Source organism: Mycobacterium sp. B14F4 (assembly GCF_039871645.1).
Classification (GTDB): domain Bacteria; phylum Actinomycetota; class Actinomycetes; order Mycobacteriales; family Mycobacteriaceae; genus Mycobacterium.
Genome location: NZ_JBDPMF010000004.1, coordinates 226271 through 338238 on the forward strand (window position 1 = coordinate 226271; position 111968 = coordinate 338238).

Consider the following 111968-nt stretch of genomic DNA (forward strand, 5'->3'; position numbering starts at 1 on the left):
GACCCCGACCTCGTCGTAACCGTCAACCGAAAGAGTCACCATGACAAACTCGACCCCACCGATCATCAACACCGACCTGGTGCTGCTCGACGTCGACGCAGGCGGCGACAAGGAAGCGGTCATCGGGCGCCTGGTCAGCCGGCTCGCCGACGCGGGGCGCACCACCGACGTCGACGGTCTGACCTCCGCGGCGATGGCCCGGGAAGCGCAGTCGGCCACCGGGTTGCCCGGCGGCATCGCGATTCCGCACTGCCGCTCGCCCTATGTCGAGGCCGCATCGATCGTCTTCGCGAGGTTGACTCCGGCAGTGGACTTCGGCGCCCCCGACGGGCCTGCGGATCTGGCGTTCCTGATCGCCGCCCCGGAAGCCGGCGGCGCCGAGCACATGAAACTGCTCTCCAGCCTGGCGCGGGCCCTGGTGCGCAAGGACTTCGTCGAGTCCCTGCGGGCCGCCTCCACCCCGGAACAGGCCGTGAGCCTGGTCGATGAGGTCCTCAATCCCGATGGTGCGCAAGCGAAGTCGGCCGCAAAACCGGCCGAGCCGGCCGAGACCCCGCGCCGGACCCTGGTGGCGGTCACCGCCTGCCCGACCGGGATCGCCCACACCTACATGGCTGCCGACTCCCTGGCGGCAGCGGCGAAGAAGGCCGGGGCGACGCTGCACGTCGAGACGCAGGGCTCTTCCGGCAGCACCCCGCTGGCGGCCGACACCATCGCCGCCGCCGACGCGGTCATCTTCGCCACCGACGTCGGGGTTAAGGACCGGCAGCGGTTCGCGGGCAAGCCCGTCGTGGCCTCCGGCGTCAAGCGGGCGATCAACGAGCCCGATGCGATGGTGTCCGAAGCACTCTCGGCCGCAACCGATCCCGCCGCCAAGCGGGTCCAGGGTGGCGGCGCGGCCGCGCCGGAGGCAGCGGCCTCGGCGGGCGGAGTGGGCTGGGGTACCCGCACCCGCCAGATCCTGCTCACCGGCGTGAGCTACATGATCCCGTTCGTCGCCGCGGGCGGCCTGCTCATCGCGCTGGGCTTCCTGTTCGCCGGCTATGAGATCGCGAACTCCCCGGACGGCGAAAGCCCGTCGCTGGCCTACGGATTCGGCTCGATCGGTCACGTGATCGCCAGCACCAACTCGCTGACGGACCTGCCTTCCGGCGGTCTGTTGCAGTATCTCGGGGCGGTCCTGTTCACCCTCGGTGGGCTGGCGTTCATGTTCCTGGTGCCCGCCCTGGCCGGTTACATCTCCTTCGCCATCGCGGACCGACCCGGTATCGCCCCGGGATTCACCGCGGGTGCGGTCGCCGTCTTCGTCGGGGGCGGCTTCATCGGCGGTATCGTCGGCGGCCTCATCGCGGGGTTCGCGGCGCTGTGGATCAGCCGGATCAAGGTGGCGCAGTGGGCCCGCGGGTTGATGCCCGTCGTGATCATCCCGTTGTTCGCCTCGATGATCGTGGGCCTGCTGATGTTCATGCTGCTCGGCCGACCGCTGGCCGCCATCACGTCCGGCCTGACCAACTGGCTCGGTGGGCTGTCGGGGAGTTCGGTCGTCATCCTGGGAGTGATCCTCGGCCTGATGATGTGCTTCGACCTCGGCGGCCCGGTGAACAAGGCGGCCTACGCGTTCGCCACCGCCGGTCTCAACGTCGCCGACCCCGCGTCGCTGCGCATCATGGCCGCCGTGATGGCCGCGGGCATGGTCCCGCCGCTGGCGATGGCGGTGGCCACTTTCGTGCGCCCGAAACTGTTCAGCGAACCCGAGCGCGAGAACGGCCGCGCCGCGGTTCTGCTCGGCTTGTCCTTCATCTCCGAGGGGGCCATCCCGTTCGCCGCGGCCGACCCTTTGCGGGTCATCCCCTCGATGATGTTCGGCGGCGCGGTCACCGGCGCGATGATCATGGCCTTCGACGTCACGCTGAAGGCCCCGCACGGCGGCATCTTCGTGTTCTTCGCGATCGGCCACCTGCTGTGGTTCCTGGTCGCTCTTGCGGCCGGCACCATCGTGGGCGCCGTCACCGTCGTCATCGCCAAGCAGTTCGCCCGAACCGCTGCCACCGCGGACGAGACGCCCGCCCTGGCGACCGCCTGATCCCATCAACCCAACAAGGAGAACAACGCTATGCCCGCCAAGACCGTCACCGTCGGATCGGCCATCGGCCTGCACGCCCGGCCCGCCGCGATCATCGCCGAAGCGGTGGTCAACGCCGGTGTTCCCGTCACGCTCTCGATGGACGGCGGCGAACCCGTCGACGCCGGGTCGGCGCTGATGATCATGACGCTCGGCGCCGGTAAGGGTGCCCAGGTCACGGTCGCCTCCGACGATGAAGCCGCGCTGAACACCGTCGCCGACCTCGTCGAGCAGGACCTCGACGCCTGATCGCTCAGGGTGTCGGCGGGACCGGCACGATCGGCGGGGGCGGCGGTGCGCCGCCCGGCATGGTCGAGGTCCACGGGGCCGTCAGCGAGATGGTGCCCGGTGGCAGCGACGGAGACGGCCCGGCACCGGGCGGTGGGCCCGGGGGCACCACCTGCGGCATGGTGAGCGCGTCGATCGGGTTGGCGCCGTTGAACGTCTGCATCATGTCCTGCAGGTATCCGAACGGCCCCGGCGTCTGGCCTTGGCCGTAGACCGGGTCGATCTCCGGCACCGGGGGCGGTCCGACGGGTGGCGGCGGGGGTACCGGTGGCACGGGTTGCGCCGCGGCCGGGCCCGCCGATGCCAGGCCTGCGAGGAACAGGCTCGCGGCCGCGATCGTCGCGACGTGATGCCGGGTGGCCATGGCTGAAGGCTAGCGCCTGTGGTCGCGCGCCGTCATCTCGTTGTGCTGATCGGCTCCCCATTACCCTGATCGGGGTGTCGAACGTGTTGTCAGTCAATCTCGCGCGCGTGCGCGTCAATCCCGACGCACCGTCACGCTCGACCGGAATCGACAAAGTAGCCGCGCAGCAGGACGTCATGGTGCGCGCGCCGGGGCCGATGCGCGGCGGTCAGGGCAGCGGACTCGTCGGCGACACCATCGGCAACCAGAAACTGCACGGCGGCGACGATCAGGCGGTATACGTCTACGCCCGAGAAGACCTCGACGGCTGGGAAACCCGGCTCGAGCGTCCGCTCACCAACGGGATGTTCGGCGAGAACCTCACCACGACGGGCATCGACGTGACCAACACGCTGATCGGCGAACGCTGGCGGGTCGGCGACGACGGTCCGCTGCTGGAGGTGTCGGCGCCGCGCACACCATGCCGGACGTTCTCGGCGTTTTTGCAGCTGCCCGGTTGGATCAAGACGTTCACCGCTGCCGGCAAACCCGGTGCGTACCTTCGGGTTATCTCAGCGGGTACGGTGCGCGCCGGCGATGCGATCACCATCACGCACCGCCCCGGTCACGATGTCACGATCGGGTTGGCGTTCCGGGCCCGGATGTCGGACCCGTCGCTGCTTCCGCAGCTGCTGGCCGCCGACGCGCTCTCTGCCGAGCTCAAGGCGTACGTGCGAAAACGACTGCCCGTCAACGGCGATTGACACTCGCGAGCTGCGCGAAACAAGGTTCCGGTACGCCAATCCGACCGTCTGCGTGTCGTAACCCCGATCTCGACTTCGGGTTCTATGGTCGAAAGGTGCCGAATGGCGACCAGGTCAAGCTGGCTGGTGAGCACATCGCGGCCACGGTCGAACAGGTGCAGCGCCGCATTGACGCCCGCTTCGGTGAGCGCGGGCTGACCAAGACCGCGCGCGATCTCGCCCGTCTCGTCCTGCTGGTACAGACGGCGGCGACCCAGTCCCAAGCGCGACTGCGGCGCACCACGCTGGCGGCGCGGACGGTGAGCATCGCGATCATCGCCGCCACGGTGGTCGCCCTGCTCTACAGCCTGCGTTCGGCAGTCGTCGACGGGCTCGCGCGCAGTGCGGACTGGGTGCCGCTGACCGAGAGCGTGATCAACGACCTGGTGTTCGCCGCGATCGCCGTGGTGTTCCTGTGGGCCTTCCCCGAGCGATTGGAGCGGCGCGCGCTGCTCGACCTGCTGCACCGCCTGCGCTCGCTCACACACGTCATCGACATGCACCAGCTCTCGAAGGACCCCGAGCAGGTCAGTGCCGGCTATGTGCCGACCGCGCAGAGTGTGCGGCACGGGCTGGATGCCGATCAGCTGCACCACTACCTCAACTATTGCTCGGAGTTGTTGAGCCTGACCGCCAAGACGGCGGCGCTGTGCGCTGAGCACAGCGCGGACGGCGTTGTGCTGGAGACTGTTTCGGATATCGAGACGTTGGTCACCGGGCTGTCCAACAAGATTTTGCAGAAGGTCTCCTTGCTGCCCCGCGACTAGGCGCTGCGCGAGCCCGCCGGATCCCACTTCTCCCAGAACAGCAGATGCGAACGAAAACTGGGGTGATTCACCATGTCCAGCACCTTGATTCCCGCATTGGCGACCGCCGGGATGCCGACCACCCGGTGGAAGAACCGGCCGCGGCGGTACTCGCGGCCCCAGTCGGCTTCGACGCGCTGGGCGTAGTTCGTGAAGTCGTCCGGTCCGCCGTTCGTCAACGCCGCGATTGCGCACTCGCCCGCCGCCACGCCGGACTGCAGCGCCTTCGAAATACCCGCTCCCGAAACGGGTCTCGCCGCCCCGAGGGCATCGCCGGCGAACAACACGCCCGGTCGCCACGGCGGCCATGCCGTGAAACCCATGGGCAGCCGCCAGGCCTGCAACGCCTTCGACTTCTTCAGCTCCTCGACGGACGGCAGAGCCCACTCGGGTGGCAGGCCGGCGAGAAAATCGCCGAACAGCGTGGTGGCGTTGATCTGGTGCCAGTTCCTGTAACTGGTGCAGTAGCCCAGTCCGATGTTGGCGCGGCCGCCACCCAGGGGGAACACCCACCCGTAGCCGGGCAACTGGTCGCCGTTGAAGGTCAGCTTCAGATAGATGTCGAGGGTGTCGCTGTCGGGCTGGTCGACCCCCACCTCGGCCCGGATGGCGATGGCCGAATAGCCGTGGTACTCCGAGTCGAGGTTGAGTGCCCGCTTCAGCGGAGAGTAGGCGCCGTCGGCCGTAATCACCGCGTCGGCCATCACCTTCTCGCCGCCCTTGAGCGTGACGCCGGTGACCCGTCCGTCGTCGTCCACGACGGGCGCCACCACCTCCGCGGACTGGCGCACCTCGGCACCCGCGGCGTGGGCCCGCTCGAGCAAGAGGGTGTCCAGTTCGGTCCGGCGGGCGACATGGCCGTGGTCGGGCATGCCGGGGCGGCGCGGGAACGCGAGGTTCCATTCGCTGGGGCTGAAAATCCTGGCGCCGTTCACCCGGTGGAACGTGGCCACCTCGTCGGCGAGGCCCATCTTCTGGATGAAGCTCACGGCGCGCGGAGTCAGCCCGTCACCGCAGGGTTTGTCCCGGGGAAACGCCGCTTTGTCCAGCACGACGACCCGCGCCCCTGTCCGCACGGCCTGCCACGCCGCGGCGGCCCCCGCCGGGCCACCGCCCGCGATCGCCACGTCGTACTTCTGTGCCATGTGTTTGCCTCGGCGCTTTGTGGATTCCCCGTTCCCGCCGACGCTATGCGGCACGGGCCTGCTCTGAAGCACACCGGCGATTACCGAATGATGACGCTCACAGTCTGCGGACGTTTGCTTCGTAACGGCGCGGTATCCGGCTGCGACAAACGGTTAGCGGCGGCCGCCCTGCGGGGCGCCGTTCGAAGTCCGCGGCAGATGTGAAGCAGCAGCATCTGATCCGGCAGCCGATGTGGGGACCGGTACCGGAGTTCCGCACGCAAATGACCGCCATACGCGGTTCGTTCTCAAAAAGGATGTTCACAACACATGACGTACCTACCTAGTTGGGCGCGCCGATTGCTGGCAGGCGCGCTGGCGGCCCTGGTGATCCCGGGCCTGGTGGCCGTAGCAGGCGGATCGTCCACCGCCGCGGCCTACTCGCGGCCGGGCCTGCCGGTCGAGACGCTGATGGTCCCGTCCGCGGCGATGGGCCGCGACATCCCGGTGAAGTTCCAGGGCGGCGGCGCCAAGGCGGTCTACCTGCTAGACGGGCTGCGCGCCCGCGACGACAACAGCGGCTGGGACATCGAGACGGCCGCGTTCGAGAACTACTACGAGTCGGGCCTGTCGGTCGTCATGCCCGTCGGCGGCATGTCCAGCTTCTACACCAACTGGCAGGCGCCCGCCGTCGGCAACGGCACCCGCTACAACTACCAGTGGGAGACCTTCCTGACCTCCGAGTTGCCGGCCTACCTGGCGGCCAACAAGGGCATCTCGCCGACCGGTAACGCCGTCGTCGGCCTGTCGATGTCGGGCAGTTCGGCGCTGATCCTGGCCGCTTACCATCCCGGCCAGTTCCGCTACGCCGGCTCGCTGTCGGGTTTCCTCAACCTGTCCGAGGGCATCTGGCCCACGCTGGTCGGGTTCGCGATGCGCGACTCCGGCGGCTTCGACGCGACCGCGATGTGGGGTCCCGGCGGCAGCGCGGCGTGGCAGCGCAACGACCCCACCGTCAACGTGGGACGCCTGGTGAGCAACGGCACCCGCATCTGGGTGTACTGCGGCACGGGCCGACCCGGTGAGCTCGGTGGCGGCGGCGACCTGCCCGCGCAGCTGCTCGAGGGCATCACGCTGGACAGCAACAAGAACTTCCAGGAGCAGTACGAGGCTGCCGGCGGAAGCAACGCCGTGTTCAACTTCCCGGCCAACGGCACCCACGGGTGGGGCTATTGGGGTTCACAGCTGAACGCGATGAAGTCCGACATCCAGCGCACGCTCGGCGCCTGACCTCCGCTGACGCCACCGGGCGGCCACTTCGTGTGGCCGCCCGGTCGCGTTGGGGACAATCGGTGGGTGACGGAACACCGGCCGACCGTGCCCGCGCTTCTCGCGCGCGCCGCGGATGACTTCGGCGAGCACACCTACCTGGTCACGCCCACGGGCCGGCTCACCTACCGCGAGGCGTCCGGTCGCTCCGCCGACATCGCGCGGTGGCTTCTCGGGGAGGGCGTCGGCAAGGGCACGCGCGTCGGCCTGTTCTTCCCCAACGGCATCGACTGGGTCCTGTGGTGGCTTGCGGTGTCCCGGATCGGCGCCCTGGCAGTCCCGCTGAGCACCATGTACACCCCGGCCGAGATCGCCAAGGTGGCGCGGCTGGCGGACCTCGCGCTGCTGATCGCGCCGGGCACGGTGCTGAACATCGACGTCGCCGAGCGCTTCGAGGCCGCCTGGCCCGAGTTGGCGGGCATGCCCGCCGGATGCCTGACGCTGCGCGCCGCACCGTATCTGCGCCGCATCGTTCTGATCGACGGTGAGGCGCCCGGCTGGGCCACCCGACGGCAGGCCGATGTGCACGGCGTGCCGCCGGACGTGCTGGCCGCCGCCGAAGCGGAGGTCAGTCCCGCCGACCTCGCCGTCGTGGTGCACACCTCGGGTTCGACCGCCGACCCGAAGGGTGTCATGCACACCCACGGCACGCTGGTCCGGCAGACCTCGACGTGGCCGGCCGCGATCCGCGCGGTCACGAAATCCGAAGGGCCCCCGCGCATTGTGTGCGCGATGCCGTTCTTCTGGATCGGTGGGCTGCTCGCCGTCACCGGTGCGCTGCACGAACAGGTGACCGTGTGCGTCATGCCGCGACTCGACGCCGAGACAGCGCTGGACCTCGTCGAGCGGGAGCGGGCCAGCGGGGTCATCGGATGGCCGGCCTTCACCCAGCGGCTGCGTGAGCACCCCAGCTTCGCCGCCCGTGACCTGAGCTGTGCCCCCATGCTGCGCGACGGTCCGCTCGACATCGCGATGGTCGACGTGCCCGACGGATTTCCGGTGCACCGCACCATGTCCGAAACCGCGGGCGGCTTCGCCCACACCGACATGCGCATCGTCGACGAGGACGGCGCCGAGGTGCCCGACGGGACGGTGGGCGAACTGCTCATCCGCGGTATCGGCGTGATGGCGGGCTATAACAAGCGCGAGCGGTGGGAGACCTTCGACGAGGACGGGTGGTACCACACCGGTGACCGCGTCTACCGCCGAGCCGGCGACCCCCGGCTGTTCTACGTCGGCCGCACCACCGACCTCATCAAGGCCGCCGGTGCGAACGTGTCACCGCTGGAGGTCGAGGCCGTGATCGCCGAGTTCCCCGACGTGGCCCAGTGTCTGGTGCTCGGCGTCGAGGACCCCACGCGCGGTGAGCAGGTGTGTGCGGTCGTCGTTCCCGCCGCCGACGAGGTCGACACCGCCTCGCTGGCTGCCCGCACCCGCGCCGAACTGTCGGCATACAAGGTGCCGACGCGCTGGGTCATCGCCGCCGGCGACCGGTTGCCCACGCTGCCCAGCGGCAAGTTCGACCGAAAGGCGTTGCAGCGCATGATTCTCGACGGTGAGCTGGTCAGCGTGGACGGCAGGTGATCCGTGGACGTGCTGAGGACTCCTGACGACCGCTTCGCCGGACTGCCCGACTACCCGTTCGAGCCGAACTACGTCGAGGTCGACGCCGCCGGTGCCGATCCGTTGCGGATGCACTACGTCGACGTCGGCGCCGCGGACGCACCCGTCGTCGTGTTGGTGCACGGGCAGCCGACGTGGTCCTACCTGTACCGCCACGTCATCGCGGTGCTGCGCGAAAAGGGCTTCCGCGTGCTGGCCTTCGACAACGTCGGCTACGGGCGCTCGGACAAGCCGACCGATCCGACGGACTACACGTTCGCCCGGCACATCGACTGGCTCCACAGCGCGATCACAGGCCTGGATCTGCGCGACATCACGCTCGTCGTGCAGGACTGGGGCGGCCCCATCGGGCTGAGCGTGCTGGCCCGCGATCCCGACCGGTTCGCCCGCGTCGTCGCGACCAACACGATCCTGCACACGTGCGACCCCGACCTGGCGGGCAAGCTCACCTGGCCGCACCACGCGCTCGGTGACGGTCAGGTGGTGCACCAGGAGACGCTGCTCGACTACGTGTCGTTCTATGCGCGGGCACCACTGCTGGTGCCGAGCTTCTTCCTCGACGCAGTGGCGGGCCCGCTGCGTCCCGAGGTGCTCGCGGCCTACGACGCGCCTTTCCCCGACCGCGAGTTCACGGCGGGCCTGCGCCAGATGACGGCATTGATCCCGTTGACGCGCAACGACCCGGGCGCTGCCATCGGCCGGGCGACGAGGGCCGCGCTACGGGACTGGCAGCGACCGTTCCTGACCGCGTACTCCGACGGCGATCCCCCGACCCGCGGCTGGGACAAGGTTTTTCAGGCCGAGGTGCCGGGCGCGCACGGTCAGCCGCATACGACGGTGACCGGTGCGGGTCACTTCATCCAGGAGCAGCGAGGCGAGGAGCTGGGCCGCATCGTCGCCGACTTCGCCGCCCGCACCGCCTGACTACAGGCCGAACTGGTCGTCGATGACGCCAAGCCAGATCTGCGCCACATCGATCGCGACCTTCTCGCTGATGAACGCGTGCTGAGTGCCGGTGTAGATGTCGCGGAACGCGCGCTCCAGCCGGGTGCCTTCGCGGATCGAGCTGGTGCCCGCGACCAGGTGCGCCCACTCGGCGCACTCCCGGGCCACATCCGTGGCGTAGACGGCGGCGACACGCATGTCCGCACGCAGCGCCGGAGTGAGCTCCGCGCCGCAGGCCACCGCGGATTCGGCCGAGGTGAAGGCGTCGAGCACCAGCAGCCGGGCGGCTCGCCAGGCGGCGACGTGGTGGGCGAGACCCTTCTGGAAGGTGGGCCGGCTGGCCAACGAGGCCATGTCGCTCATCCGGAACTTCGTCGCGGCGAGTTCCTGCACGTCGTCGAGCATGCTCCTGGCGACGCCGAGCGCCCAGGAGGCGTGCCCGGCGGCGGTGACGGGCATCAGCCCCATCCGGGTGGCCGGCGAGGTACCGCGCCTGGGCTCCCGGGTGAACAGTGCGAACGTCCGCTCGGCAGGGACGAACACGTCGTCGATGCTGTAGTCGTAGGACCCGGTCCCCTTGAGGCCCTGCACGTGCCAGCCGTCCTTGAAGCTGACCTGTTCGCGGGGCACGACGGCGACCTGCATGTCGGGCACGCCTTCGCTGACCCAGCGCATTTCCCCGTCGTCCATCGGGAAGAAGCCGGCCGCGACGTACTGCGAGTGGCCGATGCCGGATCCGAAGCTCCACGATCCGGTCAGCCGGTAGCCGCCGGGCACCGCGACGCCCTGCCCGTTGGGGAAGAACTGACCCCCCATCGTCACGCGGTTGCCGTGGGAGGTGAACACCTCGGCGAACCCCTCGTCGGGCAGATACGCCGCCGCGGCGAACGACGAGGGCAGGTTGGCGATGCCGATCCAGCCGAACGAGCCGTCCTGCCACGCCATCTCGATCCAGGTTTCGATCATCTCGGCGAACGAGGGCTCGACACCCCCCGCGGCCTGCGGGTTGAACGCCGACATCAACCCGCAGGCCCACATCGCCTCGACGATCGCCGGGGTGAGGGTGCGTAGCCGTTCCGATTCACCCGCCTCGGTCGCGACCAGTTCGCGCATGCCGCGCGCCAACCCGGTGGTGCGGTCGGTGGTGTTCGGGGTCCCCAGCGTCGACGTCACCCGTCCTCTCTAGCAGCGATCGTCGCAGCGCACGGCCGAATCACCTGGCATGCTCAACAGGTGCGCATCGAGATCATCGTGTTCGAGGGCTTCGATCCCCTCGACGTCGTGGCGCCGTGGGAGGTTTTCGTCCGCGCGGCCACGCTCGATCCGTCGCTCGACGTGGCGCTGGTGCGCGCTGGCTCAGCGAATCCGGTGACCGGTGCGTACGGTCTGCCGCTTCACGTCGCCGAGGAACTCGGCTCGCCGGACGCGGTGCTCGTGCCCGGTGGCAGCTGGGTGGAGGCCGCCGATACCGGTGTGCCGCACGAGATCCGGGCCGGCAGTCTGCCGCGGGTGATCGCCAGGCTCTCGGAGACGACCAGATGGGTGGCGTCTGTGTGCACCGGAGCGCTGCTGCTCGGTGAGGCGGGACTGCTAGAGGGACGCAACGCGACCACCAATCCTGCCGCGCTGAGCGAGCTCTCGCGGTACGGCGCGATCGTCAGGCACAACCGCGTTGTCGACGACGGGGCGGTGGTGACGGCGGGAGCGGTCACCGCGGGTATCGACCTCGCGCTGTGGCTGGTGCAACGGGAACTGGGTGAGCGGACCGCGCACGCCGTCGCGGGCGCGCTCGCCTACCCGATGCCGTCCGACGTGTGGAGTCCGACGGCATGATCACCCGGTTCTCGGGTCGAGAAGGCCCGCGACAGCGCCTCCTCGTAGCCGCTCACTCGATGATGCGGACCAGGTACGGCGCCATGTTGTTGGTGCGCACCGGCGAGACCGTCACCGCGGGCTCGGTGGCCTCCAGCATCTGCCCGTTGCCGAGGAACAACGCAACGCTCTGGTTTCCGTTGGGCCCGTAGAAGATCAGGTCACCGGGCAGCGCCTGCGACGGCAGCACCTTCTGGCCGACGGTGTACTGCGCTTCCGATGACCGCGGCAGCTTCACTCCGATGCCCGCGAACGCGTAGACCATCAGACCCGAGGCATCGAACCCCACGGCGTTGGTCGCCGGATTCAGTCCCACGATGTGGCCTTCGCTGTCCAGACCCGCGACGTTCTCGGCCGTGCCGCTGCCCAGGGTCGGCCCGTTGGCGTCCCCGCCACCGTAGGAGAACGGGACGCCACGCTGCGAGAGGCCGCGTGCGATCACCTGGTCGACCGCCTGTTGATTCGCGACGGGCCGTGGGGCGGCGGGTCGTGGGTACGGCGCGGCGACCGCAACACCCGGCGCCACGATCATCATCGCGACCGCGATCAGGAAGGCGTACATGCGTCTCATCGGTGCTTCTGCTCTTTCTCGTCCGGGCGCGGGCACACCGCGCTAATTCACTTGTACCGTCAAATACCGCGGTGAGCCCAATTCGCCCCTGCCGCAAAGCCAATGAGATGCCGTACCGTGACCGAACGGTGATCCTGAGCCGCCACGGGCGCCGGTCCGGGCGGTACGGATTACGATTGGGCTCCCGCCCCACGAAACCATGGTGATGACCCTGACCCACTCCAGCCGTGTCGCCGTCATCGGTGGCGGCATCCTCGGCGTCGCCGTCGCCCGCGAGATGCTGCGCCGTCACCCCGATCTCGAGGTGACGCTCTTCGAGAAGGAGGACCGCCTCGCCGCACACCAGACGGGACGCAACAGCGGCGTCGTGCATGCGGGCCTGTACTACCGGCCGGGGTCGAACAAGGCCGTCATGTGTCGCCGCGGCGTCGGCCTGCTCGAACAGTTCTGTGAGGGCCACGGAATCCGCCGCATCGCCTGCGGCAAGGTGCTGGTGGCGCTCGACGACGACGAGCGTGCCCGGTTGTCGGAGATCGAACGGAAGGCCCTCGCCAACGGGGTGCCCGGCGTGCGGATCATCGGCCAGGAGGAACTGCACGAACTCGAACCGAACGTGCGGGGACTCGCGGCGCTGCACTCACCGACGACCTCGATCGTCGACTTCGCCGTTGTGACGCGGGCGCTCGCCGCCGACGCGGTGGCTGCGGGTACGAAGGTGCTTCTGGGGCACGAGGTCACCGGGATCCGGACGAGCCGGGATGAGGTCATCGTCAGCGTTCGCACGGCCGGCGGTGACGGCGAAACCGCCTTCGACCGCGTCATCGCGTGCGGCGGACTGCACAGCGACCGGTTGGCCGAGATGGCCGGTGACGGTCCCGACCCGGTGATCATGCCGTTCCGCGGCGAGTACTACGCGCTGAAGCCGCACCGGCGCGACCTGGTCAACGGCCTGGTCTACCCGGTGCCCGACCCGCACTATCCGTTCCTCGGCGTGCACCTCACGCCACGGGTGGACGGCGAGGTCCTGGTCGGTCCGAACGCCGTTCTCGCGCTGGCCCGCGAGGGCTACACGTGGGGCACCGTCTCGCCCGCCGATGTCGCCGAAGTCGCACGCACACCGGCCTTCTGGCGGTTCGCGCGGCGCCACTGGCGCACCGGCGTCCGGGAGATGTCCGGTTCGTTGTCGCGGCGCCGGTTCGTGGCGGCCGCCCGAGCGTATGTGCCCGCCCTCTCCGACGACGACGTCGTGCCGGGCACCGCCGGTGTCCGGGCGCAGGCCCTCGACGCCGACGGCGGGCTCGTCGACGACTTCCGCATCAGCATCCGTGGTCGGGTCGTGCTGCTGCGCAACGCGCCCTCGCCGGCTGCGACCTCGTCTCTGGCGATCGCCGAGCATCTGGTCGATACCGTGGAGGCGAGCTGACGGCGCCGCGCGTCAATCCGGGCGGATTGCCCGGAAGAAGGTGAGCCTGCCGATGAGGCGGACCCGCAGGGTGTCCATCACGGCGCAGTCGAACCCAGCGCTTCGCAGCCGTCGCGGGATAGCGTCGCCGAGGTTGCCCGTGACGTGCGGACTGCGCAGCATGCGTCGTGCCAGTATCCCGTCCTCGGGGGTCATCTCTCCCCCGACGTCGACCAGATGCAGGCTTCCGCCGGGCCGCAGCACGCGGAAGATCTCCGCTGCCGCTTCGGCTTTGACGTCCTCGCCGAGGTGGTGCCACATCATCGACGACAGCACGCGGTCGAACTGCCCGTCCGGGTACGGCAGCTTCTGGGCGTAGCCGCGGTCGAACGTGATACCGCTGAGCCTGCGTGCCTTGCGCCCGGCACGGGCCAACGCCCGGGGATCGGGATCGCAGCCGACGGCCGTCACGGCCGGATACTGCCGGGACACCCGGGTGATGAGATTTCCGGTGCCGCATCCGACTTCGAGGACCGACTGTCCGTCGGTCAGTTCGGCCTGCGTGATCAGCATGCGGTGGGCACGGTCGATGCCCAGAACGCGGGTCAACAGGTCGTATCCCGGCAGGAACGCGTCATGGCCGGCGGCGGGTAGGTAGTCGTGCCGGTTACCCAGTGCGCCGGTGATGGAATGCGGACGATTTTCGGTCATGTCCCCATCGTGAACTGTTACCGCACGCGCTAGTTGGGTGATTGTGGGCAATAGTTGGACTATCTTACGACCATGGAGTTGGCTTCTCGGTTGGTCCGTCACCGCGGCGGTGTGCCGATCTACGGTTACCGCGCCGGCCCGGATACACCGCCGGTCTCGGTGGTGTACGGGGGTCGTCACGACGTGCTCGAGCGCGGTCGCCACATCCACGACTTCCCGGCGCTCTGGTACGTCCCGACGGCCGGGACGGTCTACATCGCCGCGCCCGGCGAGGTGCTCGATCCCGGCCGGGTCGCCCGTGACGACGACGGCGTGGGCGTGTTCTTCGACCCGGCCGCGCTGGGCGCCGGCCGGGACACGTCATGGCCGGCGTGGCGGGGACACCCATTGCTGTTCCCGTTCCTGCACGGTGAGACCGGCGGGCTGCTCGAACTGCGCCTGCCCGCCGCGCGCCGGTCGGCGTGGGACGCCGCCGTCGCGGCGATCGAGACCGAACTCACCGAACGCCAGGACGGCTACCGGCAGGCCGCGCTCGCTCACCTGACGCTGCTGCTGATCGACCTCGCCCGGCTGGCCGTCGACGTGGTCGGCGATCTGCGGCACAGCGGCGAACCGGTGCTCGCCGAGGTGTTCGCGGTCATAGACCGGCGCCACGGCGCCGCGCTGTCGCTGCGTGACGTGGCCGCCGAGGTGGGCATGACGCCCGGACATCTGACCACGCTGGTGCGCCGGCGCACCGGGCGCACCGTGCAGGAGTGGATCATCGAGCGCCGGATGGCCGAGAGCCGCCGCCTGCTGTCCGACACCGATCTCCCGGTCGCCGAGGTCGCCAGGCGGGTGGGCATCGCCGACCCCGGCTACTTCAGCAGGCTGTTCCGGCGTACGCACGGCACCTCACCGCGGGCCTGGCGTGAGCGGCCCTGCTGAATCGCCATCACCTGCCAACGCCGCGTTCTACTGTTGAGTTCATGGCCATCATCGAAACGGACGCAGCGCCGCAGACCCCGTTCGAGCAGCAAGTCGCCGCCACCCAGCAGTACTTCGACAGCCCGCGGTTCGAAGGCATCGTCCGCCTCTACACGGCACGTCAGGTCGTCGAGCAGCGCGGCACGATCCCCAGCGACTACATCGTGGCGCGCGAGGCGGCCACGGCGTTCTACCGGCGGCTGCGCGAGCTGTTCGCCCAGAAGAAGAGCATCACCACGTTCGGGCCGTACTCGCCCGGGCAGGCGGTGACCATGAAACGGATGGGCATCGAGGGCATCTACCTCGGCGGCTGGGCGACCTCGGCCAAGGGGTCGACCACCGAGGATCCCGGTCCGGACCTCGCGAGCTACCCGCTCAGCCAGGTGCCCGAGGAGGCGGCCGGCCTGGTGCGTGCCCTGCTCACAGCCGACCGCAATCAGCAGTACGTGCGGCTGCAGATGACCGGTGAGCAACGTGCCGCCACCCCGGCCATCGACTTCCGGCCGTTCATCATCGCCGACGCCGACACCGGACACGGCGGAGATCCGCACGTGCGCAACCTGATCCGCCGGTTCGTCGAGGCGGGCGTACCCGGATACCACATCGAGGACCAGCGCCCCGGCACCAAGAAGTGCGGCCACCAGGGCGGCAAGGTGCTGGTGCCGTCCGACGAACAGATCAAGCGGCTCAACACGGCCCGGTTCCAACTCGACATCATGAAGGTGCCGGGCATCATCGTCGCCCGTACCGACGCCGAGGCCGCGAACCTGATCGACAGCCGCGCCGACGAGCGCGACCAACCGTTCCTGCTGGGCGTCACCAATCTCAGGATCCCGTCGTACAAGTCCTGCTACCTGGCCATGATGCGGCGGTTCTACGAGGCGGGCGTCACCGAGCTCAACGGGCACCTGCTCTACGCGCTGCCCGAGGGCGAGTACGAGACGGCCGACGCCTGGCTGGCACAGCACGGTATCGCCGAGGCGGTCACCGAGGCCGCATCGGCCTACCAGGACCGGCCGGACGGTGACATCGACGCGATCTTCGACGAGGTGGAATCGAAATTCGTCGACGCCTGGCAGGTCGATTCGGGCCTGATGACCTACGGCGAGGCGGTCGCCGAACTGCTGGAGTTCCGCGAAAGCGAAGGCGAGCAGCTCGACATGAGCGTGGCCCAGTGGCGCGAGTTCGCAACCCGGGCACCGATGTACACCGCCCGCGAGAAGGCCAGGGAGATCGGGGCGGCCGTCGGGTGGGACTGCGAGCTGGCCAAGACGCCGGAGGGCTACTATCAGGTCCGCGGCGGAATTCCGTACGCGATCGCGAAGTCCCTTGCGGCGGCGCCGTTCGCCGACATCCTGTGGATGGAGACCAAGACCGCCGACCTCGCCGACGCCAGGGAGTTCGCCGAGGCGGTCCACGCCGAGTTTCCCGACCAGATGCTGGCCTACAACCTGTCCCCCTCGTTCAACTGGGACACCACCGGGATGACCGACGACGAGATGCGGGCCTTCCCTGAGGAACTCGGCAAGTTGGGCTTCGTGTTCAACTTCATCACCTATGGCGGGCATCAGGTCGACGGCGTCGCGTCGGAGGAGTTCGCCACGGCGTTGCGCCAGGACGGCATGCTGGCGCTCGCGCGGCTGCAGCGCAAGATGCGCCTGGTCGAATCTCCCTACCGCACACCGCAGACCCTTGTCGGCGGGCCCCGCAGCGATGCGGCACTCGCGGCGTCGTCGGGCCGTACCGCGACGACGAAGGCGATGGGCAAGGGCTCGACCCAGCACCAGCACATGGTGCAGACCGAGGTGCCCAAGAAGCTGCTCGAAGAATGGCTGGCGTTGTGGAGCGAGCATTACCAGCTCGGCGAGAAGCTCCGGGTGCAGCTGCGCCCGACTCGACCCGGTTCCGACGTCCTGGAGTTGGGCATCTACGGCGAGCGGGGCGACGGCGAGGCCGAGAAGCTCGCCAACGCCATCGTCGACCCCATCAAGGACCGGCACGGCCGCAGCATTCTCACTGTGCGCGACCAGAACACGTTCGCCGAGAAGCTGCGCAAGAAGCGGTTGATGGACATCATCCACCTGTGGCTCATCCACCGGTTCAAGGCCGAGATCGTCTATTACGTCACCCCGACCGAGGACAACATCTACCAGACGGAGAAGATGAAGTCGCACGGCATCTTCAGCGATGTCTACCAGGAGGTCGGCGAGATCATTGTCGCCGACGTGAACCAGCCACGCATCGACGAACTGCTCGCCCCCGATCGTCAAGCCCTGCAACGGTTGATCCGCAAGGAGGACTGACCGGCCCGGCCGTCTACGGCGAGCTCGACCCGTCCGAGCTCCCGTCCGAACTCGACCCGTCCGAACTCGACCCGTCCGAGGTGGTCCCCCCGGAGGTCGTGTCGCCGGCCGTGGTGTCGCCTGCCGTGGTCGAGTCGTTCACCGTGGTGCTGTCGGTCGACGGCGCTTGCGTCGTTGGATCAGTGGTCGCCGATGGCTCGCTCGTGGTGGTGGCGCTTGTGGTTGGCTCCTGCGTGGTGGTGCCGGTGGGCTCCGTGGTTCCAGCGACCGTGGTGGACTCCGTCGCCGATGTGCTCGGCGGCGGACTGGTCGCCGACGGCAACGGTGCCGCGGTCGTGACCGGCGCCGTGGTCGGTGGCGGGGCGGTGGTCTGGGTCAGCGACGGGTAGAGCTCGGTCGGGAAGGTACCCGGCTGGTCCTCCTCGACGATCACCATGATCTGCCTCGTATATTCCGCGAGCCTGCCGTCGATTTCGTTGACATCGACTTCGCCCGCGGTGATCTGCTCGCCGTAGGCGGCGATTTCGGCCCACAATTCCTGCAGTTCCGCCTTCGCCTCTGGCGACAGGTCGTCGTCGAGGGTGACGAACAGCTGCCGCGCAAGCGCGTAGGTGACGCAGTTGACGCAGTCGTAGTTCAGTGCGCCGGCTAGGTTCTGCGGGACGGCGACGTTGTCGTTGCTCTCGTCCTGGTCGATGACGAACACCACCTGGTAGGCCACTGCGACCGCCGCACAGTTATTGCAGGACGCGTAGGCATGCGCCTCGTTGACGTTCATGGCGTACTCCTCGTCGGTCTGCCAGACGAGTGCGAACGCCGCGTCGTACACGACGGTGTTGTCGATGGTGTTCACCGCCAGCGACTGGTTGTCGCCCTCTTCGGGAGCCAGCGGCTTGTCGAACGGGAACACCCAGCCTTGTGCGTTGGCTTGATTTTCGCCCAGCCTCAGCTGAGGCGTGGCCATGAAATAGCCACCTCCGTTGGCCCTCGCCAAACTCGGCTGCCTCGGCACCAGAATCAAGGCCAGCTGCGGGGTCCGGAATGTCGGTGGCGGGGTCCGGGTGTCCCACAGCGCCGGCATGACGCCCCGCTGACCCACGGTGAGCGGGCGGCTGGACGCGACCGGTTGCGTCGACTCCCGCACCGTCCGCTGCGAGTCCCCCAGCCTCTCAACGCGCAACGCGTAGATGATGTCGCTGAGCGTGCCGCGTTCGGACGCCTCGATGGGCCGGTAGTTGTCGGCGTTGGGCCACCAGGCGTACGCGATACCCGCCAGGGCGGCGGCACCGACCAGGCCGGCGAGCAGACGCTTGACCGGCTTGCCCTCGGTGCCCTGCCACGCGGTGGCGACGATGCGGCGGACCACCCGGACCAGCAGATAGATGATGGCCCCCATCGGGATGACGATCGCGATCATCGCCAGCACCCGCGCGACCGCCTGCACCATGTCGCCGTCGGCCCACGCGGTGGTCAGCACGTCCTGCTGCTTGTTGAGTCCGGCCCATGCCGAGCCGATCAGCCGCGGCAGCGCGAGAATCGCCAGCGTGATCATGCCGATCAGAAGCGGAACCACGACGATCACCCAGGCGGTCACGACGATGCGTGCCCACCACTTCAACTCGCGTGCCCGCGGGTCGCCCCACCGCCACGGCAACATGCCGAGCAGGGTCGGCTTGATCCGGCCGTACAGGTCGGGCACGCCGGTCAGGTCGGCCAGTACGTGGTAGCCGTCGAATCTCACCAGCGGGGTGAGCTGGCGAATCATCTGGATGATCTGCGTGGCGACGATGAGCAACAGCGCATCGTAGTGCAACCATAGCCACAGACCCGTGATCGCCACGGCGACAATGGCATTGAAGTAGAGCCCGCCGAGGTCGGTCCGCAGCCGTCCCCCGCGGCCGAGGCGGTACGAGTCGGTGACGTCGGTATAGAAGGCGGGCCACAGCAGGTAGAGGCCGAAGCCCATGGCCCCCGGGGTCGCGCCGCCGTAGCGTGCCGCTGCAGCATGCCCGAACTCGTGGAAACCGGCCGACAGCACGGTCACCGCGAACACCAGGATCAGCAGGCCGGGGCGTTCGAAGGCGTCGTATGCCGCTGCGGCAAGGCCTTTGCGGAACGACACCCACCACACCACCACCAGGAAGGCCGCCAGAACCGGAATGACCATCCACGGCCGGAACAGGAAGCGGAACGGGTCGGTCAAGCGACGCGTCTGCTCCGGATCGGTCACCGTTCGCTTCAGCCGCAGGCCGAGCAGCGGATTCCGCTTTTTCACCGAGGGTTGGGTGCCGTCGGGGAGGACTATCAACCCTAGGGGGCGGAGCTTTCCGTCGACCAGCTGATGGACGTTGTCCTCGCTGACCGTCCGGCCGGTCGACTCCGATACCGCGGCCGCCACCTCCGCCGACGTGCGGTCGCCGTCGATCCCGTGCAACACCGCGTAGAGCAGCGGCGTCAGCTGGATCGTCTGGCCGTCGGCGCGGCGGACCAGGGACGGCGGGACCCGGTAACCGGATCCCGCCATCTCTCCGATCAGCTCGACGCCGTCCGCACGCTGCAGGACAACGGCTTCGGCCGCGCCTGCCGGCTCGGTCGCCACGGTCATGTTGGCACTCCCCAAGGACTCAATGACTTCGGTCTATGCCTCAGCCCGCGGAGCTGCTGCTGTCACCGCCGGAGCTGGTACCACCGCCGTCACCACTGCTGGTGCTGCTGGTCTCGCCGCTAGTGGTGCCACCTGTGGTGTCACCGGCATCCGGGGCCTGCGTGGTGCCCTGTGTCACGTCGGACACCTGAGTCGCCTCCGCGTATGTCACGCCCTCCAGACGCTGGGTGATGACCGCATCCTGGTATGAGAGCGCGTCCGCGTCGGAGTCGACGGACAGGACGTTGGCAGCCACCGCAGCCGCGATCGGCGCGGCGACGTTGGCGTTGGCCGCAACCGCGCCGGCGATCGGGGCCGTGAGGTCGGTGTCGATATCGACGTTGACATTGACGTTGAGCAACGGTCCCTCGAGCGTGGCGAGGTTTCCGACCTCCACGGTTCCGCCGTCGTCGGGCGGTGGCGGGACGGGATCGCCGTCGGCCACGTCCATCTGGTCGATCGCGCTGTCCTGGTTGGAGATCGCGGTCGCATCGGCCAGGATGACCTGGTCGACGCTCGCGTTCTGGTCCACCAAGGCGCCCGCGGTGGAGTTGTACGTCAGCACGTTCGCGCCGGCGGCGGCATCGATCGGTGCGGCCACGTTGAGCTGCGCGGCGACCGCAAGATCGATCGGCGATGCGACGTCGAGGAAGACGTCGACGTCGACGTTGAGGTCGAGAATCGATACGACTTCCTTATCGGGAAGCGCGGTGGCGACTTCGGCCGCGATCTCTTCCGGTGTGAGTCCCTGGCTGGTCATCTTCTACTCCCGTGTCCTTGGATCGACGTTGCTGTTGTCGAGCCATCCCGTTCTAGGTTGGTGCTGAGATACGTACCCACTCGTGACCAAGATCAACAAAAACGCACATGAAAATTTCAGATTTCGGGCAAAAGGCGAGCTAGCAGCGCCATCGATTAATTAACTACGTCGTAGACAAATGGGCATTTTCGCGCACGTAAATGCGGGTGCGCGGCGCTGGCGAGACGGCAGGCGAGTTTGCTGTGAGGTGGCGGCGACCGGCGTGCGGCCTTCACCGCCGTCAGGCAGTCACGCGTAGAGTTCCTCGAACCTGCGTATCGACCGGTCGATGTCGCCCTTGACCGCGCGGGCGGCGGCGGCTCCGATCGGCCCGAACAGCGGCGCGCCGCCGAGGCTGAGGATGAGGGTGAAAGCACTGCCCACCTCGGTCGCTGCGACCTTCATCGTCAGCCCGTATTTCGTGCCGCCGACGCCGTTGCCGGTCACCTCGATGAGCTCCGGCGGATCGAACTTCTTGACCGTCCACGTGACCCGGTTGCGCAGTCCCTTGGCGCCGGCCACCCCGACGATCTGGGTTCCGACCGACAACTCGTCGGGCACCTCACCGCGCCACCCCTCGTGCATCACCAGCCAGTCGCCGAGGGAGTTGAGGTCGGAGACGTGCTCCCAGGCCTGCTGCGGGCTCACCGCCAGTTCGCGTGCCAACTCGAGTTTCGCCATGGACGGATGGTAGCCAGCTCAGCTCGGCGCAGGCAGGCGCAACACCAGCCTGGCTCCGCCCAGTGGGCCGGCCTCCATCGACGCGGTGCCGCCGTGTAACTCGGCCTGCTGGGCGACCAGGGCCAGGCCCAGGCCCGAGCCTGACCGCGAGGCGGTCGATCCGCGGGAGAACCGTTCGAAGACGGCGGCACGCTCGGCTTCGGGTATACCGGTGCCGTTGTCGTCGATGGTGATGGCCACTCCCTCACCGGAACTGACTGCGGCGAGCTGGATTTCGGTCGCACTGCCGTGCTTGACCGCGTTGGTGATGGCATTGTCGATAACCAGTCGCAGGCCGGCGGGCAGCCCGACCATGAGCACCGTCGTCGACGATGCCAGCGACACCTTCAACCCGGGGTAATTGCGCATCGCGTCGTGCGCCGCGCGGTCGAGCAGGTCGGTGATGTCGACCGGGACGAAGTCGTCGACGGTGGTCAGTTCTCCCTGGGCCAGGCGCTCGAGCGCGGTCAGCGTCGCCTCGATGCGACTCTGGGTGCGCATGACGTCGGCGATCACCTCCTGGCGCTGCTCATCGCGCATCTGAAGGGTGGACAGCACCTCGAGGTTGGTGCGCATTGCGGTCAAGGGGGTGCGCAGTTCGTGGGAGGCCACGGCGGCGAAGTCGCGGGCAGACTCCAGCGCGGCCCTGGTGCGCTGCTGTTCGTCACCGATCCGGGCCAGCATGCCCTCGACGGCCTCGGCGATCTCGACCGCTTCCTGCACGCCGCGGACCTGCACCTCATCGGGATTGGACTGCGCATTGATCGCGCGGGCCTGCTGGGCGAGCAGCCGGAACGGGTTGATCATGATCGACCACATCACCGAGCCGACCACCACGGTGCCGACGATCACGCCTGCGCAGATGAGCAGCACCCGCCGGTGCAGTCCGTCGATGCGGCGCTGCGTCTCGGCCAGTGGGGCGCCGATCGCGATCGAGGCGTCGCCCGCCGAGAAGGTCCGCACCCGGTACTGGACACCGTCGATGGTGGTGTCGGTGTAACCATTCTCGAACTGCGGCAACACGATGTCCTTCGGCACCGACACGGTGACACCGTCGACCCGGGCCGTGCGCACCAGGCCGCCGTCGGGGATCGGAGGCTGGTCGATGCCGCCTTCCGGCGCGGCGCGCAGCAGTGTGCTGATGTCACCGAGGCTGCTGACCGAATCGAGCCGACGGTCCAGCTGGCTGTACTGGTCGTTCGTGACGCCGAACCACACCCAGGCGCCCAGCGTGATCACCAGCACGACCACCGACAGCGCGGCCACGATCACGATGACGCGCAGCGACATCACCGGGGTGAGCAGCCGGTAGAGGCGTTCGCCGAGGTGCACGATCACATCCTGCCCGACCACTCCCCCGGCCGGCCGCGTGCGTGCGGCGGGTCCCGTGGGTTCTCGATGGTCAGCTGGACTGGTCCACCGGCTGCGGCTCCGCCGGCTCATGTTTGCGGCCGATGTGCGCCTCGGCGCGCATCCGATCGATCATGTGCGGGTAGTGCAGCTCGAATGCCGGCCGCTCCGAACGGATCCGGGGCAGCTCGGTGAAGTTGTGCCGCGGCGGCGGGCAGGATGTCGCCCACTCCAGCGAGTTGCCATAACCCCACGGGTCGTCGACGGTGACCGGCTCGCCGTAGCGCCAACTCTTGAACACGTTCCACACGAACGGAATCGTCGAGACCCCGAGGATGAACGCGCCGATCGTCGACACCACGTTGAGGGTGGTGAAGCCGTCGCCCGGAAGGTAGTCGGCGTAGCGGCGCGGCATGCCCTCATCGCCCAACCAGTGCTGCACCAGGAACGTGGTGTGGAAGCCGATGAAGGTCAGCCAGAAGTGCAGCTTGCCCAGCCGCTCGTCGAGCAGCCGGCCCGTCATCTTCGGGAACCAGAAGTAGATGCCCGCATACGTGGCGAACACGATCGTGCCGAACAGCACGTAGTGGAAGTGCGCGACGACGAAGTAGCTGTCGTGGACGTGGAAGTCCAGCGGCGGGCTGGCCAACAGGATGCCGGACAGGCCGCCCAAAAGGAACGTCAACAGGAAGCCCACCGAGAACAACATCGGTGTCTCGAAGGTCAACTGCCCCTTCCACATCGTGCCGGTCCAGTTGAAGAACTTGATCCCGGTCGGCACCGCGATCAGGAACGTCATGAAGGAAAAGAAGGGAAGAAGTACGGCACCCGTCGCGAACATGTGGTGCGCCCACACCGCCATCGACAGCGCCGCGATGCTGAATGTCGCGTAGATCAGCGTGGTGTAGCCGAACAGTGGTTTGCGGCTGAACACCGGCAAGACTTCGGTGATGATGCCGAAGAACGGCAGCGCGATGACGTACACCTCGGGGTGGCCGAAGAACCAGAACAGGTGCTGCCACAGCAGCACGCCCCCGTTGGCCGGGTCGTAGATGTGCGCGCCGAGGTGTCGGTCGGCGGCCAAGGCGAACAGCGCGGCGGTCAACAGCGGGAAGATCATCAGCACCAGCACCGAGGTCACCAGGATGTTCCAGGTGAAGATCGGCATCCGGAACATCGTCATGCCCGGCGCCCGCATGCACACCACGGTGGTGATCATGTTGACCCCACCCAGGATCGTGCCCAGACCACCCACGCCGAGGCCGAGGATCCACAGGTCTCCGCCGGCGCCGGGCGAGTGGATCGCGTCGGTCAGCGGCGAGTAAGCGGTCCAACCGAAGTCCGCGGCGCCGGTCGGCGTGATGAAGCCGCTCAGCGCGATCAGGGCACCGAAGACGAACAGCCAGAAGCTCAGTGCGTTGAGCCGCGGGAAGGCGACGTCGGGCGCGCCGATCTGCAGCGGCAGCACCAGGTTGGCGAACCCGAACACGATCGGGGTGGCGTAGAACAACAGCATCGCGGTGCCGTGCATGGTGAACAGCTGGTTGTACTGCTCGTTGGAGAGGAACTGCAGCCCGGGCACGGCGATTTCGCTGCGGATGAACAGCGCCATCAGCCCGCCGATGAAGAAGAAGATGAAGCAGGCGACGCAGTACATGATGCCGATCAGCTTGTGATCGGTGGTGGTGATGAGCTTGTAGATCAGGCTGCCCTTGGGGCCGAGCCTGGCCGGAAAAGGACGGCGGACCTCGAGCGGTGGAATCCGTGCAGCCTCGGTTGTCATCGAGCCCCCATCGCAGCAACAGCACTCAGGGTCCGAGAATATGGACCGAAGCCATTGTCGCCGCAGGGCCGAAAGTCCTCAAGAGGTGGCAGCGGCGCGTCGCGGTAGGCGCGCTCAGATCTGGCGCGGCAGCTCGGCGCCGATGAGCGGGGCGATCTTGTCGGCCATGTAGGCATGTCCGGCATCGGTCGGATGAACCCCGTCGGCGCCGATCAACTCGGGCCTGCCGACGAACCACCCCGCGGCGAGCGGATCGATGAACCTCGCGCCCGCAAGACCGGCCTGGTACTCGAGCACGTCTCGGATGCGCAGCACGGCCGGCGGGGGGTCGGCCGTCGGCCACGGCGGCCCGATGACCAGGAACCTCGCCGACGGCGCGATACGCCGCGCCAGCTGGAAGGTGCCGTAGGTCAGTATCGACAGCTGCGTCGGGTCGACGCCCTGGTCGTTGCGGGAACCGAAGAAGACGACCAGGGTGTCGTCGGGCTTGACCGTCGCGGCGGTCAGGTCCTCGAACAGGCCGCCGCGGTTGCCGCGGGTTCCATAGCCCGCCCCACCCTCAGCGCCGACATCGGCGGTGGTGGACACCCCCTGCCGGGCGAGGAGCTGCCACGCCTGAGTGGGCCAGCCCTTCTCCCCGAGGCCGCCCTGCTCGCCGCCCGTCGTATAGGAGTCGCCGATCACCGCGACGCGATTGACCGAAAACGTCAGCGGCACGATCTCTTTGTGGCCGACCGCGTTCGATCGCTCGCACCCCATGACGACCAGCAGAGTCAGTGCGACGACCACCGTGACCACACGCTTCACCGCTACAGCGTATTGCGGGACAACCGAATCCATGCCGACGACGCGCGCGGTCATCCCGCGCGCGCCGGCACCACCGGGGCGCGGTCCCTCCGCGGATCGCCGACGGGATGCAACCTGCCGGATCCCGCGTCCGTGCGTGCGCCGCCGGGCGCGCTCATCATGCTGCGCATCCATTTACGGGCGGGCTCCTCGACGAAGTGGTACAGAAACACCGCGCCGCTCAGCGCCACGCCGAGCAGGGTAAGGATGACGAGCTTGCCGGTGAGGTCCGGTGCCAGGCGCAACGCGAACTGCTCGGCCATCCAGTTCCACGTGGTGTGGACCATCTCGTGAACCATGTAGAGGCTGAACGAGATGTGTCCGAGGTACACCAGCGGCCGGGTTCCCAGCAGCCACGGGAGGCTCCCGGAGCCGATGGCCAGCGTGTTCAACAGCGGCACGAACAACACGTCGACGAGCCCCGCACCGTCGAGGACCCTCGGTATCGGATGCGCGTCGAGCCAGTAGAGGATGCCGACGATCGCGCCGCCGAGGGCCAGCGCGGCGTACCCCGCAGCCCGCCGCGTCCGGTCGCTGGGCTGCAGTTTCCGCACGGCCGCGCAGACCAGCGCGCCGGCGGTGAACTGCATGACGATGCGCGGCAGCCAGCTCCACGGCGTGTAGAAGTGGCCGGTGGCCAGCACCAGAAGGATCGGCGGCAGCGTGGCGACGAACGCCAGCGCGATCAGCCCACGCGCCCGTGTCGAGCGCGCGATCCGGAAAATCACCAGGATCAGGCCGCCGAACATCAGGTAGGCCAGCCATTCGGCGCTGATCGACCAGGCCGGCCCGTCCCAGCTGGAGCCGTCGAAGAACGGCACGAACCACAACTGGATCATCAGCGCCTGTTTGAGGTAGTTCATCGCGGTCAGGGTGTGCGCGGCCTCCGACGGCACGTGTCCGACGTGCAGCGTGAAGATGATCCACATCGCCGCCAGGTGCATGGTCACCAGGTAGACGGGCCACACCCGCGCCAGCCGCAACCACAGGAACCGCAGGGTGGCGCGCCACGACCAGGACTCCCCCATGCGGTCGAGGTAGTTCCACGTCAGCACGAACCCGCTGAGCATGAAGAACAGATCCACACCTTGGGCGCCGCAGTTGAGCACCGGCGCCAGCGCCGACCGGAACCCCGGCACGGTCTGCTCCAGCAGCGGGCGGAAATGAAAGAGCACCACCCAGGCCGCGGCGACGATGCGCAAGCCGGACAGGGCCCTTATCTCTCCGGTGCGCACAACACTCTCTTCGCGGAAGTCTCTACGGTTTCGGTCGGGTCACGCTAGGTATTTCGCATGCCGGGTGGTTCACTAGCCCCGTTCAACCCCGTCGCCACGCACCGGCAGCTTCCGAAGGGTATCAGCGCCATCGCGGGCCCGGCACGGCCGAAACGGCTGTGAAAGTGCTGTGCGACGGCGAAAGGCGTTGCTCAGCAGGAGCTTTGGAGCTATCAGCAACGATCGGCCCGTCGGCCCCGGCCATCGTCCCGACATGCCGAGAGTCAACTCTTGACTCATTCCAGAAAAGGGAGCATATTGGCAGCGTGCCCTCGACACCCGACTACGCGGAGCAACTGCGCGCCGTCGATCTGCGCGTGACGCGTCCGCGTCTCGCCGTCCTCGAGGCTGTCTACGGACACCCCCACGCCGACACCGAGACAATCTTCGGCGCCGTGCGGATCGGGCTTCCCGACGTCTCCCGCCAAGCGGTGTACGACGTGCTCGCCGCGTTGACCAGCGCCGGGTTGGTCCGTCGAATTCAACCGTCGGGATCGGTCGCCCGGTACGAGTCGCGCGTGGGCGACAACCACCACCACGTCGTGTGCCGGTCCTGCGGCGTCATCGCCGATATCGACTGCGCCGTCGGTGACGCGCCGTGCCTGACCCCGTCGGATCCCGAGAGCTCGCTGGACGGCTTCGTCCTAGACGAGGCCGAGGTCATCTACTGGGGCCTGTGCCCCGACTGCTCGAAAACGCAAGTGTCCCGATCACGTCCGTGATCGCAGCCCTATCACCCCACCGGAAGGAATGTTGTGTCATCCGATAGCAAGCCGCCAACACCCGAGGCACCGACCCAGAGCAGCGGCAGCGAGAGCGAGAACCCGGCGATCCGGACGCCGGAACCCAAGGCGCACCGCCCCCTGACCAACCAGGACTGGTGGCCCGATCAGATCAATGTCGGCGTGCTGCACGCCCACAAGAACAAGGGCAACCCGCTCGGCGAGGATTTCGACTACGCCGCAGAGTTCGCCAAGCTCGACGTCGAGGCGCTGAAGGCCGACGTCATGGACGTCATCACCACCTCGCAGGACTGGTGGCCGGCCGACTACGGCAGCTACGCCGGCCTGTTCATCCGCATGAGCTGGCACGCCGCGGGCACCTACCGCATCTACGACGGCCGCGGCGGTGCCGGCCAGGGCATGCAGCGCTTCGCCCCGATCAACAGCTGGCCCGACAATGCGAACCTCGACAAGGCCCGCCGCCTGCTGTGGCCGGTGAAGAAGAAGTACGGCAACAAGATCTCGTGGTCCGACCTGCTCGTGCTCGCGGGCAATGTCGCGCTGGAGTCGGCGGGGTTCAAGACGTTCGGGTTCGCGTTCGGCCGGCCCGACTTCTGGGAGCCCGAAGAGGTCATCTTCGGCGAGGAAGAAGAGTGGTTGGGCACCGAGAAGCGTTACGCCGGCTCTAAGGGCGGCGCGCGGGAGCTCGAGGAGCGCTACGGCGCCACCACGATGGGCCTGATCTACGTCAATCCCGAGGGCCCGGAGGGTGAGCCGGATCCGCTGAAGGCCGCCCACGACATCCGCGACACGTTCGGCCGGATGGCGATGAACGACGAGGAGACCGCCGCGCTGATCGTCGGTGGCCACACCCTGGGTAAGACCCACGGCGCCGGGGACGGCGACCTGGTCGGCCCCGAGCCCGAGGCCGCCCCGATCGAGCAGCAGGGCCTGGGCTGGAAGTGCGCGTTCGCGTCGGGCAAGGCCAACGACACCATCACCAGTGGCCTGGAGGTGGTGTGGACCGCCACGCCGACGAAGTGGAGCAACGGCTACCTGCAGAACCTGTACGGCTACGAGTGGGAGCTGACCAAGAGTCCCGGCGGCGCCTGGCAGTACGAGGCCAAGGACGCCGAGGCGATCATCCCCGATCCGTTCGGCGGCCCGCCTCGCAAGCCGACGATGCTCGTCACCGACGTGTCGATGCGGGTGGATCCGATCTACGGCGAGATCACCCGCCGCTGGCTCGACCACCCCGAGGAGATGAACGAGGCGTTCGCCAAGGCCTGGTACAAGCTGCTGCACCGCGACATGGGTCCGGTCAGCCGCTATCTCGGCCCGTGGATCCCCGAGCCGCAGCTGTGGCAGGACCCCGTGCCCGAGGTCGACCACCCGCTGGTCGACGAGGCCGACGTCGCGCAGCTCAAGAACTCCGTGCTCAACTCCGGGCTGTCGGTGCCGCAACTGGTCAAGACGGCATGGTCCGCGGCGGCGAGCTTCCGCAGCACCGACAAGCGCGGCGGCGCCAACGGCGCGCGCCTGCGGCTCGAGCCGCAGCGCCGCTGGGAGGTCAACGAGCCCTCGGAGCTGGACAAGGTGCTGCCGGTGCTGGAGCGCATCCAGTCGGAGTTCAACGCCTCGGCCTCGGGCGGCAAGAAGATCTCACTGGCCGACCTGATCGTCCTCGCCGGGTCGGCGGCGGTCGAGCAGGCCGCCAAGGACGCCGGCTTCGAGATCGACGTGCACTTCGCGCCCGGGCGGACCGACGCCACGCAGGAGAACACCGACGTGGAGTCCTTCGGGGTTCTCGAGCCGCGGGCCGACGGGTTCCGCAACTACATCCGCCCCGGTGAGAAGGCTCGGCTCGAGGAGCTGCTGCTGGACAAGGCGTACATGCTCGACGTCACCGCGCCGGAGCTGACCGTGCTGGTCGGCGGTCTGCGGGCGCTGAGCGCCAACCACGGCGGCAGCAAGCACGGTGTGTTCACCGACAAGCCGGGCGTGCTGACCAACGACTTCTTCGTCAACCTGCTCGACATGGGGACGGAGTGGAAGTCGTCGGCGTCGGCGGAGAACGTCTACGAGGGTGTGGACCGGGCGTCGGGCCAGACCAAGTGGACGGCGACCGCCAACGACCTGGTGTTCGGCTCGCACTCGGTGCTGCGTTCGCTGGCCGAGGTGTACGCCCAGGACGACAACCAGCAGAAGTTCGTCGAGGACTTCGTCGCCGCCTGGGTCAAGGTCATGAACAACGACCGCTTCGACCTGGCCTGATCGACAACAGATAACGTGCGGCACCCCGCGGGCTCACCCGGCTCGCGGGGTGTCGTGCGTTCAGGCCACGCGCCGTTTCTGCTGTTATCCGTGCGCGGCGAGGATGAGGCCGCCGACGACGAGTACCGCGCGATGATGCGCTTCGCCGGGCTGGACCGCGACGGCATGCACCGCATCCGGCTGACCCACGAGCCGTTGGGAGACATCGACCTCGCCGACTGGTCCGGCGTCATCCTGGGCGGCGGCCCGTACAACGTCAGTGACGCCCCCGATGCGAAGTCGGCCACGCAGCAGCGGGTCGAGACGGAACTTCTGGAACTGATCGGGCGGCTCGTCGAGCACGACTTCCCGTTCCTGGGCTGCTGTTACGGCGTCGGCACGCTCGGCACCGTCATCGGCGCCACCGTCGACCGCACCTACCCCGAACCCGTCGGTGGGATGGCGATCAGCGTCACCGCCGCCGGGCGTGACGACGGGTTGTTCACCGAGGTGCCCGACGAGTTCGACGCCTACGGCGGGCACAAGGAGGCGGCCACGTCCCTGCCGCCGGGAGCCGTGCAGTTGGCGTCGTCACGCGACTGCCCGGTGCAGGCGTTTCGGGTCGGTCAGAACGTCTATGCCACGCAGTTTCACCCCGAGCTGGACTTCGACGGCCTCATCACCCGCATCAACGTCTACAAGAACCACGGGTACTTCCCGCCGGAATCCGCCGAATCGCTGAAATCGCTTGCCCGCCAATGGGATGTGCGGTATCCGCCGACGATCCTGAAGAAGTTCGTCGACAGGTACGCGCGCTGGCCGTGATTGGCGGCGACGTCAGCGGGGCACTCCACCGCCGTGCGTACCGTCGAATACTCCCCCGGCCGCGCCGCCGACGTCTACGGCGAGCAGCCCCGCAAGACCGTGCTGATGTGGCACGGCGCGCAGACCGACTCGCGGGCGGCGATGCGGCCGCTGGCCGAACGCGTGCACGGGCACGGCATGGCGGTGGTGCTCGCCGACTGGGACTCCCACGCCGACGACCGCGGACGCGCGGACCTGCTCGCGTCGGCCGAGTTCGCACAACAGCATGCCGACGGCAGCGAACTGGTGGTCGTGGGCTGGTCGATGGGTGGTCTGGCCGCGGCCGGCCTGACGCTCCGCGCTCGGGAACTGGGGGTGGCGGTCTCCCGCGCCGTCTGCCTCGCCGGCGCATTCATGGTCCGTGACCCGATCTCGGGTGCGCCGTTGCCGATGGAGTTGCCGAATGATGGCCGGCCGCCGTTTCTTCTGCTGCACGGCGAGTCCGACGACGTCATCCCGGCCGCTGCGAGCCGGGAGTTCGCGGAGACTCTGCGTAGCAGTGGCTGGCCCGTCGAGTGTGCCGTGCTGGCGGCCGACCACGCGTCCATCGCGGGTGCGGCCTACGACAGGGCCGCCGACCGCTACTCACCCGCTTCGGATGCCCCGACGCTGGCCGTCGCCGACGACGTCGCCGCTCGGATCGCCGCTGCCTGAGCGCCGAGCGTGGACTTGTGCACGACTTCTCACTGATTCTTGGTACACAACTTCACGTTCGGCGCATGGCTGAATGACTTGACCTCAACATTAGTTGAGGTAGCACAGTAGGGTCATGGCTACCTCAACATCACGAGAAGCATCGCAGCTGACCAGGATTCGCGAGGACCTCTGGCAGACCCGCCTCGACACACCGTTCCCCGGGTTGACCACCCACGCCTACCTGTGGCGCGGCCCGAAGGGCAACGTGCTGTTCTACAGTCCCGCCACCGACGCCGATTTCGCCGCGATCGACGCCCTCGGCGGGGTCCACGCCCAGTACCTGTCACACCTCGATGAAGCGGGCCCGAACCTGGCCCGCATCGCCGACCGTTTTGGTCGGCGGCTGCACGCGCCGGCCGCCGAAGTCGCCGACATTGCCAAGCACGGGTCGGTGGATGTGCCCGTCGAGCCCGTGCGGCACGTCGACGACAACCTTGTCGAGGTGTTGCCCACGCCCGGTCATTCCAACGGCAGCACAAGCTATCTCGTGACCGGCGTCGACGGGCAGAAGTATCTGTTCACCGGTGACACGATGTTCCCGACCGGTGACGGCACCTGGTCCACGTTCCTGGTTCCGGGCCGGGGTGACGCGGCGGCGCTTCGGCGGAGTGTCGACCTGCTGGGCAGCGTCGAACCAGACGTCGTGGTCGCGAGCGCGTTCGGCGGCGAGGTCGCGTTCGAGGAAGTCGACCGCGGGCGCTGGTCGGAGATCGTGGAGGAGGCCCTCGCCAGCGTGCCGGCTTAAGCCTCCTTGTGCGGGGGCCGTTGGTCCGTGGGGTCGTCGGGATCGGGATCGCCGAACCACCGCCACGGCGTGTGCGTCGTGTAGGTGTCGTGCCAACTCCACCATTCGTACGGCGGGCTCTGCGGATAGCCCTCCGGCGAGTCCTCCCAGTCCTCCTGCCGACCGAGCGCGGTTATGTCGAGAAGGTGCCAGGTGCCGACGAAGATCTCGTCACCGCGGCCGTTGATGAAGTAGGTGCGGAAGATCCGGCCGTCGTCGTCCCGGATGAACGCGTTGGTGCCGTGCCAGTTGTCGACGCCGAAGTCCTTGTCGAAGGCCGCATCCTCGGTGGGGAGGATGGTGAACCACGGATGTCGCCACTCCATCTTCGCCTTCATCCGCTCGAGGTCGGATTGCGTTGCGCGCGAGGCGTAGACGAACGTGGTGTCCCGCGCGTTGAGGTGTGCGAGGTGGGGAACGTGGTCGGCCATCAGTGAGCAGCCGGTGCACCCGTGTTCGGGCCAGTCGCCGGTTCCCGGTTCGATGAAGGCCCGGTAGACGATGAGCTGACGGCGGCCGTCGAACAGGTCGAGCAGGCTGACCTTGCCGTCGGGACCGTCGAACACGTAGTCCTTGTCCACCGCCAGCCATGGCATGCGCCGGCGCTGCGCGGCCAGTGCGTCGCGGGCACGCATCACCTCCTTCTCCTTGACCAGCATCTCCTGCAGCGCGGCGTCCCATTCGGCTGCGGTCACGACCGGTGGAATCTTCATCAGGCGGCCTCCAATCCGCTCTTGAGGTTGGCGAGCTTCCATGGCCAACCGCCGGAGATAAGCTGTCGGACAGTGCTTTCCGACGGGAAGTCATCGTGGGTAACGGTCAGCTTGACCATGCCGTTGTCGACGGGATCGAGCTCGAAGGTGACCTTGGACCGGCGCTCGGCCGCGGCCTTGGCGATCGTCTCCTCATCCAGGCCGAGTTGGGTCAGTTCGGGCACGAAGGCATGGAAGGTGAACGCGAGGCGACGGTACGGGTCGGACTCCAGGATCACCTGTTCGGGGTCCGTGATCTTCAAATCGCCGTCGGCCCAGACATACTGGGATCCTTTCTCCCAGTCCGACACGAGCCCGTGGCCCATATAGCGCTCGGAGAACGCCGGGTCGGTGATGGCCTGCCAGAGCCGTTCGGGCGTGGTCCTGATGTAGGTGGTGTAGACGAATTCGGGGCTGGCGCTCATGGGTTGGGTCTCCAATGCTGTCTTGAGGTCCGCGAGCGTCTGCACCCGCGCGCGGTCGTACTGATTGATCCAGCGGTCGGCGATGGCGTTGATCGGCTCGGCGTTGAGGTAGTGCAGTTTCTCTCTCCCCCGCCATACCGTGGTGATGAGGTTGGCCGCCTCCAGCACGGCCAGGTGCTTGCTCACCGATTGCCGCGCCATCGACAGTTCTGCGCACAGGTCGCGCAGGCTCTGGCCGTTGCGCGCGTTGAGGCTGTCGAGCAGCAGGCGCCGACTCGGATCCGCCAGCGCCCTGAATACCTCGTCCATCTCCGCTTTCGCCATCGTCATGCAGTCATCTGGCTGCATGTTTCCGACAATAGGCAGCCGCATGGCTGCATGTCAAGAATGTGTGGCAGGCTCGCCTCGTGGAGCTGCCGACCCCCGATCCGGACATGGCCCACCTCGCCGATGTCGTGCCGTCGGTTTTCGCCGCGATGGGTGTCGATGGCTTCGAGGCGCCAATCCTCCTGCCGGGCGACGTCGCCGGCGCATGCGTCTTGCTGATCGACGGACTCGGCGCAGAGCTGCTGGACACCTACGCCGCCGATGCGCCGGTGCTGGCCGGCCTGCGGGGCCAGACACTGAGCGTCGGCTTTCCCTCCACCACCGCCGCGGGGCTGGCCGCCATCGGCACCGGATTCCGCTCCGGCGAGCACGGCCTGGTCGGCTACTCCTTCCGCCTGCCCGAGGCCGGCGTGGTCAACGCGTTGCGCTGGCGTCCGCACCCGTGGGGCGACGACCTCCGCAAGACGGTGCCACCCGAGCAGGTGCAGCCGCTGCCGACGACCTTCGAGCGGGCCGCCTCGGCGGGCGTCGCGGTCAGTGTGATCTCCGGCGCCGAGTTCACCGGATCGGGGCTGACGCGCGCGGTGCTGCGCGGCGGGCGCTACATCGGCGTCCACGCCCTCGGTGACCTGGCGGCGAACGTCCGAAAAACGTTGTCCGACGGTGGGTTCTGCTACGCCTACCACAGCGAGCTCGACCTGCTCGGCCACCTTCACGGACCCGGTTCGACGCCCTGGCGCATGCAGTTGCGCCAGATCGACCGGCTCGTCGAGTCGGTGGTCGAGGCGCTGCCGTCGGGCGGTCTGCTCGCCGTGGTGGCCGATCACGGCATGGTCGCCGTCGACGAGGCCGACGTCGTTGACGCCGACGCCACCCCTGCGCTGGTCGACGGCGTGCAGGCGATCGGCGGGGAACCGCGCGCCCGGCACATCTATATAGCGGACGGCGCTGGGAACGACGTGCTCGCCGCCTGGCGGGCCACGCTGGGCGAACGGGCCTGGGTGGTGTCGCGTGAGGAGGCGATCGCCGCCGGGTGGTTCGGCCGGACGGTCGGCGATGCGGTCCGACCCCGCATCGGTGACGTCGTCGCGGCGGCGCGCGGGTCCGCGGCGGTCGTGCGGCGGACCGTCGAACCGCTCGAATCTTCGCTGATCGGACATCACGGGTCCCTGACTTTCGCTGAGCAGGCCGTTCCTTTGCTGCTTGCGCATAGTTGACCCATTGATATCAATATCGCGGTCAGCCGTGTAATGCATTGACTGACAACTGATTTAGCGGTTAACAGGGCGGGCGTATGTTCTAATCGATTGCTGTAGTGACCAATTCGATGACAGCAATTGATGTTGCTCAGCAGTGTCGAAAGTGGATCGAACACAGCCATTTTCGTGAACTGCGCAACTGAGCGCATCGCTTGTGAACGTGATCACAGATTTTGGTGGCTTACAAACCGACCTAGTAACGTCCGGCCGCATGTTTGCTACAGTTGCGCTGTTGACGCTTGTGAATCAGGTGTCCGGCACGCCGTACGTCTCGGGTGGGGACTCTCCCGCCGGTACGGACTGTTCCGGACTGGTCTCCTGGGTGACCAACGCGGCGACCGGCCGCTCCGTCTACGGAGACCGGTTCCACACCGGCAACATCGAGGGCGAACTGCTGGAACGCGGGTTCCAGTACGGTTCTGCGCCCGGTGCCCTGGTGGTCGGCTGGAACGGTGGCCACGCCGCGGTGACCCTGCCCGATGGCACTCCCGTCTCGTCCGGCGAAGGCGGCGGAGTGAAGATCGGCGGTGGCGGCGCCTTCCAGGACCAGTTCACCAACCACATGTTCCTGCCCGTGCCGCCCGAGCAGCCGCTGGACCCGGCGGCCCCGCCGCCACCGGGGGCTCCGGTGGTGCTGATGGCCGGCCAGGCGCCGCCGCCTCCTGGTGCGCCGCTGCCGCCTCCGCCGGTCGACCCGTTCGCGCCGCCCCCGCCGCCTGGTGCGCCGCTGCCTCCCCCGCCTCCGCCCGGTGCGCCGCTGCCGCCTCCGCCGGTCGACCCGTTCGCGCCGCCGCCGGCACCGGTCCCCCCGCCGCCGCCCGGGGCCCCGCTGCCTCCGCCTCCTCCCGCCTGAGGCGAAGACCGGCCCGGATAGCCTCTGCGGCGTGATCGTCCTACTTCCGCCGTCGGAGACCAAGCGGGCCGGTGGCGACGGGCCACCCCTGCGGCTGGACACGCTGAGCGCGCCGGATCTGGGCCCGCTGCGCACCGCACTGGTCGACGAACTGGTCGAGTTGGCCGGTGACCGAGCGGCATGCCGGCGCGCGCTCGGACTGTCTGCATCGCAGGACGGCGAGATCGACCGCAATGCGCAGCTCCGCAGCGCGCCGACGCTGCCGGCGATCGCCCGCTACACCGGAGTGCTCTACGACGCCCTGGACGTCGAATCGCTGCGGGGCGCCGCCGCGGCCCGGGCACGGGCGCGGCTCGCCGTGGGTTCGGCCCTGTTCGGCCTTCTTCGCGCCGATGACCCGATCCCGGCCTACCGCCTCTCGGCGTCGTCGAAGCTGCCCGACCGGCCGACGCTGGCCGCCCGGTGGCGTCCGGTGCTGGAACCGGTGCTCGCGAAGTTGGCGGCCGAGGAACTGGTGGTCGATCTGAGATCGGGTTCCTACGCGGCACTCGGCCGGCTGCCCGACGCCGTGAGTGTCGACGTCCTCGCCGAGCACGCCGACGGCAGGCGCAGTGTGGTGACTCACTTCAACAAGGCGCACAAGGGGTGGCTGGCCCGGGCGCTGGCAACCACGAGGTCCGAACCCGACGACGCCGGTGCGGTCGCCGCCGTCGCCCGCCGCGCGGGGATGCGCATGGAGCGCCGCGGCGCCGAACTCACGATCGTCGTGCCCGCCTAGATCGGCGTGATCAGGTCCGAGGTGTAGAACTCGGCGGGCTTCTGGGAGAACGCATCCGGCCGGCTGATGAACAGCCATGCCCCCGTCGCGCCCGGTTCGATGTTGTCCTGCAGCGTCACCGATCCGTTGCCCGCCGCGTCGATCTGCATGGAGGCGAGCGCGACGCCCGGATCGCCGCCCCAGCACGTCACCGACGACGGCTTCGGCGCCTGAATGAGCCGGACGTCGTAACGGATGTTCGGGATGGCCGTCGCGATCTGCACGTCGGCGGTCACCGTCGAGCCGTCGGAGCGGATGACGGCCTGCGGCCTGGCGTAACCGGCCGGCCCGTCGTACTCGTTCTTGCTGAAATCACACCGCCGCAGCCACTGGGCGAACGGCATGAAGGTGCCGCCGTCAGCCGTGTCGGCCGACGCGTCACCGGCGGCCAGCGTCGGTCCGATCGGGGCCATGACGGCCAGTGCGGCTGTCAGAGCCAGAAGCTGTGTCGTTCGGCGCATCGTTCGTCCCCGTTCCTCGTCCTCGGCGGCCCCGCGTGCGTACGGGGGATTGACCAACGCCGTAACGGTAAACCACCGCTTCCCCGTACCGTGGTGGCATGACGGTGTTGCCGGATCTGGGCATTGTGCGCAAGAACCTCGGCCGCAGCCTGTTCGGTATGGTTGCCGGGCCCGAAGGCCCCGCCAATCGTGCGCGCATCCACGAGACTCCCGGGCCCCGCTGGTTCGGCGACGACCGCCCGATCCGCCGGGTGCACGCCGACGCGTCGATGTTCGTCGGCGGTCTGCGCGCGCTGTTGCTGCAGTCGTTGCACCCACTCGCGATGGCCGGCGTCGCCGAGCACTCCGACTACCGCGGCGACCCGTGGGGTCGGTTGCAGCGCACCAGCACGTTCCTGGCCGTCACGACGTTCGGCCCGGCGGCCGACGCGCAGCGCGCGGTCGACCGGGTGCGGGGCATTCACCAACGGGTGCGCGGCACCGCGCCGGACGGCAGGACGTATCACGCCGCGGATCCGCACCTGCTGGAGTGGGTGCACATCGCCGAGGTCGACAGCTTCTTGATGGCCCACCGGCTGTACGGCGAGGCGCAGCTCGATCAAGCCGGCCGCGACGGCTATGTCGCCGACACCGCCCGGGTGGCCCTCGCGCTGGGTGTCCCCGACCCGCCCCGCACCGAGGCCGAACTGGCCGAGCACATCGAGCGGTTCCGCGCCGAGTTGAGCGGGACGCCTGCCGCGCGCGACGCAGCCCGCTTCCTCTTGCTGACACCCCCGCTGCCCATCGCCGCCAGGGCGCCCTACGGCGTTCTCGCGGCGACCGCGGTCGCGATGTTGCCACCGTGGGCGCGAATGCCTCTGATGCTGCCGTATTTTCCGCCGATCGAGTCGACGGTCATCCGGATGTCGGGGCGCGTCCTGGTCGGTGGGATCCGCTGGGCGATGACGGCCGGCGGTTAGTCGCGGCACTCGACGACGTCGTACGCGCCGTCGGCGTACCGCGCGCGGATCACCTTCTTGTCGAACTTGCCGACGCTGGTCTTGGGCACCTCGTCGATGAACGTCCAGCGCTCCGGAACCCAGAACCGCGCCACCTTGTCGCTGAGATGCTTCCGTAGTTCCTCGGCGGTCACCGAAGCATCCCCCTCGGTGACCACAGTCGCCAACGGTCGCTCCTGCCAGCGTTCGTCGGGCACCGCCACGACGGCGGCCTCGAACACCGCAGGGTGCTCCATGATGGCCAGTTCCAACTCCACCGATGAGATCCACTCGCCGCCGGACTTGATGACGTCCTTGGCGCGGTCGGTGAGCGTGATGAAACCCTGCGGGTCGACCCTGCCGACGTCGCCGGTGCGCAACCATCCGTCGTCGAACTTCGCCGGATCGGCGTTGCGGTAGTACGACCCGGCGATCCACGGACCGCGAATCTCGATCTCGCCCACGGCTTTTCCATCGGTGGGCAACACGGCGCCGGCGTCGTCGACGATGCGGATCTCGACCCCGCACAGCACGCGGCCCGCCGAGGCGCGCAGCGTCCAGTGGTCGGCGCCGGTGACCTCCGGCGGCGGCGTCGCGATCGCCGCCAGCGGCGAGGTCTCGGTCATCCCCCAGCCTTGGCGGATCATGACGCCGTAGCGCTCCTGGTACTCCTTCATCATCGCCAGCGGCACGGCCGAGCCGCCGCAGCACACCGTCCGTAGCGAGGAGATGTCTCGGCCGGGGTTGGCGTGCAGGTACTTCAGCACGTCGTTCCAGATGGTGGGCACTGCGGCGGCCACCGTAGGTCGGTGCCGTTCGATCATGTCGACCAGTGGGGCGGCCTGCAGGAAGCGGTCGGGCAGAAGGGAATCGGCGCCCGCCATCATCGCCGCATAGGGTTGGCCCCACGCGTTCGCGTGGAACATCGGCACCACCGGCAGCACCCGGTCGCCGTCGACGAGGCCGATGTTGTTGGCCGCGCACACCGCCATCGAATGCAGGTAGCTCGACCGGTGGCTGTAGACAATGCCTTTCGGGTTTCCCGTGGTGCCGCTCGTGTAGCACATCGCGGCGGCGCTCTTCTCGTCGAGTTCGGGCCAGTCGTATTCCAGTGGCCGCCCCTCGAGCAGGTCGTCGTATCTGATCACGGTGCGCCCCGATGCCGTGAGCGGATCGAGATCGCCGTCGCCGACGGCGACCACGGTGTGCACCGTGGACAGTTCGCCAAGGATGGGTGCCAGCAGAGCGGCGAGCGACATGTCCACCAGCACTACGGAATCCTCGGCCTCGTTGGCGATGAACGCGATCTGGTCGCCCGAGAGCCGGATGTTCAGGGTGTGCAGTACCGCGCCCATGCACGGCGCGGCGAAGTACGTCTCCAGATGCTCCTGGTTGTTCCACATGAACGTGGCCACGCGCTGGCCGGGCGTCACTCCGAGTTCGCGCAGCCCGTGGGCCAGCTGCGCGACCCGGGCCCCCAGTTCGCCGTAGCTGATCTCACGGTGCCCGTCGGGGGTCACGGTGATGGCCTTGCGGGTGGAGTGCCACCCGGTGCCGTGCCGCAAAATCCCCGTCACGGTCAGCGGGAAATCCTGCATCGTGCTGTCCATGAGCATCCCCCTGGGCGAGTCGGTAGCGCCATGATTGTCGAAGTGACGCGCCGTCGGACGCGAAATGGGCAAAGGCGCGGATAGCATCTGCTGCCATGGGCCAACCCAGCTATGCCGCGCCGCGGCCCCCGAAGCCACCGGTATCCGGTGCCGACATTGCGATCTCGATCACCGTGCTGGTGCTCACCGCGCTGATGATCGCGGGCGGCGCGGTCATGGGCCTGTTTTCGTTGGCGTTCCTGGACTACTGCCCGCCGGAGACCTGCAGCGCACAGGGCGCGGTGAACGCGGTCGGCACCGCGCTGTTCGTCGCTGTCGCGATCGGCGTGGTCGGCCTGACCGCGACGGTGGTGCAACTGGTTCGCCGCAAGCGGGGCTGGCCGTTCGCGGTGGCGACCCTGGTGCTGTGCGTGCTCGCGTTCTTCTTCGGCGGGATGGCCTACAGCATGGCCGTCAGCTGAAAGCGGCCACGGCGCCGCGACATTGGCCTACCGTTTGCATCGTGGAACCGCACCCGGCAAAAGCCCCCGACCTGGTACCGGTCGAGGCACTGCGCTCAGGGGACCCGATCACCGACGTCAACGGTGGCGGTCAACATTATCTGGTGTTGGAGGCCAAGGACCTCGGCGAGGGCTGCGTCGTGCTCGAACTGGAGTCCAAGGCCAACGATCAGCTGCGGGTGATCGAGATGTCGTTCCCCGCCGGATACGAGATGGGCAGATCGGCCCGCCGTTGGTAGCGCCGCGCGTGTGCACTCGGTCGGCCGACGTCGTGAGGAGTGCAGCGTGCTGCGAGATATCAGGGACCTGACCGATTCGCCGGCGGAGTACGCCGAAGAACTGCGCAGGCGGTGGGGCGGCCTGCTCAGCTACCGCTACATCGGCCGCAGCTATGCGTCGATGGACCTCGTTCCCGACGACAACACCGTCACGCTGCGCAGCGACATGCGCAACGCCGGCGGCGGGCTGCTGTTCGCCGTGCTGGGCATCTGCGCGCCCGAAAGCGGCCACATGTCGGACCTGGAGGCAGTGCCCAACCCGGTCATCCACTCCTGCCAGATCCTCGACCCCGGGCGCGACGTGCGTCGCATCGAGATCGTGTCCGAAGAGCTCAAGGTCGGCAGGCAGATGGGCTACAGCCGAGCCAAGATCGTCGACGCGGATCGGCCGGCCCGGGTGCTGGCGCTGATCGAGGGACAGGGTGTCAGCATCGGAACGCCGCCCGACGGCCTCGAACGGATGGAGGCCAATCCGTTGGAGGTCGTCGACTCCCCCGACCTGCCCCCGCTGTGGCAGGTGTTCGGCGGCCACCGCCGACCCGACGGCAACTGGGGGTTGCCGGAGCTGGCCGTCGAGGTCGCCTCACCCGATGCGGCGCTGCACATCGGGCCGCAGTTCGTGATCCTCGAAACCGCGGCGCTCGACGCCGCGGCGACCGTCGCCGGGACCGACCGGCTGCAGGGTGTGTCGTGCCATGTGATGTTCCTGGCGCGAGGCAAGGCCGGGCCGTTCCGGGTGGAGGCCGAACCCATGACGGGAGCCGACGGCACCGTGGCGGTGCGGGTGGTGATGTCCGACGAGGGCGCCGGCGACCGGCGCGTCACGGCCGGGTCCTACGTGTTCCGCGCGGTATAGCGGCACAGGCCGCCGACGCGTCGTGAGACAATCTGGGCATGGTTGTCGCAATCGCCCGCCCGAAGCTCGAAGGCACCGTCGCCGTGGGGGAAGACCGTCAGATCGGATTCGCCGAGTTCGGTGACCCGCAGGGCCGTGCCATCTTCTGGCTGCACGGCACCCCCGGCGCACGCCGCCAGATTCCGATGGAGGCCCGGGTCTTCGCCGAGAAGGCGAACATCAGGCTGATCGGCGTCGACCGCCCCGGCATCGGCTCGTCGACACCGCACCGCTACGACACCGTCGGCGCCTTCGCCGAGGATCTGCGCACGATCGCCGACACCCTGGGCATCGACCGGATGGTCGTGGTCGGCCTGTCCGGCGGTGGCCCTTACACGCTCGGGTGCGCGGCGGCGATGCCGGACCGCGTCGTGGCCGTCGGTGTCATCGGTGGCGTCGCCCCGACGGTCGGCTCCGACGCGATCGCCGGGGGGCTGATGGGTAACCTCGGCACGCGCGTGGCGCCACTGCTGCAGTTCGCCGGGAGACCGATCGGGCTGATCGCGTCGGCGCTGATCAAGTTCATCAAGCCGGTCGCCTCACCGGCCGCCGATCTGTACGGGCGGGTGTCGCCGGAGGCCGACCGCCGGTTGCTCGCCCGCCCGGAGATCAAGGCGATGTTCCTCGACGACATCCTCAACGGCAGCCGCAAGCAAATGGCCGCGCCGTTCTCCGACATCGTCGTCTTCGCCCGCGACTGGGGTTTCCGGCTCGAGGAGATCAGGGTGCCCGTGCGGTGGTGGCACGGGGACGCCGACCACATCGTCCCGTTCGCCCACGGCGAGCATGTGGTCTCGAAGCTGGCCGATTCCGAGCTGTATCCGATGCCGGGCGAGAGCCATCTCGCCGGGCTGGGCCGCGCGGAGGAGATCCTCCAGACCATGGTCAAGGTGTGGGACGAGTACGCCGGCCCCTAGCCCCCGGGCGGCGACCGGCGCCGCGCCCCGGTCAGCGATTCAGCCAGCCTGCGACGGTGTCCAGGTCTCGGCTGTACGCCATCAAGGTGTCGTCGTGGTACAGCGCTCCCCCGCTGATCGCGTCGGAGCCACGCCAGATCACCTGGACCCGTACCGGGGTGCGCGTGAAGTAGTCGGTGCGGTCGGCGTCCCTGCGATGCCATCCGGCCTCCACGGCGCGCTGGGACAGGTTCTCGCGCTCGGTTGCCGTCATTTGGGTGTTCCTCCTGTGTCGCACGGGTACGTTATCGGATCCCCGTAACGGCGCAGCGAGAGGAGGTCTCGATGGGCGTCGATCGCGCAGGGCGATCCGAACCGGACGTCCCGACGCTGGGCGTCGAGGAGGAGTTCTTCCTCGTCGATCCGGGCACCCGTACCCCGCAACCGCGTGGCGGTGAGGTCATCGCCCGTGTCGCCGACGACGCGCTCGAGTTGATCTCCGGTGAGTTCGCGCTGCACCAGCTCGAGGTCAGGACGCCGCCGTGTGCGGACACCGACCAGCTGCGCGCCGAGCTGGTGGGTGTGCGCGCCGCCGCCAACACCGCCGCGGCCGCCGAGGGCCTGCGGTTGTGCGCGTCGGGCACCCCGGTGATGACGGACGGGCTGGCCCTCGCGATCGGCGACCATTCCCGGTATCGGGCCGGGCGTGCGCAATACCGCGCGATGCTCGACGACTTCGCGGTCTGCTCGGTGCATGTCCACGTCCACGTGCCCGACCCTGAGCTGGCGATCCGGGTCTGCAACCACCTCAGGCAGTGGCTGCCGACGCTGCTGGCGGTGAGCGCGAACTCGCCGTTCAGCGACGGCGCCGACACCGGATACGCCGACTGGCGGGCCGTCGTCAGAAGCCGGTTCCCGTGCCTGGGCCCTCCTCCCTACGTCGAGTCGCTGCGTCACTACGAGGAACTCGCCGCGGCGATCGCCGAGTCAGGCGCGATGCTGCACGCGCGCATGCCGTTTTGGGATGTCCGTCCCAATCCGGTGTGGCCCACGGTGGAGATCCGCACGATGGACGTCGCCGCCGATGTCGACGACACCGTCGCGCTGGCGACCATGGTCCGGGCACTGGTGATGACGGTCGCCGAGCAGGCACTCGCGGGTGACCCCGGTCCGGCGCTCGCCGGCGAACTGCTGCGGGCGGCCTACTGGCGCGCCGCGCGCGACGGGTGGTCCGGCTGCACCCTCGACCTGTTGACGGGCCGGCTGCTGCCCGCGTCCGTGCAGGCGGCGCGGCTCGTCGACTACATCGGGCCCGCGCTGGCCGCCTGCGGTGACACCGAAACGGTGTCGGCGTTCATGAGCCGGCGGGCCGCGCTGGGCAGCGGCGCGGAGATGCAGCGCGCCTCGGCCGCGCGGCACGGCGACCTCAAAGGTGTGGTGGACGACCTCATGGATCTGACGGCGCGAAGGTGACGACCAGGACGTCGCGGCGGGCCGGGCGCGACGGATCGCGCGGCCGGATCGGCGTCACCCCGTGCAGACCGCGGCGGTCGTCACCCAGCAGCAGCGTGCCGGGTTCGGTCAGGGTGATCGACAGCAGCCGACGGCCGGCCATGTCGCAGACGGAGCTTTCGCCGCCCTCGGCGTTGTCGCGGCCGACCAGCAGCGAGGTCACCAACGTGACTCCGTCGCGGTGCAGCCCCTCGGGTGTGGCCTCACCCCCGCCGTCGGCCGTCGCGAGCACGCGGAACGGCGTGACCTTCACGCTCCACCGGGGGACGTCTGCGAGCATCGTGGCCATCGCGCCGAGCAGCCGCAGGTAGTCCCGCACCAGCGGCTCGGCGGTGAACGCGTCGGTCAGCGGTTCGAAGTGGCGCTCGTGCCCGACGTAGAGCGGGTTGGAGTCCTCGGGTTGCACGAACGCGTCGTGGGTCCTCGGCTCGATGCTCCCGTCGCCGGGAGTGAACAGGAAGTGCCCGTAGCGCCGCAGGCGCCGGGTGCCCAGTTCCGCGGCGTAGGGATCGGCGCTCAGCTCGTCCCAGTGACGGCTGAACCCGTGCCAGGCGTCGGGCCCGACACCGAGGCGCCCGTTGAGCTCGGCGGGCGCCATCAGGTAGAAGCCGTCGGTGGCCAGTTGATGTTGCGCGAGCGTCATGACACCGGCGGGGTTACCCGTAGCGGCGGCGGACTAAAAGTGCTCGGCGGTCAGCTCAGTGCGCGGCGCAGCAGGTGCATCGCGACGGCGGTCGACCGGTCGCGGATGTCGGCTCGGTTGCCCGGCATCCGGATGGTCCTAGTGATGGTGGGGCCGTCGGTGCGCTTCAGGCTGAAACACACCGTGCCGACGGGCTTTTCGGGGGTGCCGCCGCCCGGCCCCGCGATTCCGGTTGTCGCGACGGCGGTGTCGGCGCCGAAGCGGCGCAAGGCGCCGTCGGCCATCGCCTCGGCGACGGGCTCCGACACCGCGCCGTGGGCGGCGATCAGGGCCGCGTCGACGCCGAGCAGATCGGTCTTCGCCTCGTTGGCGTAGGCCACCACCCCACCCGCGACGTAGGCCGACGACCCCGCGAGATCGGTCAGCCGCGCGGCCAGCAGGCCGCCGGTGCACGACTCGGCCGTGGCGATTCGGCGCCCGGCGAGCAGCGCGGCGACCTGCTCGTCGACGCTCGAGCCGTCCTCGGAGAAGATCTCGTCGCCGTGGCGTTCGCGCAGCAGCGCCATCAGCTGCGCATACGACTCGGCCGCGTCGGGTTCGTAGCGGGTCACCATCTCGACCTCGCCGCGGCGCAGGCAGGTGGTGATCTCCAGGCGGTCGAAGCCGGCCACCATGCGTTCGGCGTCGCGCAGCGTGTCGGCGAGGCCGGACTCGGGCAGCCCGAACATCCGCACCATCTCCTGGCGATAGGTGGTGCGACCCGCGATCGCCTCCTGAACCGCGGCCGTCTGCAGCGCGCGCGGCCACATCGGCTGCAGTTCGCGCGGCGGGCCGGGAAGCACCACGACCGTCGGCTTGCCCGGCACCACGACACCCGGTGCCGTGCCCACCGGATCGAGCACCTGCGCACCCTCGGGCACCATGGCCTGTTTGCGGTTCGACGCGCGCACGGCCTCGGCGTCGACGTTCGGGAAGCGAGCCATCAGCCGGGCCACGATGTCGCCGATCTTGGCCTCGAGTCGGTTGTCCAACACCAGGTTTCGGCCCGCGAACCGGGCGACCGTCTCGACTGTCATATCGTCGGCGGTCGGTCCGAGCCCGCCGCTGGTGACGATCAGGTCGACGCCCTCGTCGGCGAGGAACTTCAGCTGCGCCTCGATGTCGGCGGGCCGGTCGCCGCAGATGGTGATGTGGGCCAACTCGACGCCCAACTCGAGCAGCCGGTCGGCGACCCACGGCCCGTTGAGGTCCTGCACCCGGCCCGTGAGGACCTCGGTTCCGGTAACGACGATGCCCGCGCGTGCGCTCACGAGCTACGACACTACGCACCCCGGACGGCGACGAGGCGCAGCGGTAATGTCGTTACCCATGACGGCGCCGAAGTCGCTTCGCGAGTTGTTCGATCAACTCGGGCTCTCCGAGGTGCCCGGCGCCGAGGGCACGGTGGTGATGGAGATGCCCGTGGACGAGCGCACGGTCAACACCGCAGGCGGGTTGCAGGGTGGCCTGATCGCCACCATGGCCGACGTCACCGCCGGTCAGCTCGCCGCGCGCGTCACGCCCTTCGGCCACGCGATCGCCACCACCGATCTGTTCATCCGCTACCTGCGGCCCATCAAGGTCGGGCCGGCTCGTGCGGTCGCACGCATCCTGCGGACCGGTAAGCGCTCGGTGGTCGTTCAGGTGGACATCTACCGCGGCAACGACGACGAGGTCGGCGCGACGGCGACGGTGAACTTCGCGGCGGTCGACTGATACCCGCGAGTGTGGACTTGAGGCACGTTTCGGCGCGCTAAGCGTGCCGGTAATCCACGTTCGCGGGAGGTCACTTGTGCGGGACGTCGTTGGTCAGCCCGCCGTCGATGACGAACTCGGCACCGGTCGAATACCGGGACTCGTCGCTGGCCAGGAAGACCACGAACGTCGCCACCTCTTCGGGCTGCCCCGGCCGGCCCAGCGGGATGCGCAACATGTTGTCGGGGAAGTGCTTGGTCATCGGTGTGCGGATGAAGCCGGGGTGCACGGAGTTGACGCGGATGTTGTGCGGCCCGAGTTCCAGCGCCGCCGACTTGGTCAGCCCGCGCACCGCCCATTTGGACGCGACGTACGGGTGCACCATGACCGCGCCGCGCAGGCCCTCGATGGACGAGATGTTGATGATGGACCCGCCGCCGGCGGCCTTCATCGCCTCGACCGACGCCTGCATGCCGAGGAAGGTTCCGGTGAGGTTGACGTCGATGACCTTCTGCCACTTGGCCATGTCGAACTGGCCGATCTGGCCCAACGCCACCGTGCCGGCGTTGTTGACGAGAACGTTGAGCTTGCCGAAATCGTTGACCGCGGTGGCGACGGCGGCCTCCCACTGGTCGGCCTGGGTGACGTCGAGGTGGACGTAGCGGGCCGACTCGCCGAGCTCGTCGGCCAGGGCCTTGCCCTTGTCGTCGAGGATGTCGCCGATCACCACCTTGGCGTCCTCGGCGACCAGTGCGCGCGCGTCGGCGGCGCCCATCCCCTGCGCGCCACCACTGATCAGTGCCACCTTGTCGTCAACGCGTCCCATGGGGCGTCAGGCTACCGCACAGCCGTCGTGAACTAGAACCTGTTCCAATTTCGGTGCGCACCACGCATACTGCTCGCCATGACTATTCGCGTCGCGCTCGTGGGAACCGGCAACTGCGGCAGTCTCGCGCTTCGGCAACTCATCATCGACGCGCGCTTCGACCTCACCGGGGTCTGGGTCCACTCGGACGCGAAGGTGGGCAAGGATGCCGGCGAACTGGCCGGGCTCGACGTTGCGACGGGAATCGCCGCGGTCAACGACCTCGACGCGATCACCGCTGCTCAGCCGGACTGCGTGGTGTACTGCGCCATGGGCGACGTCCGGCTGCCCGAGGCGATGGCCGACGTCCGCAAGATCCTCGCGGCCGGCATCGATGTCGTCGGTTCGGCGCTCGGCGTGCTGCAGTACCCATGGGGCGTGATCCCCGACAAATATATCCAGCGCGTGGAAGACGCTGCGCGCGAGGGTGATTCGACGGTCTTCATGACCGGCGTCGACCCCGGGTTCGTGACGGATCTGCTGCCGCTGGCGCTGGCCGGGACCTGTCAGAGCATTCAGCAGATCCGCACCATGGAGATTGCCGACTACGCCACCTACGACGGTGCGACGGTGATGTTCGACGTGATGGGCTTCGGCAACCAGCTGGGCGACCTGCCGATGCTCTACCAGCCCGGGGTGCTGAGCATCGCCTGGGGCACCGCAGTCCGCCAGCTCGCCGCCGGACTCGGCATCGAGGTCGACGAGATCCGCGACTCCGTCGAACAGGAGCCGGCGCCCGAGGATTTCGAGGTGGCGGTCGGCACCATCAAGAAGGGCACCGTTGCCGCGGTGCGCTTCCAGATCGAAGGCATGGTCGACGGTCGGCCCGCCATCGTGGTCGAGCACGTCACCCGGCTGCGCGGCGACCTGCGGCCCGACTGGGCCCAGCCCGCCCAGCCCGGCGGTTCTTACCGCGTCGAGATCGTCGGCGAGCCCTCCTACACCATGGACATCTGCCCGACGAGCCGCAACGGCGACCACAACTACGCCGCGATCCTCGCCGCGGCAGGCCGCATCGTCAACGCGATCCCCGACGTCATCGCCGCGCCCTCGGGCATCCGCACCACGCTGGACATGCCTCTCGTCACCGGAAAGGGTGTCTACTCGGCTCAGTAGGCTGGAGCGCGTCATGGATGCGCAGCCCGCAGCACCCGATCCGATCGCGGAGATCGCCGCGAGCCCGGCAGGGCCGCAGATCGGCGCTTTCTTCGACCTCGACGGCACGCTGGTCGACGGGTTCACCGCCACCCACCACGCCGCAGACCGCATCCGGCGCAGGCAGGCGCGCATCGGCGAGGTGCTGGGAGTCGTTGAGGCGTCGGTGCGATACCGGCTCGGGCGCATGCAGTTCGAGCGACTGCTGACCCGCGCGGCCGGCTATCTGCGCGGCGAGTCGCTGGCCGAACTCGACGAGTTGGGCGAACGCATCTTCACCGAGCGGGTTGCAGCGCGAGTCTTCCCCGTCATGCACGAGATCGTGCAGGCCCACCAACAGCGCGGCCATACCGTGGTGCTCAGCAGCTCGGCGCTCACCATCCACGCCGATCCGGTGGCCAGGTACACGGGAATCACCGACGTGCTGTGCAACCACTTCGAACTCGACGACGCGGGACGGCTCACCGGCCGGATCGCCAAACCGGTCATCTGGGGGCGCAACAAGTCGACGGCGGTGCAGCGCTTCTGCGAAGCCAATGACGTTGAACTGCAACGCAGTTACTTCTACGCCGACGGCGACGAGGATGCGGCGCTGATGGTTCTGGTCGGCAACCCGCGGCCGGTGAACCCGCGGCCCGCGCTGGCGGCGATGGCCGCCGAACACGGCTGGCCGGTGCTGCGGGTCGAGGGGTCGGGCAACCGCAAGAGGGTGTCGCTGCGCAGGCTCATGGGCTACGACTGAGTCCTTCGCCAGACACGGCGCCCGACCACTACGACCGCAGACGGTTACGAGGCGTCGTTGCGTAGATTTCGGCCAAGTCCGGGCGGCCGCCTATCCGGAGCGAGGAGCAACCTCCATCGGGACGTCACCGGGCAGCGGACCGATCACCTGAACCGGTAGCGGTTTCCTCGTCGGCAGCGGCGGCAGCCCCGGCCGCGCACTCTGCTCCTTGGCAGGAGGAGCGACACACCTGCCCGTATACCCGTCGTCTTGGAAAACGCCGCCGCTCTTCTCGCAGCAGAAGCGGTTCTGAGTCTTTATGTCGTTGATGCTCCAATCAAGCGGGTTTTCAGGATCCGTCGCCTCCAAACACCAGTCGAAAGCGTCGATGTCCCAGCTGTCGTTGGGTGCGCCGATTGCGATCGCCGGTGTTGCAAGGCCGCCCACGGTGACCGCGACCGCAACAAGGATGGTGCGTGCGAGACGACGCGAACGCTCGCCCCCGGCAAGAGTCATATGCATCGTGAGTTGTCCCATGGTCTTTCCTTTCCATCTGCTCCATCTGCGCGGTTCGAGCGAATCGCTTCGTGGTCCAGGAAAGTCTCCGGCCTGCGTGGTGTGCTCCGTAATCGCCGGGAAGCCAGCCTCGAGGCCGAGAACGGAAGAGTTTCCTTCCCGTCTGGCTAGGGATTGCACAACGGCGAACCTCTCTCGACGCGTGCGCGCGCACCGCCGAATAGTCGTCGTACCCCCTACTTGCCTCGACACCACGGCCGCGTACTAAACTAGAACACGTTTCAATTCGTGAGCGGCCCCCTAAGGAGCAGGCATGCGCACCCCAATCTGCGACGACCTCAACATCGAGTATCCGATCTTCGCGTTCACCCATTGCCGCGACGTGGTCGTCGCGGTCAGCAAGGCCGGCGGGTTCGGCGTGCTCGGAGCCGTCGGCTACACCCCCGAACAACTCGAGATCGAGCTGAAGTGGATAGACGAGAACATCGGTGACCACCCGTACGGCGTGGACATCGTGATCCCGAACAAGTACGAGGGCATGGACGCAGGAGACCTGTCGCCCGAGGTCCTGAAGAAACAGCTCAACGCGCTGGTGCCGCAGGAGCACATCGACTTCGCCAAGAAGATCCTGGCCGACCACGGCGTGCCGGTCGATCACAGCGACGACGACGCGCTTCAGCTGCTGGGCTGGACCGAGGCGACGGCGACGCCGCAGGTGGAGGTGGCGCTCAAGCACCCGAAGTGCACCCTGATCGCCAACGCGCTCGGCACCCCGCCCGCCGACATGATCAAGCACATCCACGCCGAGGGCCGCAAGGTCGCGGCGCTGTGCGGCTCGCCCTCTCAGGCGCGCAAGCACGCCGACGCGGGCGTCGACATCATCATCGCCCAGGGCGGCGAGGCCGGCGGGCACTGCGGTGAGATCGGCTCCATCGTGCTGTGGCCGCAGGTCGTCAAGGAGGTCGCCCCGGTTCCCGTGCTTGCCGCGGGCGGCATCGGCAGCGGCCAGCAGATCGCCGCGGCGCTCGCGCTCGGCGCGCAGGGCGCGTGGACCGGCTCGCAGTGGGTGATGGTCGAGGAGTCCGAGCACACCCCGGTGCAGCACGCCGCATACGCCAAGGCGTCCAGCCGCGACACCGTCCGCAGCCGGTCGTTCACCGGCAAGCCGGCGCGGATGCTGCGCAACGACTGGACCGAGGCGTGGGAGAACCCGGACAATCCGCAGCCGCTGGGAATGCCGTTGCAGTACATGGTGTCCGGCATGGCCGTCGCCGCGACGCACAAGTACCCGAACGAATCCGTCGACGTCGCGTTCAACCCGATCGGTCAGGTCGTGGGCCAGTTCACCAAGGTCGAGAAGACCTCGGCGGTGATCGAGCGCTGGGTGCAGGAGTACCTGGAGGCCACCGGCCGGCTCGACGAGATCAACGAGGCGGCTTCCGTCTGATCGATCTGATCGGGGCGGCCTGCGCCGGCTTTCTGGTCGCCGTGCTGTGGATGGACCTGATCTTCGACAGTCAGGTGCTGTCCCACCGCGGGGCCGACGAGCTACCCGAACCGGTGCTCGCGTCGATCGCGGGGTACTACCGCCGCGCCACCACCACCGCGCGGCCGATGAATTACCTCATCGCCGCGGTGATGGCGATCCTGCTCGCGGCGGTGGGATTTCGATGGTTTTCGGACCCCGGCTGGTCCGTCGCCGTCTCCTCGGTTCTGGCGGGAGTGCCGATCCTGCTGGCGACGGTCCACACCGTGCCGAGCGCCAAGCGTCTCGGCGGCCGGATCGACAACCCCGCGGGCCAGTCGCGACTGGCCCGCGGGATCTGCCGCGACCATCTGCTCTGCCTGGGGTCCATGTCGTTGTTCGTCGCCGTCTGGGTGACCGCTTGATCGTTGCGGCCGTCGAACGAAGATCGCACACAACTTCACGTTCGACGCGGGCTGGTGATCGCCCCACTCATTATGTAAGGTGACATACATAGCGCCGAGGAAGGGGTCGCGTGCATGGCCGGTCATCGGGAGCGGATGGTGGTTTCCGCGGCCCTGCTCATCCGCGAACGCGGGGCCCATCCGACCGCGATCGCCGATGTCCTCGAACACAGCGGCGCGCCCCGCGGATCGGCCTACCACTACTTCCCCGGCGGCCGCACCCAGCTGCTCTGTGAGGCAATCGATTACGCAGGCGAGTTCATCGCGAACCGAATCGAGGACGCGCACAACGGCATCGAGCTGCTTGACGAGCTGTTCTCCTCCTACCGCCGCCAACTCGAAGCGACCGACTACCGCGCCGGCTGCCCGGTCGTCGCGGTGACCGTGGAGGCCGGTGAGCCCGGCAAGGACGCCGACCCGCTCATCGACCGTGCCGCGGCGGCCTTCTCGCGCTGGAACGCTGCGATCGCCGAGCGGCTGCGACTCGACGGCGTGGCCGCCGACCGCGCCGACGAACTCGCCATGTTCATCACCGCCTCGATCGAGGGCGCGATCGTCGTCGCGCGCGCCTCGCGGACATCGGCGCCACTCGACCTCGTCCATCGCCAGCTGCGGTCGCTCGTCGAAGCCGCGATGTCGGAAGGAAACTCCAGATGACCAGTACCGATGTCGCGGTCGGCCAGTGGCATCCGACGGCGTGCATTCTGTGCGAGTGCAACTGCGGCATCGTGGTTCAACTCGACGGCCGCAAGCTCGCCAAGATCCGCGGCGACAAGAATCACCCCGCCTCACAGGGTTACACGTGCAACAAGGCGCTTCGCCTCGACCACTATCAGAACAACCGCAGTCGCCTGACGTCGCCGATGCGGCGCATGCCCGACGGCAGCTACGAGGAGATCGACTGGGACACCGCGATCGCCGAGATCGCCGCGGGCTTCCGTCGCATCGCCGACATCTACGGCGGGGACAAGATCTTCTACTACGGCGGCGGCGGTCAGGGCAATCACCTCGGCGGCGCCTACAGCGGCGCGTTCCTCAGGGCGCTCGGCTCGCACTACCGGTCCAATGCGCTCGCCCAGGAGAAGACCGGTGAGGCGTGGGTCGACGCCCACCTCTACGGCGGGCATACGCGCGGTGAGTTCGAGCACGCCGAGGTGTCGGTGTTCGTCGGCAAGAACCCGTGGATGTCGCAGAGCTTTCCGCGGGCGCGCACCGTGCTCAACGACATCGCCAAGGACCCCGGGCGCGCGATGATCGTCATCGACCCGGTGATCACCGACACCGCGAAGATGGCCGACTACCACCTGCGGGTGCGCCCGGGAACCGACGCGTGGTGCCTGGCCGCGCTCGCGGGTGTGCTGGTGCAGGAGAACCTGTGCGACGAGGCCTTTTTGGCCGAACACGTCCACGGCGTCGAATCGGTGCGGGAGGCGCTGCGCGACGTGCCGGTCGCCGACTACGCCTTGCGGTGCGGGGTCGACGAGGAGCTCCTCCGCTCCGCGGCGCGGCGGGTCGGCACGGCCGGCAGCGTGTCGGTTTTCGAGGACCTCGGCATCCAGCAGGCGCCCAACAGCACGCTGAGCTCGTATCTGAACAAGCTGCTGTGGATCCTCACCGGCAACTTCGCCAAACGCGGTGGCCAGCATCTGCATTCGTCGTTCGGGCCGCTGTTCCGGCACACCCGCGAAATTGGCCGGACACCGGTGACCGGCGCCCCCATCGTCGGCGGGCTGATCCCGAGCAACGCGGTGCCGCAGGAGATCCTGACCGACCATCCGGACCGGTTCCGCGCGATGATCGTCGAGAGCAGCAATCCTGCGCATTCCCTGGCGGATTCGCAGGCATGCCGGGAAGCGTTCGCGTCGCTGGAATTGATGGTGGTCATCGACGTCGCGATGACCGAGACGGCCAGGCTTGCGCACTACGTCCTGCCCGCCGCCTCGCAGTACGAGAAGTGTGAGTCGACCTTCTTCAACCTCGAGTTCCCGCATAACACCTTCCATCTGCGCCACCCGCTGCTCGATCCCGTGGAGGGCACGCTGCCCGAACCCGAGATCTGGGCGCGGTTGACGCGCGCGCTGGACATGGTCGACGACGCGGAACTCGAACCGCTGCGCGTCGCCGCGCGCGCGGGTCGCGACGCCTACACCCAGGCCTTCCTGCAGGCCGTCGGGTCCAGCCCGATGCTGGGCAAGGTGCTCCCGTTCGTGCTCTATGAGACGCTGGGACCAACCCTGCCGCAGGGACTTTCGGGTGCGGCGGCACTGTGGGGGTTGGCGCAGAAGGCGGCGATGACCTATCCGGACGCCGTGCGGCGGGCGGGCTATCCGGACGGCAACGTCCTCTTCGACGCGATCCTCGACAACCCGTCCGGGATCACCTTCACCGTGCACAACTACGAGGACGACTTCGCGCTCATCACGCACGCCGACCACCGGATCGCGCTGGAGATGCCGGAGATGATCGAGGAGATCCGCGCCCTGGCGCACGGGCCGACGCCACTGACCACCGCCGAGTTTCCGATCGTGCTCTCGGCAGGCGAACGGCGCGCCTACACGGCCAACGACATCCTGCGCGACCCGACGTGGCGCAAGCGCGACGCCGACGGGGCGCTGCGGGTCAGCCTCGAGGACGCCGAGACGCTCGGCCTCGTCGACGGCGGCCGGGTCCGCATCACCACGGCCGCGGGCAGCACCGAGGCCAGCGTCGAGGTCAACGAGGCGATGTTGCCCGGGCATGCGTCACTGCCCAACGGGTTCGGCCTCGACTTCGTCGACGACGACGGCCGGACCCACGTTCCGGGAGTGGCGCCCAACGCGCTGACATCCAGCGACTGGCGCGACGCCTACGCGGGCACGCCGTGGCACAAGCACGTGCCCGCCAGGATCGAGCCGATCGAAACTGAGCTTGTGCTCGACGATCTCGCCGAATCTCCCGCATAGGTTCAGATTCGACGGGCTCGCTAGGCCAACAGCCGCATCGTCGCCCGCTCCAGAACCTGCGGCCTGCTGAGCCCGTCGTGATCGGCGGCGATGAAATGGCTGCCGATGGCCAGCGAGAAGGCCAGCATGGCGCAGGCTTCGACGTCGTCGGGGTCGTCGACGAACGTGCCGATGAGCGCGCGGAGGTAGTCCATGCGGCGGTTGTCGACGCGGCGTAAGCGCTTGGCGACAGCGCGGTCGCGACGGGCCCAGTCGCGTACGGCGAGATCTATGGGCAGCACTTCCTTCGAGAAGGTCAGGATGCCCGCCTTGCGGACCTTAGCTCTGGCGTCCCCGCCCTCGGTCTCCACGCGGTCGAGGACGTCGTCGGTGCTTCGGTGCTCCCACGCGTCGAGAAGCGCGTCGAGGAACGCCTGCCTGCCCGCGAAATGATGGTAGAAGCCGCCTCTGGTGACAGCCAGCGTCTTTGCGAGCAGATCGACCCGAACTGCGTCGGGACCACCCGTCGCGAGGGCCTGCAGGCCGGTGTCGATCCACGTGTCGCGCGACGTGCGGGTCTGTGCGACCACCACCACTCCCTTTGTCCGGTTGCGGGTCTTGACGCCGCAAGTTGTTCAAGGATACAGTACTGTATGCTTGAGGCTCAGCCGCTCGACGCGACCGAACACACCTCCCTGCCGTGGCGAATTCACGAAGTCACCAAGGACTTTCGGCTCCTCGACGTATGGGCGCTTCCGACACCCGGGGGGCCCGACGAATTCCCGCGGTTGCTCGAGCTGTGGTCGACCTTCGATCCCGGCCGTCGTTCGTTGCTGGTGCGTGCCCTGTTCGCGATGAGGTGGTCGCTCGGCAAGATGTTCGGCCTCGACAGGCTGGAGACTGGTCTCGGCGGGCGCGTGACCACGCTGCGGGACCGGCTGAGTGCCGACTTGCGCCAGCGCCCAACCGAACTCGTGAGAGCCAACTCTGGGTTCGTCCCGCTGTACGTCACCGCCGACGAGTTTGCGATGGAGATCGCCAATCGGACGGTGCACGGGGTCCTGCACGTCGGCTGGGTCGCCGACGACGCCGGCGGGCATCGAGGCCAGATGGCGGTTCTGGTCCGTCCCAACGGTGTGCTCGGGAACGCGTACCTGGCCGCTATCGCACCGTTCCGTCACTTGATCGTCTACCCATTGATGTTGCGGGACATCGGCCACGCCTGGGCCGAACGACCCAGTGCCCCAAGTCAGCCCGGGAGTCTGTGATGCACACCGATACCGCCGACGCCTGCGTACGCCGGATCGCCCCGCCTGCCATCAGTCGTACGTCGAGCCTGCTCGGCCGCATCGACTACCAAGATGCGTTCGTCGTCGAGGTCGGCCTGTCGCGCACTCGAGACGCCGAAAACTGGATACGGGTCATCCTCGAGGACGCCCCTTTGGGCACCCGGTTGCGACTGCTCTCGGCGTGGACGGCGATCGGGCTCACACTGAAGCTCCCAGCCCCCGGCCGAACTGTGCTCGGATGGGAGATCCGGGCCCGCGACGCCGATTTCGTTCTGCTCGGCGCTGACTCGCGCATCGGCATGCCCGGCGAACTGATTCTCCGCCGACAGGGTACCGGATTACTGTTCAGCACCCTTGTACGCCAGAACAATTCGATTGCCCGCGCCCTATGGGCGTCGATCGAGCCCGCGCACGTGCGCACCGTGCGCTCACTTCTGCAGTTGGCGGCCCGCCGGGTTATGGGCTAGGCAGCTACGGCAGCACGGGTGCTGGCGCAGGAGGTGGCGCGTCAGCAGGCGGGGGCGGTGCGTCGGCGGGTGGCGGCGGGGCCGCCGCGAGGTCGGTGCCCGAGACCGGAACGTTCGGCCCGGCGGCCTGTTCTGGATACGGCGTGTTCATGCCACGCTGCGCCAGACCCCATATCAACGCTTCCTTGGCGCTGATCTCCTGGTTCTGCACTCCCTGCCACAGGTCCTTGAGGTAGCTGAGTCTCGGGTTCTCGGTGCTCTTGGCGGCCGGGTCCATCGTGGATCCGGGCGGCAGGTTCTCCGGGCTGACGAGGTGCGGGACTTCGGCGGGAGGCGCGGGGGCCGCAGCCGGTTCGGCGGCCGGCTCGGCGTCCGGCGCGGGCGCAGCGGGGGCCGGCGGGCGCAGGAACGCCAACGGGTCCGGTGCGGGCGGCGCGACGACGTCACCTGCCGCGGTCACCACCGGGGCAGGCGGCGGCGGGAGGGGTGCGACCGGGTCGGCCAGGGCCGAGGGCGTTGTCCACAAGGCCGCGGCGAGGCCCACACCGAGCAGCGAGAACTTGTTCACGTCCATGCCAACCCTCACCGATGCCCCCTCTTGCCGGTACCGCCGTCTCACGGCGCTACTGGGTGCTTCAGTCCGAACGTCAAAATTGTTACACCTGTGCCCCGTGAGACCAAGAGGTCAATATCCCTGCGCCCGCGGAACACGTTCCACTTCTCGTGACCTCGGACTTCTTCGAACCCTCTTCACCCGTCCCCAACTGTGGTGTAGCAATGCGGTAGGGCACTAGACCACGTCATGTGAGGAACCTGTCGATGCCGACTCCCAATCTCCCGCCCGGATTCGATTTCACCGATCCCGACATCTACGCCGAGCGCCTGCCCGTCGAGGAGCTCGCCGAAATGCGCAGGGTCGCGCCCATCTGGTGGAACGCGCAGACGAAGGGCAATCTCGCCTTCGGCGACAACGGCTTCTGGGTGGTGACCAAGCACAAGGACGTCAAGGAGATCTCGCGGCGCAGCGACGTGTTCTCCAGCAACAAGAAGACGGCGCTGCCGCGGTACCGAGACGACGCCGACCCCGCGTCGTTGGAGGGAGGCAAGGTGGTCCTGCTCAACCAGGACGCCCCGCACCACACCCATCTGCGCAAGATCATCTCGCGGGCCTTCACCCCGCGGGCGATCGAGTCCCTACGCGACGAGCTACGCGAGCGCGCGGCGAACATCGCCAAGACCGCGGCGTCCGAGGGATCCGGCGACTTCGTCGAGCAGGTGTCGGCCGAGTTGCCCCTGCAGGCGATCGCCGGGCTGATGGGTGTTCCGCAGGAAGACCGGATGAAGCTGTTCCACTGGTCCAATCAGATGGTCGGCGACCAGGATCCGGAGTACTCCCGCAACGACCCGACGGCCGCATCGGTCGAGCTGATCACCTACGGCATGCAGATGGCCGCGGACCGGACCAAGAACCCGGGCGACGACCTGGTCACCAAGCTGGTGCAGGCCGACGTCGAGGGACACAAGCTCACCGACGACGAGTTCGGGTTCTTCGTCATCCTGCTCGCGGTGGCGGGCAACGAGACCACGCGCAACTCCATCACCCAGGGCATGATGGCGTTCACCGACTACCCGGATCAGTGGGAGTTGTTCAAGGAGCGACGTCCCGCGACGGCCGCCGACGAGATCGTGCGCTGGGCCACGCCGGTGACCTCGTTCCAGCGCACCGCGCTCGAGGACACCGAACTCTCCGGCGTGACGATCAAGAAGGGCGACCGGGTGGTCATGTTCTACCGGTCGGCGAACTTCGACGAGGAGGTCTTCGACGACCCCTACACCTTCAACATCCTGCGAGATCCCAACCCGCACGTGGGTTTCGGCGGTACCGGGGCGCACTACTGCATCGGCGCGAACCTCGCGAGGATGACCATCGATCTGATCTTCAACGCGGTTGCCGACGAGATGCCGAATCTGCGGCCGCTGAGCAAGCCAGAGCGCTTGCGGTCGGGCTGGCTCAACGGCATCAAGCACTGGCAGGTCGACTACACCGGAGCGGGCAAGGCGTAGTCAGTAGTCGATGATCGAGCGCCAGTACTCCTCGGGGATCTCGGCGTTCGACCTCAGCACCATCGCCAGCCCGGTCGCCATCGCGATGCCGAGCAGTCCGAGCCACAGCCCGAACAGGCCGATGACCGTCCACAGTGCCGCGGTGACCGTCGGCCACGGCGACAGCACCGCCAGCACCGGTGCGAAGAAGAAGCCGGCGCCGATGTACCACGCCGAACCGGCCCGGTCGGAGAGCAACACGAAGCGCAGCCACCGCGGAATCGGGATGTCGGGCCGGCGTGCGGTTCCCATGGTCGCCTCCTGTCGTTCGCTGGACACCACCAACGGTCCCCCGGTCGGGTAAGCGGCGCAATTACCTCGGACGTAGTGGCATGTGGTGCGGTCGATCGGCGAAACTGGCGCCGTGACCACCGCCGGTGTCCAGACCCCACCCTTCGGCGCGCTGATGCGGCAGTGGCGCGAGCGCCGCCGGCTGAGCCAACTCGACGTCGCGATCGAGGCCGCGGTGTCGCCACGGCACGTCAGCTTCCTCGAGACCGGTCGCTCGACGCCGAGTCGGGCGATGGTCCTACGGCTGGCCGACGTGCTCGACGTCCCGCTACGCGAACGCAACCAGCTGCTGCTGGCCGCGGGGCTGGCGCCGGCGTACGGAGAGCGCTCGCTCGACGACCCCGACATGGCCGCCGTTCGCGCGGGAGTCGAGCGGGTCTTGGGCGCCTACAACCCGTTTCCGTGTATCGCCGTCGACCGCAACTGGCACATCATGCGCGCCAACGAGGGCGCCGGGGTGCTGCTGGACGGCGTGGCACCCGCCCTCCTCGAGCGGCCCAACGCGCTGCGCATCGCGCTGCATCCGGACGGACTGGCGCCGCGGATCCGCAACCTCGCGCAGTGGCGTCATCACCTGCTCGACCGGCTGCGGCGTGAGGTCGCCGTGAGCGGTTCGATCGAGCTGTCTGCACTGCTGGCCGAAATCGCTTCTTACGCAGGTGGTTCGGACGCGACAGGTGATCTCGGCCGGATCGCGGTCCCGCTCGAGCTCTATCGGCCCGACGGGCGTCTGTTGACGTTTCTGTCCACCGTGACGACGTTCGGCACCGCGCTCGACCTCACCGCCGCCGAACTGTCGATCGAGGCGTTTCTGCCGGCCGACGAGGACACGGCCGCGGCCTTGCGGTGAAACGCACCTGAGTCACCGCGAACACCAATAGAGTCTGGCGGCATGGACAACCGACTCGTTGCAGTGACCGCCGCCGTCCTGCTCACCGGCGTCGCCGGTTGCTCGACGCCGCCCGCGGCGCTCGGCGGGACCACCGCGAAGGTGACCATCAACGGCAAGAGCACCGGCGGGCCTCATCCGGTCCGGTGTACGCAATCCGGCTGGTCGTGGCGCATCGAGACCCCGGACCGGGCCAAGGGCTTCACCGCGGACATCGGCACGGGCGACAAGGTCGTCGTGCAATCGGTCGACTTCCGTGATCTCGGCGGCTTCACCGGAACGTTCTGGCAGGGCAACCTGGGTGAGGCCGAGGTGAACAGCACCGGCGGCAGGTACACGATCACCGGTTCGGCGGACGGGTCGTTCACCGACAATCCGAGCAACGAGGTCACCGCGACCTTCCGCATCGAAGCCAACTGCTGAGACGGGTGATGGTGCTCGCATTCCGCCAGGCGGTCGAGGCCGGCGACCTCGATGCGGTCGTCGCGCTGCTCCGCGACGACGTGGTCTTCCACAGTCCCGTCGTGTTCTCGCCCTACCGCGGGCGCGACGCGTTGCGCCCCATCCTGGCGGCCGTGATGGAGGTGCTCGAGGACTTTCGCTACGTGCGTGAGATCGGGGCGGCCGAAGCGCGCGAGCACGCGCTGATCTTCCAGGCCAGGGTCGGCGACAAGGAGATCGAGGGCTGCGACTTCCTCCGGCTGGACGAGGACGGTGCCGTCAAGGAACTAATGGTCATGGTGCGCCCGCTGTCGGCGACGCTGGTGCTCGCCGAGAAGATGAAGGCGCGGCTCACGGCGATGTAGGCGACTGGTCAGACCACTTGACCTCTGGCCGGTATCCACGGCACACTGGGCGCATGGCCCTGCAGCCCGTGAATCGCCGCTCCGTGCCCGAGGACGTCTTCGAGCAGATCGTCGGCGAGGTCCTCAGCGGTGAGATGAAGCCGGGCGAACCGCTGCCCAGCGAACGTCGGCTCGCCGAGGTGCTCGGGGTGTCGCGGCCCGCCGTCCGCGAGGCGCTCAAGCGGCTCACCGCCGCGGGTCTGGTGGAAGTGCGCCAGGGTGACGCGACGACGGTGCGCGACTTCCGCCGTCATGCCGGGCTGGATCTGCTGCCGCGCCTGTTGATCCGCGGCGGCGAACTCGACCCGTCCGTCGTCCGCAGCATCGTGGAGACCCGGCTTCACAACGGGCCCAAGGTCGCCGAGCTGGCCGCGGAGCGGCACGGTGCCGAATTGGCGGCGCTGCTCGACGACACATTGCGTGCGCTGGAGCAGGAACACGATCCCGTCGAGCAGCAGCGCCATGCGCTCACGTTCTGGGACCACATCGTCGACGGCGCCGACTCGATCGCCTTCCGATTGATGTACAACACCCTGCGCGCCACCTACGAACCCGGGCTGCCCGCGCTGGCCGCGGTGATGGCCGACGAGGTCGGCCGCCCGCAGGCTTATCGCGAGCTCGCCGACGCGGTCCTCGCACACGACCCCGAGCGGGCCCGGCAGGCCGCGCACACCCTTCTCGAACCGGCTACCACGGCGCTTCTGGCCGCACTCGACACACTGGAGGACAATCGATGACCACCGCCGCGCGTCCCGCACGCAAGGGCTTCACGCTTAAGGACGCCCTGCGTGAGTTCTGGAAACATCCCTCCCCCTGGATGATCGGTGCCACACTGGTCGCCGCGCTGGTGGCCCGTTTCGTCGTCGGGGACTGGCAGCCCACCGACGCCCTCGTGCCGCTGGCGATGCTGGCCGTGTTCCCGTTCTTCGAGTGGATCATTCACGTGTTCGTCCTGCACTGGCGGCCGAAGCGATTGGGACGGTTGACGATCGACCCGTTGCTCGCCCGGGACCACCGCGCCCACCATCAGGACCCGCGCGACGTTCCGCTGATCTTCATCCCGTGGAAGTCGCTGGTGTCGTGGGTGTTGCCGCTCACGGTGGCCGTCGGCCTGCTGGCGTTCCCGCGCCTCGGGATGGGGCTGACGTATCTGGTGTGCATCGCCACGTTGGGACTGTTCTACGAGTGGACGCACTATCTCATCCACAGCGACTACAAACCGAAAACCCCGGTGTACAGGGCGATCTGGCGCAACCACCGGCAGCATCACTTCAAGAACGAGCACTACTGGTTCACGGTCACCAGTTCCGGCACCGCCGATCGGGTGCTGGGCACGTACCCGGACCCGGCAACGGTCGAGAACTCGCCGACGGCCAAGAACCTGCACGCACAGGCGGCGTGAGTCGGCCGCCGGCCTAGGCCTGAACGATGACCGGATCCCCGACGCTCACCGTGTCGAAGTACCACGCGGCGTTGTCGGGACTGAGGTTGATGCAGCCGTGGCTGACGTTGGCGTAGCCCTGAGACCCGGTCGACCACGGTGCCGAATGGACGTAGACGCCGCCGTTGGTGATCCGCACGGCGTTGTACACGTCGAGTTTGTACCCCTCGGGGTCGTCGAGCGGGATGCCGATGGTCCGCGAATCCATCACCACGTAGCGTTCCTTGCGCAGCACGCTGAAGGTCCCCTGCGGAGTGGGAAAACGAGCCTTGCCCATCGACGCCGGCATCTCGCGCGCGACCTCCCCGTCGATGCTGACCGTGAAGCTGTATGTGCCGATGTCCGCGACGCTCACCACCGAGGCGCCGGTCTGGAAGGACGCCTTGGTGTTTCCGACGCTCAGCGAGATCGTGGAGTGGGCCGGCCAAAACTCTTCCGGGCTCCACTCCAGCACGCGGTCGTTGAGCCAGGTGAAGGTGCCCGACGGGATCTCGGGCGCGGAGACGGTGAACGTCCGCTCGACCGCGGCCCGGTCGTCGATGGCCTGCTGGAAGGTCACCGTGATCGGATGTGCCACACCGACGGTCTCGCCCGCCGGTTGGATACTGGCCACATCGGTCGGGGTCGTCACACCCGCCGCACTGGTTGCGGCGGTGCCCGCCAAGGTGATCGCGGCAATGCCCGCCACTGCGAGCATGTTTCGAAGCTTCAGCACACTTCCATCCTAGTTCGTCGGCAGCGGTTATTCCGGTAACCGCAAGTCGCATCCGTCCTCGGATGTCGGTCAATCGGTGGAATACCCATGCAGACGCCATATCGAACGCGCTGCTCAATACGTTTCATGTGACGTCGAATCGCGCCGGTGTGGCCAGCCGATTGACGGCCAGCAACGCATAGCCCACCGCGAGGACGCCCGCCCCCAGCACACCGATATTCGCGACCACTGCGGAGGCGCCTCGGCCGTCGGGGTCCAGGAAGTAGTAGGGCGCGCGTCTGCCGGCCCCGTTGAGCACGATCAGCGCCAGCACCACGTACGCGGCGGGATACGCCAACCAGGCGAGCGGCTGCCACCACCGCACCCGGCCCAGCCCGCGCCCGACCAGCAGCCAGTCCGACAACGCCAGCACGGCCACGACGACGTGCAGCAGGATGTTGGCCGGTGTGTAGCCCATGCTGCGCTCGGTCAGGAACAGGTTCCACACGACCCCGGCCATCAGCAGGTACAGCACCACCGCCCCTCGGAGCCCGACGCGAGCGTCGGCGCGGGGCGAGGCCAGGGTCCACAGGTAGTACGCCGCCGCCAGCACGTTGGCCTGGTAGGTGAAGGTGATCAGCCGCCACACCACGCCCGACCGCGACGTGAGCTCCACCGCGACGAGCGCGGACACGACCGCGACCACGATGGCGACACGCAGCACCAGCCGCAGGACCGCCGGAGCCGCGACCGGTGTCACGCAGGCGGCGGCAGCGGCGGTACGGGCGGCGGCGGCTCCAGTGGTGGTGGAGGCGGCGGAGGCGGCGGTGCGAGCGCCGGGTCGAGCGGCGCGGGAGCCTGCTGTACGCCGGCGTCGTCGTCGCGGAAGTCCAGCCGGTCCCGGATGCGCTGCAGGAAGCCGCGCCGCTCGGGCACCGGGGTCGGTTCCGCGGGCACCAGCCCGGGCGCCATCGATTCCGGTGGCAGCGCCGGGGCGGCCGGCACCGGCACGAGCGCGGGGTCGGGTGGCGCGACGGGCATCGGCGCGGCTTCCGGGAGCGCCGGCATGTCCACGTCGACGGCAGGTGGTTCGACGGGCAGCTCGGCAGGCGGGGGCGCAGGCTCGGCCGGTGGCGGAGCGGGCAGCGCCGCCGGCGCGGGGGTGGCGATCGGGGCGGGCTCGATGGCCGCCGCGATCTCCGGGGACGATTTCGCGGCGGGGCTCGGTTCGGCAGGTGCGGTGCCCCGCTCCGGTGCCAGCTGCATGCTGATCGCGACGGACACCGATGCCACGAAGGTGACCATGCCGGCGGCCAGCATGGCCAGCGGACCCGTCAGGGCCAACTGCCGTCGGGGTGGCCCGGACGACGGGTCGACGAGACGCTCGTCGACGTCGGCGAAGCCCAGTTCCCCGGTGTGCGCCGAGGCCAGCGCCGCTCCGCGGGCCAGCGCCAGTTCGGCCTCCGCCGGCGCGAACACCGCAACGCCCAGCACGTCCTCCAGCCGGGGCATCAGATCGTCGAGCCCGCAGCCCGAGCCGACCAGCACCAACGCCTCGGGTCGCCAGTCGGCCTTGGCGAAGAGGGCGCTCAGCCACCGCACGAGCGCGTCTTCGCTGTCGATCGCATGGTTGACCGCGGTCTGCACGGCCCCCTCACGGGCGTGCACGACGAGGGCGATGACGGTATCGGACTCGACGACGCAGACCGCGGTGACGTCATGGCCGATGACCTCGGCCACGCCCCACGCCAGCGCTTCCGACGCTTCGGGTAGTCGAACGGGCACGACATTGTCGAAACCGCATTCGTTGAGGGACTTCAGCAGCAGCGAGGCTTCCAGATCGGCGTCGTCGCTCCACGTGACGCCGATGGAGTGCAAGCGGTGGCCATGGGTGGCGGCGATGGCCTCGGTCCGCAGCACCGCCGCGGCGGCCTCGTCGGAGGTCTGCTGGGGAGTCGCCCGCCTGCCGGGGAGCTCGATGGCGTTGCGGTCGACGGTGGCGCCGTCGGCATCCTGTCCCTCCACCAGGACAAGGCCGACCGCGGATGGTGTCACCGACAAGCCAAGTACGGCGTCCACTCACACCCCTTCGGACGTCGAGCTACCGGGGTGACGTTAACAGCCCCTCGAGTCGCCGGCTCCCCGGGCGTCGGCTGCGGCCGGCACGGTCGCCGAGCCGAAATGTGCTGTGACGCATGAAGCTCCTGTAAGTCCGGACAGCGCCTCTTTGCCCCGCGATCCCGGAGGAGCGAGGCCAAGTCGTGACCCGGTCGCGACGCTTTTCGGTGTCGGCGCGGGCGATCATCAGAACCGGAGCGCTTGCACGAGCGTCTGACGGGACGACGAAGTTTGGTCGACGGAGGAGGCTGACGATGTCGGTTGCGGTAACCATCGATGCCCGCGAAGCGCTGCCGTCGGCCGCCGTCGCCACCGGCACGGTTCTGGTCAGAACCTTCGGCTTCGCCCACTGCGCCGCGGCCTGCAGCTGCGGGTGGCACGGCAGCCGCCGCCGGCTGAAGGCCGCCGCCGAACAGGACGCGTGGATGCACGCCATCCACCAGAGATGTGTGGTGGCGGTTCCCCTGGTTCGACCGGCGTCGACCGGCTGACGCTCACGCGGCCAGGATCTCGCGCAGCATCGCGGGTTCGATGTTGCCGCCGGAGAGCACCATGACCGTTCGGCCCGCAGGGGTGGAACCCTGCCGATAGGCCGCCAGCGCTACCGCACCGCTCGGCTCGCTGACCAAGTGGGCGCGGTACGCGAGTTCTCTTACCGCCGAACGGATCTCGTCCTCGCTCACGGTGACGACGTCATCGAGCACTGCGTGCAGGTGCGCGAAGGTGAGTTCTGACGGCTGTGAGCGCAGACCATCGGCGATGGTGCGGTTGCGGTCCTCGATGGACCAGTCCACCCGGCGGCCGATCCGCAGACCCTGCGCGGTGTCGGCGGCGAGTTCGGGTTCGACGCCGATCACCCGGGCGCTGGGACACAGCGCCTTGATCGCCGTGCCGATGCCCGATGCCAGCCCACCACCGCTGACGGGGACCAGCACGGTGTCGACACCTGGCAGGTCCTCGGCGATCTCCAGGCCGATGGTGCCCTGTCCCGCGATGATGTCGGGGTGGTCGAACGGCGGGATCAGCACGCCGCCGGTTTCCTCGACCACCTCGGCGGCGACCCGCTCACGCTGGCCTGCGCCGCACAACACCACGGTGGCACCGTGGGTCCGCGTGGCGTCCACCTTCACCCGCGGTGTCTCCTCCGGCATGACGATGTGGGCGGGAATCGCGTACACCGCTGCGGCGTACGCCACCGCCTGAGCGTGATTGCCGCTGGAGTAGGCCACCACTCCCCTGGTCCGCACCGACTCGTCGAGGTTGCCGATGGCGTTGAACGCACCGCGCACCTTGAACGCCCCGATCGACTGCAGGCTCTCCGGCTTGACCCACAGCGGCCGGTCGGCGTCGTCGGCCCACCCCGCCGGAAGCAGCGGTGTGCGCAGGACGTACGCGCGGATCCGCGCGGCGGCCTGCTCGATGTCGGCGAGCGATACCAGGTCCACGTCACCAGTCTGGCGCACCGACCGCGTCCGGGCCGTCGCGATGCACCCGAAAATCGTTGCCGCGCGGAGATCGTGGCGGCGGTACCGTCGGCCCATGGCCCACGATCACGACCGCCGCAGGGAACTCCTGCCCGGTATGGCCGAGCAACTCGCGCTGGCTCACTCGGGCATGGTGACGTTCGGACACCGCCCGTTCCTCACCGAGGTCGACCAGCTCGAGTCGTGGCGACCCGACGTGGCCATCGTCGGCGCCCCGTTCGACATCTCCACCACCAACCGCCCGGGTGCCCGGTTCGGTCCGCGGGCCATCCGCGCCACCGCCTACGAGCCGGGCACGTATCACATGGATCTCGGGTTGGAGATCTTCGACTGGCTGGAGGTCGTCGACTTCGGCGACGCTTACTGCCCGCACGGGCAGACCGAGGCCTCGCACGCCAACATCCGCGAGCGGGTGCACGCCGTGGCGTCGCGCGGCATCGTGCCGGTGGTGCTCGGCGGCGACCACTCGATCACCTGGCCGGCGGCGACGGCCGTCGCCGACGTGCACGGGTACGGCAACGTCGGCATCGTGCACTTCGACGCGCACGCCGACACCGCCGACGAGATCGAGGGCAACCTTGCCAGCCACGGCACGCCGATGCGCAGGCTCATCGAGTCGGGCGCGGTGCCGGGCAGCCACTTCGTGCAGGTCGGCCTGCGTGGGTACTGGCCGCCGCAGGACACGTTCGAGTGGATGCTCGAGCAGCGCATGACCTGGCACACCATGCAGGAGATCTGGGAGCGGGGCTTCTCCGACGTCATGGGCGACGCCGTCGGCGAGGCGCTGGCCAAGGCCGACAAGCTGTACGTGTCGGTCGACATCGATGTCCTCGACCCCGCGCACGCCCCCGGCACCGGAACGCCGGAACCCGGCGGCATCACCACGGCCGACCTGCTGCGGATGGTGCGCCGGCTCTGCTACGAGCACGACGTCGCCGGTGTCGACGTGGTCGAGGTGGCGCCCGCCTACGACCACGCCGAGCTCACGGTCAATGCCGCGCACCGCGTGGTCTTCGAGGCGCTCGGCGGAATGGCCGCGCGCCGCCGCGACGCCGCCGGGGCGACGCCGGGTCCGCCCGCGCGCTAGCGCCGAGATCTGCGTGGTGGTCGTGATTTCCTGTGATCTACGACCATGGTGCAGATTTCGCGGCGGCGCCGGGAGGACAATGGACCCATGCCCGGAACCCTGTACTTCGATGGCAACTGCGGGATGTGCACGCGGGCGCGGAATCTCCTGCTGCGGTTCAACCGGACCGGCGATCTGCGGACCGAACCTCTGCAGACGGATGGTCTCGCGGATCGGCTGGGCGTTGCGGAGTCCCGACTGCTCGACTCGGTGCGCTGGCTGGATGATGCGGGAACGGTGTGCGCCGGAGCGGAGGCGGTGAACGCGGCGGTGTCGACCGCACTGGGTAGCCGGCTGCCGCTGGTGATCTATCGGCTGCCCGGCATCCGGTCGCTGGAGAACGCCGTCTACCGGTATGTCGCCGAGCACCGCTACCGCTTCCCCGGCACCACGCCGTACTGCGAATCGCATCCGGTCGCGTGCAACCTGCCTGGGCGGCACAGCTAGAGGTCGACCTCGGTCCATGCCGGGTCGTCCTCGCGATGGGGTCCCCAGTTGCGGCACTCGCCGTACAGCCGCATGGCGGCGAAGCCCGGGGCGGTGGCGTCGCGGTTGATCAGCGCCGCAACGCCGTCCTTGGTCATGTTCTCGCCGAAGCGCTCGCCGACGACGGGCGACCGGGTCCACCCGCGCGCGGTCATCGCTTCTGTCGCAGCGTGCAGGTACCGTGCCGGATCGCCTTCGGGCACAAGGAAAGTCGCGTACAGCACGGCCTGAAACGGCGGAGCGTCGGTGGTTGCGCAGGACTGGAACGAGTATCCGCCCGTCGTCTGCTGCAGTCCTGCCGCCGAGATGATCCCCCTGGCAGCCGACACCACCTGCGCCACGGCTTCGTCGTCGTCGAGCGGACGGTCGGACTGCCCCGGCGCGAGCGGGTCCGAACCGGTGACCGTCACCAGGCTCACGCCGAGGATCAGGCTCATCAGCAGAGATGCCCACAGCAGAGCGCGCGCCGGCGGTGACCGAAGCCAGTCGCCGCCCGCGGTCGGCGCGGGTGTCATCAACGGCTCGCGATGCCGAGCAGCAACCGGTCGCACACGGCGTCCATGTCCCGGCGTGCCCGGTCGCGGTCGTCGGCGCGCGAGATGTACAGCGCCGCCTCGTCGAGCGCACCGAGCAGCACGTGGGCCGTGGAGCGCACGGGTTGCTCGGGGATGGCACCCTCGGCGATGGCCTCGATCAGCATCCCCTCGATCACCCCGAGGCCGTACTTCATGCCGACCTCGCGCCAGCGCACCCACCCGAGCACCGCGGGGGCGTCGATCAGGACGATCTGCGCGACATCGGGCGCCGAGCAGCCGTCGAGGAAGAGTCGCGCGCCCACCCGCATCGCCTCCAGCGGGTCGGCCGGGTGATGCTCGCCGATCTGGCGGGCGATGTCGGCCACCAGATCGCGCTCGACATCCTCGTACACCGCCGCGAAGAGCTGGGCCTTGTCCTCGAATTGGTGATAGAGCGCCCCGCGGGTGACGCCGGCCTCGGCGACGATGGCGTGCGTCGAGACGTCGGCGAAACCCTTGTCGGCGAACAGCTTTCGCGCAGCGCCGATCAGCTGGGCGCGCGTTGTGGCGGTGCGCTCGGCCTGGGTGCGTCGACCCGGTGAGCCGGCCTTGTTGACTTTCATACAGGCTGCACGTAACTTTCGTACTGAGTGTTTGTAACTTGGAAAGGATAGCGAACATGCCGCAGGTCGCGCTGAAAGAGGCAACGCTCGACTACCGCGTGTTGGGACCGGAGGACTCCCCGCACCCTCCCGTCGTGTTCGTGCACGGCATCCTCGTCGACAGCCGATTGTGGGACCGGGTGGCCGACGGCCTGGCCCGCCGTGGCTATCGCTGTTACCTGCCGACGTGGCCGCTGGGCTCACACCGCATCCCGGTCGATCCCGGCGTGCGGCTGACGCCGCGCTCGGTGGCGGCGATGGTGCGCGACTTCCTTGTCGCCCTTGACCTTTCGGACGTGACGCTGGTCGGCAACGACACCGGCGGCGGCCTGTGCCAGTTGGTGGTCGACGAGTTCGGTGACCGCGTCGGCCGGTTGGTGCTGACCAACTGCGACGCCTTCGACAAGTTTCCGCCGTTCCCGTTCAACATCGTCTTCGCGCTGTTGCGGGGGCCCGTGTCCATCAAGATCCTGTTCGAGCAGATGCGGTTGAAAGCCCTGCGGCACTCCCCGTTGGGCTACGGACTGCTGACTCACCCCGACCCCCAGCTGACCGCGTCGTGGCTGGAACCCGCGCGCACCGATGTACGGATCCGGAAAGACCTTGCCGGGCTCCTGCGTGCCGTCGCCAAGACCGACCTGACCGACGTCGCGACCCGGCTGCCGCGGTTCACCAAGCCGGTCACCGTGGTGTGGGGGCAGCGCGACCGCTCGTTCACCCCGTCGCTCGGCAGGCGGCTGGCGGCGTTGTTCCCGAACTCGACCCTGATCGAGGTGCCCGACGCCAGGACGTTCGTTTCGCTGGATGCGCCGTCGGCCGTGATCGACGCGATCGTCGGCTGTGGTGAGCTCCGGGGCGCTGCTAACTCTTCGCCAGCGTGAACTGGCAGACGTCGGTGTAGCCCTCGCGGAACAAGTCGGCGCAGCCGGTGAGGTACTTCATGTAGCGCTCGTAGACTTCGTCGGACTGGATCCGGATCGCCTCGTCCTTGTTGGCCTCGAGCGCCGCCGCCCAGGTGTCGAGCGTGCGCGCATAGTGCAGGCGAAGCGGCTGGACGAGCTTGACGTCGAAGCCGGCCTTGGTCGCATGCTTCCTGACGGTCACCGGCTGCGGGAGGTCGCCGCCGGGGAAGATCTCGTCCATGATGAATTTGAAGAAGCGGATCTTGGTCATCGTGACCGGTAGGCCGCGTTCCTTGAACTCCTCGTCGTCGGGCTTGACGATGGTGTGCAGCATCATCACCCCGTCGGCGGGCAGCGCCTCGTAGGCCATCTTGAAGAACTCGTCGTAGCGGTCACGGCCGAAGTGCTCGAATGCGCCGATCGACACGATGCGGTCGACGGGCTCGTGGAACTGCTCCCAGCCCTGCAGCAGCACGCGCTTGCTGCGTGCGCTGTCCAGGCCGTCGAGCACCGTCTGAACGTGGGCCTGCTGGTTCTTGCTCAACGTCAATCCCACGACGTTGACGTCGTACTTCTCCAGCGCGCGCTTGATGGTCGCGCCCCATCCACAGCCGACGTCGAGCAGCGTCATCCCGGGCTGCAGCCCGAGCTTGCCGAGCGACAGGTCGATCTTGGCGAGCTGAGCTTCCTCGAGCGTCATGTCGTCGCGCTCGAAGTACGCGCAGCTGTAGGTCTGCGTCGGGTCGAGGAACAGCCGGTAGAAATCGTCGGACAGGTCGTAGTGCGACTGCACGTCCTCGAAGTGCGGCGTGAGATCTTCGGTGTTTTCTGGCACAGCACAGCCTCTGACGTCTTGGTTTGTTTGGTCGGGACGAGAGCTCCGCTCGGTTCGAGAGCCTCCCCCGTCGAGAGGGCAGTCTACGCACAGCAACCGTCAGGCCTCCGCATTACCCTGCTCAGGCCGGGCCGAGCGGGCCGCCGACGTGTCGCACTATTGTTGACAGGCACGCCCCCAGGCCCATCGACAGTCAACGGAGACCGCTCATGACGAATCCTGACGGCCTCGAGTTCGGCGAGGCGGTTCCCGAGGCCCCCGAGGCCGATGTGGCCGAGCAACGCACCCCGGTGGCCGCCGAGGAGGACGACACCTGGCGCGACGCCCCCCGCATCACCGCGGCGCGGGACTGGGAGGCCAACGAGGCCGATCTCGTCGAGCAGGCCATCGAGGTGCCGCTGGCCGACGACGAGGCCGACTTCGACCGCTGAGCCGGCGTCAGGTCAGCGACCGCTGCCCGCTGACGTCGAACTCGGCCACCGATGCGCTCACGATGGCCGCACCCACCTCGCCGGAGGGTCCGCAACCGCGGAACGCCTCCACCGCCGCCCGTGACTCCCAGCGTTCGAACACGTTGACCCGGCCCGCCTCGAGCGGGTCGGCCGACAGCGCGAAGTCCAGGCATCCGGGCGCGCTGCGCGCCTGCCGCACCACATCGACGCAGCCGACCAGATAGGTCTCGCGTTCGGCCGGGTCCACGTGCAGATGACCCGCGACGATCACCATTGCAAACCTCCTTGTCTCTGACGGGGTAGACCCCGGCCGGACACCCGACTCATCGGCCGTCGGCGTAGTAAGCAGGTGGGTATGAATCTGCGTGATGCCGGACAACTGTCCAAGGTCGACGCCGATCCCGGCCGGGTGTACGGACAGCCGTACGAGACAGCCGACGGGGCGACGATCATTCCCGTGCTCAACCCGGTCGGCGTGTTCGTCGTCAAGGACGGCAAGGCGCAATGGCAGCCGGCAGTGGATGCGACCCGCATCACGCTGATGGGCATCGCGGTCGGGCTCGTGTCGGTGACGCTGGCCGGGCTGGCGATGGTCCGCCGCCCACCGTGGCCGGACCTGCTGACGCTCAGTTCTGCCGCGGCAGAAGCTCGGCGACGAACTGCTCGATGAACTCGGCGACCTCGAGCCGTCCCGCCGGGCGGATGACGAACTTGGTCAGGCCGGCGTCCAGGTAGGCGTCGAGCTGGCGGTGCAGCTGCGGCCAGTCGGCGGCGACGAGCTCGGTCGGATCGAGGTCGGGGCGCCGCCGCCTCACCGCCGCCAGCAACTCTTGCGACGGTTCGCCGTCGCCGACCGCGAGGTTGATGCCGAAGTGGTCGGGTTCGATGGTCCGGCCGGCGTCGACGGCGGCCCGCCGGATGTCGTCGCGCGCCCGACGGGCCTCCTGCGGGGTGACGAAGCTGCCGAGCCAGCCGTCGCCGAGGCGGCCGATGCGCCGGAACGCCGCCGGCGCCGAACCGCCCAGCCAGATGTCGAGGGGTTTGACCGGACGCGGCGTGACCACGGCCCCGCTCACCGTGAAGTACTCGCCGGTGAACGTGACGGTGTCCTCCTCCAGGGCGGACCGCAGCAGTCGCAACGCCTCGTCGAACACCGCGGCCCGCTCGCCGTCGGGCACCACGAAGATCTCCCGCTCGGCCGGGATCGCCGAGCGCAGGCCGAAGACCGGCAGTACCCGCCTGGGCGCCACGGCCGCCAGCGACGCCAGCTGTTTGGCGACGAGCACGGGGTGGCGGCCGGGCAGCACCACCACCGATGTGCCGACCTTGAGCTTGTCGGTGCGCGCGACCGCGACCGCCATGCCGACGAAGGGGTCGATCGCCTGCGAGTAGACCAGTTCGGAGAACCACAGCGAGTCGACGCCCGTCGCCTCGAGATGATCGACGATGGCGGGCAGTGCCTGTGGAGCGGTGTCGGCGGCCAACCCGATCCCGAATCGAATCTTCACGTCGCCGCTCATGCTACGGACCGTGACGGCAGACCTTGTGCATGCGGTGCCGACACGCCACAGTTGGGGGGACCTGGGAGCGAAGGGAGTTCGCGTTGGACGGATCGGTGACCGTGTCGATGGCTGCGCCGGCGCAGCGGATCTGGGAATTGATCGCCGATGTTCGCAACACCGGCAAGTTCTCACCCGAGGTGATGGAGGCCGAGTGGCTCGACGGCGCCACCGGTCCGGCGCGCGGAGCGCGGTTCCGCGGTCACGTCAAGCGCAACGAGATCGGACCGGTGTACTGGACGACGTGCGAGGTGACGGCGTGTGAACCCGGTCGCGAGTTCGGCTTCGCGGTGCTGCTCGGTGGAAAGCCGGTCAACAACTGGCATTACCGGCTCACCCCGGCCGACGGCGGCACCGACGTCACCGAGTCGTTCCGCCTCGACGACTCGGTCGCGATGAAGGTGTTCTCCGTGCTCGGCGGTCAACTGCGGCGGCGGCGCAACGTCCGCGACATGCGCAAGACATTGGAGCGCATCAAGGCCGTCGTCGAGTCACCCGAACCCGGCTGACACCTGATTTGGTTGTGCCGCAACGTTTTTCACAGACCGCGTAGGCGCCGGATCCGGTCACTGAGCGCTCGCTGGGATAAGGCGGCGCGCCGGGCCAGCACCTCGAACGCGTGCGGACAGCCCGGATACACGTGCAGTTCGGTCGGGACCCCGGCATCGGCGAGGCGCCTGGCGTAGGCGATGTCCTCGTTGCGGAAGATGTCGAGGTCGCCGACGTCGAGATAGGTGTCGGGCAGGCCGCTCAGGTCGGCTGCGCGTGCCGGTGCCGCATAGGCCGAGGCCGCGTCGGTTCCGGCGTCCGCGCCCAGTAGCGCGCCCCACCCGGTGACGTTGTCGTCGTAGGTCCAGGTCAGGAACGGCAGCATGTGCGGGTCCGGCGTCGACGTCCGGTCGTCGAGCATCGGGTAGATGAGCAGTTGCTGGGCGATGGCCGGGCCGCCGCGGTCGCGGGCCAGCAGGCTCACCCCCGCTGCCAGCCCACCGCCCGCGCTGTCGCCCATCACCGCGATCCGGGCCGGGTCGACTCCGAGCGTGGCGGCGTTGTCGGCCAGCCACCGCAGTGCGGCAAAACAGTCCTCGACGGGCACCGGGTGCGGATGCTCCGGGGCGACCCGGTAATCGACGACGAGCATCGGCACTCCGGAGGCGGCGACATAGTCGCGCACGGCGAGGTCGTAGAGCCCGCCGATGTGCGCCAGCCCGAAGATCATCCCGCCGCCGTGCAGATACAGCGCGGCGCTGCCGGGCGATGCCGTCCCCGGCCGGTGGTACCACGCGAGGTCCAGGTCCGCCCCGTCGGCGGTCCTCAGCGCATGCCGTGCCACCTCGACGCCGGCCGCCGGACTGCGCGTTGCCGCGACGGTGTCGAACATGCGGTGCCCGCTGACGCGCCGCGACTCCACGTCACCGATCGGCGCGGCCTCGGCCTCGCCCACCGCCGCCATCAACGGCGCCATCTCCTCGAGCACTTGGGCATCGATGCCGAGAGCCATGCCCGAACAGTAACGCGCACACGGGTATCGCGTTGCCCGGCCGCCACATTGGGCCGTTGCGGTAGCCGAAACCCCCTCGCCCCCGCCCGGGATTTGGTAGGAACGGCTCAAGAAACCGGTCGACGCGAAGGAGTCTGCGGTGGGTCAATGGTCACGCGAGGAACTCGAAGACGCCTTCGGCCGGTATCAGGACGTCGTCGTCGACATCGGCAGGACGTGGGACTGGTCCAGTTACGCCGACCAATTCACCGAGGACGCGACGTACGTCGAGCATGCCCTCGGGAACATGTCCGGCCGCGAGGCCATCCGCGAGTGGATCGTCGCCACGATGAACACCTTCCCGGGCAGCGAGATGCCGCACTACCCGGTGGAGTGGTACTCCATCGACGCCGACAAGGGATGGGTGATCAACCGCAACGTCAACACCATGAAGGACCCCGGCGACGGCAGCGTGCACGGCACCCCGGTCATCACCGTGCTCAAGTACGCGGGCGACGGCAGATGGAGCTATGAGGAAGACGCCTACAACCCGATGAACTTCCTGGTCATGGTGCAGGGCTACATCCAGCGCTGCCACGAACTGGGCACCATCTCCGACGACGCGCGGACGTTCGCCAAGAACATGAACTGGCAACTGGGCTAACGGATCACGAAGTCCGCCGGATCGGGTTCACGGGTCCAGGTCCAGTAGTCGACCAGCCGCCACGGACTCAAGCCGTACACCTCGCCGAAGCGGTTCTTGTAGAAGGAGTGCTTGATCGACGGCTGTGACCACACCATCTTGCGCATCTCCGCCTGGGTGCGGTCGAGCCAATCGGCCGCCTTCTCCGCGCGTGGTTCGATCGACTTGTGCCCGTCGGCAATCAACAGCTCCAAACACTGTGTGATGTACCGCATCTGGCACTCGGAGTGGAAGATCAGGCTGCCGCCGCTGGCCAGGTTGGTGCCTGGTCCGTACAAGCAGAAGAAGTTCGGATATCCGGGCACGGTGATACCCAGGTATGCCGACGGCCGTTCTCCCCACCGCTCGGAAAGCATTTCGCCGTCGCGGCCGCGAATCGCCATCGGCCACAGCATCTTGTTCGCCTGGAATCCGGTGGCGTAGACGATGACGTCGGCCGGATACCGCGTCCCGTCCTCGGTGACGACGGCGTTCTCGGTGATGCGCGCGATGCCGGTGCGGACCAGTTCGACGTTGTCGCGGGTCAGTGTCCGCAGCCAGCTGCCGTTGTCCTGAAGCGTGCGCTTGCCGGTCGCCGGGTAGTCGGGCAGCACCTTCGCCAGCAACTCCGGATCGTCGCCGACCTGGCTGGTGATCCACTCGGTGAACATGATCCGGGTGATCTCGCTGATCTCGCTGACGGCCTTCTGCTGATCCGGGTAGTCCGGGTCGACCCGGGCGGCGTCGAGTCCCTTGTCGCACCCGGGCCAGAACAACAGGAACCGGTACCACCGGCCGTAGAAAGGTAGGTGCCGCAGTGCCCACTGCACCCCGGGGCCGACGCCCTCGTGGTAGTTGGGGTTCGGGAACATCCACTGCGCGGTCCGCTGGAAGACGGTCAGGCGATCGACATCGCCGGCGATCGCCGGGGCGATCTGGAACCCGCTGGCGCCCGCGCCGATCAGCGCCACCCGCCGGCCGCGCAGGTCGACGGAGTGGTCCCACCGGCTGGAGTGGAATGCGGGACCGGCGAAGTCCTGTTGCCCGTCGATCGTCGGCACGAACGGCCGATTCAGTTGTCCCACAGCGCTGATCACCGCACGAGCGGTGAGCGTGTCGGCCTTGCCGTTGCGGTCACGAGCACGAATCGACCACGTCCCGCTCACGTCGTCCCACTCGGCGTCGGTGACCTCGGTCTCCCACCGCACATGCCTGCCGATGTCGTGCTTGTCCATCACCCGCTGGAAGTACGCCTGCAGTTCGGGCTGTTCGGCGAAGAAGTGCGTCCACTGGTCGGTGGGCTCGAAGCTGTAGCAGTAGAAGTGGTTGCCGACGTCGACGCGCGCGCCCGGGTAGGTGTTCTCATACCACGTCCCGCCGGGGCCGGCGTTCTTCTCGACGATCGTGAACGGGATGCCCGCCTCCTTGAGCCGGATCCCGGCCAGCAGACCCGATTCGCCGCATCCGATGACGAGGACCGGGAACCCCTCGGCGCTGCCTGCCGGTGGCACCACCCTGGCGTCGCGGCCGTCGAGTTCCATCTCCTCGAGCAGCATCGGCACGTATTCGGCGGGCACCGGTTCGCAGACCAGCCACGCCATCATCTCGTGCAGCAACTCCGCGCCGATCGGTTCGGGTTCCGGACAGCCGCGGTCGCGGTAGTCGGCGATGACCTCCAGCGCGATCTTGCGGACCGCGGCCTTGTCCTCCTCGGACATGTATCCCTGCACCTCGTTGAGGAACAGGCCGGCGGGTTTGAGCTCGCCGCGGATCAGGCTGGGATCGCCCGACATGTGCACCAGCGACAACATCAGCGTGGGGATGCTGACGTCCAGCAACGCCTCGGCGATCTCCTCGTCGGATGTCGTAAAGGGTTGTCCGGCATGTGGGTTGCGCACCCCATCGTGCTACCACGCCGGATCTGCTGTTGGAACATGTTTCAGAAATCCGTGACGGTGGCCGAACCGGAACCTACGCTCGGGATGTGGGTATCGCGACGCGCTTGAACGGCGCCACTCCCCCCGACGTGCCGCTGTCCGACATCGACCTGGGGGACTGGAAGTTCTGGGTCCAGGACGACGCCTACCGCGACGGGGCGTTCGCGACGTTGCGCCGCGAGGCGCCGGTGTCGTTTCATCAGGCGCTGGAGACCCCCGGCGTGCAGGAGGGCCCCGGGCACTGGGCGGTGACGAGGTTCGACGACGTCTGGTACGCCAGCCGTCACCCGCAGATCTTCAGCTCGAGCCCGTCGATCACGATCAACGACGCCAACCCCGAGCTGTCGGAGTACTTCGGCTCGATGATCGTCATGGACGATCCGCGCCACCTGCGCCTGCGCAACATCGTCAGCCGCGCGTTCACCCCGCGGGTGGTCGCGCGCACCGAGGCGTCGGTGCGCGACCGCGCCCGCCGACTCGTCGAGACGATGATCGAGCGGCACCCCGACGGCACCGGCGAGGTGGTCGCCGAACTGGCCGGGCCGCTGCCGCTGCAGGTCATCTGCGACATGATGGGGCTCCCCGAGGAGGACCACGACCAGATCTTCCACTGGACGAACGTGATCCTCGGGTTCGGCGACAAAGACATCGCCCAGGACTACGAGGAGTTCGTCAAGGTCGCGATGGACATCGGCGCCTACGCCACCGCGCATGCCGAGGACCGCCGCGTCAACCCGCACGAGGATCTGACCACCGCGCTGGTGCAGGCCGAGGTCGACGGGGAGCGGTTGACGTCGGCCGAGATCGCGTCGTTCTTCATCCTGCTGGTGGTGGCGGGCAACGAGACGACCCGCAACGCGATCAGCCACGGCGTCCTCGCCTTGACCCGCTATCCGGAGGAGCGGGCGCGGTGGTGGGCCGACTACCAGGCGCTGGCGCCGACCGCGGTCGAGGAGATCGTGCGCTGGGCCTCGCCGGTGATCTACATGCGCCGCACGCTCACCGAGGACTGTGAACTCAGCGGCGTCACGATGGCCGCGGGCGACAAGGCGACGCTGTGGTACTGCTCGGCCAACCGCGACGAGGCCAAGTTCGCCGACCCGTGGACCTTCGACGTCGGCCGCAACCCGAACCCGCACGCCGGCTTCGGCGGCGGCGGCGCACATTTCTGCCTCGGCGCCAACCTGGCCCGACGCGAGATCAGCGTCGTCTTCGAGGAGTTGCACCGGCAGATCCCCGACATCGCCGCCACCGAGGAACCCTCCCGCCTGCTGTCACCGTTCATCCACGGCATCAAGCGACTGCCGGTGTCCTGGACACCACCGCGCTGAGTTCGTCACGAGTGGGCCCCGCCGCGGGCGTCGGACGCCAACCGCCCACGTAGATCTCGCGCGCCCTCGGTTCCGCCGGCGCGAGACTCGCCGGAAGGGCGTCCATCGTGACGTACGGCCCCACCACGTCGTTCAGCCCCGGGTCGGCCTCGGCGGCCGCGACGATGAGATCGGACGGCAGCGGGCGGGTGAGATCGACGTCCTTGCCGGACCAGCGCCGCATCCGCTCGGCATCGACACGGCAATGGTCGGTGAACCACGGCTTGATGTTGTCGTTGCACCAGGCGTCGAGTCTTGTTGTCAGTGAGTCGAGATCCCCGGTGCCGCGGTCGATCAGGCCGACCAGCGCACGGGCTTGCAGCAGGGCCAGCGACACACCGCGCCCGGCCAGCGGTGTGGTGGTGCACACCGCGTCGCCCGCCGAGATCAGGCCCGCGAGCACGGGTGCACCCGAGTCGTCGAGTTGGCCGCGGTAGCCGTTGTACAGCCGTCCTCCGGGCAGCACCGACATCATCGGCACGGACCGATGCGGGTCGGCCCAATCGGCCACCCCGGGGATGGCGTCGGCCGCCGCCTCGAACACGGCGTCGTGGCGCAGCCGGTGCAGACGATCGTCGGCGCCGTTGTGGATCACGGTGACGGTGAACGTGCGACTGTCGTGCAAGAACACCACCGCCGCGTAGCCGTCGAGGTTCAGCGACAGCCCGACCACCGAGTTCGTCGGGCCGGGGTCCGCGTCGGCTTTCAGCCGGTACAGCCGGCTCGTGTACGTGGCCCCGCAGTCGATGCGCTCACCGCGCCCGCGCACGCCGGTGACGAAGCGGCCCGCCCGCCCCGACGCGTCGATGACCAGATCGGCGTCGAGCACCGAACCGCCGGCGCGGACTCCGGTCGCGCGGCCGCGCCGGACGATCACCTCATCGGCATGAGCGGTCACGAAACACAGGTGTGGTTGCCCTGCGGCGCAGCGCCACAGTTCCCGCTCGAACACGCTTCGGCGGCACCGCAGCGTGGCGGCACGCGACGGGGCGGCGACGGCAGTGACCACCTCGGCGCCGGTCGCCACCAAAGCCTCGAGCGCATCGGGCATTTCGGCCTGCAACGCGTCGACCACGTGCCCCCGGAAACTGTGCGCGTGGTGGAACTGCATCACTCCCCTGCGCCGCCACTCGCCGCGCGGTGGCGGTCCGGCATCACGGTCGACGAGCGTGACATCGGCGCCACGGCGCGCGAGCGCGGTTGCGGTGAACAGCCCGGTCGGCCCGGCGCCGACGATGACGATGCGCATAGTGGCTCATTTCAGGTAACATATGGTGTAATGAATACTGTGAGAGTTACCTAGAATGCCCCGCGCTGTCAAGCGTGGCTACCGCTCGGATCTCCGGGCCGAGCAGGCGCGCCGCACGCGCCGGATGGTGGTTGCGGCGGCGTCACAACTCTTCGTCGAGCGGGGCTACGACGCCACGACCGTCGAGGCAGTGGCCGAGGCCGCCGGCGTCAGCCGCAAGACCGTGTTCACCGCCGTCGGCGGCAAGGTCGAGTTGCTGAAGACGGCGCTGGACTGGGCCGTTGCCGGTGACGACGAGCCGCGGACGCTGGCCGAACGCGAGGCGGTGCGTCGGCTGCTCGAGGGGGACGACCCCGGCGCGCTGTTGAGCGGCTGGGCCGGCGTCCTGGTCGACATCGACGTCCGGGTCGGGGCCCTGGCCAGGGCGGTGGAGGTCGCCGCCGGTACCGACGCGCAGGCGGCAGGCCTGCTGGCCCAGATCCGCGAGCAACGTCTGGCCGGTGCCCGGGCGGTCGTGCGGCGGTTGGTGGAACTCGAGGCGCTTAGGCCGGGCCTCAAGCGCGGCCAGGCCGCCGACATCGCCTGGCTCGCAACCGACGCCGTCCTCTACGACCGGCTGGTCCTCGTACGCGGGTGGACGCGGACCCGGTTCGAGGAATGGCTGGCGGCCGCGTTGCGGGCGCAGTTGCTCCGGCGCTGACCCGAGCCGCCGTTTGCCTCGCGATCGGGCGGGCAACCCGTAGCGCATGCGAGCCGAACACTTCCGCACGCTGCTGGCCTCGACGGGACCGTACGCATCGGTGTACTTCGACGATTCACACAACACGGAGGACGCCGCGGCCCAGATGGACTTGAAGTGGCGGTCGCTGCGCGACCAACTCGAGGAGCAGGGCGCCGATCCCGCGATCACCGAGAGCATCGAACAGGCGATCGTCGGCGCCCGCCCGCCGGTGGGCCGCAGCGGACGCGCCGTCGTCGCAAGCGCCGAGGGTGTGTTGGTCGACGAGCACCTGATCCGCCCCGCCGGACCCCTGGTGCGGGTCTCGCCGCTGCCCTACCTCGTTCCGGTTCTCGAACACGGGGTGGACCGCCCGGCGTACGCGGTGGTGATCGTCGACCACCAGGGCGGGGACATCTCGCTGTACCGGGACGGCACCACCGTGTCCGACACCGTCGACGGGGACGCCTATCCGGTGCACAAGGCGGCGGGCGCGGAGACGCCGGGCTACGGGGATCCGCAGCGGGCCGCGGAAGGCGCGCGCCAGCACAACATCCGGGCCGTGGCGAGCCGGCTCACCACGCTCTTCGACGACGCCGCGCCCGAGATCGTGTTCGTCGTCGGCGAGGTGCAATCCCGCACCGACCTGACCGCGCAACTGCCCGAGCGGGTGACCGCGCGGGTGGTCGAACTCAAGGTCGGGGCGCGGCACAGCGGATTCGACGACGACGACCTACGCCACGAGATCAACCAGGAGCTCCAGCGCAGGCGCGTGGCGGCCATCGACGACGCGGCGCAACTATTCGCCGCCGAACGCGGCCGCGGTGAGGGGCTGGCCACCGAGGGGCTCGACGGCGTGACCGCGGCGCTGCGCGCCGGTGCGGTCCAGACGCTGATCCTCGGCGAGGTCGGCGACTCGACCGTTGTTGCGGGCGAGGACCTTTCGACGATCGCCCCGAGCGCGAACGTGCTCTCCGAACTCGGCACGGCACCGGTGCAGACGCTGCGGGCCGACGAGGCATTGCCGATGGTCGCGATCGCGACCGGCGCGGAGTTGATCCGTACGGACGAGCGCATCGAGCCCACCGACGGCGTCGCGGCGATACTGCGCTACGCGCTGCGCTGACGGCCGGGCTAGCGGGCGCCGACGATGTTGGCCAACGCCGCGATCGGCGTGTCGTCGAGGTGCTGGCACAGATCGAGTGGATGCTCGAAAACCCCTTGCGCTCCGGCCTTTTCCAGCTCGCCCTGCGACACCCCGCCGCTGAGTACGGCGATGCTGTCGACGCCGGCGCGCTCGCACGCCTCGACGTCCCACACCGTGTCCCCGACGAAGACCGCGTGTTGCGCGCTGACCTTCGCACGCTCCAGCGCGACGTTGACGATGTCCGGCTGCGGCTTGGCGGTGTCGACGTCCTCCGACGACGTCACGGCCGCGATCAGGTGGTCGCAGTCCAGCACGTTGCGCAGGATCGCCAGCTCGTCCTCGGGGGCCGAGGTCGCCAGCACGACCGCAACCTCGAGCTTGTGCACGGCCTCCAGCAGCTCGCGTGCCCCGGGCAGCCGTTTGAGCATCGGCGCGAGTTCCTGGTAGTAGCGCGAATGCAGGTCCTCGGCTCGCGAGCGCGCATCGTCGTCGGCATCGTCTGCGAGCGTGGTGACCAGCGTGGTGCCGTCCATGCCGATAGAGCGGTGGATGCGCCAGGCCTCCACGGGATGGCCGACCTCGTCGAAGGCCCGGTACCACGCGTGCACGTGCAGGTAGTTCGAGTCCACGAGCGTGCCGTCGATGTCGAACAGCACGGCCGACCTGGTGCTGTTGCGGCCTGTCACCAACGCTGCTGCTCGGGCGAGCGCTGCTGCTCGGGCGAGCGCTGCTGCTCGGGCGAGCGCTGCTGCTCGGGCCGGGTCGCATCGGTCTGCGGGGGCGTGTCGGCCTTGGTGGGCGACGGGTCGGGTGTGCTCGACTTCGGGTCGAGGGCGTCGGCGCGGGCACGCTGCTCGTCGAGTTCCTCGCGCTGGGTGGTCACCCTGTCGCGGTGGGTGCGCGCGGCGTCCTGCAACCGCGCGGCCTCGGCCGCCTTGGCCTCGGCCTCGGCTTGTGCGGCTCGCGCGCGCGCCTCGGTCTCCTGCGCGACGTTCTCGTGCTTGGCGACGTGCTGTGTCTTCTGGTCGGCCTCGGTGCGCAGTCGTTCGGCTTCCGCGTGGCGGCGCTTGGTGCGCGCCCGGCTGGCCATGAAGGCGATGAGCGCGATGACAGCGATCACCGCCACTGCGACGATGATCCACACGACGGCGTTGTCCTGCATGTCGGCTCCTCGGGTCAGAGTTCGGCGGGCTCGCACGATTGACGAACCCGTTAGTTCTGCGGGTGCCCGGAGGAGGACCGGCCTAAACGAAGGTGCCGCGGCCGCGGCGTTACAGCGTCGCGCTCAGCGGGCCGGCCGACTGGCACACCGGCTGCGGCGGATTGCCCGTCGACGCGCAGCCTGTACCGGTCGCGACGTACGTCCCGCCGGGCCGGTACGGCGACAGATACGCCCGCGCCGACAACGTCCCGTTGTTCTGGATGCACTTGCCCGGGCCTTGAGCGCCCTGCAGTTGCACGCAGGCCACGGACATGAAGGGAATCGCGCTGTCACAGGCGGCCGGCGACATCGTCACGGCCACCATGTCCGTCCCCGAGACCGACACCACGTGCGGCGGCGACAGCGTGTAGTCGCACGCCGAAGCGTCGGGTTGGGCACTCGCCACGGCGCTGACCGGCGCCAAGGCCAGGGCGACGGCGGCCACCGAGACGGCCAGTGACCTGATCATTTCGCCGATGGTAGTTCGTCGCCGCTGCTTGCGTTCGTCGATGACGAACAAGACCGCGGTGAAAATCAGAAAGCGTCGCGGGCGCTGACGTGCGGGCTGGTCGAACGGCTATCCGGCGCCGAGCGCCTGCAGCATGCCCGTCGCCGCGCGCGGCCAGGTGAACAGCTCGGCCCTGCGGCGCGCATCGGTGCGCCGCTCGGATTCCGGGCGGCTGATGATCGACGTCACGGCGTGGGCGATCGCGGCCGGATCGTTGTCGGCGGCGGCTCCGCTCTCGGCGGTGAGGATCTCGGTCAGCGCCGAGGTGCGCGACACCACCGCGGGGGTGCCGCAGGCCAGCGCCTCCAGGGCGGCGAGGCCGAATGTCTCGTGCGGTCCGGGTGCCAGCGCCACGTCGGCGGTGGCCAGGATAGTCGCGACGGTGTCGCGACAGCCGATGTAGCCGGTGAAGTCGACGGGCAGTCGTGCGGCCTGGCGCTCCAGCCGGGCGCGCAGCGGGCCCTCCCCCACGACGACGAGCCTGGCGTCGATGCCCGAATCACGCAGGGAGGCAACGGTGTCGATGCTGCGGTGGGCATGTTTCTCCACCGAAAGACGCCCGCAGTGCACGAGCAGCGTCTGTTCCGGGCGCCCAGCGCCGGCGGACCGCCGCCGAGCGGCGGCTGGGGTGGAACTGGTCGAGGTCCACGCCGAGCGGCACGGTGAGCACGTTGGCGGCGTCGATCCGGTCGAACTCCTCGCGGGCGAACGTCGTCGTGCACACCACGGCGTCGTAACTCTCGGCGGTGCGCCGGTTGGCGGCGTCGGCGACGGCACGCGCGGCGCGGCCGGGTAGCACCTGGCCGACGAGGCGGTCGAGCCGTTCATGGGAGATCATCACCGTCGCCACGTCGTGTCGTCGTCCCCAGCCGCCCAGCGAGCGCAGCGTCAACCGGTCGGAGACCTCCAGCGCATCCGGCGCGAGTTGGTCGAGCAGCGTCGTCACCGGACCGGGCAGTACCGCTCGGTAGCCGCCGGTGAACGGAATCAGCCTCGCGGGCAACGAGATACGCACCACGCCTGACGGAAGTTCGGACCATTCCGAGTGACGTCCCGGCACGACGAGGAACACGTCATGGCCCCGCGCGCAGTACTCCGCGCCGAGGCGGTCGACCGCCGTGCGCAGACCTCCTGAGCGTGGGCCGTAGAAGTTCGCGACCTGCACCACCCGCATGAGGTGAATGTGGCCGCGGCGCATGTGCGGTCAACAACGCGACGCCGACCGGCAACCGAACGCTGCGTTAACAACGCCGCGTCACCAACGCCGAGCGACCGTGTCTGTACACGACGCGCCGCATTTCGACGTACCGCAGCGGTCGCTCGTGGAGACCCGGACCTCAGCCGACGTAGCGGGTGAACCAGTCCTGCACCCGCCGCCACGCGTCGGCTGCGGCGGTGGCGTTGTACCGTTCGCCGGTGTCGTTGAAGAACGCGTGGTTGGCGTCCGGCTCGGTGACGAGTTCGAACGTCATGCCGGCCTTCTCGAGGGCGGCACTCGCGACCGGTTCGGTGGCGTTCACCCGCTGGTCCTGGGCGGCGTAGATACCCAACACCGCAACGTCCTTCGAGCCGGCGAAGTCCGGGTTGTCCGGCGTCGGACCGTAGAACGGGACAGCGGCCGCCAGTCGCGGCTCACCCGAGGCCAGCAGCCGCCACACGTATCCCCCGCCCATGCAGAACCCGACGGCGGCCACCTTCTTGCCGGGCAGCCGCCGCTGTAGCTCGTCGATGCCCGACCTCAGATCGGCGACCCCGTCCTCCGGTGGGATCTTGCCCAGCGCGGCCGTCGCCTCGGCCGGATCGCCGAACGTCGCCGTCCCGCCCTGCGCCGAGAGCAGGTCGATGGCCAGCGCCGAGTAGCCGATCCCGGCGAATCGGCCCGCCACCGAACGGATGTAGTCGTTGAGGCCCTTGTTCTCGTGGATCACGAGCACGCCCCCGCGGGCGTTCGGCGCCTCGGCCCACGCACCCTGCAGTTCACCGCGCGGACCCGCCCAGGTGACCGGCGTCGTCGGCCGCGCGGTCTCGGTGCCCGGCGGCGGGGCGCTCGCGGTCGCGGCGCCGCTGGAGGTCACGGGCGCTTCGGCGTCGGGCTCCCGGTTCTGGCTGCACGCGGTGAACAAGGCAGTGGCCGCCGCGGTGCCGACGCCGAGCAGCGCCAGCCGGCGGAGCGCTTCCCGGCGCGAGAGCAGGCCGTCGACGTGATCGGTGGCGATCTCTTCGGCGATGTAGCGCTGCAAGGGAGTCACGTCAGCGAGTATGCCCCTATGGAAGTACGCGCGGAGCCCGATGCGCTGCGCGGCCGCGTCGCCGTCGTCGCCGGGGCGACGCGCGGAGCGGGCCGGGGCATCGCCGCGGCATTGGGCGAGTCCGGGGCGACGGTCGTGTGCACCGGACGCAGCAGCCGAGGGGGCGGCGCGCGGTCGGACTACGATAGGCCGGAAACCATCGAGGAGACAGCGGAATTGGTCACCGCTCTCGGCGGGGTGGGGATCGCCGTGCGCGCCGATCACCTCGATGCCGCTCAGGTTCGAGCGCTCGCCGACCGGTTGCGAGCGGACTTCGGCGTCATCGACATTCTGGTCAACGACATCTGGGGCGCGGAGATCTTGAAAGGCCCACCGTCGACGTGGAATCGCCCGATGTGGGAACACGACCTCGACGCCGGCTTGCGCATACTGCGTCTTGGTCTGGAGACCCACTTGATCACCTCGCACTGCCTGCTGCCGCTGATGGTCGGCCGGCCCGGGGGGCTGCTCGTCGAAGTCACCGACGGCACCCGTCAGTACAACGCCGACCACTACCGGCTGTCGGTGTTCTATGACTTGGTCAAGACGGGAGTGAACCGGCTCGCCTTCAGCCACGGCCATGAACTCGCGCGATTCGGTTCGACAGCCATTGCCGTGACGCCGGGGTGGCTTCGTTCGGAGATGATGCTCGACAACTACGCCGTCACCGAGGACTTTTGGCGCAAGGCGCTCAACCCCGACCGGACCGACGGACCCACCGCACCCGCCGGCTTCGCCGAATCGGAATCGCCCCGTTTCGTCGGGCGCGGAGTAGCGGCGGTCGCCGCCGACGCCGACCGCGCCCGGTGGAATCAGCGGTCGTTGACCTCTGCCGAACTGGCACGCGAATACGGCGTCACCGACGTCGACGGCCGGGTGCCGGACAGCTGGGCGACGGGATAGCAGCAGCTCAGGACCCTGAGTAGACATCTTCGGAAATCTGTTCACAGATTTCGTTGACACCGGTCAACCCGGGCCTGTTCTATGTCGAGGTGAGCTACGACACGATCATCCGCAACGGCCGCTGGTTCGACGGCACCGGCGCCCCGTCGGCGGTGCGCAACCTCGGCATCCGCGACGGGCACGTGGTTGCGATCAGCCCGGAGGACCTCGACGCCACCGACTGCCCGCAGGTCATCGACGCGTCCGGCCAGTGGATGCTGCCCGGCATGCTCGACATCCACACCCACTACGACGTCGAGGTGCTCAACGGGCCCGCGCTCGCGGAGTCGCTGCGGCACGGCGTCACGACCGTGATGCTCGGATCGTGCTCGCTGTCGACCATCCACGTGAACGGCACCGACGCGGGCGACATCTTCGGCCGGGTCGAGGCGATCCCGCGCGAGCACGTCATCGACGCGATCGACACTGCCAAGACGTGGACGAACTGTGAGGAGTACATCCAGGCGCTGGAGGCCAGGCCGCTGGGTCCCAACGTCGCGGCCTTCATCGGGCACTCCGACATGCGGGCGGCGGTCATGGGACTGGACCGCGCCACCCGCGACGACGTGCGCCCCACCAAGGGCGAGCAGGCGCAGATGGAGCGTTGGCTCTCGGCGGCGCTCGAGGCCGGCTTCGTCGGAATGTCTTCGCAGCAACTGCTTTTCGACAAGCTCGACGGCGACGTGTGCCGCTCGCGGACACTGCCGTCGACCTACGCCAAACCCCGTGAGCTGCGCAGGCTCAAGTCGCTGCTGCGCCGCGCGGGCCGGGTGCTGCAGTCCGGCCCGGACATCCAGAACCCGCTCAACCTCGCCTCCCAGCTGGTGCAGTCGTTGGGCATCATCCGCAACCCGCTCAAGACCAGCCTGCTGTCGGCTGCCGACGTCAAGTCCAACCCCTACACCATCCACGGCCTCGGGCCGGCCGCCCGGTTGGTCAACCGGCTCGGCGGCAACTTCCGCTGGCAGCACCTGCCGGTGCCCTTCGAGGTCTACGCCGACGGCATCGACCTGGTGGTGTTCGAAGAGTTCGGCGCAGGCGCGGCGGCGTTGCACCTGCGCGACGAGGTCGAGCGCAACGAGCTGATGCGCGACCAGGCGTACCGCCGCCGGTTCCGCAAGGAGTACGAGAGCAAGCTCGGCATCCGCGTGTGGCAGCGCGACTTCTTCGACGCCGAGATCGTCGCCTGCCCCGACCCGTCGGTCGTTGGCAAGTCGTTCGGCGCGGCCGGGCAGGAGCGCGGGCTGCACCCCGTCGACGCATTCCTCGACCTGGTGCTCGAACACGGCAGAGCCCTGCGGTGGCGCACCACGATCTCGAACCATCGGCCGGAGGTTCTCAAGAAGCTGGCCCGAGACAACGGAATCCAGATGGGCTTCTCGGACGCCGGCGCGCACCTGCGCAACATGGCGTTCTACAACATGGGCCTGCGGTTCCTTCGCCACGTGTACGACGCGGAGAAGGCGGGCAAGCCGTTCATGACCGTCGAGCACGCGGTGCACCGGCTGACCGGCGAGCTGGCGGACTGGTACCGCATCGACGCCGGGCACCTGCGCATCGGCGACCGCGCCGATGTCGTCATCGTCGACCCTGCCAGGCTCGACGACTCGCTGGACGCTTACGCCGAAGAGGTCGTCGACCAGTACGGCGGGTTGTCCCGCATGGTCAACCGCAACGACGACACCGTCACCGCCGTCTTCGTCGGCGGCCGCGCGGTGTTCCTCGACGGCGAGCCCACCGACCTCGTCGGCCACCGGCGGACCGGGCGGTTCCTGCGTGCGGCGCACAAGGCCCCGGCGCTGTCTGGACAGGAAGGTGAACTCGCCAGTGTCAGTTGAGGATACGGTGCTCGGCATGTGGAAGGCGCTCTCGGAGCGGGACTGGGAAGCGGTGAAGACCTTCCTGTCCGACGACTGCATCTACCTCGACATGCCGGTGGGTCCCGCCGCCGCCGCGCGGGGGCCGGAGGACATCGTCAAGCGGCTCAAGATCGGGCTGGAGCCATTGGCCTCCTACGAGAACTTCACCGGGTTGATGGTCGACAACGGTGTCGACGTGATGTACGAACACCACGAGGAATGGCACTGGCAGTCAGGCGAATCGGCCGTGCTGCAATTCGTCAGCGTGCACCGCGTCGAGGACGGCAGAATCACCTTGTGGAAGGACTACTGGGACATGGGCGCGCTGGCGAACAACGCGCCGCCCACCTGGATGGAGGACTTCGCCAACGCGGACATGTCGTGGGTGTTCGACGCGACCGGGCTGGTCTGAGTCAGCCGAGTCGGTAGACCCGCTCGGCGTTGCCGAACGCGATCAGGTCGACGACGCGCACGGCGTCGCGCTGCGACCATTCGCCCGCATCGACGAACCGCTGGAGCGTGTCGCGAATCCCGTTGCGCCACAGGCGCGCTCCTAGGAAGTGCAGCTCGGCCGGGCCGAACCCGTCCGAGGAGTAGACGATCTTGCGGAACGGCGCCATCTCCAGCAGGCGGCCGATGAACGCCGGCGCGCGGGCCCCGAGGTAGTTGACCGCCAGCCCGCCGTCGAGGTAGACGTTGTTGAAAGCTTGTGCCAGGTAACCGGCTTCGCGCTCGTACGGGTAGCAGTGCAACAGCATGACCGGGGTGTCGCCGCTGCGGCGCAGGAACTCGAGCAGGTACAGCGGGTTGGCGGCATGCAGATCGCAGTCGCGGTCGCCGAAGCCGACGTGGAACTGCAGCGGCTTGCCCTGCCGCAGTGCCTGATACAGCCCGAACCGCAACAGCACCCGGTCGGTCAGGTGCCGTCCTCCGGCGTCGCGCCAGCGGGCCGCCGCCTCGGCCACCTCGGTCGGGGTCGGCTCGGACAGGTCACCGGCGAAGCCGCCGCGGTAGGCCAGGATCGATTTGGTCGCCACCGCTCCGGCCGTCCGCTCCGCCAGGATGGTCTCGAACGCATCCGCATAGTCGCCCGGGCTCTGGATGGCGTCCTCGGCCACCGTCTCCAGGCGGACGATCTCGTGCACGGCGCCGACACCCAGGCAGGCCATCTCCCCCAGATCGGCCACACCGGCCGCGAATCCGGTGTCGACCAACCAGTTCGAGACCGTCGCCGTGGACAGGAACAGCCGGGCCAGCTCGGCCTCGTCGTAGCCGCGTCGGCGGTCCCAGTAGGCGTCGCCGTCGGCGTGCGCGGGCAGGCCGAGCAGAGGCGCGCAGTGTGCCCGCACCGCAAAGCCCAACTGCGTGTCGAACGACGAGTCGAAGTCCGCGAGCGGTTCGGTGTTCGCCTCGTTGAGGCCGTTCTCGAACGTCGACCGGTCGGGCGCCCGTAGCCAGCAACCGTGCACGTGGTGGTCGACCAGCGCCACCTGCTCGACGTGCTCGGCGAACGGCGTCATACGCTCCAGGCCAGCCGGAACTTGTCGGCGACCTCCTCGGGGCTCAGCGCCCCGAAGTTGTCGTGTTCATAGCGGCGCACGGCGACCACGGCGTCGACGGCCTCGTCGCCGAGAATCCCTCGCATCAGCGACGAGCCGTCCAGCACGTCCAGGGCGTCGGACTGCTTGTCGCGCAGCAGGACGATGCCCGCCTGGTCCCGCTGCGCCTGGGTCAGCGTCGCCGGGTCGACGGTCGTCTCGGGCGGCAGCGGTAACTTCCGCTCGATCCCGTCGAGCGCGAGTCCCAGGATCGCGGCGGTCGCGAAGTACGGGTTCGCCGACGGGTCGATCACTTTCACCTCGATGTTCGCGCCGTACGGGTTGCTGGGCCCGCCGACCAGGAAACGCATTGCGGCTTCCCGGTTCTCGGTGCCCCAGCAGTCGTACGCGCCTGCCCACTGCCCCGGCTGAATCCGCTGGCCCGACAGCACCGAACCGGCCAGCACGCCCTGCGCCTCGGGCAGGCCGGCGATCAACCCCGCGACCGCCGACTCGCCCTCCGGCGTCATGCCGTTGACACCGGTGCCGTCGGAGAACAGCGGCGAATCCTCGCGCTTCATCGAGAAATGTTGGTGTGCACCAGATCCCACGCTACCGGCGAACGGCACCGGCGACAGGCTCACCCGCATTCCGTACTGCCGGGCCACCCGCCCCACGATGATCCGCATCAGCACCAGTGCATCGGCCGCCGCGACGGGGGGCAACGGGGTCAGCGAGATCTCGAACTGATTCGCCCCGTACTCGGGATGGAACTGTTCGATCGCGACGCCCGATCCCGTGGCCGCGTCGGTGACGTCGCGGACGAAACCTTCGAACTCCAGCACACCCGCCAGCCCGTACTGAGCCCACAGGTGAGACGGCAGGCGGCTGCCGTCGGGACCCACGAGGAGGAATTCCATCTCGTGACCGACGACTGCGCTCAGCCCCGCATCCGACAGCCGGCTCTGCACCCGGCTCAGCGCCCCTCGGCTGCAGTACGGGTCCGGCGAGCCGTCCTGGTTGAAGAAACCCCCCGGCGCCCAGGCCAATCCGTCCCCGAGGATCCGCAGCGCGCCCAGGTCGATGCGGACCCGTTGATCACCGACGGGGGTGATCGCGTCGCCGAACACGATGCCCGTCTGGTCGATCGCGAACGCGTGCCACACCGGGCTGGCGCCGAGTCCCGGATCGGCGAAGGCGCCCATGCGCCGTAGCGGCACGGTCTTGGCGTGCGTCAGCCCGGCCGGGTTGACGACCGTGCCGATGAGCGTCGCGACGCCGTCAGCCTCGAGTTGGGCGATCGCGGCGGCGGCAAGCGGTTTGGCCATAGCGGCCATTGTGCGCGGTCGCGCCGCGGCTCACAGCGTGATCTTGCAGCTTTGGCCGATGTCGAGCGTGCGCAGCATGCGGCCCATGCCCAGCCACATCGCGCAGGACAGCGCGAGGTCGGTGAGCAGCTCGTCGTTGAACTGTTCGCGGCAGCGCTCCCAGAAGTCCTCGTCGTCGCGCAGGCCGGTGTGGTCGCCGGCGAACCGTTCGGCGAACTCCGCGGCGATGCGCTCCTGGGCGCTGTAGCCCGGCCAGGTCCGCCACTCGGCGGCGTGGTCGTAGAGATCCTCGTCGACACCGGCGGCCAGGCCGTCGGAGTCGCGGGTGTTCTGGCACACCACGCATTCGTTGTCCAGCGCGATGACCATTCGGGCAAGTTCGCGCACCCGCATGGGCAGCCGGTTCTTGGTGTAGACCGCACTGGTGAAACCGGCCATCGCAACGCCGATGTCGGGCGACTTGACCACCCAGGCGGCGGCGTCGTCGTCGGCGAAGTCCCCAATGCGGCTCATGTTCGGCATCGTACGCCCGCCGCCGATGGATTGGAACACGTTCTAATTTGTGCCCGCCCGTACAGTCGCGAGCTGCGCACGGTCGTCGGTCCAGTCGCGCTGGACCAGCATGCGATGCGCGATCCGCTCGAGCGCCGCCTCGACCTGCAGCCGGTCCGGCCGTCCTTCGAAGGTCGGCGACGTGTCCAGCTTCTCGACGATGCGGCCGACGATCGCCGTCGAGATGGCGTCGACCTGCCTCTTGCCGTCCTGCGTCAGCCACAGCAGCCCGCCGGTGCGCAGCGCCAACCCCTGCTCGACGAGGTCGTCGAATGCCGGCTCGATCACCTCGTACGGAACACGCAGCCGTTCGGCGATATCGGTGATCGTCGCCGAGCCGAAAACCTGGTTCTGCCGGTAGATCTGCAGCAGCGCCCACATCTGGCAGACGTTGAGTTGGCATCCGGGCTGCGCGGCGAGGGCGCGCAGCCGGATGTCGGGCGAGTCGCGGAACAGCCGGCCGACGGCCAGCTCGAGAATTTTCTCCGGTGATTCGGTGCTCGGCATCCCGAAGCCCTCGCCGAGGTCGGTCGCCGAGACGGTCTCCACCTCGCGAAGCTTGACCTCCTTGAGGAACAGCGAGACGACGAAACCGACGACCGCGACCGGCACGGCACACAGGAACACCCTGCCGAGCGAGTCGGCGTAGGCCTCGATGATCGGTGCGGCCATCGCCGGGGAGAGTTCGTGCAGTGCCTGCGGTGATTCCGCGGCACGAGGCGGGGCACCGCCGGCGGCCAGCGCCGGGCCGATCCGACCGACGAGGAAGTTCGCGAACAGCGAGCCGAAGATGGCTGCACCGAAGGAACTTCCGATAGTGCGGAAGAACGTCACGCCCGATGTCGCGACGCCCAGGTCGGCGAAGTTCGAGGTGTTCTGCACGACGAGGATCAGCACCTGCATGCACAGCCCGATGCCGGCACCGAGCACGAAGAGGTACAGCGACTGCTGCCAGACCGGGGTGGCGGCGTCCATCCCGGACAGCAGCCAGAACGCCGCGGCCATGGTCGCGGTGCCCGCGACGGGAAAGACCTTGTAGCGGCCGGTCTTGCCGACGATGTTGCCGCTGCCGATCGAGGTGATCAGCATGCCCGCGACCATCGGCAGGGTGCGCAGGCCCGACTCAGTCGCCGAGACGCCGTTGACGAACTGCATGAACGTCGGCAGGAACGTCAGTGCTCCGAGCATCGCGAAGCCGACGATGAACCCGAGGATGCAGCAGACGGTGAACACCGGGCTGGCGAACAGCCGGATCGGCAGGACCGGTTCGCGGGCCCGGGCTTCGACCCAGACGAAGATGGCCAGCGCCAGCGCCGAGGCCGCGAACAGGCCGATGATCACGCCGGACGACCACGGGTAGGTGCTGCCGCCCCAACTGGTCGCCAACGTCAGCCCGGATGCGCCGAGGCCGACGAAGAGAATGCCGGCGTAGTCGATCACCGGCCGGCCGGCCTTCTGCAGCGACGGGATCGCGACGGCGCCGACCGCGAGCACGACGATCGCGACCGGCACGTTGATCCAGAAGGCCCACCGCCACGTGAGGTGGTCGGTGAAGAAGCCGCCCAGCAGCGGTCCGATCACGGTGGTCACGCCGAACACCGCACCCAGGGCGCCCTGGTAGCGGCCGCGTTCGCGCAGCGGGATGACCTCGCCGATGACGGCCATCGCGGTCACCATGATCGCGCCGCCGCCGATGCCCTGCAGCGCCCTCGAGGCGACCAACATCGTCATCGAACCGGCCATCCCGCACAGCACCGAGCCGGCGAGGAAGAACAGGATCGACACTTCGAAGACGGCCTTGCGGCCGAATAGATCACCCAGCTTGCCGACGATCGCCGTGGCGATCGTCGAGGCCAGCAGATAGCTGGTGACGACCCACGACTGGTGTCCGGCCCCGCCGAGGTCGGCGACCACCGTCGGCAAGGCCGTGGCGACGATGGTCTGGTCCAGTGCGGCCAGCAGCATGCCGAGCAGCACCGCGACGAAGATGATGTTGCGGCGCTGGGGACTGATCAGTGCGTTCGCCGACTCGCGATCGGCCTCTGCCGTCGTGGCCCGACTCGTCATGTCTCCCTTCCAGGACGGAACTCTGCCCAGTCATATCGTTAGTCAGGCTAGGAAAGTTACGCGTCGGGAGAGGAGTTGACCCCGGGCGCCCACGCGAACCCCGCGATGGCGCGCAAGACGCCGGTGAAAGGCGGCGTGTCATGAACGGACACACACGCTCGCGGAGCCGCAGGGGTTGGGAAGGCTACAACGCGGTCGGGGGGCGGGAGACGCACTGGGCGGCGTAGAGCGCATCGCCGAGCTTGTCCATCAACTGCAACTGCGTCTCGAGGTAGTCGACGTGCTCCTCCTCGTTCGCGAGGATCTTCTCGAGCAGATTGGCCGAGGTCGCGTCGCCCTTCTCACGGCACATGATCACGCCGGGCCGCAGGCGCTCGAGCACCTCGTACTCGATCGCCAGGTCGGCCTCGAATTGCTCGCGCAGCGTCTGGCCGATTCGCAGGGAGAACAGCCGCTGATAGTTCGGCAACCCGTCGAGAATGAGGATGCGGTTGGTGATGTCCTCCGCATGATTCATTTCCTCGAAGGATTCTTTACGCGTGTACTCCGCGAGTTCGGTGAACCCCCAATTCGCCTGCATCTTCGAATGCAGGAAATACTGATTAATGGCCGTGAGCTCGCTTGTCAATTGCTCGTTGAGCAATTTTAGAACGTCCGCATCGCCTTGCATGGTCACTCCTGGGCACCTGGGGGCTGGTCAAGTCTCGCTGTCGGTCGTGCGCCGTCCAATCTAGTCGAGAAGACGGTCGACAGCGCGCCTTTGTGCTTGCGCGGAGCGTGTTTCGACCGGGTAAGCGCTCGCCGGGTCGCGGCACGGGGCCGATCGGTCACCCGCTCTGGACTGCCTAGGCTAAGTAAGGATAGACTTTGCTAACCCTTGGCGGGCGGCCCCGGACAGATGAGGAACCACCGATGAGTGAGTACGATTTGCACTCGCTCATTCTCGCCTGTGATTTTCGCGTCGACGACGTCGAACGTATGTGGCGATGGCTGAAGAAACATCATGATCAATTGAAAAACATCGGTGCGCATCACGTCGTGCTCTACACCTCCATTTGGGAGAGTAACCGGGTGCTGGTGACGATCGGAATTCGGAATCCCCGATCCATTCGCGATGTTTTGCGGTCCCCGGCGATCTTCGAATGGTTCGACATTTCCGGCGCCGACGACATCCCGCCGATCTTCGGCGGCGAGGTCGTCGAGAAGATCGACCTGTACGGCCCGTCGCCCGCCGATCACGTCGGGCGGGTCGTGATCGGCGTCATGTCGTCGGTCGCCGACGTGACGGCGCTGATGGTCAAGATCCACGACGGTATCGAGCGGTTCAAGCGCGGCGGTGTGCGCAAGATCTGGGTCTACCGCGCACTCGACGACGGGCAGGAAGTGATGATCCTGCAGGAAATCGAGGACGAGGACGCCGCACGGCAGTGGATCGACCATCCGGACGCCGCCGCGGAGTGGATGCCCACCGCGGGCCTCGGCGCCTACCCCACCCACTTCATCGGGCGATTCGCCCATTTGATGAGCATCGACGAGGGCTGACGGAGGCGCCGGTGTTTGTCTGTCTGTGTATGGGAGTCACGAGCCACGTGGTCCACGAGTGCGTGGCCAACGGTGCCCGGACCTCGAAGCAGATCGCCGAGGCCTGCGGCGCCGGCGGCGACTGCGGGCGGTGCCGGCGCACCCTGCGCTCGATCATCGAGGCGCATTTCGCGGAGAACGGGTCGGCCCCCGACGCGGTGGCCGCCCAGAGGGTTACCGCTCGCCGCGGTTGCCGGTGAAATCGGCCAGGGCGCTCGCGTTGGCGGCGGCGCCCATCAGCACCGCGAAATGTCCGTTCTCCCTTGCGGTGGCGTCGTCGATCTGAGCGCGGGTCGGTGCGACGATCGTCTGCTTGACCGCCATCAGGCTCGGAATGGGCTTGGTGGCCAGGATTTCGGCGTGGCGACGCGCCTCGCCCAGCAGATCGTCGGGCTCGCAGACCTTCCACGCCAAGCCCATGCGCTGCGCCTCGGCGGCGTCGACCCATTCCGACGACATCAACAGCCACGCCGCGTTCTGTCGGCCCATCAGTCGTGGCAGCAGGTACGATGAGGCGGCCTCGGGCGCGACACCGAGGCTGGTGAACGGCGTCTTCAGCCGCGCCGCGGTCGACATGAACACCAGGTCGGCGTAGCCCAGGATGGTGGCGCCGATCCCCACTCCCACCCCGTTGACCGCGCAGATCAGCGGCTTGGGGAAGTCGGCGAGCGCGTCGATCATCGTCGTGAAGTGACTGCCCTGCTGGTTGAACTCGGGATCGGTGATGCGCCGATGCATCTCGTTGAGGTCGTTGCCTGCGCTGAACGCCCGGCCCTCACCGGTGAGCAGCACGACCGCGACGTCGGGATCGGCACCGGCCTCCGTCAGTGCGGTGGCGGTGGCGAGGTAGAGCTCCTCGTTGAACGCGTTGAGGACGTCGGGCCGACTGAGCGTGAGCGTGCGAATGCGCTTGTCGTCGCTGATCTTGAGCACCACGCCAGCAGCGTAAGCGTTACCCGTTGCTGTACACCCGGGTGGGTGCGATGAGCACGACGGTGCGACGCTGCTCGGCCATCACGCGGTCGTACTCCGCCCAGTCGTCGTGGCTGCCGCCCGCGGCGGTGAAGACCTCGCGCAGCAGGCGCCGCAACCGATCCGGAGCATCGAGCCAGGGCGCGGGATCGTCCGGGCCCGCCAGCTCCGCGGTGCCCTCGACGGTCGCCCACTGCCACCCCTGGCGGAACGTCGTCGTCACCTGCGGGCGGGCGCGCAGGTTCGCGAGCTTGACCTTGCCGTAGGTCACGAAGGCCAGCACCGGTTCACCACTGGCCGGATGTGCCAGCTTGCCAACGTTCACCAGCGACGACTGGATGCTGCCGTCGGCGCGCAGCGTCGACACCACCGCCAGCCCGCTCTCCCCCGCGCTCAGCGCAACCGCGTCGTCCAGGGTGGTCATAGTGCCTGCTCCATCGCTAATCGGTTGGCGGCGAACGGGTTTCGGTACACGTAGCGGCTCGTCGGCACGGTGTCGACGTCACGGTTGGCGCCGAAGGCGGCCGTGCTGGCGACCATGCGCTCCATCCTGTCGCGAAGGTCGTCGTCGTCGGCTGCGCCGAAGAACGCGTGCAGATCCGAGATCGCCGCCTCGGGGAACAGCTCCTCGACGATCGCGTCGATGCCGGGCGCCCGTGGTGTCAGCGCGCGCACCACGGCGTTCTGGACGTAGCCGAACGTCGACTGCGTCGCGATGGCCACCGGCGTGTGGTCGATGTGCCACCGCGTGAACCACGTTTCGCGGTCCATGTCCGCCGGCCTGCGCAGCAGCGCGATGTTGGCCAGCCCGGCGCTCCGCCCGCCCGGCGTGGTCTCCGGCGGCGCGAGCGGCACCGACTCGGTGACCAGATAGGCCGCGACGTCGTCGGCTTCCCGGCGCAACCGCTCGATCACCGCGCCCATCTGCTCGCCGTAGCACTGCTGTGTCCACACGCTGATGACGCCGACCACCGGAGGGTCCAGCGTGGTCAACGTCATCAGCGAGTCGCGGACCACGGCGTCGCGCACGTTGACGGCGAGTCCCGGCACCTCCATGGCGAGCAGGTCGGCCGCGACGGCACCGCGCATCCCCTCGCACCACGCCTCGTCGACGTCGGCCCGCCGCAGCGTGACGATCACTTTCTCCATGCCGCGAACTTAACGCGTCGCCGCGCTCAGCCCTCGAGCCTTTCGCGCACCCTGGCCAGTCGCTGCCGGAGTTCGGCTTCGTCGATCACACCGCGCGCCATCAGCGAGTGCGCCAGCGACACCAACTGGTTCTCCGGATAGGGCAGGTCCGAGTACACCGTCGCCGACAGCGCGTCCTCCTCGTCGCGGCGCTCCTTGAAGCCCGGCACGTTCTCGTCGCAGGCCGCGCGGTCCAGCGCGTCGCACATGCCGTCGAGGCTCGTCTTCCACGGCGGCACGGGGTTTTCGACGCCGTACTTGGCGGCCATCCGCGGCCAGACCTGATTGCGTCCGACGATCTCGGCGAGCGGTTCCGGGACCTGGGCTTCGCTGCTCACGGTCACGGAGCGGGGTGGGTGGCCGGGCGGGTATCGGTGATGACGTTGGTGGTGACACCCGCCTTGGGCAGCGCGACGCCGATGAGGCAGTCGCGCGTGACGATCTCGGCCAACTGGTCCTCGGTCCAGCCCTCGGTCCCCTCCGGTTGCATGGGCATCACCATGAACCGGTGCTTCTGATTCGAGTCCTGGACACGCACCGTGATCTCGTCGGGCAGATACAACCCGAACTCCGCCAGCACCTGACGCGGCCAACGGACCAGGCGCCTGCGGTAGTTCGGCGTGCGGTACCACTCCGGTGAGTTGCCGAGGATCGGACGCGGGTAGCACGAGCACAGGGCGCAGACGATGACGTTGTGCACGGTCGGGGTGTCGGCGAGGATCTCGAACGCGGTGAAGTCGCTCGGGGTGCCGAAGCCGGTGGGCTCCATCCAGTCGACGCCGACCTCCTTGCTCGCCGTCATCGGTTCGCGCAGCGCGAGTTGCTTGAACTCCGGATCGAGCCAGGCCTTGGCCACCAGGCGGGCCGCGGGCGTCGGGCCGATCTGTTCGGCGAACTCGGTGAAGCGCCGGTGCTCCTCGGCGGTGAAGATGCCCTTCTCGATGCACAGTTCGCGAAGCGCGATCTCGAGCACCTCGAAGTCGGTGATCTCGTCGACCATGGGCGCCACCGTGCGCTGATGGTCGTGATCGTGCCCGTGGTCCGTCATGAAGCAGCCTCCAGCCAGTGTTCGGGAATCTCGGTCGCGATGATGTCTTCGGCGGTGCCGGTGTAGCCGTGCCACAGCTCGGACATGTTGAAGCGCACGACGTAGAACCACTCCGGCTTGGCCGGGCGGTCCCAGGTCTCGTCCTCGGCGGCCGGGCTCTCGTAGGCCACGCTGGCGATCTCGCCCGTGGCGCCGCGCACGTATTCGGGCGTGCGGGTGTAGAAGATGACCGGGAGTTCGCGCACCACGACGGCATCACCGACCGCGAACTTCGGCTCGCCGGCCTGTCCGGCGTACACCTGCGGGTCACCCTTGCCGACCGCGTGCTTGTGGTGACTGTTGCGCTTGACCCCGGCACCGTCGCCCTCGGACTTCGGCTTGGCCTCCAGCGTCTTTCCGGCCAGCCCGCCCGCGTAGCGCGCCTTGACCTCGGCCATCCGCTCGCTCAGCTCGGTGAGGCCGATGTGGTGCTTTTCGACGAGCACGCGCGCGACGGCGAGCAGCCAGCGGCCGTAGTACGGCAGCCCGAGGTACTCGGCCCGGCCCACGTCGACGTTGCCGATGCGACGGCGTTCCTCGGAGAGCCAGATGCCGCGCCATGCCAGCACCTCGCAGATGACGTAGGTCATGTGCTCCCACAGTTCGTACTGCTTGTTCTCGTACTTCATCGGCGCATCCGGCTCGCCACCCACGTCGTGCACCGGCTTGAGGTACGCGGTGATGCGGTGGTGATCGAGAAGATCGGGCGTCGGGGCGTCCGGTAGCTCGGGGTAGGCCGACTTCAGCCGGGCCACCAGATCGAGTTGCGCTGCCCGCTCTGCCGCCGTGCTCATGCAGACTCCCTTCGGTTGCGCCGCCGTGGTGCGATGGGCGTGCGCAAAATCGGTCGGCTAACGTCGTGATGCGAATAGCTGAGATTCCGGAGCGGCAGGCGACTTTCAGCAACATGCTCGAGCGCGACAGCGATGTCGGCCATCGACACCTCCGCATACGCCACCCGACCCGGTCATCTGACTGTATCGCCGGACCACCGCGGTTGCAGGCGAATCCGGCAACCCGTCGCCCGCCGCGCCGTGGTCGTGACCCGCAGAGCCGATCATGCGCTGTGCCGCAGCCGAATTGACGTATGCTTCAGTTTGGGCGCTGGCCGCGACAGTTGTGGGAAACCGTGACATGCGCCCGCGTCGCCCGGTTAAGGTTCGTCGCGGACAGCGGAACCGACAACAGAAGGACTCGGCGATGGACGCACCCCAGGTATCGGCAAGCCGGAGCCGCGCGCTGGACCTTTCGGGTATCCGAGCCGCGGTGTGGTTGAGCGTCACGGCGTTTCTGGCGTTGTCGGCTCTGTACGTCGTCGGCCTGGACCAGGGCGCCACTTCGGTGTTCGGCGCCGACGGCCACATTCACGAGTTCATGCACGACGCGCGCCATCTGCTGGGCTACCCCTGCCACTGAGCCGGCTCCGGTGAGCCGTGCCCGTTCCGGCCTCGGAGGCGGCAGAATAGGACGGTGAGCACCGGCAGCCGGGTCATCGATGCCCTCCGGCCCACCATGCCGGACGCCGGCGCCGTGGCCAGGAGCCTGCTCGCGGCGCTCGCGATGGCGGCCATCGCGCTGCTGTGGGATTCGGGTGCCACCGCGGTGTGGGTGATGGGCGCCGCGGCGATCGCAGGCGCCATCGCTCTGCAGGACAGCCCGGGCGGCCGGATATCGCTGGTGATCGTCGTGTCGGTGGAGATGGCCGCCGCGGTCTTCCTCGGCGCGTTAACCGCCTCGCACAACGTGGTTTTCGTCATCGTGGTGGCCGTCTGGTGCTTCGCCGCGGGACTGCAGTGGTCGATGGGCAGCAACGCCGGTCTCGTCGGGGCTGCTGCCAGCGCACTGCTGGTCGTCGCGCCTCCGCTGGCGCCGTCGGCGACGTCGGTGCTGGTGCCGACGATCCTCACGTTGGTCGCCGGTGGTGTGCAGGCGGCGTTGATCGCCGTGCGGCCGCCCCGGCGGTGGCGCACCCAGCGCGACGCGCTGTCCGAGGCCTACCGCTCGTTGGCCGAGACGGCGCGACGCACGGCGGACGACCGACGCGCGTCGGTGGCCGCGACGCTGACGCCGGCGCTGCGCGATGCGTTCGTCGACACTCAGGCGAGCCGGCGGCCCGAGGCGTACCACGGTGGGCACCGGCTGCCCGAACGGATCATGGCGACGTTGCGGACGGCGGCGAGTGCCTCCGACGGTGATGGCGACGGTATGCCGAGGATGCTGTCGGCGGCGGCGGAGGTGCTCGACGCCATCGCCGATCACACCCACACGGCGCGACGCAACGCCGAGCACGGTCTGGTCCGGCTGGATGCGGCCGTGTCGATGCTGACCGGCCCGGAACAGGTTGCCGCCGAGCGGCTTACGCAGCAGCTGCGCGAGGCCGCCGAGTTGCGGTTCCCCGACCTGTACCGGCCGGACCTGATCAATCCCCTGCGCAGGGCGGTCACCACCGCCAGGGCCCATCTGACGCCGGCCTCGCCGATTCTGCGGCATGCCGTCCGGTTGTCGGCGGCGGTCGCCGCCGGCGTTGCCGCCGATCGCTTCGCGCCGGTCAATCACGGTCACTGGATCGCGCTGACCGTGCTGCTGGTGCTGCGCCCGGAAACCGCGCACACCTACACCCGTTGTGTCGGACGTCTGGCGGGTATCGCGGGCGGGATCGTGCTCGCGTCGCTGATCGTCATGCTGTTGCATCCGGTCGGCCTGGTCGCCGCCGTGCTGGCGACGCTGTTCCTGTTCGCGACGTACGCGGTGATTCGCATCGGGTACATCGCGGCGAGTGCGGCACTCGCCGCCGCCACCGTGTTCGTGCTCGACGTCGCGACCGCGACGTCGGCTGCGACGTTGGAGGACCGGTTGTTCTCCGTCGTCATCGGCGGGGGTCTCGCGGTGGTCGCGCACGTCGCGCTACCCGATCATGCGCTGACCCGGCTGCACCAGCGCGCCGGTGAACTGCTGAAAACCGAAATCGACTACGCCGCAGCGGTGGTCAAGGCCTACGTGCACGAGCTGGACCATCCGGCCGACGCCCTGGCGGCGGCGTGGCAGCGCGCGTTCCGTGCCCGCTCGGGCTTCGAGGCCGCCTCGGGCGCCACGCGCATGGAGTCGGCGGAACTACGGCGGTGGCTGCGGTCGTATCGGACCGCGCTGAATGCCGTCACCAGCGCGTGCACCGCGCTGGAGGCCAGCCTGCCGAACCACCCGCCCGCCTCACTGACCCCGGAATTCATTGCGGCCGTTGATGACTACGTGGACGCGCTGCGCGGTGCGCCGCCCACCCCCGCGACACCGTGGACGGTGGACATAGCGGCGTTGACCGCAGCCAACCAGCAGGTGCGCGAGCGTGCGGGCGGTCTCACCGCCGAGAACGGCGCCGCGCGCGTGCTGGTGGCGGAGATCGCGTCGATCACGCGCAGCCTGTCGGGGATCGGCGCTATGCGCGAGCCCACTTCGGCTGAATGAACACCCCTTCGGCCTCGACGGTCACGCCGTCCTCGTCGGCGAGGTGACCGACGGCGTAGGCCTTGACGCCGTCGGTCCGGGCGATCCTGGCTTCGGCGTGCAGCGACCCCAGTCGCGTGGTGCGCAGATAACGCATCGTGATGGTGCCGGTGAAGCGGGGGGTCGCGGCATTGGCCGCCACCTCGCCCAGCACATGGTCGAGAACCAGTGCCGCGATGCCGCCGTGCACATGACCGGGCGGGCCCTCGTACGCCGCGCCGAGGTGGAAGTCGGTGAACACCCCGCCGTCGGCGTCGTGCCGGATGGTCAGGGGCGGGGCGATCGGGTTGCGGATGCCGATGACCGGATTGCCCCATGCCATGCGGTCACCGCTGGTGGTCAGCCGCACGCCGAACGGGCCGTCGATCTGACGGGACCGCAGATGCGCCGTCGCCGCGTCGATCTGGGCCTTGACCGCGGCCACGGTGTCGGCGTCGACCTCCGTGCGGATCGTCGCGTCGATCAGGTCCCGCACCGATTCGGCGAGCGGCCCGTAAACGGCGCGCATCCGCTCGATTTCCGCCGGCGAGATGTCGCCGATGTCGGTGAATTCGACCACCGCAGCACTAGAACACGTTCCAGAGCGTCGTGTCGAATCAGCCCGACGCGGTGAGCGCATCGCGGCGAGCCGCGGACGCGAAGCCGAGCCAGGTATGCCGGTTACCCGCCCAGCACCAACCCACTTTCGGCGCGTTGCGGTGGGCCGGACCGTCGCGGCCGCTGCCGTTGCTGATCCACAGCGCGGGCGTCCTGGCGTCCAGCGAGCCGTCCGGCCTGCGCCGCCGCGATCCGATCGTCATGAAACACCGGTTGCGCTGCAAGACATCCGGCTGCTGGAGGACCCAGTGCAGGCCCTCGGTCACCGTCAGCGCCGTCCGCCCGGAGTCGACGATCGCGGGCAGTGCCTCGTCGGGGCTCCAGTTGGCCATCGCGTCTCCCCTGTCCGGGTCGCGCACCAGATACAGCGGCGTGTCCGGCACGGCGGCCGATGGGATGGACGCGAACTCGTCGAGATCGGTCATGTCGGCCACCACGAATCCGGGCTTGTCGTTGCGGCGGACCAGCGGCGCCAGTGCGGACGCCGGTACGAGACCGGGGTGGACGGCCAGCAGAGCGGGTCCAATCGGCGCGTCGCCGCACACGGCGCGTAACCGGTCGACCGGAATGCCCGCGAGGTCGTGCACACCGAGCCCGATCAGCGTTTCGGCCTGGTCAGCAAGTGCGGGCAGCGTCGTGATGGTGGAGGGCATGGCGCGACAACGAAGCACCGCCGCACGAGAGTTCCGGCGAGGCGAGCGTCACACCGGCACCGGACCACGCACGAGAACACCCCGGAGTTCGTGGCCAGTTGTCTACGAAACCGGCTACGGTGAGCTCATGGCCGCCCGCGCCCACAGTTCCGATCCCCGCGCCGAACGGGTGCGCGCCCGGCTGCGCGCGGCGGCCTTCGCGCTGGCCCACGAACGGCCCGTCGACCAGCTGACGGTCGGCGACATCGTGGCTCGCGCCGAGGTCAGCAGGCAGGTCTTCTACCAGCACTTCACCGATCGCGACGATGCCGTGGCCGGCGCCGTGACCGCGGCCTTCGCCGCGGCGACCTCCACCGCCGACGGCGATGCGCGTGACCGCATCCAAGAGCTGTTCGAGTTCGCCGCCGAGCACCGGTCGGTCTACCGCAACATCGTGCCGAGCGCCGTCACCCAGCGCGCCGTGGCCGCGTTCCGGGCCGAGTTGGGGCCGCTGTGCGACGAGATGACGGCCGCGGCCATGCCGACGGTTGCGGAGATCGCGCCGGTGACGCCCGAGGCCGTCACCCGGTTCCTCGTCGGCGGGTTCACCGAGGTGTTGTGGTCGTGGATGGAAGACCCGGACTCCAGCGATCTGAGCGGCCGCGTACGTGCCGCCCTCGACACCGTCAACGCGCTCCTCGCGCCCTCGAAAGGCCAACCCCATGGGTAGACATCACGTCCCCGAACGACCGCCCGTCCGCGACCGGGGCGCACTGCGTGCGACCGTGCTCGCGCTGCTCGGCCTCGCCCTCGTGGTGGTCGCGATGATCGCCAGCTACTCCGGGGCGTTCGCCAAGCCGACACTGCACGACCTGAACGTCGCCGTCGCGGCCCCGCCGCCGGTGCTCGACGGCCTGCGGGGCCACGATGCGCTGCGGATCACCGAGGTCGGCGACGGCACGGCCGCACGCCAGCAGGTCTACGAGCGCAGGACCGACGCCGCGTTCGTCGTCGACCCGTCCGGTGCGATGACGATCTACGTCGCGGGCGGCGGTGGCCGCAGCGTCGCCACCGCCGCCGAGAGCGTCGGTGAGGCCGCCGCGGCGAAGGTGGGTTTGCCGGCGACGGTCGAGGACGTCGCGCCCCCGTCGGCAGGCGATCCGTCGGGCACCGTCGAGTTCTACGCGGTCATCTTCATCTCCATCGGCGCGTCGGTGGGTGCGGCCGTGCTCGGCAGGTTCATGGGCCCGGTGCGCAGGCCCGCCACGCTCGGGTTGCGCACACTCACCCTGGCCGGGTACTCGGCGGTGCTGGCCGGTGGCGTGACGCTCTACGTCGATGCCGTCCTCGGCGCGCTCGTCGGCCACACCTGGGAGGTGTTCGCGACGCTGTGGCTGTACGCGATGGCGGTAGCCGGGGCGATCACCGGTGCCGCCGCGGCGTTCGGTACCGCCGCTTCGCTGGCGCTGACCCTGTTCCTCGTCATCATCGGCAACGCCGCGGCCGCGGGCCCGGTGGGCCGTCCGCTGCTCTCCGGCTTCTACTCGACGTTCACCGCGATCGTCCCGCAGGGCTCGGGGGTCTCGCTGCTGCGCAGCGTCGCCTACTTCGGCGGCAACGGCGCGCAGACGCCGTTGGTCACCCTTGTGCTCTGGGGGGCGGCGGGCTGTCTGCTCGCAATCGCCGCCACGGCAGCGCGCGTGGATTACCGTCCGGTGCATGAGCGTTTCGCCCGTCGACGACTATTACGACCTGGGCTCCTATCACCGGCCGACTGAGACGCCGTCGCGGCAGGCCCAGACGTGGTTCGACCGCGGGATGGTGTGGTCCTATGCCTTCAACCACGAAGAGGCCATCCGCTGCTTCGACCGGGCGCTCGAGCTCGACGCCGACATGGCCTTCGCGCGCTGGGGCGTGGCGTACGCGATCGGTCCGAACTACAACAAGGCGTGGGAGGCGTTCGACCCCGTCGACGCGGCCGCGTCGCTCGCGCGCGCCCGGATGGAGCTCACCCTGGCGGCCACCGGCCGCGCCTCGGTGGTCGAACGCGGGTTGATTGAGGCGCTGCTGTGCCGCTTCCCCACTGACGACCCCAACGACGGCGAGGCGCTGCACGAAGGTGGCGTCGCCTACGCCGACGCCATGGCCGCGCTGGCCGAGGCCTTCCCCGACGACCTCGACGTCCAGGCGCTGGCCGCCGATGCGCTGGTCAACCTGACGGCATGGGCGCTGTGGGACACCAGGACCGGTGAACCGGCCGAGGGCTCGCGGGTGGTCGAGGCACAGCGCATCCTCGACGACGCGCTGGCCACCGACGCCGGTCGCGAGCATCCCGGGATCCTGCATTTGTATGTGCACACGATGGAGATGTCGGCGACCCCGCAGGCGGCGCTGCCGGCCGCCGATCTGTTACGCGATCTGGTGCCCGACGCCGGACACCTGCGCCACATGCCCAGTCACATCGACGTGCTGTGCGGTAACTATCACGATTCGGTGGTGGCCAATCAGGTTGCGGTGCATGTGGACTGGCGATTCGTAGACCGTGAGGGGCCGTTGAACTTCTACTCCCTCTACCGCGCCCACAATCTCCATTTCATCGTGTATTCGGCGATGTTCGAGGGCAATTCCCGCGCCGCGCTCGCCGCGGCCGATGAGCTCGCGGGCCAGCTCAGCCACGAACTGCTGGCCATCGAGTCACCGCCGATGGCCGACTGGCTGGAGGCGTTCGTGCCATTGCGGACCCATGTGCTGATCAGGTTCGGACGCTGGAACGAACTGATCGCACAACCGTTGCCCGAGGACCTCGACCTGTACTGCAGCACCGCGGCCACCATTCACTACGGCCGCGGCGTCGCGCACGCCGCCAAGGGCAACGTGGCCCAGGCCCGCGCCGACCGCGACGCCTTCGCCGCGGCGTACGCCCGGATTCCGGACTCCCGGTACCTGTTCAACAACACCGTGATCGATATCCTCGCGATCGCCGGCGCGATGCTCGACGGCGAGATTGCCTATCGTGCAGGCGAGTTCGACAAAGCGTTCGCTAATCTTCGACAAGCGATCGAGCTTGACGACGCGCTGCCCTACGACGAACCCTGGGGCTGGATGCAGCCGACCCGCCACGCCTACGGAGCCCTGCTGCTCGAGCAGGGGCGCGTCGAGGAGGCCGCCGCGGTGTACGCCGCCGATCTCGGGCTGGACCCGACCCTGCCGCGGCCCTGCCAGCATCCCAACAACGTGTGGAGCCTGCACGGCTACCACGAATGCCTGCGACGGCTGGGCCGCGACGACGAGGCGGCGATCATCGGTCAGCAGCTGGCGCTGGCGAGCGCGCGGGCCGACGTCCCGATCGCCGCGTCCTGTGCGTGCCGGCTGGAGGTGACCGACGCCTGTCACTGACCGAGCCGACGAGTGCTCACGACACCGGCGCCGCGCAGCCCGGCCGGGTCCTCTCGCCCGTACGTAGACTTCGGCCGTGGCCATCAGCGAGGACGACCTCACCCACCTCGTCCGCTGCGTGGAACTCGCGCGCGAAGCACTCGACGACGGTGACGAACCGTTCGGTTCGGTCCTCGTCGACGCCGACGGCCGGACGCTTTTCGAGGATCGCAACCGGGTCAAGGACGGCGATCGCACCCGCCACCCCGAGTTCGCGATCGCCCGGTGGGCCGTCGGCACCTTGGCACCCGAGAAGCGGGCCGCCGCCACCGTCTACACCTCCGGAGAGCACTGCCCGATGTGCGCGGCGGGACACGCGTGGGTCGGGCTGGGTCGCATCGTCTACGCCGCCTCGTCGGCCCAGCTGACCCGGTGGCTGACCGAATGGGGTGTGCCGCCGCCCCCGGTGGCGCCGCTGCCGATCGCCGCCGTCGCGCCGGGCCTCGTCGTCGACGGGCCGGCGGCACCGTTCGAGGACACCATGAAGGCGTTGTACGAGGCGAAGTTCCGGTGACCGACCCCGGCTGGGTCGAGCACGTGATCTGGTGGCACCTCTACCCGCTCGGGTTCGTCGGCGCGTATCCAGCCGACCCGGCGCCCGCCGCCGACGAGCACCGCCTGCGCCGCGTCGTCGACTGGCTTGACCATGCGATCGATCTCGGCGCGTCCGGCATCGCGCTGGGCCCGATCTTCGCCTCGCGCAGCCACGGCTACGACACCACCGATCACCACCGCATCGACCCGCGACTCGGAACCGACGACGACTTCGACGTCCTGGTCGACGAGGCGCACCGGCGTGGGCTACGCGTCCTGCTCGACGGGGTGTTCCACCACGTGGGCGCGGAGTTCGCCCACCCGGAGTGGCTTCGGCGGCGCGACGGGAACGTCGACACCTTCGAGGGCCACGGCGACCTGCTCGCCCTGGATCATGACCACGGCGCGGTCGTCGATCACACGGTCGACGTGATGGCACACTGGCTGCGCCGTGGCGCCGACGGTTGGCGGCTGGACGCCGCCTACGCCGTCGCCGACCGGTTCTGGGCCCGGGTGCTGCCCAGGGTGCGCGAGGAGTTCCCGGACGCCTGGTTCGTCGCGGAGATCATCCATGGCGACTACGCGGCGCGGGTCCGCGCCTCCGGGTTCGACTCGGTGACGCAGTACGAGTTGTGGAAGGCGGTATGGAGCGCGCTGAACGACGGCAACTTCTACGAGCTGGACTGGGCGCTGTTGCGCCACAACGAGTTTCTCGACACGTTCGTGCCGATGACGTTCGTCGGCAATCACGACGTCACCCGCGTGGCCAGCAGGCTCGACGACATCCGTCACCTCGAGCACGCGTTGGTGCTGCTGTTCACCTGCGGTGGCACGCCGAGCGTGTACGCCGGCGATGAGTACGCCTATCGCGGCGTCAAGGAGGAGCGGTTCGGCGGGGATGACGCCGTGCGGCCGGAGTTCGGCACGCGGCCGACGGACGGTGGGCCCGGTGAGGACGTATTCCGACTGCACCAGTACCTCATCGGGCTGCGCAGGCGGCACCCCTGGCTGCACACCGCACGCACGTCACCGTTGCGACTGGCCAACCGCCAGTACATCTATCGGGTGCACGCGGGGTCGGACGCGCTGGTGGTCGCGCTCAACATCGACGACGTGCCGCTGACGATCTCCATGCCGGAGTTGGGTTTTGCCGCGGGCCGGATCGTCGCGGGCGCCGGCGCGCCGCGCCCGGAGGTGGTGACGACGACCGAGGTCGCCCCGCACGGCTGGCTGATCATCGCGCCGCACTGACCCGTTCGACGGTGACCGGGTCGCGTTCGCCGTCGTAGAACTTGTCCAATACGGCCCGAAACTCGGCGTTGTCGTCGGTGGCGAGCGCGAACAGCGTCATCGACGAGCGCACCTTGAGGTTGTCCGGCCAGCCGAACACGTCCTCGGCAGACGAACTTCCGATGCCGCCGACCAGTCGCGCGCACTCCCGCAGCCGCGGCCCGAGCACGTCGTGGGCGAGGTACGCCCGGGCCTCGTCCAGCGAGCCGATGCCGAAGCGCGCGGCGGTGGGGCTGCTGCCGAGCCCGCGCAGCTGGGGAAAGACGAACCAGATCCAGTGACTTCGCTTCCGGCCGGCGCGCAGCTCGGCCAGTGCCGTCGCATAGACCCCGTTCTGGGCTTCGACGAAGCGTTGCAGATCGAACGGGTCGGGGCCGCTGTTCGCTAACGATTTGTCTCTAGCCATCTCATCAGCAAGTTTCGCAGGCTAGTGTGTGCGATTCAATGACGACAACCACCTCGCCGGACGCGTCGATCCAGCATGAGCACGAGCCCGCGCCGAAACGCCGCGACCCGCGACGCCGGGTGCTGTCACGGATCAGCATCCAGTCCAAGTTGCTGGTGATGTTGTTGATCACCAGCATCCTGTCCGCGGCCGTCGTCGGGGCCATCGGTTTTCACTCGGGGCGGACCTCGCTGCGCGCATCGGTGTTCGACCGGCTCACCGAGATCCGCGGTTCGCAGACGCGCCAACTCGAGTCGCAGTTCCGAGACCTCGAGAACTCGATGATCGTCTACACCAGGGGGGCGACGACGACGGAGGCGATCGAGGCCTTCACCACCGCGTTCGACCAACTCGACACGGCGACGATCAGCCCACCGCAATGGCAGTCGATCGTGGACTACTACACCAAGCGGTTCGGCGCGGCGAAGGAGACGCAGACCGGCACCGACATCGACGTCGACGCCCTGCTGCCCACGTCCAATGCCGCCAAGTACCTGCAGGCGTACTACACCGCGCCGTTCGGTGAATCACCCGAGAAGGCGATCGCCATCGACGATGCGCGCGACGGCAGCCCGTGGTCGGCGGCCAACGCCCGGTTCAACGACTACTTCCGGGAGATCGTGCAGCGCTTCCAGTTCGAGGATGCGGTGTTGCTCGACACCCGCGGCAACATCGTGTTCAGCGCCTACAAGGGCGTCGACCTGGGCACGAACATCCTCACCGGCCCCTACCGCGAGGGCGGGCTGCAGGAGGCGTTCCAACGGGTCCTGGCCTCCAACGCCGTCGACTACGTGGGCGTCACCGACTTCGGCGAGTACCAACCGGCCGACGAGCCGACGGCGTGGATGCTGGCCCCGGCCGGCCCCCGAGGCCGGGTGCAAGGTGTTCTGGCACTGCAGTTCCCGATCTCGAAGATCAACAATCTGATGACTGTCAACCGGCAGTGGGAAGCGGCCGGTATGGGCAGGACCGGTGAGACGATCCTCGTCGGACCGGACGGGCTGATGCGCTCGGATTCGCGATTGTTCCTCGAGAACCCAGAGCAGTTCAGGCGCGACGTCGTCGAGGCAGGCACGCCCCCGGACGTCGCGGACGACTCGATCCGCCAAGGCGGCACGACGCTGGTGCAACCCGTGGCCAGCGAAGCGACCCGGCTGGCGCAGCGCGGCCAGACCGGCACCATCATCGAAGACGACTACCTCGGGCGCCGGACACTTCAGGCCTACGCGCCCGTCGACCTGCACGGGCTGCACTGGTCGATCATCGCCAAGATCGACACCGAAGAGGCGTTCGATCCGGTGTTCAAGTTCACCCGCACACTCGTGTTGTCCACGGCGCTCATCATTTTCGTCGTCTGCCTCGCCGCGATGCTGCTCGCCCGACTCTTCGTGCGCCCGATCCGCAGGCTCGAGGCCGGTGCCCAGCAGATCAGCGCGGGCGACTACCACGTCACGCTGCCGGTCCAGTCCAAGGACGAATTCGGCGATCTGACAGTCGCTTTCAACGAGATGAGCCGCAATCTGGCCATCAAGGAGGAGTTGCTCACCGAGCAGCGAAAGGAGAACGACCGGCTGCTGTTGTCGCTGATGCCCGAGCCCGTGGTGCAGCGCTACCGCGAGGGCGAGGAGACGATCGCCCAGGACCACCAGAACGTCACCGTGATCTTCGCCGACATCGTCGGCGTTGACGATCTGAGCGATCAGATGAGCTCGGAGGACCTGCTCGCGATCGTCAACAAGCTGACGCGCCAGTTCGATGCGGCGGCGGAGAGTTTCGGCGTCGAATCGGTGCGGATACTGCACAACGGGTACCTGGCGAGCTGCGGGCTGAGCGTGCCGCGCCTCGACAACGTCCGGCGCACCGTCGATTTCGCCGCCGAGATGCAGCGGATCATCGACAGGTTCAACTCCGAGACCGGCAACGATCTGGCGCTTCGCGCCGGCATCGACACCGGCACCGTGACCAGTGGTCTCGTCGGCCGCGCCACGCTGGCCTATGACATGTGGGGCGCCGCGGTCAACCTGGCCTATCAGGTGCAGAGCGGGTCGCCGCAACCCGGCGTGTTCGTCACCTCACAGGTTTACGACGTGATGCGCGACAGCAGGCAGTTCACCTCGGCGGGCACGATCACCGTTGACGGCGAGGAGCAGCCGATCTGGCGCCTGGCGGAGCGTGACTCGTGAGCGACATGTTCGGCTCGGCCTGGTTCTACTGGGCGCTCAGCGTCGCGGTCGGCTTCCCCGTCGTCCTGGTCCTGCTGACCGAACTGCACGGCGCGCTGCGCCGCCGCGGCAGCTTCCTGGCCCGCCCGGTGCATCTGGTGCGCACCTACATGGTGCCGCTGGCCGCGTTGCTGGTGCTGTTGGTCGGGGGGCTGCAGATCTCCGGCGAGTCCACGACGGTGCGCATCGTGGCGACGGTGTTCGGCGTCGTCGTGCTGGTGCTGTTGCTCTCGGGGACGAACGCGACCCTGTTCCAGGGCGCGCCGCAGGGCACGTGGCGCAAACGCATTCCGTCGATCTTCCTCGATGTCGCGCGCTTCGTGCTGATCGCGTTGGGCGTCGGCCTGATTCTGGCCTATATCTGGGGTGCGAACATCGGCGGCTTGTTCACCGCGCTCGGCGTCTCGTCGATCGTGCTCGGCCTCGCGCTCCAGAACTCCGTCGGTCAGGTCATCTCGGGGCTGCTGGTGCTCTTCGAACAGCCGTTTCAGCTGGGCGACTGGATCGAGACACCGACCGCACGCGGCCGGGTGGTCGAAGTCAACTGGCGCGCAACGCATATCGACACCGGCTCGGGGCTGTTGATCATGCCCAACTCCGTGTTGGCCGCCGCATCGTTCACCAACTTCTCCCGGCCACCGGGCTCACACTCGCTGGTCGTGACGACCACCTTCGCCGTCGACGACCCACCCGACGACGTCATCTCGATGCTGCGCCGGGTCGCCGCCATGCTGCCCCAGCTGCGTCCCGGCGCCCTGCCGTCCAGCGTGCACGTCGGCGGCCTGCAGTACATGACGTCCATTCCGCTGAGCACCCCCGCCGACGACTTCGCGACGAAGACGACGTTCCTGCGCTGGGTCTGGTACGCCTCGCGGCGAGCGGGGCTGCACCTCGACGAGGCCGAGGACGAATTCGAGAACACGCAGCGGGTGCAGCAGTCGGTGCGGACCATCGCCTCGACGTTGCGACTGAACCCCGCGGAGCAGGACGAGATCCTCCCCCACGTCCGCGTCACGCGTTACGGGGCCGACGAGTACCTGCAGGTCTCCGGCCAGGTGCCGACACGGATGATGTTCATCGTCAGCGGCCGCGTGCGTCTGGTGGTCACCGGGGACGACGGCGCCGTCATCGAGATCCGGACGCTCGAAGAAGGCGATTTCCTCGGCCAGACGACGCTGACACGCGAACCGGTGACCGCGTCGGCCTACGCGCTCGACGAGGTGACGGTGGTCCAGATCGAACGCGACCGCATCGAGGATCTCGTGGCGCGCAAGCCCATCCTGCTGCACGACTTCGGCCGCGCCATCGAAGAGCGGCGGGCCCATCTCCGTCGCGCTCTGGCCGCGGCGGCCGACTGACCCGCGATGAAGCGCCGCCTGCCCCGGCCGCGCGAGCTCGCGCCGTTGCTGCGAGTCAAACGGCCGCAATGGAACTCGGCGCAACGCAGGCTGGCTGCCGCCCTGACGATCGACGA

At 68.6% G+C, this 111968-nt stretch carries 121 protein-coding genes and 1 pseudogene (2 of these 122 running past the window's edge); 67 read left to right on the forward strand and 55 right to left on the reverse strand.

All coding sequences use genetic code 11. From position 1 onward, the window contains the following. The 3 genes in view from ABGB19_RS13455 to ABGB19_RS13465 are tightly spaced (at most 30 nt apart) and all read left to right on the forward strand, a layout consistent with a single transcriptional unit that may run on beyond the window. On the forward strand, positions 1-19 hold the final stretch of the coding sequence (locus ABGB19_RS13455) for a 1-phosphofructokinase family hexose kinase (protein WP_347686453.1). Its footprint begins 959 nt before the window's first position; 19 of the gene's 978 nt are visible here — the last part of the coding sequence; the start codon falls outside the window, past its left edge; it ends in the stop codon at positions 17-19. A 21-nt stretch (positions 20-40) separates the two neighbouring features. After that, positions 41-2083: a fructose-specific PTS transporter subunit EIIC gene (locus ABGB19_RS13460; RefSeq protein WP_347686454.1), complete on the forward strand. Its 2043-nt coding sequence runs from the start codon at positions 41-43 to the stop codon at positions 2081-2083. Between the two features lie 30 nt (positions 2084-2113). Beyond that, a complete protein-coding gene (locus tag ABGB19_RS13465; RefSeq protein WP_347686455.1) occupies positions 2114-2371 on the forward strand; it encodes an HPr family phosphocarrier protein in 258 nt (85 codons plus the stop codon). A gap of 4 nt (positions 2372-2375) precedes the next feature. On the opposite strand, the gene ABGB19_RS13470 is transcribed toward ABGB19_RS13465, so the two are convergent. After that, entirely contained in the window at positions 2376-2774 is a 399-nt protein-coding gene (locus tag ABGB19_RS13470) for a hypothetical protein (RefSeq protein WP_347686456.1), read from the reverse strand. Between the two features lie 74 nt (positions 2775-2848). Here ABGB19_RS13470 and ABGB19_RS13475 point away from each other — a divergent pair, with 74 nt between their 5' ends. Next, entirely contained in the window at positions 2849-3517 is a 669-nt protein-coding gene (locus tag ABGB19_RS13475; protein ID WP_347686457.1) for an MOSC domain-containing protein, read from the forward strand. Positions 3518-3612: 95 nt separating this feature from the next. Continuing rightward, positions 3613-4323: a hypothetical protein gene (locus tag ABGB19_RS13480; RefSeq protein ID WP_347686458.1), complete on the forward strand. Its 711-nt coding sequence runs from the start codon at positions 3613-3615 to the stop codon at positions 4321-4323. Here ABGB19_RS13480 and ABGB19_RS13485 read toward each other — a convergent pair. Continuing rightward, positions 4320-5507, reverse strand: a complete 1188-nt coding sequence (locus ABGB19_RS13485) for a geranylgeranyl reductase family protein (RefSeq protein ID WP_347686459.1) — start codon at positions 5505-5507, stop codon at positions 4320-4322. The genes ABGB19_RS13480 and ABGB19_RS13485 overlap by 4 nt on opposite strands. Positions 5508-5816: 309 nt before the next feature. Here ABGB19_RS13485 and ABGB19_RS13490 point away from each other — a divergent pair, with 309 nt between their 5' ends. From ABGB19_RS13490 to ABGB19_RS13500, 3 genes are all read left to right on the forward strand, one after another. Beyond that, the gene (locus ABGB19_RS13490; RefSeq protein WP_347686460.1) at positions 5817-6776 is read left to right on the forward strand and encodes an alpha/beta hydrolase family protein; all 960 of its coding nucleotides are present in this window, start codon (positions 5817-5819) and stop codon (positions 6774-6776) included. A 66-nt stretch (positions 6777-6842) separates the two neighbouring features. Continuing rightward, the gene (locus ABGB19_RS13495) at positions 6843-8399 is read left to right on the forward strand and encodes a class I adenylate-forming enzyme family protein (RefSeq protein WP_347686461.1); all 1557 of its coding nucleotides are present in this window, start codon (positions 6843-6845) and stop codon (positions 8397-8399) included. Between the two features lie 9 nt (positions 8400-8408). After that, positions 8409-9362: a haloalkane dehalogenase gene (locus tag ABGB19_RS13500; protein ID WP_347686462.1), complete on the forward strand. Its 954-nt coding sequence runs from the start codon at positions 8409-8411 to the stop codon at positions 9360-9362. Here the strand turns inward: ABGB19_RS13500 and ABGB19_RS13505 are convergent, their stop codons facing one another. Further along, positions 9363-10496, reverse strand: coding sequence for an acyl-CoA dehydrogenase family protein (locus tag ABGB19_RS13505; protein WP_347686731.1), 1134 nt, complete (start codon positions 10494-10496; stop codon positions 9363-9365). 120 nt (positions 10497-10616) lie between these two features. Between ABGB19_RS13505 and ABGB19_RS13510 the strand changes: the two genes are divergently transcribed. After that, positions 10617-11216: a DJ-1/PfpI family protein gene (locus ABGB19_RS13510; protein ID WP_347686463.1), complete on the forward strand. Its 600-nt coding sequence runs from the start codon at positions 10617-10619 to the stop codon at positions 11214-11216. A 52-nt stretch (positions 11217-11268) separates the two neighbouring features. Here the strand turns inward: ABGB19_RS13510 and ripD are convergent, their stop codons facing one another. Then, positions 11269-11826 (reverse strand): NlpC/P60 family peptidoglycan-binding protein RipD, encoded by a 558-nt coding sequence (gene ripD / locus ABGB19_RS13515; protein ID WP_347686464.1) that lies wholly within the window; start codon positions 11824-11826, stop codon positions 11269-11271. A 205-nt stretch (positions 11827-12031) separates the two neighbouring features. Between ripD and lhgO the strand changes: the two genes are divergently transcribed. Continuing rightward, the gene (lhgO, locus tag ABGB19_RS13520; RefSeq protein ID WP_347686465.1) at positions 12032-13249 is read left to right on the forward strand and encodes an L-2-hydroxyglutarate oxidase; all 1218 of its coding nucleotides are present in this window, start codon (positions 12032-12034) and stop codon (positions 13247-13249) included. 12 nt (positions 13250-13261) lie between these two features. On the opposite strand, the gene ABGB19_RS13525 is transcribed toward lhgO, so the two are convergent. Next, entirely contained in the window at positions 13262-13939 is a 678-nt protein-coding gene (locus ABGB19_RS13525) for a class I SAM-dependent methyltransferase (protein ID WP_347686466.1), read from the reverse strand. A 72-nt stretch (positions 13940-14011) separates the two neighbouring features. Here ABGB19_RS13525 and ABGB19_RS13530 point away from each other — a divergent pair, with 72 nt between their 5' ends. Together ABGB19_RS13530 and aceA are read left to right on the forward strand one after the other, a co-directional pair. Continuing rightward, entirely contained in the window at positions 14012-14866 is an 855-nt protein-coding gene (locus tag ABGB19_RS13530) for an AraC family transcriptional regulator (RefSeq protein WP_347686467.1), read from the forward strand. 41 nt (positions 14867-14907) lie between these two features. Further along, on the forward strand, positions 14908-17208 hold the full coding sequence (gene aceA / locus ABGB19_RS13535; protein WP_347686468.1) for an isocitrate lyase ICL2: 2301 nt from the start codon (positions 14908-14910) through the stop codon (positions 17206-17208). A gap of 13 nt (positions 17209-17221) precedes the next feature. Here the strand turns inward: aceA and ABGB19_RS13540 are convergent, their stop codons facing one another. The 7 genes from ABGB19_RS13540 to ABGB19_RS13570 form a co-directional block, all read right to left on the reverse strand. Then, complete coding sequence (locus ABGB19_RS13540) at positions 17222-19813, reverse strand: hypothetical protein (RefSeq protein WP_347686469.1); 2592 nt, start codon at positions 19811-19813, stop codon at positions 17222-17224. A 40-nt stretch (positions 19814-19853) separates the two neighbouring features. Beyond that, entirely contained in the window at positions 19854-20612 is a 759-nt protein-coding gene (locus ABGB19_RS13545) for a peptidoglycan-binding protein (RefSeq protein ID WP_347686470.1), read from the reverse strand. Between the two features lie 288 nt (positions 20613-20900). Next, on the reverse strand, positions 20901-21332 hold the full coding sequence (locus tag ABGB19_RS13550) for an SRPBCC family protein (RefSeq protein ID WP_347686471.1): 432 nt from the start codon (positions 21330-21332) through the stop codon (positions 20901-20903). Between the two features lie 18 nt (positions 21333-21350). Continuing rightward, the gene (locus ABGB19_RS13555) at positions 21351-22661 is read right to left on the reverse strand and encodes a HAMP domain-containing sensor histidine kinase (RefSeq protein ID WP_347686732.1); all 1311 of its coding nucleotides are present in this window, start codon (positions 22659-22661) and stop codon (positions 21351-21353) included. 112 nt (positions 22662-22773) lie between these two features. After that, entirely contained in the window at positions 22774-24504 is a 1731-nt protein-coding gene (gene ctaD, locus ABGB19_RS13560; RefSeq protein ID WP_347686472.1) for a cytochrome c oxidase subunit I, read from the reverse strand. Between the two features lie 114 nt (positions 24505-24618). Next, a complete protein-coding gene (locus ABGB19_RS13565; RefSeq protein ID WP_347686473.1) occupies positions 24619-25311 on the reverse strand; it encodes a GDSL lipase in 693 nt (230 codons plus the stop codon). Positions 25312-25361: 50 nt separating this feature from the next. Then, positions 25362-26585, reverse strand: a complete 1224-nt coding sequence (locus ABGB19_RS13570) for an acyltransferase (RefSeq protein WP_347686474.1) — start codon at positions 26583-26585, stop codon at positions 25362-25364. Between the two features lie 305 nt (positions 26586-26890). On the opposite strand from ABGB19_RS13570, the gene ABGB19_RS13575 reads away from it, so the two are divergent. The 5 genes from ABGB19_RS13575 to ABGB19_RS13595 all read left to right on the forward strand — a co-directional run bounded on the left by ABGB19_RS13575 (position 26891) and on the right by ABGB19_RS13595 (position 31904). Beyond that, positions 26891-27346 (forward strand): Fur family transcriptional regulator, encoded by a 456-nt coding sequence (locus ABGB19_RS13575; RefSeq protein ID WP_347686475.1) that lies wholly within the window; start codon positions 26891-26893, stop codon positions 27344-27346. A 33-nt stretch (positions 27347-27379) separates the two neighbouring features. Continuing rightward, a complete protein-coding gene (gene katG, locus ABGB19_RS13580; protein WP_347686476.1) occupies positions 27380-29620 on the forward strand; it encodes a catalase/peroxidase HPI in 2241 nt (746 codons plus the stop codon). A gap of 15 nt (positions 29621-29635) precedes the next feature. Next, positions 29636-30424: a glutamine amidotransferase gene (locus tag ABGB19_RS13585; RefSeq protein WP_347686477.1), complete on the forward strand. Its 789-nt coding sequence runs from the start codon at positions 29636-29638 to the stop codon at positions 30422-30424. Positions 30425-30457: 33 nt separating this feature from the next. Continuing rightward, positions 30458-31117: an alpha/beta hydrolase gene (locus ABGB19_RS13590; RefSeq protein WP_347686478.1), complete on the forward strand. Its 660-nt coding sequence runs from the start codon at positions 30458-30460 to the stop codon at positions 31115-31117. A 115-nt stretch (positions 31118-31232) separates the two neighbouring features. Continuing rightward, positions 31233-31904: an MBL fold metallo-hydrolase gene (locus ABGB19_RS13595; RefSeq protein WP_347686479.1), complete on the forward strand. Its 672-nt coding sequence runs from the start codon at positions 31233-31235 to the stop codon at positions 31902-31904. Here the strand turns inward: ABGB19_RS13595 and ABGB19_RS13600 are convergent. Next, positions 31901-32656, reverse strand: a complete 756-nt coding sequence (locus tag ABGB19_RS13600; protein WP_347686480.1) for a DUF899 domain-containing protein — start codon at positions 32654-32656, stop codon at positions 31901-31903. The genes ABGB19_RS13595 and ABGB19_RS13600 overlap by 4 nt on opposite strands. Beyond that, positions 32656-33429, reverse strand: coding sequence for an SRPBCC domain-containing protein (locus ABGB19_RS13605; protein ID WP_347686733.1), 774 nt, complete (start codon positions 33427-33429; stop codon positions 32656-32658). The genes ABGB19_RS13600 and ABGB19_RS13605 overlap by 1 nt, the downstream gene beginning before the upstream one ends. A 98-nt stretch (positions 33430-33527) precedes the next feature. On the opposite strand from ABGB19_RS13605, the gene ABGB19_RS13610 reads away from it, so the two are divergent. From ABGB19_RS13610 to yaaA, 3 genes are all read left to right on the forward strand, one after another. Next, positions 33528-34664: a nucleotide pyrophosphatase/phosphodiesterase family protein gene (locus ABGB19_RS13610; protein ID WP_347686481.1), complete on the forward strand. Its 1137-nt coding sequence runs from the start codon at positions 33528-33530 to the stop codon at positions 34662-34664. Between the two features lie 253 nt (positions 34665-34917). Then, on the forward strand, positions 34918-35559 hold the full coding sequence (locus ABGB19_RS13615) for an NlpC/P60 family protein (protein ID WP_347686482.1): 642 nt from the start codon (positions 34918-34920) through the stop codon (positions 35557-35559). 31 nt (positions 35560-35590) lie between these two features. Then, on the forward strand, positions 35591-36337 hold the full coding sequence (gene yaaA / locus ABGB19_RS13620) for a peroxide stress protein YaaA (RefSeq protein ID WP_347686483.1): 747 nt from the start codon (positions 35591-35593) through the stop codon (positions 36335-36337). Here yaaA and ABGB19_RS13625 read toward each other — a convergent pair. Next, positions 36334-36789 carry a hypothetical protein gene (locus tag ABGB19_RS13625; RefSeq protein ID WP_347686484.1) on the reverse strand — a complete coding sequence of 152 codons (456 nt, stop codon included), beginning with the start codon at positions 36787-36789 and terminating at the stop codon, positions 36334-36336. The genes yaaA and ABGB19_RS13625 overlap by 4 nt on opposite strands. Positions 36790-36935: 146 nt before the next feature. Between ABGB19_RS13625 and ABGB19_RS13630 the strand changes: the two genes are divergently transcribed. Beyond that, on the forward strand, positions 36936-37796 hold the full coding sequence (locus ABGB19_RS13630) for an oxygenase MpaB family protein (protein WP_347686485.1): 861 nt from the start codon (positions 36936-36938) through the stop codon (positions 37794-37796). On the opposite strand, the gene ABGB19_RS13635 is transcribed toward ABGB19_RS13630, so the two are convergent. Further along, a complete protein-coding gene (locus ABGB19_RS13635) occupies positions 37793-39424 on the reverse strand; it encodes a fatty acid--CoA ligase (RefSeq protein WP_347686486.1) in 1632 nt (543 codons plus the stop codon). The two genes, ABGB19_RS13630 and ABGB19_RS13635, sit on opposite strands and share 4 nt — an antisense overlap. Positions 39425-39519: 95 nt before the next feature. On the opposite strand from ABGB19_RS13635, the gene ABGB19_RS13640 reads away from it, so the two are divergent. The 4 genes from ABGB19_RS13640 to ABGB19_RS13655 are packed head-to-tail and all read left to right on the forward strand — an operon-like array spanning position 39520 to position 42014. Continuing rightward, positions 39520-39885 carry a hypothetical protein gene (locus ABGB19_RS13640; protein WP_347686487.1) on the forward strand — a complete coding sequence of 122 codons (366 nt, stop codon included), beginning with the start codon at positions 39520-39522 and terminating at the stop codon, positions 39883-39885. A 41-nt stretch (positions 39886-39926) separates the two neighbouring features. Beyond that, positions 39927-40163, forward strand: coding sequence for a hypothetical protein (locus ABGB19_RS13645; protein ID WP_347686488.1), 237 nt, complete (start codon positions 39927-39929; stop codon positions 40161-40163). 46 nt (positions 40164-40209) lie between these two features. Further along, positions 40210-41058, forward strand: a complete 849-nt coding sequence (locus ABGB19_RS13650) for a hypothetical protein (RefSeq protein WP_347686489.1) — start codon at positions 40210-40212, stop codon at positions 41056-41058. Between the two features lie 38 nt (positions 41059-41096). Continuing rightward, positions 41097-42014 carry an alpha/beta hydrolase gene (locus ABGB19_RS13655; RefSeq protein ID WP_347686490.1) on the forward strand — a complete coding sequence of 306 codons (918 nt, stop codon included), beginning with the start codon at positions 41097-41099 and terminating at the stop codon, positions 42012-42014. 31 nt (positions 42015-42045) lie between these two features. Here ABGB19_RS13655 and ABGB19_RS13660 read toward each other — a convergent pair whose 3' ends face one another. Beyond that, the gene (locus tag ABGB19_RS13660; RefSeq protein WP_347686491.1) at positions 42046-42267 is read right to left on the reverse strand and encodes a hypothetical protein; all 222 of its coding nucleotides are present in this window, start codon (positions 42265-42267) and stop codon (positions 42046-42048) included. Positions 42268-42338: 71 nt separating this feature from the next. Here ABGB19_RS13660 and ABGB19_RS13665 point away from each other — a divergent pair, with 71 nt between their 5' ends. After that, positions 42339-43466: a glutamate--cysteine ligase gene (locus ABGB19_RS13665; RefSeq protein ID WP_347686492.1), complete on the forward strand. Its 1128-nt coding sequence runs from the start codon at positions 42339-42341 to the stop codon at positions 43464-43466. Here the strand turns inward: ABGB19_RS13665 and ABGB19_RS13670 are convergent. Continuing rightward, a complete protein-coding gene (locus tag ABGB19_RS13670; RefSeq protein WP_347686493.1) occupies positions 43441-44148 on the reverse strand; it encodes a 2OG-Fe dioxygenase family protein in 708 nt (235 codons plus the stop codon). The genes ABGB19_RS13665 and ABGB19_RS13670 overlap by 26 nt on opposite strands. 50 nt (positions 44149-44198) lie before the next feature. Further along, complete coding sequence (locus ABGB19_RS13675; RefSeq protein ID WP_347686494.1) at positions 44199-45458, reverse strand: competence/damage-inducible protein A; 1260 nt, start codon at positions 45456-45458, stop codon at positions 44199-44201. Between the two features lie 58 nt (positions 45459-45516). Between ABGB19_RS13675 and ABGB19_RS13680 the strand changes: the two genes are divergently transcribed. Next, on the forward strand, positions 45517-45903 hold the full coding sequence (locus tag ABGB19_RS13680; protein WP_347686495.1) for a PaaI family thioesterase: 387 nt from the start codon (positions 45517-45519) through the stop codon (positions 45901-45903). A gap of 70 nt (positions 45904-45973) precedes the next feature. Here ABGB19_RS13680 and ABGB19_RS13685 read toward each other — a convergent pair whose 3' ends face one another. After that, entirely contained in the window at positions 45974-46708 is a 735-nt protein-coding gene (locus ABGB19_RS13685) for a glucose 1-dehydrogenase (protein WP_347686496.1), read from the reverse strand. Positions 46709-46786: 78 nt separating this feature from the next. On the opposite strand from ABGB19_RS13685, the gene ABGB19_RS13690 reads away from it, so the two are divergent. Both ABGB19_RS13690 and ABGB19_RS13695 read left to right on the forward strand, forming a co-directional pair. Beyond that, complete coding sequence (locus ABGB19_RS13690) at positions 46787-47863, forward strand: diacylglycerol kinase (protein ID WP_347686497.1); 1077 nt, start codon at positions 46787-46789, stop codon at positions 47861-47863. Positions 47864-47876: 13 nt separating this feature from the next. After that, positions 47877-48644, forward strand: a complete 768-nt coding sequence (locus ABGB19_RS13695) for an HAD-IB family hydrolase (protein WP_347686498.1) — start codon at positions 47877-47879, stop codon at positions 48642-48644. Positions 48645-48734: 90 nt separating this feature from the next. On the opposite strand, the gene ABGB19_RS13700 is transcribed toward ABGB19_RS13695, so the two are convergent. Next, positions 48735-49160 carry a hypothetical protein gene (locus ABGB19_RS13700; RefSeq protein WP_347686499.1) on the reverse strand — a complete coding sequence of 142 codons (426 nt, stop codon included), beginning with the start codon at positions 49158-49160 and terminating at the stop codon, positions 48735-48737. Positions 49161-49452: 292 nt separating this feature from the next. Between ABGB19_RS13700 and ABGB19_RS13705 the strand changes: the two genes are divergently transcribed. The 4 genes from ABGB19_RS13705 (at position 49453) to ABGB19_RS13720 (ending at position 54010) form a co-directional block, all read left to right on the forward strand. After that, entirely contained in the window at positions 49453-50586 is a 1134-nt protein-coding gene (locus ABGB19_RS13705; protein ID WP_347686500.1) for a nitronate monooxygenase family protein, read from the forward strand. Positions 50587-50636: 50 nt separating this feature from the next. Then, positions 50637-51029 (forward strand): hypothetical protein, encoded by a 393-nt coding sequence (locus ABGB19_RS13710; protein ID WP_347686734.1) that lies wholly within the window; start codon positions 50637-50639, stop codon positions 51027-51029. A gap of 114 nt (positions 51030-51143) precedes the next feature. After that, complete coding sequence (locus ABGB19_RS13715) at positions 51144-51725, forward strand: TetR/AcrR family transcriptional regulator (RefSeq protein ID WP_347686501.1); 582 nt, start codon at positions 51144-51146, stop codon at positions 51723-51725. After that, positions 51722-54010 (forward strand): molybdopterin-dependent oxidoreductase, encoded by a 2289-nt coding sequence (locus ABGB19_RS13720; protein ID WP_347686502.1) that lies wholly within the window; start codon positions 51722-51724, stop codon positions 54008-54010. Before ABGB19_RS13715 ends, ABGB19_RS13720 begins: the two co-directional genes overlap by 4 nt. A 20-nt stretch (positions 54011-54030) precedes the next feature. On the opposite strand, the gene ABGB19_RS13725 is transcribed toward ABGB19_RS13720, so the two are convergent. Beyond that, positions 54031-54579, reverse strand: coding sequence for a TetR/AcrR family transcriptional regulator (locus ABGB19_RS13725; protein ID WP_347686503.1), 549 nt, complete (start codon positions 54577-54579; stop codon positions 54031-54033). Positions 54580-54642: 63 nt separating this feature from the next. On the opposite strand from ABGB19_RS13725, the gene ABGB19_RS13730 reads away from it, so the two are divergent. Both ABGB19_RS13730 and ABGB19_RS13735 read left to right on the forward strand, forming a co-directional pair. Continuing rightward, positions 54643-55257, forward strand: a complete 615-nt coding sequence (locus tag ABGB19_RS13730; protein ID WP_347686504.1) for a DUF2867 domain-containing protein — start codon at positions 54643-54645, stop codon at positions 55255-55257. Beyond that, on the forward strand, positions 55257-55745 hold the full coding sequence (locus ABGB19_RS13735) for a hypothetical protein (protein WP_347686505.1): 489 nt from the start codon (positions 55257-55259) through the stop codon (positions 55743-55745). The genes ABGB19_RS13730 and ABGB19_RS13735 overlap by 1 nt, the downstream gene beginning before the upstream one ends. Positions 55746-55749: 4 nt before the next feature. Here the strand turns inward: ABGB19_RS13735 and ABGB19_RS13740 are convergent, their stop codons facing one another. Further along, positions 55750-56331: a hypothetical protein gene (locus ABGB19_RS13740; RefSeq protein ID WP_347686506.1), complete on the reverse strand. Its 582-nt coding sequence runs from the start codon at positions 56329-56331 to the stop codon at positions 55750-55752. A 233-nt stretch (positions 56332-56564) separates the two neighbouring features. Here ABGB19_RS13740 and ABGB19_RS13745 point away from each other — a divergent pair, with 233 nt between their 5' ends. Further along, positions 56565-57809, forward strand: a complete 1245-nt coding sequence (locus ABGB19_RS13745; RefSeq protein WP_347686507.1) for a cytochrome P450 — start codon at positions 56565-56567, stop codon at positions 57807-57809. Here the strand turns inward: ABGB19_RS13745 and ABGB19_RS13750 are convergent, their stop codons facing one another. Beyond that, positions 57810-58100 carry a hypothetical protein gene (locus ABGB19_RS13750; RefSeq protein ID WP_347686508.1) on the reverse strand — a complete coding sequence of 97 codons (291 nt, stop codon included), beginning with the start codon at positions 58098-58100 and terminating at the stop codon, positions 57810-57812. Between the two features lie 112 nt (positions 58101-58212). Between ABGB19_RS13750 and ABGB19_RS13755 the strand changes: the two genes are divergently transcribed. Genes ABGB19_RS13755 through ABGB19_RS13775 form a run of 5 tightly spaced genes read left to right on the forward strand, consistent with a single transcriptional unit; the run spans position 58213 to position 61275 of the window. Further along, positions 58213-58989 (forward strand): helix-turn-helix transcriptional regulator, encoded by a 777-nt coding sequence (locus ABGB19_RS13755; protein WP_347686509.1) that lies wholly within the window; start codon positions 58213-58215, stop codon positions 58987-58989. A gap of 42 nt (positions 58990-59031) precedes the next feature. Continuing rightward, entirely contained in the window at positions 59032-59451 is a 420-nt protein-coding gene (locus ABGB19_RS13760) for a lipoprotein LpqH (RefSeq protein ID WP_347686510.1), read from the forward strand. Between the two features lie 8 nt (positions 59452-59459). Beyond that, positions 59460-59834 carry a nuclear transport factor 2 family protein gene (locus ABGB19_RS13765; protein ID WP_347686511.1) on the forward strand — a complete coding sequence of 125 codons (375 nt, stop codon included), beginning with the start codon at positions 59460-59462 and terminating at the stop codon, positions 59832-59834. A 53-nt stretch (positions 59835-59887) separates the two neighbouring features. Beyond that, the gene (locus ABGB19_RS13770; protein WP_347686512.1) at positions 59888-60610 is read left to right on the forward strand and encodes a FadR/GntR family transcriptional regulator; all 723 of its coding nucleotides are present in this window, start codon (positions 59888-59890) and stop codon (positions 60608-60610) included. Continuing rightward, on the forward strand, positions 60607-61275 hold the full coding sequence (locus tag ABGB19_RS13775; RefSeq protein ID WP_347686513.1) for a sterol desaturase family protein: 669 nt from the start codon (positions 60607-60609) through the stop codon (positions 61273-61275). The genes ABGB19_RS13770 and ABGB19_RS13775 overlap by 4 nt, the downstream gene beginning before the upstream one ends. A 13-nt stretch (positions 61276-61288) precedes the next feature. On the opposite strand, the gene ABGB19_RS13780 is transcribed toward ABGB19_RS13775, so the two are convergent. The 3 genes from ABGB19_RS13780 to ABGB19_RS13790 form a co-directional block, all read right to left on the reverse strand. Next, positions 61289-62011, reverse strand: a complete 723-nt coding sequence (locus ABGB19_RS13780; RefSeq protein ID WP_347686735.1) for a L,D-transpeptidase — start codon at positions 62009-62011, stop codon at positions 61289-61291. Positions 62012-62153: 142 nt separating this feature from the next. Continuing rightward, on the reverse strand, positions 62154-62768 hold the full coding sequence (locus ABGB19_RS13785; RefSeq protein ID WP_347686514.1) for a Pr6Pr family membrane protein: 615 nt from the start codon (positions 62766-62768) through the stop codon (positions 62154-62156). Beyond that, positions 62765-64087 (reverse strand): hypothetical protein, encoded by a 1323-nt coding sequence (locus tag ABGB19_RS13790; protein ID WP_347686515.1) that lies wholly within the window; start codon positions 64085-64087, stop codon positions 62765-62767. The genes ABGB19_RS13785 and ABGB19_RS13790 overlap by 4 nt, the downstream gene beginning before the upstream one ends. Positions 64088-64380: 293 nt before the next feature. On the opposite strand from ABGB19_RS13790, the gene ABGB19_RS13795 reads away from it, so the two are divergent. Beyond that, positions 64381-64617: a hypothetical protein gene (locus ABGB19_RS13795; RefSeq protein WP_347686516.1), complete on the forward strand. Its 237-nt coding sequence runs from the start codon at positions 64381-64383 to the stop codon at positions 64615-64617. A gap of 3 nt (positions 64618-64620) precedes the next feature. Here ABGB19_RS13795 and ABGB19_RS13800 read toward each other — a convergent pair whose 3' ends face one another. Continuing rightward, complete coding sequence (locus tag ABGB19_RS13800) at positions 64621-65571, reverse strand: threonine/serine dehydratase (RefSeq protein WP_347686517.1); 951 nt, start codon at positions 65569-65571, stop codon at positions 64621-64623. Between the two features lie 94 nt (positions 65572-65665). On the opposite strand from ABGB19_RS13800, the gene speB reads away from it, so the two are divergent. Together speB and ABGB19_RS13810 are read left to right on the forward strand one after the other, a co-directional pair. Next, on the forward strand, positions 65666-66697 hold the full coding sequence (gene speB / locus ABGB19_RS13805) for an agmatinase (RefSeq protein WP_347686518.1): 1032 nt from the start codon (positions 65666-65668) through the stop codon (positions 66695-66697). Between the two features lie 87 nt (positions 66698-66784). Further along, the gene (locus ABGB19_RS13810; RefSeq protein WP_347686519.1) at positions 66785-67183 is read left to right on the forward strand and encodes a DUF393 domain-containing protein; all 399 of its coding nucleotides are present in this window, start codon (positions 66785-66787) and stop codon (positions 67181-67183) included. Here ABGB19_RS13810 and ABGB19_RS13815 read toward each other — a convergent pair. Then, complete coding sequence (locus tag ABGB19_RS13815) at positions 67180-67737, reverse strand: hypothetical protein (protein ID WP_347686520.1); 558 nt, start codon at positions 67735-67737, stop codon at positions 67180-67182. The genes ABGB19_RS13810 and ABGB19_RS13815 overlap by 4 nt on opposite strands. Beyond that, positions 67737-68360, reverse strand: coding sequence for a TetR/AcrR family transcriptional regulator (locus tag ABGB19_RS13820; RefSeq protein ID WP_347686521.1), 624 nt, complete (start codon positions 68358-68360; stop codon positions 67737-67739). Before ABGB19_RS13820 ends, ABGB19_RS13815 begins: the two co-directional genes overlap by 1 nt. A gap of 56 nt (positions 68361-68416) precedes the next feature. Between ABGB19_RS13820 and ABGB19_RS13825 the strand changes: the two genes are divergently transcribed. Beyond that, entirely contained in the window at positions 68417-69280 is an 864-nt protein-coding gene (locus ABGB19_RS13825) for an alpha/beta hydrolase (RefSeq protein WP_347686522.1), read from the forward strand. Here the strand turns inward: ABGB19_RS13825 and ABGB19_RS13830 are convergent. Next, on the reverse strand, positions 69261-70136 hold the full coding sequence (locus ABGB19_RS13830; protein WP_347686523.1) for a cyclopropane mycolic acid synthase family methyltransferase: 876 nt from the start codon (positions 70134-70136) through the stop codon (positions 69261-69263). The genes ABGB19_RS13825 and ABGB19_RS13830 overlap by 20 nt on opposite strands. A 209-nt stretch (positions 70137-70345) precedes the next feature. On the opposite strand from ABGB19_RS13830, the gene ABGB19_RS13835 reads away from it, so the two are divergent. Continuing rightward, entirely contained in the window at positions 70346-70567 is a 222-nt protein-coding gene (locus tag ABGB19_RS13835; protein ID WP_347686524.1) for a hypothetical protein, read from the forward strand. Positions 70568-70574: 7 nt separating this feature from the next. On the opposite strand, the gene ABGB19_RS13840 is transcribed toward ABGB19_RS13835, so the two are convergent. Then, entirely contained in the window at positions 70575-70862 is a 288-nt protein-coding gene (locus ABGB19_RS13840; protein ID WP_347686525.1) for an antibiotic biosynthesis monooxygenase family protein, read from the reverse strand. An 81-nt stretch (positions 70863-70943) separates the two neighbouring features. Here ABGB19_RS13840 and ABGB19_RS13845 point away from each other — a divergent pair, with 81 nt between their 5' ends. After that, on the forward strand, positions 70944-71258 hold the full coding sequence (locus ABGB19_RS13845) for a hypothetical protein (RefSeq protein WP_347686526.1): 315 nt from the start codon (positions 70944-70946) through the stop codon (positions 71256-71258). Here the strand turns inward: ABGB19_RS13845 and ABGB19_RS13850 are convergent. After that, positions 71215-72096, reverse strand: a complete 882-nt coding sequence (locus ABGB19_RS13850) for a TIGR03854 family LLM class F420-dependent oxidoreductase (RefSeq protein WP_347686736.1) — start codon at positions 72094-72096, stop codon at positions 71215-71217. The two genes, ABGB19_RS13845 and ABGB19_RS13850, sit on opposite strands and share 44 nt — an antisense overlap. A 95-nt stretch (positions 72097-72191) precedes the next feature. Between ABGB19_RS13850 and ABGB19_RS13855 the strand changes: the two genes are divergently transcribed. Next, positions 72192-72656 (forward strand): SRPBCC family protein, encoded by a 465-nt coding sequence (locus ABGB19_RS13855; protein WP_347686527.1) that lies wholly within the window; start codon positions 72192-72194, stop codon positions 72654-72656. Between the two features lie 29 nt (positions 72657-72685). Here ABGB19_RS13855 and ABGB19_RS13860 read toward each other — a convergent pair whose 3' ends face one another. Then, complete coding sequence (locus tag ABGB19_RS13860) at positions 72686-73648, reverse strand: alpha/beta hydrolase (RefSeq protein ID WP_347686528.1); 963 nt, start codon at positions 73646-73648, stop codon at positions 72686-72688. 139 nt (positions 73649-73787) lie between these two features. Here ABGB19_RS13860 and ABGB19_RS13865 point away from each other — a divergent pair, with 139 nt between their 5' ends. Further along, entirely contained in the window at positions 73788-74291 is a 504-nt protein-coding gene (locus tag ABGB19_RS13865; RefSeq protein WP_347686529.1) for a nuclear transport factor 2 family protein, read from the forward strand. Here ABGB19_RS13865 and ABGB19_RS13870 read toward each other — a convergent pair. Beyond that, on the reverse strand, positions 74288-76207 hold the full coding sequence (locus ABGB19_RS13870) for an NAD(P)/FAD-dependent oxidoreductase (protein WP_347686530.1): 1920 nt from the start codon (positions 76205-76207) through the stop codon (positions 74288-74290). The two genes, ABGB19_RS13865 and ABGB19_RS13870, sit on opposite strands and share 4 nt — an antisense overlap. An 86-nt stretch (positions 76208-76293) precedes the next feature. Between ABGB19_RS13870 and ABGB19_RS13875 the strand changes: the two genes are divergently transcribed. Continuing rightward, positions 76294-77577, forward strand: a complete 1284-nt coding sequence (locus ABGB19_RS13875; protein WP_347686531.1) for a cytochrome P450 — start codon at positions 76294-76296, stop codon at positions 77575-77577. On the opposite strand, the gene ABGB19_RS13880 is transcribed toward ABGB19_RS13875, so the two are convergent. After that, positions 77540-78865, reverse strand: coding sequence for an FAD-dependent oxidoreductase (locus ABGB19_RS13880; RefSeq protein ID WP_347686532.1), 1326 nt, complete (start codon positions 78863-78865; stop codon positions 77540-77542). The genes ABGB19_RS13875 and ABGB19_RS13880 overlap by 38 nt on opposite strands. Positions 78866-78920: 55 nt before the next feature. On the opposite strand from ABGB19_RS13880, the gene ABGB19_RS13885 reads away from it, so the two are divergent. Together ABGB19_RS13885 and ABGB19_RS13890 are read left to right on the forward strand one after the other, a co-directional pair. Next, positions 78921-79565, forward strand: a complete 645-nt coding sequence (locus ABGB19_RS13885) for a helix-turn-helix domain-containing protein (protein WP_347686533.1) — start codon at positions 78921-78923, stop codon at positions 79563-79565. A 46-nt stretch (positions 79566-79611) separates the two neighbouring features. After that, positions 79612-80709, forward strand: coding sequence for a hypothetical protein (locus ABGB19_RS13890; RefSeq protein ID WP_347686534.1), 1098 nt, complete (start codon positions 79612-79614; stop codon positions 80707-80709). 8 nt (positions 80710-80717) lie between these two features. Here the strand turns inward: ABGB19_RS13890 and ABGB19_RS13895 are convergent, their stop codons facing one another. The 5 genes and pseudogenes from ABGB19_RS13895 to ABGB19_RS13915 form a co-directional block, all read right to left on the reverse strand. Beyond that, complete coding sequence (locus ABGB19_RS13895; RefSeq protein ID WP_347686535.1) at positions 80718-81416, reverse strand: HAD family hydrolase; 699 nt, start codon at positions 81414-81416, stop codon at positions 80718-80720. Beyond that, positions 81413-81892 (reverse strand): hypothetical protein, encoded by a 480-nt coding sequence (locus ABGB19_RS13900; protein WP_347686536.1) that lies wholly within the window; start codon positions 81890-81892, stop codon positions 81413-81415. Before ABGB19_RS13900 ends, ABGB19_RS13895 begins: the two co-directional genes overlap by 4 nt. A gap of 109 nt (positions 81893-82001) precedes the next feature. Continuing rightward, the gene (locus ABGB19_RS13905) at positions 82002-82400 is read right to left on the reverse strand and encodes a hypothetical protein (RefSeq protein WP_347686537.1); all 399 of its coding nucleotides are present in this window, start codon (positions 82398-82400) and stop codon (positions 82002-82004) included. Positions 82401-82508: 108 nt separating this feature from the next. Further along, positions 82509-83613 (reverse strand): annotated as a pseudogene (locus ABGB19_RS13910) (glycosyltransferase). Between the two features lie 163 nt (positions 83614-83776). Continuing rightward, entirely contained in the window at positions 83777-84688 is a 912-nt protein-coding gene (locus ABGB19_RS13915) for a dienelactone hydrolase family protein (protein WP_347686538.1), read from the reverse strand. A gap of 18 nt (positions 84689-84706) precedes the next feature. Between ABGB19_RS13915 and ABGB19_RS13920 the strand changes: the two genes are divergently transcribed. The 3 genes from ABGB19_RS13920 (at position 84707) to ABGB19_RS13930 (ending at position 87940) form a co-directional block, all read left to right on the forward strand. Beyond that, positions 84707-85630, forward strand: coding sequence for an SDR family oxidoreductase (locus ABGB19_RS13920; RefSeq protein WP_347686539.1), 924 nt, complete (start codon positions 84707-84709; stop codon positions 85628-85630). Positions 85631-85719: 89 nt separating this feature from the next. Further along, on the forward strand, positions 85720-87507 hold the full coding sequence (locus tag ABGB19_RS13925; protein ID WP_347686737.1) for an amidohydrolase family protein: 1788 nt from the start codon (positions 85720-85722) through the stop codon (positions 87505-87507). Then, positions 87497-87940, forward strand: a complete 444-nt coding sequence (locus ABGB19_RS13930; protein WP_347686540.1) for a nuclear transport factor 2 family protein — start codon at positions 87497-87499, stop codon at positions 87938-87940. The genes ABGB19_RS13925 and ABGB19_RS13930 overlap by 11 nt, the downstream gene beginning before the upstream one ends. Before the next feature lies 1 nt (position 87941). On the opposite strand, the gene ABGB19_RS13935 is transcribed toward ABGB19_RS13930, so the two are convergent. The 5 genes from ABGB19_RS13935 to bfr all read right to left on the reverse strand — a co-directional run bounded on the left by ABGB19_RS13935 (position 87942) and on the right by bfr (position 93683). Then, a complete protein-coding gene (locus tag ABGB19_RS13935; RefSeq protein WP_347686541.1) occupies positions 87942-89048 on the reverse strand; it encodes an amidohydrolase family protein in 1107 nt (368 codons plus the stop codon). Further along, positions 89045-90403: a glutamine synthetase family protein gene (locus ABGB19_RS13940; RefSeq protein ID WP_347686542.1), complete on the reverse strand. Its 1359-nt coding sequence runs from the start codon at positions 90401-90403 to the stop codon at positions 89045-89047. Before ABGB19_RS13940 ends, ABGB19_RS13935 begins: the two co-directional genes overlap by 4 nt. A gap of 21 nt (positions 90404-90424) precedes the next feature. Continuing rightward, positions 90425-90907: a carboxymuconolactone decarboxylase family protein gene (locus ABGB19_RS13945; protein WP_347686543.1), complete on the reverse strand. Its 483-nt coding sequence runs from the start codon at positions 90905-90907 to the stop codon at positions 90425-90427. A 42-nt stretch (positions 90908-90949) separates the two neighbouring features. Then, complete coding sequence (locus ABGB19_RS13950; protein ID WP_347686544.1) at positions 90950-93013, reverse strand: MDR family MFS transporter; 2064 nt, start codon at positions 93011-93013, stop codon at positions 90950-90952. Positions 93014-93197: 184 nt separating this feature from the next. Beyond that, positions 93198-93683 (reverse strand): bacterioferritin, encoded by a 486-nt coding sequence (gene bfr / locus ABGB19_RS13955; RefSeq protein WP_347686738.1) that lies wholly within the window; start codon positions 93681-93683, stop codon positions 93198-93200. 242 nt (positions 93684-93925) lie between these two features. Here bfr and ABGB19_RS13960 point away from each other — a divergent pair, with 242 nt between their 5' ends. Both ABGB19_RS13960 and ABGB19_RS13965 read left to right on the forward strand, forming a co-directional pair. Further along, positions 93926-94555, forward strand: a complete 630-nt coding sequence (locus tag ABGB19_RS13960; protein ID WP_347686545.1) for a fatty-acid--CoA ligase — start codon at positions 93926-93928, stop codon at positions 94553-94555. Positions 94556-94566: 11 nt separating this feature from the next. Beyond that, a complete protein-coding gene (locus tag ABGB19_RS13965) occupies positions 94567-94794 on the forward strand; it encodes a (2Fe-2S)-binding protein (RefSeq protein ID WP_347686546.1) in 228 nt (75 codons plus the stop codon). On the opposite strand, the gene ABGB19_RS13970 is transcribed toward ABGB19_RS13965, so the two are convergent. The 6 genes from ABGB19_RS13970 to ABGB19_RS13995 all read right to left on the reverse strand — a co-directional run bounded on the left by ABGB19_RS13970 (position 94769) and on the right by ABGB19_RS13995 (position 98635). Then, entirely contained in the window at positions 94769-95530 is a 762-nt protein-coding gene (locus ABGB19_RS13970; protein WP_347686547.1) for an enoyl-CoA hydratase/isomerase family protein, read from the reverse strand. The two genes, ABGB19_RS13965 and ABGB19_RS13970, sit on opposite strands and share 26 nt — an antisense overlap. Positions 95531-95546: 16 nt before the next feature. Beyond that, on the reverse strand, positions 95547-95990 hold the full coding sequence (locus ABGB19_RS13975) for a PPOX class F420-dependent oxidoreductase (RefSeq protein ID WP_347686548.1): 444 nt from the start codon (positions 95988-95990) through the stop codon (positions 95547-95549). Further along, positions 95987-96715: an EthD domain-containing protein gene (locus ABGB19_RS13980; protein WP_347686549.1), complete on the reverse strand. Its 729-nt coding sequence runs from the start codon at positions 96713-96715 to the stop codon at positions 95987-95989. The genes ABGB19_RS13975 and ABGB19_RS13980 overlap by 4 nt, the downstream gene beginning before the upstream one ends. A 26-nt stretch (positions 96716-96741) precedes the next feature. Beyond that, positions 96742-97023 carry a thiocyanate hydrolase gene (locus ABGB19_RS13985; RefSeq protein ID WP_347686739.1) on the reverse strand — a complete coding sequence of 94 codons (282 nt, stop codon included), beginning with the start codon at positions 97021-97023 and terminating at the stop codon, positions 96742-96744. A 71-nt stretch (positions 97024-97094) separates the two neighbouring features. Beyond that, the gene (gene scnC, locus ABGB19_RS13990) at positions 97095-97802 is read right to left on the reverse strand and encodes a thiocyanate hydrolase subunit gamma (protein WP_347686550.1); all 708 of its coding nucleotides are present in this window, start codon (positions 97800-97802) and stop codon (positions 97095-97097) included. Next, positions 97799-98635, reverse strand: a complete 837-nt coding sequence (locus ABGB19_RS13995) for an SH3-like domain-containing protein (RefSeq protein ID WP_347686551.1) — start codon at positions 98633-98635, stop codon at positions 97799-97801. The genes scnC and ABGB19_RS13995 overlap by 4 nt, the downstream gene beginning before the upstream one ends. A 406-nt stretch (positions 98636-99041) precedes the next feature. Here ABGB19_RS13995 and ABGB19_RS14000 point away from each other — a divergent pair, with 406 nt between their 5' ends. Next, positions 99042-99257, forward strand: a complete 216-nt coding sequence (locus ABGB19_RS14000) for a CbtB-domain containing protein (RefSeq protein WP_347686552.1) — start codon at positions 99042-99044, stop codon at positions 99255-99257. A gap of 54 nt (positions 99258-99311) precedes the next feature. Next, a complete protein-coding gene (locus ABGB19_RS14005; protein WP_347686553.1) occupies positions 99312-101300 on the forward strand; it encodes an FUSC family protein in 1989 nt (662 codons plus the stop codon). Here the strand turns inward: ABGB19_RS14005 and ABGB19_RS14010 are convergent. Beyond that, positions 101272-101898, reverse strand: a complete 627-nt coding sequence (locus ABGB19_RS14010; protein WP_347686554.1) for a PaaI family thioesterase — start codon at positions 101896-101898, stop codon at positions 101272-101274. The genes ABGB19_RS14005 and ABGB19_RS14010 overlap by 29 nt on opposite strands. Positions 101899-101935: 37 nt before the next feature. Further along, complete coding sequence (locus ABGB19_RS14015) at positions 101936-102589, reverse strand: DUF5701 family protein (RefSeq protein ID WP_347686555.1); 654 nt, start codon at positions 102587-102589, stop codon at positions 101936-101938. Between the two features lie 127 nt (positions 102590-102716). Here ABGB19_RS14015 and ABGB19_RS14020 point away from each other — a divergent pair, with 127 nt between their 5' ends. The 5 genes from ABGB19_RS14020 (at position 102717) to ABGB19_RS14040 (ending at position 107788) form a co-directional block, all read left to right on the forward strand. Continuing rightward, positions 102717-103298, forward strand: a complete 582-nt coding sequence (locus ABGB19_RS14020) for a TetR family transcriptional regulator (protein WP_347686556.1) — start codon at positions 102717-102719, stop codon at positions 103296-103298. Beyond that, positions 103291-104346, forward strand: a complete 1056-nt coding sequence (locus ABGB19_RS14025; RefSeq protein ID WP_347686557.1) for a hypothetical protein — start codon at positions 103291-103293, stop codon at positions 104344-104346. The genes ABGB19_RS14020 and ABGB19_RS14025 overlap by 8 nt, the downstream gene beginning before the upstream one ends. Beyond that, positions 104288-105964: a tetratricopeptide repeat protein gene (locus ABGB19_RS14030; RefSeq protein ID WP_347686558.1), complete on the forward strand. Its 1677-nt coding sequence runs from the start codon at positions 104288-104290 to the stop codon at positions 105962-105964. Before ABGB19_RS14025 ends, ABGB19_RS14030 begins: the two co-directional genes overlap by 59 nt. A gap of 76 nt (positions 105965-106040) precedes the next feature. Then, complete coding sequence (locus tag ABGB19_RS14035; RefSeq protein ID WP_347686559.1) at positions 106041-106517, forward strand: nucleoside deaminase; 477 nt, start codon at positions 106041-106043, stop codon at positions 106515-106517. Continuing rightward, on the forward strand, positions 106514-107788 hold the full coding sequence (locus ABGB19_RS14040; RefSeq protein ID WP_347686560.1) for an alpha-amylase family glycosyl hydrolase: 1275 nt from the start codon (positions 106514-106516) through the stop codon (positions 107786-107788). The genes ABGB19_RS14035 and ABGB19_RS14040 overlap by 4 nt, the downstream gene beginning before the upstream one ends. Here the strand turns inward: ABGB19_RS14040 and ABGB19_RS14045 are convergent. Continuing rightward, a complete protein-coding gene (locus ABGB19_RS14045; RefSeq protein WP_347686561.1) occupies positions 107772-108233 on the reverse strand; it encodes a DUF1810 domain-containing protein in 462 nt (153 codons plus the stop codon). The genes ABGB19_RS14040 and ABGB19_RS14045 overlap by 17 nt on opposite strands. A gap of 38 nt (positions 108234-108271) precedes the next feature. Here ABGB19_RS14045 and ABGB19_RS14050 point away from each other — a divergent pair, with 38 nt between their 5' ends. The 3 genes in view from ABGB19_RS14050 to ABGB19_RS14060 are tightly spaced (at most 6 nt apart) and all read left to right on the forward strand, a layout consistent with a single transcriptional unit that may run on beyond the window. After that, a complete protein-coding gene (locus ABGB19_RS14050) occupies positions 108272-110455 on the forward strand; it encodes an adenylate/guanylate cyclase domain-containing protein (RefSeq protein ID WP_347686562.1) in 2184 nt (727 codons plus the stop codon). 5 nt (positions 110456-110460) lie between these two features. Then, the gene (locus ABGB19_RS14055) at positions 110461-111852 is read left to right on the forward strand and encodes a mechanosensitive ion channel family protein (RefSeq protein ID WP_347686740.1); all 1392 of its coding nucleotides are present in this window, start codon (positions 110461-110463) and stop codon (positions 111850-111852) included. Positions 111853-111858: 6 nt separating this feature from the next. Continuing rightward, a protein-coding gene (locus tag ABGB19_RS14060; protein ID WP_347686563.1) for an alpha-hydroxy acid oxidase crosses the window boundary here: on the forward strand, positions 111859-111968 show its beginning. It continues 1144 nt past the right edge of the window; only the first 110 of its 1254 coding nucleotides appear in the window; the start codon lies at positions 111859-111861; its stop codon lies off the right edge, out of view.

Coding starts and splice junctions, on each gene's coding strand:
- ABGB19_RS13540 (WP_347686469.1), bottom strand. CDS start 19,813: ATGACCGTGGCGACCGAGCCGGCAGGCGCGGCCGAAGCCGTTGTCCTG.
- ABGB19_RS13545 (WP_347686470.1), bottom strand. CDS start 20,612: ATGACCAGCCAGGGACTCACACCGGAAGAGATCGCGGCCGAAGTCGCC.
- ABGB19_RS13465 (WP_347686455.1), top strand. CDS start 2,114: ATGCCCGCCAAGACCGTCACCGTCGGATCGGCCATCGGCCTGCACGCC.
- ABGB19_RS13625 (WP_347686484.1), bottom strand. CDS start 36,789: ATGGCCCCGATCGGACCGACGCTGGCCGCCGGTGACGCGTCGGCCGAC.
- ABGB19_RS13780 (WP_347686735.1), bottom strand. CDS start 62,011: ATGCTCGCAGTGGCGGGCATTGCCGCGATCACCTTGGCGGGCACCGCC.
- ABGB19_RS13640 (WP_347686487.1), top strand. CDS start 39,520: ATGGGCCAACCCAGCTATGCCGCGCCGCGGCCCCCGAAGCCACCGGTA.
- ABGB19_RS14000 (WP_347686552.1), top strand. CDS start 99,042: ATGGACGCACCCCAGGTATCGGCAAGCCGGAGCCGCGCGCTGGACCTT.
- ABGB19_RS13530 (WP_347686467.1), top strand. CDS start 14,012: ATGGAGTTGGCTTCTCGGTTGGTCCGTCACCGCGGCGGTGTGCCGATC.
- ABGB19_RS13705 (WP_347686500.1), top strand. CDS start 49,453: ATGCGCACCCCAATCTGCGACGACCTCAACATCGAGTATCCGATCTTC.
- ABGB19_RS13720 (WP_347686502.1), top strand. CDS start 51,722: ATGACCAGTACCGATGTCGCGGTCGGCCAGTGGCATCCGACGGCGTGC.
- ABGB19_RS13945 (WP_347686543.1), bottom strand. CDS start 90,907: ATGAGCCGCATTGGGGACTTCGCCGACGACGACGCCGCCGCCTGGGTG.
- ABGB19_RS14030 (WP_347686558.1), top strand. CDS start 104,288: ATGAGCGTTTCGCCCGTCGACGACTATTACGACCTGGGCTCCTATCAC.
- lhgO (WP_347686465.1), top strand. CDS start 12,032: ATGACCCTGACCCACTCCAGCCGTGTCGCCGTCATCGGTGGCGGCATC.
- ABGB19_RS13835 (WP_347686524.1), top strand. CDS start 70,346: ATGACGAATCCTGACGGCCTCGAGTTCGGCGAGGCGGTTCCCGAGGCC.
- ABGB19_RS13710 (WP_347686734.1), top strand. CDS start 50,637: ATGGACCTGATCTTCGACAGTCAGGTGCTGTCCCACCGCGGGGCCGAC.
- ABGB19_RS13750 (WP_347686508.1), bottom strand. CDS start 58,100: ATGGGAACCGCACGCCGGCCCGACATCCCGATTCCGCGGTGGCTGCGC.
- ABGB19_RS13935 (WP_347686541.1), bottom strand. CDS start 89,048: ATGACGCCGTTCGCCGAGCACGTCGAGCAGGTGGCGCTGGTCGACCAC.
- ABGB19_RS14055 (WP_347686740.1), top strand. CDS start 110,461: ATGTTCGGCTCGGCCTGGTTCTACTGGGCGCTCAGCGTCGCGGTCGGC.
- ABGB19_RS13825 (WP_347686522.1), top strand. CDS start 68,417: ATGCCGCAGGTCGCGCTGAAAGAGGCAACGCTCGACTACCGCGTGTTG.
- ABGB19_RS13525 (WP_347686466.1), bottom strand. CDS start 13,939: ATGACCGAAAATCGTCCGCATTCCATCACCGGCGCACTGGGTAACCGG.
- ABGB19_RS13975 (WP_347686548.1), bottom strand. CDS start 95,990: ATGACCACCCTGGACGACGCGGTTGCGCTGAGCGCGGGGGAGAGCGGG.
- ABGB19_RS13900 (WP_347686536.1), bottom strand. CDS start 81,892: ATGCAGGACAACGCCGTCGTGTGGATCATCGTCGCAGTGGCGGTGATC.
- ABGB19_RS13980 (WP_347686549.1), bottom strand. CDS start 96,715: ATGGAGAAAGTGATCGTCACGCTGCGGCGGGCCGACGTCGACGAGGCG.
- ABGB19_RS13600 (WP_347686480.1), bottom strand. CDS start 32,656: ATGAAGATTCCACCGGTCGTGACCGCAGCCGAATGGGACGCCGCGCTG.
- ABGB19_RS13920 (WP_347686539.1), top strand. CDS start 84,707: ATGGAAGTACGCGCGGAGCCCGATGCGCTGCGCGGCCGCGTCGCCGTC.
- ABGB19_RS14015 (WP_347686555.1), bottom strand. CDS start 102,589: ATGCCCTCCACCATCACGACGCTGCCCGCACTTGCTGACCAGGCCGAA.
- ABGB19_RS13700 (WP_347686499.1), bottom strand. CDS start 49,160: ATGGGACAACTCACGATGCATATGACTCTTGCCGGGGGCGAGCGTTCG.
- ABGB19_RS13795 (WP_347686516.1), top strand. CDS start 64,381: ATGTCGGTTGCGGTAACCATCGATGCCCGCGAAGCGCTGCCGTCGGCC.
- ABGB19_RS13960 (WP_347686545.1), top strand. CDS start 93,926: ATGAGTGAGTACGATTTGCACTCGCTCATTCTCGCCTGTGATTTTCGC.
- ABGB19_RS13995 (WP_347686551.1), bottom strand. CDS start 98,635: ATGAGCACGGCGGCAGAGCGGGCAGCGCAACTCGATCTGGTGGCCCGG.
- ABGB19_RS13665 (WP_347686492.1), top strand. CDS start 42,339: ATGGGCGTCGATCGCGCAGGGCGATCCGAACCGGACGTCCCGACGCTG.
- ABGB19_RS13715 (WP_347686501.1), top strand. CDS start 51,144: ATGGCCGGTCATCGGGAGCGGATGGTGGTTTCCGCGGCCCTGCTCATC.
- ripD (WP_347686464.1), bottom strand. CDS start 11,826: ATGAGACGCATGTACGCCTTCCTGATCGCGGTCGCGATGATGATCGTG.
- ABGB19_RS13815 (WP_347686520.1), bottom strand. CDS start 67,737: ATGACACCCGCGCCGACCGCGGGCGGCGACTGGCTTCGGTCACCGCCG.
- ABGB19_RS13760 (WP_347686510.1), top strand. CDS start 59,032: ATGGACAACCGACTCGTTGCAGTGACCGCCGCCGTCCTGCTCACCGGC.
- bfr (WP_347686738.1), bottom strand. CDS start 93,683: ATGCAAGGCGATGCGGACGTTCTAAAATTGCTCAACGAGCAATTGACA.
- ABGB19_RS13735 (WP_347686505.1), top strand. CDS start 55,257: ATGCACACCGATACCGCCGACGCCTGCGTACGCCGGATCGCCCCGCCT.
- ABGB19_RS13505 (WP_347686731.1), bottom strand. CDS start 10,496: ATGCGCGAACTGGTCGCGACCGAGGCGGGTGAATCGGAACGGCTACGC.
- ABGB19_RS13555 (WP_347686732.1), bottom strand. CDS start 22,661: ATGTCGCTGCGCGTCATCGTGATCGTGGCCGCGCTGTCGGTGGTCGTG.
- ABGB19_RS13655 (WP_347686490.1), top strand. CDS start 41,097: ATGGTTGTCGCAATCGCCCGCCCGAAGCTCGAAGGCACCGTCGCCGTG.
- ABGB19_RS13745 (WP_347686507.1), top strand. CDS start 56,565: ATGCCGACTCCCAATCTCCCGCCCGGATTCGATTTCACCGATCCCGAC.
- aceA (WP_347686468.1), top strand. CDS start 14,908: ATGGCCATCATCGAAACGGACGCAGCGCCGCAGACCCCGTTCGAGCAG.
- ABGB19_RS13810 (WP_347686519.1), top strand. CDS start 66,785: ATGCCCGGAACCCTGTACTTCGATGGCAACTGCGGGATGTGCACGCGG.
- ABGB19_RS13765 (WP_347686511.1), top strand. CDS start 59,460: ATGGTGCTCGCATTCCGCCAGGCGGTCGAGGCCGGCGACCTCGATGCG.
- ABGB19_RS13695 (WP_347686498.1), top strand. CDS start 47,877: ATGGATGCGCAGCCCGCAGCACCCGATCCGATCGCGGAGATCGCCGCG.
- ABGB19_RS13460 (WP_347686454.1), top strand. CDS start 41: ATGACAAACTCGACCCCACCGATCATCAACACCGACCTGGTGCTGCTC.
- ABGB19_RS14025 (WP_347686557.1), top strand. CDS start 103,291: ATGGGTAGACATCACGTCCCCGAACGACCGCCCGTCCGCGACCGGGGC.
- ABGB19_RS13730 (WP_347686504.1), top strand. CDS start 54,643: ATGCTTGAGGCTCAGCCGCTCGACGCGACCGAACACACCTCCCTGCCG.
- ABGB19_RS13685 (WP_347686496.1), bottom strand. CDS start 46,708: ATGGGACGCGTTGACGACAAGGTGGCACTGATCAGTGGTGGCGCGCAG.
- ABGB19_RS13680 (WP_347686495.1), top strand. CDS start 45,517: ATGACGGCGCCGAAGTCGCTTCGCGAGTTGTTCGATCAACTCGGGCTC.
- speB (WP_347686518.1), top strand. CDS start 65,666: ATGGCCCACGATCACGACCGCCGCAGGGAACTCCTGCCCGGTATGGCC.
- ABGB19_RS13470 (WP_347686456.1), bottom strand. CDS start 2,774: ATGGCCACCCGGCATCACGTCGCGACGATCGCGGCCGCGAGCCTGTTC.
- ABGB19_RS13550 (WP_347686471.1), bottom strand. CDS start 21,332: ATGGCGAAACTCGAGTTGGCACGCGAACTGGCGGTGAGCCCGCAGCAG.
- ABGB19_RS13820 (WP_347686521.1), bottom strand. CDS start 68,360: ATGAAAGTCAACAAGGCCGGCTCACCGGGTCGACGCACCCAGGCCGAG.
- ABGB19_RS13630 (WP_347686485.1), top strand. CDS start 36,936: ATGACGGTGTTGCCGGATCTGGGCATTGTGCGCAAGAACCTCGGCCGC.
- scnC (WP_347686550.1), bottom strand. CDS start 97,802: ATGACGGACCACGGGCACGATCACGACCATCAGCGCACGGTGGCGCCC.
- ABGB19_RS13840 (WP_347686525.1), bottom strand. CDS start 70,862: ATGGTGATCGTCGCGGGTCATCTGCACGTGGACCCGGCCGAACGCGAG.
- ABGB19_RS13485 (WP_347686459.1), bottom strand. CDS start 5,507: ATGGCACAGAAGTACGACGTGGCGATCGCGGGCGGTGGCCCGGCGGGG.
- ABGB19_RS13905 (WP_347686537.1), bottom strand. CDS start 82,400: ATGATCAGGTCACTGGCCGTCTCGGTGGCCGCCGTCGCCCTGGCCTTG.
- ABGB19_RS14045 (WP_347686561.1), bottom strand. CDS start 108,233: ATGGCTAGAGACAAATCGTTAGCGAACAGCGGCCCCGACCCGTTCGAT.
- ABGB19_RS13860 (WP_347686528.1), bottom strand. CDS start 73,648: ATGGCTCTCGGCATCGATGCCCAAGTGCTCGAGGAGATGGCGCCGTTG.
- ctaD (WP_347686472.1), bottom strand. CDS start 24,504: ATGACAACCGAGGCTGCACGGATTCCACCGCTCGAGGTCCGCCGTCCT.
- ABGB19_RS13950 (WP_347686544.1), bottom strand. CDS start 93,013: ATGACGAGTCGGGCCACGACGGCAGAGGCCGATCGCGAGTCGGCGAAC.
- ABGB19_RS13985 (WP_347686739.1), bottom strand. CDS start 97,023: ATGGCCGCCAAGTACGGCGTCGAAAACCCCGTGCCGCCGTGGAAGACG.
- ABGB19_RS13885 (WP_347686533.1), top strand. CDS start 78,921: ATGCCCCGCGCTGTCAAGCGTGGCTACCGCTCGGATCTCCGGGCCGAG.
- ABGB19_RS13490 (WP_347686460.1), top strand. CDS start 5,817: ATGACGTACCTACCTAGTTGGGCGCGCCGATTGCTGGCAGGCGCGCTG.
- ABGB19_RS13770 (WP_347686512.1), top strand. CDS start 59,888: ATGGCCCTGCAGCCCGTGAATCGCCGCTCCGTGCCCGAGGACGTCTTC.
- ABGB19_RS13845 (WP_347686526.1), top strand. CDS start 70,944: ATGAATCTGCGTGATGCCGGACAACTGTCCAAGGTCGACGCCGATCCC.
- ABGB19_RS14020 (WP_347686556.1), top strand. CDS start 102,717: ATGGCCGCCCGCGCCCACAGTTCCGATCCCCGCGCCGAACGGGTGCGC.
- ABGB19_RS13880 (WP_347686532.1), bottom strand. CDS start 78,865: ATGCGCATCGTCATCGTCGGCGCCGGGCCGACCGGGCTGTTCACCGCA.
- ABGB19_RS13635 (WP_347686486.1), bottom strand. CDS start 39,424: ATGGACAGCACGATGCAGGATTTCCCGCTGACCGTGACGGGGATTTTG.
- ABGB19_RS13605 (WP_347686733.1), bottom strand. CDS start 33,429: ATGGACGAGGTATTCAGGGCGCTGGCGGATCCGAGTCGGCGCCTGCTG.
- ABGB19_RS13660 (WP_347686491.1), bottom strand. CDS start 42,267: ATGACGGCAACCGAGCGCGAGAACCTGTCCCAGCGCGCCGTGGAGGCC.
- ABGB19_RS13890 (WP_347686534.1), top strand. CDS start 79,612: ATGCGAGCCGAACACTTCCGCACGCTGCTGGCCTCGACGGGACCGTAC.
- ABGB19_RS13775 (WP_347686513.1), top strand. CDS start 60,607: ATGACCACCGCCGCGCGTCCCGCACGCAAGGGCTTCACGCTTAAGGAC.
- ABGB19_RS13595 (WP_347686479.1), top strand. CDS start 31,233: ATGGCTACCTCAACATCACGAGAAGCATCGCAGCTGACCAGGATTCGC.
- ABGB19_RS14050 (WP_347686562.1), top strand. CDS start 108,272: ATGACGACAACCACCTCGCCGGACGCGTCGATCCAGCATGAGCACGAG.
- ABGB19_RS13940 (WP_347686542.1), bottom strand. CDS start 90,403: ATGGCCGCTATGGCCAAACCGCTTGCCGCCGCCGCGATCGCCCAACTC.
- ABGB19_RS13690 (WP_347686497.1), top strand. CDS start 46,787: ATGACTATTCGCGTCGCGCTCGTGGGAACCGGCAACTGCGGCAGTCTC.
- ABGB19_RS13670 (WP_347686493.1), bottom strand. CDS start 44,148: ATGACGCTCGCGCAACATCAACTGGCCACCGACGGCTTCTACCTGATG.
- ABGB19_RS13615 (WP_347686482.1), top strand. CDS start 34,918: ATGTTTGCTACAGTTGCGCTGTTGACGCTTGTGAATCAGGTGTCCGGC.